We start from the raw sequence: 115343 nt of genomic DNA, 5'->3' as shown, positions 1-115343 counted from the left end.
GATGCTGCAACTCATTGGGCAGCTACGTCTGGTGGCAGTCCTGATGCAGGCAATCTGCCAACCTCTAGTGATAATTGTTTTTTTGATTCCAATTCATCAGCTAATTCGTACAGTGTTAATGTTAATGCCACAGGCTATTGTAATAATGTTACATGGGCTAATCCGGCCACTGGAAATCCGACATTATTTATTGCAGGAGGAGTATCACTTTTTTCATATGGATCAACAGTGCTGGTATCAGGTATGACCTATGGAGATGGTGGCGGATACACTCGTTTTGCGCCAGCAACTGGGACTACCACAACATTAAACACAAACGGTGTTCAAATAAAGACTTCTCTTATTATGTCCGGTACTGGGACATTACAACTAGCAAGCAATGTGGATTTCGGTTTAGCTGTTCTTTTTGCTTTGAATTCTGGATACTTTGATCCTAATGCACATGCAGTTTCATTTAGTGGAACGGCTCATACTCTCACAGGAAATATCTCATTTTATGATCTGACTAGAACTGGCACAAACAGTAAAACCAACACATTTACACTTGCTGGAGATATTACAGTTACACACAGTTTAACCATTAACGGAAATAGTTCGACAAACCGGATGTTGGTTGCCTCAGACACTATCAACCTTCGACGAATTATAAATGCTATTTCTATTTCTATCTCAAATACAGATTTTCGCGATGTTTCTTTGCCGACTAAGTCAATTGGTGCTATTGGGGACAGTATTACAAGAGGTTATCCTACACCTGCAAATAATGGTTCCTATCCTCAATTTTTGACGACAGAGCTAAATTCAAATGAATATGGATACGGTGTATATAATTTTGGTGTCGATGGGCAAAAGACCGATGCGATGCTTGCTAGAATTTCTTCTATCACAAGCTTGCAGAATGTTCGTTATGCGATTGTATTAGGTGGAGTGAATGACATACGCAGCGGATACAGTGTGGCGAGCACTGAATCTAATCTGCAAAGCATGTATACCGCGTTAAAAACTGCAGGTCTCACTGTAATTGCCGCAAAAATAACACCATGGAAAGGACATTCAGAGTGGTATGAAGCAGCACAGATTAAAACTGATCAGATCAATGATTGGATTCAAAATAGCGCTACAGACGTGGATATAGTTGCTGAAACTTATACTGCTCTAGAAGATCCATCAGATCCGGATAAACTTCTTCCAATTTATGATAATGGTGATCATTTACATCCGTCTGCTGCTGGATATGCAGCTATTGCTAATACTATTTATTCTGCCGTTACATGGGAATTAGCATCTATGAACGATCTGAGTAATATTTCGGGTAGAAGCGGGGATTGTGGTGGTAATTCCAGTATTTTATTTACAACATCTACTCCTCAATATTGGTACAAGTTAAGCGGGGCTAGCAATAATTGGAGTACTGATGGTAATTGGTATCTATCTTCTGGAGGTATTGGTGGTGCTGGCCGCGTGCCTCTTTGTCAAGACACAGCTATTTTTGATTCGGCATCTTTTGGTTCAACAGGAATGACTTTGATACAGGATATGCCTCGTATATCGACTACCACTTTTTTAGGTTTAAATGGAGAATCTGGCATTACGAATAATCCGACTTTCACAACAAGTACTGCTACAAGTATATTTGGATCGCTGACCCTTGCTCCTGTTGCAAGCTGGACGTTTTCGGCATCGACACAATTGTATACTTTCGAAGGGCGATCATCTTATACTCTGACTACAAATGGTAATACTTGGGGAAAAAATTTAACTCTTAACGCTCCTGGTGGAACTCTCACTCTTGTTGATACTCCAACAATGGGCGCATCAAACACGTTTACTGTGACCAACGGAACATTGAATATAGCATCAAAGGTGATGAATATTGCTCCTACAACATTTATAACACTCGCTGGCGGGACAGCTAATATTTATAACAGTGTTTTTTGGAGAGCTTCTGCAGGAAGTATTTTTATCAATCAGAGCGGTGGAACGCTTAATCTTAAAGATGATATTTTTTATAACATTACGGATGTGTTGTCGAGTACTGCTGGAACACAAAGTATTTCATATAATGATTACTATAATTCATCTAATGAAGGTGGAACAGGCAGTATTATAACTGATCCAAAATTTGTAACTTTTGGATCGGACTTTCATCTTCAATCTGATTCTCCAGCCATCGATGCTGGTTACGACACAGATATTGCCACTGACTATGCTGGCAAGCAAAGATATGATGATCCAGATGTAGTAAATACAGGAGCAGGTGCAGTAGACTATTATGATATGGGAGCGTATGAATATGTTACACCACCAGATCCAACATTTACATCATCATCTCATCCATCCCATGTTACTTGGTATTCAGATGCATTAGTTGATATGTCATTATCATCCAATGGATCTTCTACAACAAATTATCATTATCTAGTTTCTCAAAATTCAACACCAACTCAAGTTGAAGTACTTGCTGGTACTTTTGATGCAGATGGCATATTTACTGCAACTGTTCCTTCAGATGGAGTTTGGTATATTCATACGATCGCTGTTAATCTTGATAATGATCCATCTAACAATTACAACAGTTATCTAGTTCAAATTGACACAACACCTCCTTCAATTCCAGGTGATCCTATAACAACCTCACCAACTAATAATAACAAGCCAGAATGGACATGGACAGCATCAACAGATACAACTTCAGGACTAGGTGATCCAGCTTACAATGTACAATGGTGCGATAATTCAAGCTTTATTGGTTGTGATTTGAATATCTCAACTGCAATAGCAAACTCTTTTACTCATACAATTTCTTTGATTGATGGTACTTGGTATTTTAGAGTCAATGCAGTAGATATAGCTGACAATATATCTGATTGGTCAGCAACTGGTTCTGTTATCATTGATACAGAAGCACCAGTAACAACTGCTACTCCAGCTGGTGGAACATACGATAACGCTCAAGCTGTAACTTTAACAACAGATGAAACAGCAATAACATATTATACACTTGATGGTATAGATCCAACTACGTTATCAACACAATACACAACGCCAATTACAATTTCTGAAACAGCAACACTTAAATTCTTTTCAGTTGACATTTTAGGCCATACAGAAAGTATCAAAACAGAAAACTATGTTATCATTTCAGCCATTCTTTTTACCGAAAAACTTAATTTAGAAAACGTAATTCTAAATCAAACCTATCAAAGCGTTACAGATAATGCAGATCTTCTTTTCTATCTTCTTCCAAAACAAAAAGTAATCAAAGATCTCTACATTAAATTAATCAGAAACAAGAAGAAACATCTAAATGGATTTACTAAGAAGAACAGCTATCCTGGTTATTTAAAACTATTATCAAATATCGGCACAGTCAAAAAAGCTTATCAAAAAAATGTTAATAAACATATTAATTTCAGAGTTTCAGTTAGATATTCCAAGACAAAATTAAACAAGACAAATATTAAAGAAAAGAATTTAAGATTATTCATCAAAGACAGAGACAACATCTGGCGAGGACCATACAGAATATATCAAAACAAAACAACTCATACTCTGAAATTTAAAATTAGAAATTATCTAGTAAAACCTCCAAAGAATCCAATTCCAAATCCGCTAGATATTAAAACAAAGAACAGACCATTTGCTCCATCTTTCTATTTTAGAACATTGAAAAAGATTAAATTCGTGATTGCTGAGAAAAATGCTTTATCTAATTTAACAAATTCTGAAACATCGGATAGTCAAGATTTCTTTTTTGAATAAAGATTAAAAATTATGAAACAGGCAAAAACAAAATGCCTGTTTTTTATATTTTTTAATTTTTTTTGGTTGATAATAAAATCTTGACTAATTATTTTTATTAGATTATATTTAATTTGATGAAAAAGAATATACTAACAAATAGATATTTTTTCTTTTTTAGCCACGGACAGCGGTGAATTGTTTGATTGCCTAAATTAAAAAGCAAAGAAACAATCCACTGCAGTCAGTGGTTTTTTGTTCTTTATTTTGCACCTTGGCCACAGACCAGAAGAGGAGGGAAGGAAGATGAGAGCACTGAAAAGATTGTTGCTTACGTACTTGCTGGAAAATGAATCTCGAAATGTGGAAGCAAAAAAGCAGGGATTGGTGATTGATGGTAGAAATAACTTGAGAATTTGTGTGACTTTTGTTGACACAACACGTGATCCTAATAGGAAGCCTATTACTGAGTCAACTGGTTTTTACGGTGTGTAATTTTGTTCTTTGTTTATAACGAACTCTTGTAGTTCGTTTTTTTATCCACAGGTGCTGGCTTTACAAATAATAGGGGGGGGTAAAATGTAAATGATAAATTAGAAATTAAAAATAACAAAAAATTTTTAAAATTATTATTAATTAATACAAAAATTTATGGTAGAAAATGAAGGACCAAGCCCAGAAGATTTGGGAATAAAAGATGAAAAAGATCAAGCACGTGAAATAGGTCTGTTGGAAGGTGAACTTAAAGATACAGTCAAAGCGCTTGATAAAGTTCTGTTAAATAAGGATGAGGTCGAAAAGCAGACGATTATTAAAGATTTGGACAAATTAAAAGCTAATTATAGTGATTTAAAGTTTAATGGAAAGTCACTAGATATAATGACTCCTGAAATTGAGGGGCATCCTGAATATTCAAATAGAAAGCTTGTTGATGTATTGGATGATATAGCTAGTGTTTTAGAAGGAAAATGGAGAGAAAAATAATTTAAGTTGATTAAGCTCCTTAGTAAAAACTGAGGAGTTTTTTATTGTTTACAAAATTTACTTAAAAAGATAAAATGGGCTGATATGACAATATTTATTTATGGCGAGGATAAATTTTTAGCTCGCCAAAAATTGAATGAAATTAAAAATAATTTTATAAAGACTGATAAATCAGGTTTGAATTTTATTTATTTTTCTGACAATAATTTAGATTGGCTAAAAATACAGCAAGCTGTTTCAACTAGCACTTTTTTTAGCGATAAAAAAATGGTTGTCATTGAAAATATTATTAGTAAAGCAAAAAAAGATTTGCAGGAAAAAATTGTTGATTTGCTTGATAAAAAAAATATTTCTAAAGATTTTATTGTAATATTTTTTGAGAATGGAAAAATTGATAGTCGAAAAAAAATATTTAAAAAATTATTAAAATCAGATCAGGTTCTTGTTTTTAACCAGCTTAATTATTCTCAAGTAAATTTATGGATAGAAAATGAAGTAAAAAAGAGGAATGGATTAATAGATAAAATGGCGATAAATAAATTGGCGAGCTTTGTTGGTCCGGATCTTTTTAGATTAAATAAAGAAATTGATAAATTGATTGCTTATACTGTTGTTGGCGAGGGTGGAAAAAGACAAATTTCTGTTTCCGATATTGATTTGTTAGTAGGTGCAAATATTGATGAAAATATTTTTAATTTTACTGAAAGTCTAAGTCGAAAAGATAAAAAAAATGCTTTAAAACTTTTCCATGAGCAATTTGTTTTTGATAGTGATTTTAATTATTTTTTATCAATGATTGTTTTTCAATTTCGAAATATGATTAGAGTTAAAGATCTGGCTAGCAAAAATTTTAATCAATATCAAATTGCAAAGATGGCAAAAATTCATCCATATGCAGTTTTGAAATCTTTAGATGTTGTTAAGAATTTTGAAATTGCTGATTTAAAAAATATTTATGATCAATTGTTTAGAATTGAGCGAGATTTAAAAAATGGTGAAGGTGATATTATGTTGAAAATGGATAAATTCATTGTTGAGCTATAAAAAAATTACAAATTCCAAATCCCAAACAAATTACAAATTCCAAATTACAAAAATTAAAAAACAAGGCTGAAATTAACGCCTTGTTTTTGTATCTTAATTATTTTTTTACTACTTTTTTTGCTTTTTTCTTAACTTCTGTTTTGACTTCTTTTTCTGATTTATTTACTAGTTTTGTTAATCTAGATTTTTTGCGGTCAGCTGTATTTTTCTTGATTTTTTTTGCTTTGCTAGCTTTGTCAAAAATTTTGTAAGCTGTAGCTAATTCTTTTTTAGCTTCTTCTTTTTTATTATCTCTGACTAATTCTCGAACAGTTTTAGTAATTTTTTTGATCTTGTCTTTCCAGACTAAGTTTACTTTTTGTTGTCTCTTAGATTTTCTTAAAGCTTTTTTAGCTGCGTGTTTGATAGGCATATATAACAATTAACATTTAACAATTAATAATTAACATTAGATTATCACGTTATTGCAATTTTTGCAAGGCTTTTCGCAAATTTCTAATTTCATCTCTCAATTTTGCTGCTTCTTCAAATTCTAAATTTCTGGCTGATAAATTCATTTGGTCAGTCAATTCTTTAATTAAAATTTTTATTTTTTTAGGATCGGATTTTTCAGCAGCGATTTTTATTGTTTCATTTGAAGCTATTTCTTCTTCGCTTTTTTGACCAGCCAATCTTTCATCTTTGATTTCTTTTTCAATTGTTTTTGGAGTAATATGGTGTTTTTTATTGTATTCAACTTGAATTTTTCGACGGCGGCTAGTTTCAGAAATTGCTTTTTTCATGGAGCCAGTAATTGTATCAGCGTACATTATTACTTGGCCATCAATGTGTCTAGCAGCTCTGCCCATTGTCTGAATTAAGGCTTGTTCAGAACGCAAAAAGCCTTCTTTGTCAGCATCCAGAATTGCAACTAAGCTAACTTCTGGCAAATCAAGTCCTTCGCGCAATAGATTGATACCAACTAAAACATTATAATTTCCAAGTCTTAAATCTCGCAATATTTCTAATCTTTTTAAAGTGGCAATGTCAGAATGGAGATAGGCGACTTTTAGATTTAGGTCTTTTAGATAATCAGTTAATTCTTCTGCCAATTTTTTGGTTAAAGTTGTGACTAAAACTCGCTGTTTATTTTTTATTCGGTTTTGAATTCTGATTAACAAATCATCAATTTGATTTTTGGTAGGTTTAATATCAATCTTTGGGTCGATTAAGCCTGTTGGTCTGATTATCTGTTCAACTATTCCCGAATTTAATCTCGAATTAGACGAATGCGATCTCGAATTCTGTTTAATTTTGCTTTGACTAAATTCATATGGTCCTGGAGTAGCTGATACAAAAATGCATTGATTAATATGTTTTTCAAATTCATTAAATTTTAATGGACGATTATCAAAAGCTGAATGAAGTCGAAAACCATATTGAACTAATGATTCTTTTCTGGCGCGATCACCATAATACATTCCGCCAATTTGTGGAATTGTCATATGTGATTCATCAATAAACATCAGAAAATCTTGTGGAAAGAAATCCATTAAAGTGTATGGAGGCTGGCCTGGTTTTCTTCCATCAAAATAGCGAGAATAATTTTCAATGCCATTACAATAGCTTGTTTCTTTTAGCATTTCTAAATCATATTCTGTTCTTTGTTTTAATCTTTGAGCTTCTAATTCTTTGCCTCTTTTTTTTAATTCTTCAACTTCTAAAATCATGTCTTGTGAAATTTGTTTTAGAGATTGGTTAAATTTATCGTGTGGGGCGATGTAATGAGATGCTGGAAATATAACTATTTCTCTAATGTTGCTCGAATACTTTTTCTCTAATGAATCTCTAATTATTTCTCCTGTTAAGTAGTTTATTTTGGAAATTTTTTCAATTTTATTGCCGAATAATTCAATTCTGACAATTTCATTAATAGAATATGGAGGAAAAATATCAACAATGTCGCCACGGACTCGGAATGTTCCGCGTTTTAAAGTGAATTGATCACGTTCGTAATTGATTGAAGTCAACTGTCTTAATAAATCTGGTAATTCAATTTTTCCATTTAAGGTTAATTTAATACTTTCTTTTTGATATTCTGCTGGAGAGCCTAAACCATAAATACAAGAAACTGAAGCTACGATTATGACATCTTTGCGAGTTAAAAGGCTTTCTGTGGCTGCATGGCGGAGGCGTTCAATTTCTTCATTAATACTGGCATCTTTGGCAATATAAGTATCAGTAACAGGCATGTAAGATTCTGGCTGATAATAATCATAAAAACTGACAAAATAATGGACAGCATTATCTGGAAAAAATGATTTGAATTCTGATGCGAGCTGAGCAGCTAATGTTTTGTTATGGCAAATAACTAAAGTTGGTTTTTGATTTTTTTCGATCACTTTGGCCATGGTAAAGGTTTTACCTGAACCTGTTACGCCAAGAAGAGTTTGAAATTTTTGTTTATTTTTAAGATTATTATAAAGCTTGTCAATTGCTTGAGGCTGGTCTCCTTTTGGTTCGAATTTTGAGATTAATTTAAATTTCATATATAGTAATATCCTTGATTTTTTTGTATAATAACTTTGGGCGAATCTCTTGACAGTGTTTGATAAAGCTGGTAGATTAGTGAGTACGCTTGATCTTTATAATTTTAAGATATTTCCATCGATTAGTCAACCCTCAATTGCAAGAAGGGTTGACGAAGGAGTTCCGATGCGTGGGAAAATCGTAGGAAAAGCATTGATCGTGATGGATGCAAGGTCAATTTTAAATGCATGTGCAAGAAGAAGATTCCGGATTGATTTGGTAGTTTTGGCTCAGAAGATTTGTGAAAAGATGTGCCTTGAATATAAAGATTGCAGAGTTATTTTGGTAGTAAATGAAAAAAAGACTGAAACATCGTTTGCGAGTGCACTTCACTTTGATTTTGAAAAGATAGGCATGGGTTTTCAAATGGAGACAGAAGATGTATATGGTACAGATACAGCAATTGCATCATTGATGTTGGCAAATGCTTTTTATGGTGAAATCACTCATCTTGTTTTGGTTTCAGGTAGTCGGAATTTTGCAATTACCTTTAGCTTGATTAATCAATACAAAGGTAAGAGTGTCTATCGAATTGTTTGCATGTATTCTTTCTTCTTGCATCAGGAATTGAGAAGACAAGCTGATGTTGTTTATGAGTTTGGACGAGATATTTCTTTGGCAGAAATCAATCTTGAACGTCCGAAGGTTGTGAATGATGATGAAGAAGATAACGATGACGACGACGACGCTGTTGATGATAATGATGATAAAAATGATAATAGTTCTGGAACTCAGTTGAGTTTGAATATGCAGGCTTGTTCCTAAATTTTTGAAGATGAAAAATATCTTAAGAAGTTCGTTCATTTTTTTGACACCTATTTAGAGGTGTTTTTGTTTTGTATAAATTCTGGCAGAAGTGTTTAAAATCTGCTAAGATAAAGAAGCAGTTTTTTGTTCTAATTTTTTTAAAATAATGATTGCTTATTTATTTGGAAAAATTATATTTAAGGGAAATAATTTTATAATTCTTAATGTAAATAATATTGGTTATAAAATTTTTTTGTCAGCAAAAGTCTTGTTAAAAACAGAAATTAACAGAGAACAAGAATTTTTTATTTTCCAGCATTTAGGCGAGAATATGAATGATCTATTTGGATTTGAAAATTGCAATGAATTGAATTTTTTTGAAAAAATTATTTCTGTTTCAGGTGTTGGTCCAAAAAAGGCAATTGCAATTTTATCAACTGGTCCAGCTGATCAAGTAAAATCGGCAATTATTAATAAAAAGTTGGATTTTTTGACAAGCGTTCCTGGAATTGGCAAAAAAATGGCAGAAAAAATTTGTTTTGGATTGAAAGATAAATTAGGAACTTGTGATGATAATTTTGATTTTTGTGAGAATAAAGATTTAGCAGATAGTTTGGTAAGTTTGGGATATAAACGTGATGATTTAAGCGAGGCTTTGAAAAAAGTTGATTCTAAATTGGCGTTGCAAGAGCAGATTAGAGAAGCGTTAAAATATCTAGGAAGATAAAAACCTAACGTTTGTAAAATTGGTAAAATTAATAAAATTGATAATGCAAGTTGTTGAAATAAAAGATCATGAAAAATTAAATATTTTTTTAAAGCAAAATAATGGATCAATGTTGCAGAGTTTTGATTGGGGAGAATTTCAGAAAATGGTAGGCAGAAAAATTTGGCGGATTGGATTGGAAGAAAATAATGAATTAATTGGAAGTAGCTTAATTGTAAAAATGGATTTAACGAAAAATTTGCATTATTTATATTGTGGTCGCGGACCAATTATTGGAAATCCTAAATTCCAAATCCCAAATTCCAAACAAATTACAAATTACAAAACTCAAATTACAAACCTTTTGGACGAGATTGGACGAATTGCTAAACAGGAAAAATCGATGTTTTTAAGGATTGATCCTGACTGGCAAATGGATGAAGTGAATGTAAAATTTTTGAGTGATTTAGGATTTAAAAAAGCAAAAAAAGAAGTTCAGCCAAAAGATACTTGGATTTTGGATTTAAGTAAAAATGAAGATGAATTGATGTCGTCAATGCATAGTAAGGCGAGATACAATATTAGATTGGCGCAAAAAAAAGATATCAAAGTAAATAGATATTCTAGTGTTGATGGAATTAAAGATACTAAGTTTGAAGAATTTTGGAAGATTTTGGAAAAGACAGCTGCAAGAGATAAATTTGCTTTGCATCCAAAAGATTATTATATTAAGCAATTAGAATATTTTGGCAAGAAAGATTTTATTAATTTATTTTTGGCAGAATTGAATGGAAAAGTTGTGGCTGGAATTATTGTTTCTTTTTGGGGCGATACTGCGGTATACATGCATGGAGCATCAGATTATGAATATCGAAAATACATGGCGCCTAATGTTTTGCAATGGGAAGCGATTAAAGAAGCAAAAGCAAGAGGTTGTAAATACTATGATTTTTGGGGAATAGCACCTGCAAATAAATTAGTTATGCCAACAGCAAAAGTTGAGGAATGGGAAGGAATTTCGAGATTTAAACGTGGGTTTGGTGGATTTGAAAAAAATTATGTGGGAGCTTGGGATCTAGTGTATAAAAAAGCTTGGTATTGGTTTTATAATTTAGCGGGAAAAATACGAGTTAGATAGGTTAGACAAATTAGACTAGTTATAAAGTTCTTAAAGTTTGTAAAGTTAAATGTTAATAGTTAATTGTTAAATGTTTATATATGACTAAAGAAAAATGGGATTTGATTTTGGAAAATGTTGAAAAAAAATTTGAAGTTTCTGATAAAGGAATTGATGAAGGTTATGGAGAAAAAATGGAATGGATTGAATTTGAAAATCCTCAAGGCAAGATGAGATTGGAATGGGTAGAAAAACAAAAAAAATCTGGCTTTAAAAATGTTAATGTTGATGATGCTGATTCGGAATCAGAAATGATTAATTATGTTAAAGCTTATATTTTTAGTGAAGAAAAGAATGGATGGGAAGAGATGAAGGCGACAGATTTAACACAGATTTAAGACGGATTTACACAGATACACAGATAAGATATTGTTTTTTGTTATACACTTGGTCAAAAGTGTAATAATTGTTATACTTAGTTATATTTACAAATAATTTAAAATAAAAATTACATGAAGGATAATTTCTTGAAAGAGCTTATTTTGGGTAAAAAGAAAGAAACATTGCCATCTGTTGCGCTAAAAGATGCTGTTATTTTTCCAAAATTAGCTGTGCCATTGGTTGTAAAAAGAAAGCAATCAATCAAAGCAATTGAATTTGCAAAAGAGCATAATGATAATGTTCTATTTTTTGTTGCGCAGAAAAAAGAAGATTTAGAAGAAATTAAAAAAGAAGACGAGATTTATCAAATTGGAACGATTGGCAGAATTAGAGATATGGAAGTTACTGAAGACGGATCAATGACTGTTTTGGTGGAAGGATTAGGCAGAGCAAAATTCCAAAAATTAGCACAAACAGATCCATATTTGAAAATTGATGTTGAATCTTTGGGAGAAGAAAAATTTGAAAAAACAGAAGAAGTTACAGCATTGATGTATACAGTAATTAATCAATTCAAATCTGTTGTCTCAATGGGCGCGAATGTGCCATTGGATGTAATGATGGTGATTTTGAATATGAAAGATCCATGGCAATTATGTGATTTAATTGTTTCAAATTTAGATCTAAAAGTTTCAGAAAAACAAAAGTTATTGGAATTAAATGATGTTAAAGAAAAATTAAAAAATTTGAATGAATTATTAGGCAAACAGACAAAAGTTTTTGCAATGGCGCAAAAATTGGAAGAGAACACTGGAAAAGAATTAGAAAAAATGCAGAAAGAAATGTATTTGCGAGAAAAGATGAAATCAATTCAAAAAGAATTGGGCGAATTAGGCGGAGGAGAAGATGAAACTGTTTCTTTGGAGAAAAAAATAAAGGCAGTGAAAATGCCGAAGAAAACAGAAGAAGAAGTGATGAAAGAATTCAACAGAATGAAAGGCATGCCATCTTTTTCACCAGAAATTTCGTATATCAGAACATATATTGATTGGATGGTTGGACTTCCATGGAATAAAAGAAGCGAATGCAAAGTTGATGTCAAAAAATCAAAACAGATTTTGGATCATGATCATTATGGTTTGGAAAAAGTTAAAGAAAGAATTTTGGAATATTTATCAGTGCGAAAATTAACAAATCAAATTCAAGGTCCAATTCTTTGTTTCTTTGGACCTCCAGGAGTTGGAAAAACTTCAATAGGAAAATCAATTGCAAAGTCTTTAGGTCGAGAATTTTTTAGAATGAGTCTTGGTGGAATTAGAGACGAAGCAGAAATTCGTGGACATCGCAGAACTTATGTTGGAGCAATGCCAGGCAGAATTATTCAAGGAATAAATTCAGTGAAATCTAGAAATCCAGTTTTTATGTTAGATGAGATTGATAAAGTTGGTAATGACTATCGAGGCGATCCGTCTTCGGCTTTACTTGAAGCATTAGATCCAGCTCAGAATAAAGAATTTGTAGATAATTATTTATCAGTGCCATTTGATTTGTCTGACGTAATGTTCATTACAACTGCAAATGTCTTGGATACAATTCCGCCAGCTTTGCGAGATAGAATGGAAATAATCGAATTCTTGGGATATACAGAAGAAGAAAAATTTCATATTGCTAAAAAATATTTAATTCCAAGACAATTAAAAGAGAATGGATTGAAAAAAGAGCAATGTTTATTTTCCGATCCATCATTGCGTCATATTATTTCTGATTATGTTAAAGAAGCTGGTGTTAGAAATTTGGAAAGACAAATTGCAGCAATCTGCCGAAAAATGGCAAAATCAGTTGCTTCTGGAGGCAAGGGCGATAACAATGTAACAATTGCTGATTTGAAAAAATATTTAGGGCCAGCAACATTTACTCAAGAAAAAACTGAAAAGAAAGATGAAGTTGGAGTAGTGACCGGACTTGCTTGGACTCCAGCTGGTGGCGATATTTTGCATATTGAAGCATCTCGCATGCCTGGTAAAGGCGAATTAAGATTGACCGGACAATTAGGAAAAGTAATGAAAGAATCAGCAGAAGCAGCTTATTCTTATGCTAGAACAATTGCTGATAAATTAGGTGTTGAAGAAAAGTTTTACAAAAATGACGATATTCATATTCACGTTCCAGCTGGCGGAATTCCAAAAGATGGACCTTCGGCAGGTACAGCAATGGCAACAGTTTTAGTTTCGGTTTTGTCTGGCAGAAAAATAAATAAAGATGTGGCAATGACTGGTGAAGTAACTTTGAGAGGAAAAGTTTTGCCAATTGGCGGAGTTAAGGAAAAAGTTTTGGCTGCTAAACAAGCTGGTGTAAAAATTGTTTTGTTGCCAGAAGAAAATAGGCCAAATTTGGCAGATATTCCAAAGAATATTCAGAAAGATTTGAAAATTGTTTTTGTAAAAACAATGGATGATGTGGTGAAGAATGCGTTGGATGCGCCGATTGTGAAGTAATTATTCGAATTAATTTTCGAATTAAATTCTAATTATTTTCGAATATGGTAGAGACGTTGCATTGCAACGTCTCTATGTTTTTATTGTGTTTTTTGACATTTATATTTTTTAGAATATAATGCAGTAATTATGACAAGATTATTATTACATATTTGCTGCGGCCCATGTGCGAGTGCAGTTTTAGAAAAAATAAAACCAGATTATGAAATTACTGGCTATTTTTATAATCCAAATATTTATCCAAAAAGCGAATATGATTTAAGATTAGAGAATTTGAATAAACTTGCGAGTAAAATTGGTAAAATTAATAATGTTAGTAAAATTAGTAAAATAAGTAAAATTGATAATGCTAAAATTGATAAACTAAAATTCGCTGTTCCGAAAAATGATGTTAAGAATTGGCAAAAAAAAGTTGTTGGTTTAGAAAAAGAAAAGGAAGGCGGAAAAAGATGCGAGGCTTGCATTAAATTCAGATTAGAAAAAACAGCAGAATTTGCGATGTTGAATGGCTTTGAAATGTTTGGAACGACCTTGTCTATTTCGCCATACAAGAATACAATGATGATAAATAGAATCGGTCTTGAATTAGAAAAGAAATATGGAGTGAAATTTTTGGAACAAGATTTTAGCGGATTATATAAAAGAAGTATTGAGTTGTGTAAATTAAATGGAATTTATAGACAGCGTTACTGCGGATGTGAATATTCGAGATATTAAGATATTCGGATATTGATTATTTAGTAAAATTGGTAAAATTAGTAAAATTGACGAGTTAAATTTGTTTGACCAGTTAGATTAGTTAAATTAATTAATAAATATTTATGCTGAACAAAGAATTATTTGAAAGATTATTAGTCGAAAATCAAGAGCATAGTTTGATGCGCGAAAAAATTATTGGTGAGGCAAGAGTTGTTTTAAAAATGTCAAAACAAGCGATTTTTTTAATGCATCGCGATGATTTGAAAAAAGCGGAAGAAGTTTTGACAGATGCTGAAAAGAAATTGATTGCTTTGGGTAATTCTTCAGGAGTTGGTGCATATTATGAAGCTGCGGAAGAATTTGTGGAAGCAAAAATGTTTTTTGAATATTTAAATAGTGGTGATATTGATTTTAAATCAGAATTGAAATTTGGTTTTGAAACAATGATTTCTGGAATTTGTGATTTGACTGGTGAGATGGTAAGAATGGCTGTAATTTTGGTAACAAAAGGCGAGGCTGAAAAAATTTCTGATTATAAGCAAGCTGTTGATGATATTATTGGCGAGTTAATCAAATTTGATCTGACTGGAAAATTGAGAGTAAAATTCGATGAAGCTAAAAGAAATTTGAAGAGGCTGGAAGAAATTTTGTATGATGTTAAAATAAGGCAAAAGTAAAAAATTATAAGATAATAGTAAAAAAAGACTAATTTTAGTCTTTTTTAATTCAAAATTTTTGTGTATAATATTTTATATGTCATCAAAACTAGAATTTTCGGCAGGTGGTATAGTATTCAAAAAAACAAAAGCAGGTGTTAAAATCGCCTTGATTTTGGATCCTTTTCATAAATGGACTTTTGCAAAAGGACATGTTGAAGAAGGTGAAAGAGTGGAGCGTGCAGCTTTGCGAGAAGTAGCTGAAGAAACAGGAATGTATGGGCTTAAATTAAGCGAAAAACTTGGTGAAATGGACTATTGGTTTAAAGCTGATTCAAAAGGCAAGCCAGGAGGCAAAGATTTGATTCATAAAGTGGTATATTGGTATTTGATGGAAGCACCAGAAGATGTTAATATTGAGTTGCAAGATGCAGAAGGAATTGCAGAATTGAAATGGGTCACTGTTGATGAACTAAGTAGGATTGAAAGCTATAAGAATATGCAAGTTATTATTGATAAAGCTGTCGAGGTATTAAAGGCGAGTTAAATAAGTTAGATTTATTAACTATAAAATTGGTAAGACTAATAAAATTAGTAATTTGATTAAAAATAAAAACTAAAATGAAACGAATTTTAATTGGGGCGATTTTTGTTATTTTGTTATTTTGTTATTTTGTTATTTCTAATTCGGCTTCGGCTTGGTATAGTAATGATTATGATTATCGAATGCCAATTGTTTTGGAAAATTCTTTAAATTCAGAAAACCTGAGCAATTATCAAGTAAAAATAACTTTGACAGACGAACAAGTTGATTTTTGGGCAAGGATAAAAAGTGATGGATCAGATATTAGATTAGTTGATGCTGATGATTCAACAGATCTTGATTTTTGGCTGAAAGAATTTGATTATGAAGAAAATTCGGCAATTATTTGGGTGGAAGTGTCAGAACTTTTGGCAAATAGCAATAAGACAATTTATCTTTATTTTGGAAATTCAGAAGCTGTTTTAGCAAGTTCATATAATGAAACAATGGAACTAGAGCCAGTCAATTTTTTTGTTAAAAATTATGATAGTGGAAATGGCAATGATCAAGCGAAAGGCGTAAAATTTTTATCAACTGGTGAATTTGTTATAGCTGGAAATTATATTAATGAAGCTGATGGCAATGATTGGCGATTAATAAAATACAATAACGATGGAGAGGAAATTTGGTCAGATACTTTTGATTTTGATAATGGCGAGGTTAAAGATTTGGCAATTGATAAATCGGATAACATTATTGTTATTGGTTATTATGAATTATTAGGCGATAAAGATTGGTATCTTAGAAAATATGATTCTGATGGCAATATTTTGTGGAGTAAAATTTATGATTCAGGAAATATCGACGAAGCAAATGCGGTAATAACTGATTCTGATGATAATATTATTGTTGGAGGATTAAAAATAAATTCTGATAAGAATTGGTATCTTAGAAAATATGACGCAAATGGTAATGTCATAACTGATCAAGAATATAATTCTGGACTTGGTGATGATATTTTGTATGATTTAGTGGTTGATTCAGGAAATAATATTATTGCAACTGGAAACAGTGCGACTGCTTCAAGCTTTGAATTTTATACAATAAAATATGATAATAATTTAGTTGAAGATTGGAATTCTAATTATGAAAAAGGAACTGCTGATTATTTTAAAGCAGTTAATGTAGATTCAAATGATAACATTTATTTAGGCGGATATTATAATGAAACAGATAATAATTGGTTGCTTCGAAAATTAGATTCTGAAGGAAATTTATTGTGGGATAGGTTGTATGATAGCGAATTAGGAAACGATTATTTGTATGGAATGGAAGTTAATATTGCTGATGAAATAATGGTTGTTGGAAATTCAAAAGCAGAAACAGGCAATGATTTATTGGTTAGGAAATATGATAGTGATGGAAATTTGTTGAAAGAAATTGTAGAAGATGAAAGCAATGACGAGGCATATTTAGATATCGATTTTAATCAAAATGATGATTTCGTTTTAGCTGGCTTTTCAACTGGTGATTCTGATAATGATTGGATGATAAAACTTTTTGGCGATAGGAAATATACAGCTGACGAACCTGAAGCGAGCATTGGATCTTTGTCAAAAATTGCAATTAAATATTTTAAAAAATATATTAAATTTAATGACGATTCTTTGGGTATAAAATATATTTCTAGTAAAACAGGAGTTGGAATAAAGTTTTTGAATTTGCCTGAAACTCCAGAAAAATTTTGGATACAAATTGAAAAAGTAAAGAAAAAGCCTAATTTTTTGGAGAATGAAAAATCATTAAAATATTATTGGAAATTGAGGACAAATTTGTATAAAAAAAGTTCTGGAAAGTTTAGAGTAAAAATTTCTTTTCCATATACAAAAAAAAGTATAAAAAAATCTAAGATAAAAGCAAAAAATTTGGAATTATTTTCGAAAGAAGAAAGTTATATAAATTTTTGGAATAAAAGGAACAAAACTATTTTGAAAAAAAATCAAAAATTATTGTCGACAGATATCAGATTTTTTTCAAAAATGAAAAACTGGTTTACTTTAGCTTCCCGCAAATGACGGCAGATTTATTACAGATGAACACAAATTACACAGATTGATGACAAATTAATAAGAATTTTACACAAATAACACAGATATTTTGAGTTATGAAATTTGATTTTTTAAGCGATGCGGAAATAAAAAGGATAATTTTAGAGGCTCGCTTTGTTTCCGAAAAAGAAATTTATTCAAGTACCTATTATAGAAAAGGCAAAACAAGAAATATTATTTTTAAAGGAAATTTTGAAAATAAAAAAGCGATTTTGAAAATGTGGAAAGATCCAAGAGAAGTGTATGAACCTTTGAATTTGAAAGAATTTTTAAAAAATAATAAAAGTGAAATTTTAACTGCTCCGAAATTATATAATTATAAAATGTATGATGATCATTCCGGCTGGCTGATTGAAGAATACATTGATACAAGCAAACATATTTTTGAGGGCATGCCGAAAGTTGAAAACAGAGAAGAATTTTTTAAAGTTTTTATCGAATATAAAAAGATCTGGCCCAAAAATCCTGAATTAAAAATTTTTAAAGATAAGACAGTTGGCGATTGGGCGTTGAGAAATATATCAAAATGGAAAAAATTGGCAAAAGAAAAAAGTTGGTTAAAACAAGAGAGTTATGATTTGTGTGAAAAAGCGATTGATGTTTTGAAAAAAGATGGCAATGGATATAAATTTATCTGGACACATGGACATTTTAAGCCAAAGGAAATTTTTAAGGTAAATCCGCCTACGTCCTGTGGGACTTCGGCGGACAAGTATTATTTGACTGATTTTGCTCATTGTTGTTGGCAACCTGAATTTGCCGAAGGACCTTTTATAGTTTGGTCAATAATTCAAGATGCAAGAAAGATTATAAATTATGATTTGGCATTGAAAGAAAGTTTGGATTGGAAAAATATTTTTGTTAAGAATGAACTTACTGATAAAAAAGGGTTTGATTTAGGAATGTTGGGAAGATCTGTTGGGACAATTTTGGCAGATATAGGCGGATCAGATATTCCTCTTGAAGAGAAAGAAAAATTATTAGAAATTTGGACTAAAATTTTAAAATATTATTTGGATTCTCTAAAATAATTAATGAAAAAAATATTTTATATTTTAATTATTTGTTTAATTCTATTTTCTGGAAATTTTGTTTTTGCTAATTTATCTTCACTTAATGTTTTGTCGGATGATAAGAGTATTCATCAAACTGAACTTGAAAAATATAAGGATTATAGAATTAAAGAAAGTAATATTGGAATTGTCAGCAATGGCAATGTTAGTTTATCGCCAGATGTTTCTAAAGTTGTTTATGGTTTTTTTCCTTATTGGATGGGTGATACTTATGCAAATTTTCAATGGAATTTGATTACGCATTTGGCATATTTTTCAATTGAAGTTAATAGCGATGGGAGTTTGGGAGATAAACATGGCTGGCCAAATAATACTTTATTAAATTTGGCTCATCAAAATGGAGTGAAAGTTGTTTTAACAGCACAAAATTTTAGTTCATCTGATTTATCAACTTTATTATCAAACGCAACTTATAGAAATAACTTAATTAATAATTTATTGAATGAAGTTAAAAGCACATCTGCTGACGGAATAAATATTGATTTTGAAAATGTCGATTCTGCGATGAAAACAAATTTGACGACTTTTATCACTGATTTGAATAATACTTTTAAAATTTCCAATTCTTCTTATCATATTGCAATTGATGTGCCGGCTGTTGATTGGTCTGATGCTTTTGATGAAAATGCGCTAGCTTTAAATTCTGATGGATTGATGATTATGGCTTATGATTACCATTGGCAAAGCGGATCAACTGCAGGTCCAATTGCTCCATATGATGATAGTAGTACTTGGGGTAATTATAATGTTGTGAGTACATTAGAAACTTATTTAAGTTTAACAAATAATAATCGACAAAAATTGATTTTAGGTGTGCCTTATTATGGTTATGATTGGGAAGTTAGTGCTGATACAGTTCCAGCTAATACGATTGGGACTGGTGAAGCAAAAACTTATGCTGAAAATAGATTGGCAATTTTAAATTATTCACGAATTTGGGATAATGATTCAAAAACTCCTTACTATAAATATGGAAGTTTTAGGCAGACTTGGTATGAGGATGAAGAAAGCTTGCAATATAAATATGATTTGGTGAATGATAATGCTTTGTTAGGTATTGGAATTTGGGCTTTGGGATATGACAATGGATATGCTGATTTGTGGAATAAAATTTCAGAAAATTTTTTGGAGCCGAAAACTGTAGCAGTGCCTGTAGGCGGAGATTATAAAAAATATAAAAAAATTACTTTAACTGCTACAGATACAAATGGCATTTCAGGAATTTATTATACTCTTGACGGTTCAACACCGACCATTAGTTCAACAAAATATTCTTCAGCGTTTAGAATTTTTAATGACAAAACATTAAAATTTTTTTCAGTTGATAGTCTTGGTAATCAAGAAATCGTCAGGACAGAAAATTACAATATCGTTTATAATGATAAGAAATTTGATTTAAGAAAAGGATTGAAAAATATTGCTTTAGAAGGAAAATTATTGGATTTTAAGTTTAAAAAAATACCTAACAAACCGACTGATTATTGGTTTAAAATAGCGAGAATAGCAAAAAAACCGAGTGGTTTGAATAAATCAAAAACATTAAAAGGCTATTGGAAAATAGAATCAAATTTAAACAAGATAAAAAGTGATAAAAAATTTAAAATTAAAATGGTTTTTAAATTTAGAAATAGATTATTGCATGGGTTAAAGAAAAAAGATTTGAAATTAAAATTTTATAATAATAATACTAATCAATGGCAGACTATGCCAGCAGTATATTTAAAAAAAGAAAAAAAGTTTAGAATTTGGATTAATAATTTTAGATGGCAAAAGAATAAGTTTGCGATCAGCACTATTTAATAAAATAATTTTAAATTTATGGTAGACCAACAAAATCCATTTGATCGTGTTGAAAAGAAGAGAGAAGATGCGCGTGATTCTGGTTATGCAAACAAGATGCAAGAGAAAACAATTGATAAGCAACATAATGAAATGAACGAAGAAAGCAAATTTAATCTAAGGCCAGACGAACAAGAAGACGTTGCAGAAAAGATGAGAGAGTCCGCCTTCGCTAAAGCTTCGGCGGATAAAGAAGAAAAAATACAAAAGAAATGGTGGGAATTCTGGAAAAAATAATACGAATATACAAATAATGCAAATGTTGCGAATATACGAATTCGCATATTTGTATCATTTGTATAAATTCGTATATTTGTATTATATCTATGAAATTGAAAGCAAATTTTTTTAGCGCTGTAGCGATGTTGGTTGGCACTGTGATTGGTGTTGGTATGTTTGGTATTCCTTATGTAATTTCCAAAGTTGGTTTTGGAGTTGGTTTTTTGTATTTGTTGATTTTGGGAATTATGGTAACAATTACAACTTTGGCGTTTGGCGAGATTATTTTGAGGACAAAAGGTCATCATCAGATGACTGGTTATGCAAAAAAATATGCTGGAATTTGGGGACAAAGAACAGTAGCATTTTCGTTAATTTTTGGAGTTTTTGGTGCAACTTTAGCTTATACTATAGGTATCGGTAATTTTTTAGCGATAGTTTTTAAGCCTTATTTTGGTGGGACGCCTTTTTTATACTCGCTCATTTTTTATATTCTAGCGAGTATTGCTTTATTATTCGGCATGAGAGTAATAGAAAAGCTCGAGAATTTAATGGTTTTTCTGCTTTTATTAATTGTTGGTTTTGTGATTATTATCGGAGTTCGTGAAATAAGTTTAACTAATTTTATTGGTTTAGGAATAGGATCTTTGTTTTTGCCTTATGGTGTTATTCTATTTTCTTATGAAGGTGCGTCGACTATTCCGGGCATGGTTGATTTATTAGCGAAGAATAAGAGAAGATTAAAAATTGCGATTATATTTGGAATGATAATTGCTTTTTTAGTTTATTTATTTTTTAGTTTTGTGATTGTTGGAATTTCTGGCGATCAAACAAGCGAGGAAGCAATTGTTGGTGTTAGCAAAATTTTGGGTAGGAAGATTGTTGTTGCTGGAGCGATCTTAGGTATTTTAGCTGTGGCAACTTCTTTTTTTAGTCTTGGTATGACAATGAAAGATATGTTTCAATTTGATTATAAAATAAAAAATATTTGGGCGTGGGTTATTACAGTTACAATACCATTAATAATTTTTGTTTTAGGTGCAAGGAGTTTTATTGCGGTTATTGAAATAGTTGGAACAGTGACTGGCGGTTTGCAAGGTATTATGATATTGAGAATGTTTTTGAAGGCAAAAAAAATAGGACAATTAAAGCCAGCTTATTCATTGAGATTGCCGAAATTTTTAATTTATATTTTGTATATAATTTTTGGCGGAGGAATTGTTTATCAGATTTTTTATAATGTAGTGGCGAAGTTTAATTAAGTTGGGATATCTATTATTATTATTTGTGTTATAATATACTTAACAAAATTTTTATAAAAATAAAATCAAAAAAATGAAGAAAAAAGTATTGTCTTTACTTTGTTTTTTAGCAATTTTCTTTGCATTTGGAATGATTGCTAATACAAATCAAGCGAAGGCAGTGACGCAAACGAATGAAAGTGGAAAGGTGACTTTTGCAGACGTAGTTGGTGATGCCAAGGATTATTTTGGTGATAGATTTATCGCTCTTGATAGTAATGATTATCCTCATCTTTGTTCGTATTATGAGGATGGGACATATCATGGATTGAAACATGCATATTGGGATGGAACTGCTTGGCAAGTTGAAGTTGTTGGGCGTTCATTGTTTGTTGATTTCGGAAAATATTGTTCGATTGCGATAGACAAGTCTAATAATAATATTTGGATTAGTTTTCAATCGGATTCAAATTTGTACGTTTATAAAAATACTGGTGGTTCGTGGTCTTCTGTTTGGACGGCTGACGCTGATGGCGATACAGGTTATCATACATCAATAGTTTTAACTTCAAATGGTACTCCCCATGTTTTTTATCAAAAAGTTTTTGATGCTGGTACTAGTTATGTAAAACATGCATATTTAAGTGGTGACAGTTGGATTACAGAAAATGCAGCTGTTTCAGGAAATAATGGATGGGATATATCGGCGGTTGTTGATTCATCTGATAATATTCATATTTCATATTATAGAGGAAGTACTGCAGCTATTAGATATATTCAATTGCATGCGAATGGGTCATGGTCGCTGGATGTTGCTGTTGCTACTACTATTGCGCTAAGTCATTTTTTGTATAAAAATAATAGTATTTCTATCGGAAGCGATAATGTTGTAAGAATTGGTTATTTTTATTACAATGGCTCAACGTTTTGTTTGAAAGTTGCTGCTGGCAGTGTGAGCGGTTTTACTTCAGAATCTTATACTTGCAATAGTACTGGAATTGGTGGAGCACCATCGATTGTATTAGATAGTCAAAATTATTCTCATATTTCTCATTCTTCTTATACTTCAGCCTATTTTTTAAATTATGCTACAAATAGCTCTGCTGGAATTAGCGATACAGTAATAGAATCTATGGATGCGGGCAATACAAACACATCAATGATAAATGGTAATGAAAATTATTTTATATCAGATTATTCCACTGGTAATGATAATCAAAATTTAGTTTTACTTGATTCTGTTATTCCAACTGCAACTGTTGCTTTAACTGGCAAGGCAGGAGCTGAATTTAGTTATAAAATGTCGGCATCTGATTATGCAAAAATGGGTGGAGCAAAGTATTATTGCATTGATGAAAATGATACTTGCAATCCTTTGACAGCTGGAATAGGAACAGCTTTGACTTCAGAAACTTTTACTGATCGTATATATCCTGCTTCGAGTTCAACTGTTAAAACAATATATTTCAGAGTGTCAGATTGGGCAGGCAATACAATATCAACTGCTTTAACTGAATCAGCTGCCGAAGAGGAAACTGGTGAATCTGAAAGGCGAACTGTAACAGAGGATATTATTGGTCAAGAAATAGTTAATTATGATTTAGTTTATACTTGGAAAGAAGTTCCTAATGATCCAACTAGGTATTGGTTGCAGACTTTTAGATACAAAAAATATAATAAAAAATATCCAAAATACAAATCAAATACGATTAAAAGATATTGGAAAGTTAGAACAAATCTTTATACATATAGAAAAGCTTATAGAAAAAAATTGATAAATGCTGAAAGCAATTATGCGGATTGCTATAACAGTTTGAGTTGTAGTAGTGCGAAATTGAAGACTTACAAAAAGAAGGTAGTAAAATATCAGAATAAAATGTTTAAGGTAAGAATAAAGTTTTACTATACTACTAAATTGGTGAATAAATTGAGACTGAAGAATTCTGTTTTAAAGAAGCTAACGAAAAAACAAGCTGAAAAGAAGTTATGGTTAAAAATCTATGACAAAGGAACTAAGACTTGGATCAATGCTAACAAGTTGAAATTGATAGCGAATACAAAACAGAAGACTAAGAAAAATACATTTGCAACTGATTTCAGATATTTTAAACAGAAAGACACATTGCTGACGATTGGCGTGAAGTAATTTCTCTAATAAAGTCTCTAATACGACGAATAAATCTCTAATACGGCTAAAATGTTTAGCCGTATTTTTTTTGGCTAAGTTGAAAAAAGACGTTTTCTATGTTATTTTAGATGTATGATGAATATTTTAAGAAAAATTATTCCAAAGCCGATTTTGAGAGCTTATCATTTTGTTTTGGCTGGTTTAGCTGCTTTTTTGTATGGTCATTCATCAAAAAAATTGACAGTAATTGGAGTAACTGGCACAACTGGTAAGACAACAACATGCAATTTAATTTATCAAATTTTACAAAAATCTGGAAAAAAATGCGCGATGATGTCAACATCAAATTTTGCAATTGGCGATAAAGAATGGATCAGCAAGTACAAACAGACAATGCTTGGCAGATTTAAAACACAAAAATTTTTGAAAGAAGCTGTTAAAGAAGGCTGTAAATTTTGTATTATTGAAGTAACTTCGCAAGGAATTGAACAATATCGTCATAAAGGCATTGATTTTGATTGCGGAGTTTTTACAAATTTATTTTCAGAACATGTTGAAGCGCATGGTGGATTTGAGAATTATAAAAAAGCAAAATTAAAATTTTTCAAAGTTGTAAAAAATAAAATTGTCGCAAATGCAGATAGCAAATATGCGCCTGAATTTTTGGATTTTTTAGTTAGAGAAAAATTAACATTTGGAATTAAAAATGAAAATTGCAATTTTAGAGCAGTTAATATTAAAACAGAAGGATTGCAAGTAAAGTTTCAAATTTTAAATCCGAAATGTCAAATGAATTCAAAATGTGAAGTTTCGAATATAAATAATGACATTGATTTTAGTTTGAATATGTTAGGTGAGTATAATGTTTATAATGCGTTGTCTGCAATTGCGGTTTGTTCATTATATAAAATGAAACTTGAAGATTGCGCAAATATTTTGAAAAAAGTAAAATTGCATTTAGGCAAAATGGAGTTTATTGAAGAAGGACAAGATTTTAAAGTAATTGTTGATTATGCATTTGAGCCAAATGCTTTAGAAAATGTTTATCAAGCAGTTACTAAGTTACTTAGTTTTTTAGGTACTCGGGGACGGATAATTTCTGTTTTAGGATCAACTGGTGGAGGACGTGATGTGGCAAGAAGACCAAAGCTAGGAGCACTAGCTGCAAAATATGCTGACATTGTGATTGTGACGAATGAAGATCCTTATGATGATGACCCGAAGACCATTATCGATGATGTTGTGGCAGGCGTGTTGAATCACTCAAATTCTTTTTCGAATAAATCAAATACTTTTTCGAATGCTAAACCAAAACGATTGAATGAGAATTTATTTAAAATTTTGAATCGACGAGATGCCATTGCTTTGGCAATAAAAAAAGCCCAGAAGGGCGATGTGGTTTTGATAACTGGAAAAGGTTGCGAGCAAATGATAATGACTGGACCAGTTGGAAGTGGAAAAGGAATTGCGTGGGATGACAGGGTAGTTGTGAGAGAAGAATTGGAAAAAATCCTAAGTCGTTAAAATTCTAAGCACTAAATTCTAAATTCTAAACAAATTTAAATAACTAAAATATAAAATTCAAAAGTGCACTTCGGAGTTTTTGGAATTTGGATATTTGGGTTTTGAGTTTGTTTAGGATTTAGAATTTAGGATTTAGAGTTTTGAGTCTAGATTATAAAGAATAAAGACAAGGTAACAAGGATTCCAATCATTGTTCCAACAATAATTTCTGGTAAAGTGTGGCCGACACGCAAGCCTAAAGTTTTGTATCGATCGTATTTTTCAATTTCTTTGAATTCTTTCTCGTTATTATCAATCATTTTCTTTAATGTTTTACCTTGATTTTCCAAAAGCATTCTAAAACCAAAGGCATCTCTGATTATAATAATAGAAAAAATTAAGCAGATGGCAAAAGAGGTAGATGCAAAGCCGTCTTCAAGAAAGACTGCAGATGATAAAGATGCTAGAAATGCAGAATGAGTTGAAGGCATGCCGCCATAACGAGAGAGATAATGAAAATTAAAAATTTCTTTGTTTTGCCAAGACATGATGCAAGCTTTGATGATTTGTACAACAACGCCTGATGCAAGTGCAATAATAAGTACTTTTGGGATGATAAGCATGTTATTAGTTATAAAGTTATAAAGTTTTTAAAGTTCATAAAATTGAACTTAGATATAGAAAATATAGCATAAAATTTATTTTTTTAAAATGATATTATTAATAAATACAGCTACTTATATTTCTTTTGTCGGATTGGCTGACCAAAATAAGATTATAAGGAAGAAAATTTGGGAAGCAAATTTTCGGCAATCTGAAGAATTATTGCCAATTATTAAAAAAATAGTTGGAAATAATAAAATTGACGGAATTATTGTAGTGATTGGGCCTGGATCTTATACTGGATTGCGCGTTGGTGTTGCTACTGCGAATGCTTTGGCTTTTGGTTTTAATTGCAAGGTTGTGGGTGTGGATAGATTTGAAGTAATGGAGCGTCAGAACGTCGGAGCGTTAGAACGTCAGAACGATGGAGTTTTGAATAATGTTGTTACAATTTTAGAAAATATTAGTGATTTGATTTATGTAGAACTATTGTTAACAGGAAACAGGAAACAGAAAACAGAAAGATACGTTTGCACTGTTGAGCAGTTGTGTGAAAAAATAACTTTGCCAACTTATTTTATTGGACAAATAAATTCAGAAAAAGAAAAAATAATTAGAGAAAAATTGAAAAATAAAGTTCTAGATATAAAGATTAAAGATGATTTTGATCAAGATATTCTGGAAAATTTGTTAAAAATTGGAGAAGAAAAATTAAATAATAAAGAACAAAATGAAGTTGTTATGCCGTATTATTTAAGAGAACCGCATATTACAAAACCAAAAAAATAATGCGAAACTTGTTATTTTGTGCTATACTTAATTATTGGTAGTTTTTGTTAAAAAATAAAATTAAAATTTATGGCAAGAAAAAGTATTGATGTGCCAAATCCAAAAGAACAGGAAGCTTTTTATAAAGGAAAATCGAGATCTGCGAGAAAAAAAGGAAAAAGTGGCAAGGGCGTTGTGATTGAAGAAGCGCCAACAGTTGCTGAGATTGGTGCGCCAACAATTAAAGAGGAAACTGCACCAACGTTGCCAGAAGCACAAGGAACTGAAGTAGCTGATAAAGATGTTAAAGAAGTTGATGAAAATGGTCAACCAATAACAACTACTGGTGTAAAAGCAGAACATAAAATTACTCAAACTGAAAAAGGTGGAGCAACAGAAGAAGAAAAAGCTTCTTTGAGAAGGGCTGCCGCACATAAGCAAATCGAAAGCGCTCAGACAATTGAGCTTCCAAAAGTTGAGCCTCCAAAATCTTCACTCGAGGAAGGACTTCCAGAAGAAGATGTTTTAGCTCAAATGGTCAGAGAGCTCAAAAAAGATACTGGACAAGAAGTAGCTACAGCTGAGGTTTTAGAGATTTTAAATGCTGGAAATAATGAGCAATTTTTAGATCCTGAATTTGACGCACAATTTGATAGCGATTGGCAAAGAGTTGAAACAGCTTTGGATTTAGCATTGGTTAATCCAAGTGGCGAAGATGTTGATACTGTTATATATAATACCGATACTCTTGTTAGAGATACAGAGAGATTAGCTTTAGTAAAAAAAGCAGAAGAAGATCAAATTTGGGATACTGAATTGGGCAGGCAAAGAGTAGAGAGCTTAACAAGATTTGCAAAAGATAGATTAGATAAGGCAGGTAAATCATTAAAAAGTTTTTTTAGCGGTCCTGTAAAAAATACTTTAACTTCTTTTGGTAAAACTATGACTGAATTAGGATATGGTGCTGTTTCGGCTGGAGAAAATTTGCCAAAAATAGCAATGAAAAGAATGGATTCAGGATTAAGAACGGTTTCTGAAGAGGCTGTTAAAGCATATAAAGAAATGGCAACTGATTTTCCAATTGAAATTGCTAGAACGAAAAGGAAAATAGCGGAATGGGAAAGATTTAAAAAGGAACAAGCAAAAGTATTAGTAGGATCTGCAAAAGAAAAAATGGAAAGAAGAGAATATGAAAAATTAAAAGCGCAAGAAGTTCGTTTTAAAGAATTAAGAGCAAAATTTGGTGAATAATGTACCTGCGTCTTCTGCGGGAGACTCTGGTGGACAAGCTTAATTATTTAATCTTTTAAATACAAAAATATGGAAACAAAAAAAGCAATAGAACTAATCAAGCAATCCGATTTAACAACTCGCGAGAAAAATAGTTTGATTAAAAAAATAGAAACAGAAGGTTTAAGTAAAAAAGTGCGAGATAGCATTATCAAAGCAATTGATAATCATATCAAAAAAGTGCAAAAAGGAATTAAAGACAAAGAAAAAACTAAAGAAGGTTTGGGTACTCAAATTCATCAAGACAAATTAGTTTTGGATTTGATTTATTTTAGAATGTTGAAAAGGATGAAATATGCAAATGACGAATATCAAAAAGGAATTGAGAAATTAGATAAAAGGCTAGATGATGTTTTTCAAGAAGCAGTAAAATTGGTTGAAGAAGACAAGAAAAAAAGAATAAAAGAGCAAATCCAATAGTTATTAAAAATTAATTTTTTAAAAATATGGCAAAAGGTGATAATGCGCAAGCGTTAGAAGTCCAAAGAAAAGCAGCTGGTGAAACAGAATTTAAAAAAGTTTCTATAGACAAAAAAGGCAGAGAAATAAAACCAGGAATTGAAGAAGCTGTAACAGCTGAAGAAGTAATTCCAGAAGTTGAGGATTCGCAAATTGAACAAATTGGTTTACAAGGCGTTGAAATATTTAAAAAAGAAGATTTGCCAAGAATGCCAGAAACTGATGATGAAAAAAAAGTCTGGGCTGAATGGAGCAATAAACTTGATCAAGCAATGAAAGATATTTATGAAGCGCCGACTCAAAAAGAAATAAATATTGAGGATGTGCCAACAGTTAAGGAAGGTGCTTATGGCGAACAAAAAGTTCAAGCAGCTCCTGCTTTAGAAACAGATGAAATGGAATTAACTGAAGCAGACTTAGAAAAATTTGATCCGACTGAGCTTGTTTTAGTACCGGATCTGCCTGAATATGATGAAAAAACCGGCAATTTTACTGAAACTGAATTTACTCGCAGAGCTGATGTACAACGTACATTGCCAGATTCTTCGCAGGAAGGAGAAGGTGTGGTTGAAATCGATGAACCAACACCTAAAGAGATACGTGGTGAAGAGGAGTATGTTGACGTACAAGGATTGATTGAAGGTGGTTTAGCTGTGTCAAAAAAAGAGGCAAAATTGCCAGCACCTAATGTTCCGAAGGCAGAATATGATGATATAGAGCCACCAACACTTGAGGAATTAGCTAAAATGGTTGAAGATGAAAGAATCTCATCTGAAGATACTGGATCACTTGAAAAAAAAGTTAATGATGTGTCAAGAGATCAATTTATGAAAGAAAAACAGGTAGCTCATGATGCTGAAAACAGGTTGGTTAAGGTTGTTAATAATGTTGGGAGTATTGCTGGAGAATTGGGTTATACTGCTGAACAGCTTAGACAAACGCCTGGATTGGAGAAAGCTAGTGCTAATATGGCAAAAATTTTGGCAAGTGCTAGAAATTTAGCAGAAACTAGTTTGTCTGGAATTGCTGGTTCAGTGATGGGAACAGGAAAAGAATTGAAAACTTTTTTTACATTATCCAAAAAAGAAAGAGGAGTAAGAAGCAAATATAAAAAAGAATTAAAAGGGGTAGAAAAGAAGATTGGAAAGACTAAAGATGAAGAAGAACTGGGTCGTTTAACGGAATTAAGAAATATTCTAACTGCAGCTTTGATGTAAAGAAGTCGTTGTGGATAAGAAAATTTGATAGCTTTATTTTTGTTTTAGATAAGCCTAAATATTGTTTTTAATTAAAAATAGCTTGACTTTTTAAATAAAACGCTTATACTTGAAGTATGATATTCAAAGCAGAGGTGAATAGCCTCGGGCGTGATATTTATAAAAGACTTTAAATAAGCCAAAAGTGTTAATTTTTGGTCATTTTTTGTTATCTTTAGCGCACAAATTTTACACAGATTTATAACGGATTTGATACAGAGACACAGATGCATACAGATTTAATTGCAAATGATTAGTATTTGTTATTATATATTAATTTTTTATAGTATGCCTCAAAAGCAAAAAAGAAAATTTTTTACTAAATTGCATGATGTTATTGAACTTCCTGATTTAATCAGAGTTCAAACTGATTCTTATGATTGGTTTTTTAAAGAAGGTTTGAGAGAATTGTTTGATGAAATTTCTCCAATCAAAGATTTTACTGAAAAAAATCTAGAATTAAGTTTTGTTGATTATGTAATTGATGAACCAAAAGTTGATGAAGTTGCAGCAAAATCAAGAAATGCAACTTATGAAGCTTCAGTTCGTTGCAAAGTTCAATTAGTTAATAAACAAACTGGTGAAATAAAAGAACAAGAAGTATATTTAGGCGAATTTCCATTGATGACTGATCGAGGCACATTTATTATCAATGGTGTTGAAAGAGTAGTTGTTTCTCAATTGATTAGATCTCCTGGCGTATTTTTTACTGCTGAATTAACAAAAGGCGAAAAATTATTTGGCGCAAAAATTATTCCAAACAGAGGCGCTTGGATAGAAATTGAAACTGACTCAAAAAGTGTTATTTATGCAAAAATCGATCGCAAAAGAAAAGTACCTGTAACGTCATTGTTAAGGGCTTTTGGGTTTTCCACAGATTCTGAAATTTTGGCTCAATTCAAGGATGTTGATACTTTGCCTGATCGAAAATTTATCAAAAATACATTAGAAAAAGATATTGCAAAAAATCAAGCTGAAGGTTTTATTGAAGTATATAAAAGAATTAGACCTGGAGATTTAGCAACTGCGGATAATGCAAGATCATTGATTGAAGCAATGTTTTTTAATTTTGAAAGATATGATTTTGGCAAAGTTGGACGTTTCAAAATGAACAAAAGATTAGGTGAAAAAATTATTATTAACAAGCAAAATAGAGTTTTAAGAAAAGAAGATCTTGTTAATGTTATAAAAGAATTAATTAAATTAAATATTAATCAAGGCAATCCTGATGATATTGATCATTTAGGAAATAGAAGAGTTAGAGCGATTGGTGAATTGGTCCAAAATAAAATGAGAGTTGGTTTGATGAGAATGGAAAGAATCATTAGAGATAGAATGAGTACTTTGGATATTAATACTTCTACTCCAGCTCAATTGATTAATGCTAGACCAGTTATTTCTTCAATTCGAGAATTTTTCATGTCTTCTCAACTTTCTCAATTTATGGATCAAACAAATCCATTATCCGAGTTAGAACATAAGAGAAGATTATCAGCAATGGGTCCTGGAGGTTTGTCTCGTGAAAGAGCTGGTTTTGATGTACGTGATGTACACAGAACTCACTATGGCAGAATTTGTCCTATTTCGACTCCTGAAGGTCCAAACATTGGTTTGGTAGGCCATCTTTCTTCATATGCAAGAATTAATGAATATGGTTTTATTGAAACTCCTTATAGAAAGATTTTAAGAGAAATTCCAATTGAAAGAGCAGAAAAGGCAATCGGCGAGATTTCTTATAAATCTGGAATCCTAGATGAAAAAAGAAGAGTGATTATTCCAGCTGACAAAGTTCTTGATAAAAAAGATATCAATAAAATTAAAAATGCTGGTTTGAAAGTAGTTCAAATTAGATCAAGAGTTACTGATGAAATTGAATATCTAGATGCAATTGAGGAAGAAAAACATGTGACAGCTCCAGCAACAATTTTAATTGATGAAAAAGGCTATTTTGTTGATAAAAGAGCAGAAGTTAGAGTTGCAGGCGAGCCATCAATGGAAGCAACAGGCAGAATCGAATATATGGATGTTTCTCCAAAACAAATTGTATCTATTACTACAGCTTTGATTCCATTTTTGGAACATGATGATGCTAATCGTGCTTTGATGGGTTCAAACATGCAACGTCAGGCTGTGCCATGTATTAATCCTGATTCACCAATTGTAGGTACTGGTTGTGAAGAGAGAGCTGCTAAAGATTCAGGTGTAGTTATTGTTTGTAAAAAAGATGGAGAGATCATTGAAGTATCTGGAAAAAGAATAAAAGTATTGGAAGCTAATAAAAATATTAGAGAATATAAATTATTAAATTTCTTAAGATCAAATACTTCAACTTGTATTGATCAAAGACCAATCGTTTCAGTTGGTGAGAAAGTAAAAAAGGGTCAGATTATTGCTGATGGATCTTCAACTGATAAAGGCGAATTAGCTTTAGGAAAAAATGTTGTAGTTGCATTCATGGCATGGCAAGGTGGAAATTTTGAAGACGCGATGTTGATTTCTGATAGACTAGTTCGCGAAGATGTTTATAGCTCAATTCATATTGAGGATTTTTCGATTGATGTTCGTGATACAAAATTAGGTTCAGAATTAGTTACTCGCGATATTCCAAATGTTGGTGAAGAAAAACTAAAAGATTTGGATGAAGAAGGAATTGTTAGAGTCGGAGCTCAAGTTACTTCAGGTGATATTTTGGTAGGTAAAATTACACCAAAAGGTGAAACTGAATTAACAGCAGAAGAGCGATTATTAAGAGCGATCTTTGGTGAAAAAGCTAGAGATGTAAAAGACACTTCATTATATTTGCAACATGGCGAACATGGTAAGGTTGTTGATGTTAAAATATTTTCTAGAGAAAAAGGCGATAAATTGCCAACTGGCGTTATCAAGACGATTCAAGTTTCTGTCGCACAACTTCGAAAAATTCAAGTTGGCGATAAATTAGCTGGACGTCATGGTAATAAAGGTGTTATCTCAAAGATTGTTCCACAGGAAGATATGCCATATTTGCCAGATGGAAGAACAGTTGATATTATTTTGAATCCATTAGGCGTGCCTTCTCGTATGAATCAAGGTCAGATTTTGGAAGTTCACTTAGGCATGGCGGCAAAATTATTAGGCTATAAAGTTGCAACTCCAGTTTTGGATGGTGTAAAAGAAGAAACAATTAAATCTGAATTAAAAAGAGCAAACTGGCCAGAAAATGGCAAAGTTCAACTTTATGATGGTAGAACAGGTAATGCATTTACGGAAAAAACAACAGTTGGTGTGATGTATATCTTGAAACTTTATCACTTAGTTGAAGATAAGATCCATCAAAGATCAATCGGGCCGTACTCATTAGTTACTCAACAGCCATTAGGCGGTAAAGCACAATTTGGTGGACAAAGATTTGGTGAAATGGAAGTTTGGGCAATTGAGGCTTATGGCGCTTCTCATGTGTTACAGGAATTGTTAACAATAAAATCAGATGATGTTATTGGACGTTCAAAAACTTATGAAGCGATTATTAAGGGTGAACCAATCAGACAGCCAAATGTTCCAGAATCATTCAGCGTTTTAGTTAAAGAATTAAAAAGCTTAGCTTTGAATGTTGAAATTTTGGATAAAAATGGAAATATTCTTGAAACTGAAGAAAAAAAGTACGAACGTAAATAGACGGATATTCGGAAATTACGGATATTCGGATATTAGATATTGACGAGTTATGTGAAATTAATTGATTATTCGCTTTGTGATATTACATAATAAAAGTATATGCGGTTATGATTAGCGAAATAATTTTAAATTAATCTAGTTAAACTGTAAAAATATATGTTAGTAGTTAAGACAAGGTTAAAAGAAATAAATGGGAAAGGGATTGGTTTGATTGCTGATCAAGAAATTAAAAAAGGTCAATCTGTTTGGGTTTTTAATTCTGTCATTGATATAAAAGTAAACAAAAAAGATATACCGAAAAATGCAGAAGAATTTTTTGACACATACGCTGTTGATAATGGTGAAGATTATGTTTATTTGGATACTGATAATGCAAGGTTTATAAATCATTCAGAAAATCCAAATACAAAAAGTCTAGGACAATTTAAAGATACTATTGCTGTTAGAAATATTTATTTTGGCGAAGAAATAACAATTGATTATAATGAAAATGATGTAAATGGGACTGATTTTTAGCAATTGACAAAAATTAATTTAAAAAGGTTAATTAACTAAATATTATGGCAAATATTACAACTGATTTTAATGCGATAAGATTGAAACTGGCTTCTCCAGACGAAATTTTAGATTGGTCTTATGGAGAAGTAAAAAAACCAGAGACAATCAATTATCGTACCCAACGTCCGGAAAAAGATGGACTTTTTTCGGAAAGAATTTTTGGTCCAACAAAAGATTGGGAATGTTATTGCGGAAAATATAAAAGAATTAGATACAAAGGAATAATCTGCGACAAATGCGGTGTTGAAGTTACGAGATCAATTGTCAGACGTGAAAGAATGGGACATATTGAATTAGCAGCTCCTGTTTCTCATATCTGGTTTTTACGTGGTGTTCCATCAAAAGTTGGATTGATTTTAGATTTGTCAGCAAAAAGTTTGGAAAAAGTTGTATATTTTGCCAGCTATTTAATAACTTCAGTTGATGAAAAAGCAAAGACAGAAACTTTGAATGAATTAGAAGACGAATTTAAATCTAAGAAAAGAGGAATTGATGATAAGTACAAAAATTTAGCTTCCGAATTAAAACAACTAAGAGTTAAACAAAAAGCTGAAAAAGGAAATTCAGCAGATGCTGAAAAAAGATTAAAAGTTTTGTATTCCGATAAAGAAAAAGAACAACAAAAGTTGAATAAAGTTTTTAATTTTGAAAAAGAAGAAGTTAAAGACATTAAAAAATTAAGTGTTATTTCTGAATTAAAATACAGAAATTTGTCCATGAAATATGGACATGTTTTTAAAGCATCGATTGGCGCTGAAGCCGTTAGAAAAGTATTAGCAGAAATTAATTTGGAAAAAATGGCAGTTGATTTAGAAAAAGAAGTAATCAACGCACCAGCCCAAATTAAAAAGAAAATTAAAAGAAGATTAAAATTAGTTAAAAATTTAATTAAAGTTGGAATCAGACCAGAATATACAATTTTAACTGTTCTTCCTGTTATTCCTCCTGATCTACGTCCAATGGTTCAATTGGATGGTGGCAGATATGCAGCTTCTGATTTGAATGATTTGTATAGAAGAGTTATAAATCGCAATAATCGTTTAAAAAGATTGATTGAATTAAATGCGCCAGAAGTTATTTGTAGAAATGAAAAAAGAATGTTGCAAGAAGCTGTTGATGCATTATTGGATAATTCAGCAAGATCTGGAAAAGTAACTGCTGCTTCAACTGGACAGAAAAGATTATTAAAATCTTTGGCTGATATGTTGAAAGGCAAGCAAGGACGTTTCAGACAAAATTTGTTAGGTAAGCGCGTTGATTATTCTGGTCGTTCAGTAATTGTTATTGGACCTCACTTAAAATTAGGCGAGTGTGGTATTCCAAAAACAATGGCTTTGGAATTATTTAAACCATTTGTTATTAATAGTTTGATTAAGAATGAATATGCTCATAATGTTAGATCAGCAGGAAAATTAATTGAAGAAGGCAGATCAGAAGTTTGGGATGCATTGGAAGAAATTATTGCTGATAAATATGTGTTGTTAAATCGTGCTCCGACTTTGCATAGACTAGGTATTCAAGCTTTCAAGCCAATTTTGATTGAAGGCAAAGCATTGCAGATTCATCCAATGGTATGTTCTGCTTTTAATGCTGATTTTGATGGTGATCAGATGGCTGTCCATGTACCGTTAACAGTTTTAGCGCAAAAAGAAGCAAAAGAAATTATGGCTTCAACAAAAAATTTATTAAAGCCTGCGACTGGTGTTCCAATTACTACTCCTTCTCAAGATATTGTTTTGGGTTGTTATTATATTTCTAATATGCGAGTTGGAATGAAGGGAGAAGGTAAAATCTTTTCAGATGCTGAAGAAGCAATCTTAGCTTATGAAAATGATTTAGTTGATATTAGAGCAAAAATCAAAGTTAGAATAAATGAAGAAATAGTAGAAACTTGCGTTGGTAGAATTATCTTTAATCGAGTTTTGCCAGCAGATTTTGGTTTTAGAAATAATGTTTTTGATAAAAAAGTATTAAGAGAATTAATTGGCGAATGTTTGCATAAGCATGGCGGTGATGAAACTGTATTATTAGTTGATGCAATTAAAGAAATTGGTTTTGAATATTTGACTAAGGCTGGACTTTCTTGGGGTATGGATGATTTGAAATTGCCAAAAGAAAAAGCAGGAATGATGACCGATGCAACAAAGAAAATTGAAGAAATCAGACAACAATACAAAGCTGGTCTTCTAACTGATCATGAACGTTATGTCAAAGTTATTGAAACTTGGGCAAATGTAAAAGAGAAGATTACAGAAGTAACTAGAAATACAGTTGAAGAATTTGGTCCAGTTTATGCAATGGTTGAATCAGGTGCGAGAGGTTCATGGCCACAAATTGTTCAGATGATGGGTATGAGAGGCTTGATGGCTGCTCCATCTGGAAAGACTATTGAGTTGCCAGTTAAGAATAGTTTTAAAGAAGGCTTAGGCGTATTGGAATATTTCATTTCTACTCACGGTGCTCGTAAAGGTTTGACTGATACAGCTTTGAGAACTGCTAATGCTGGTTATTTAACAAGAAGATTGATTGATGTTTCTCAAGATATCATTGTCCAAGCTCCCGAATGCAGTGATACAAAAGGTCTTGAAATAACCAAAAAAGATAGTACAGAAATGAATACAACTATTGGTGATAGAATTTTAGGTAGAACTTTGGCTCAAGACATTAAAGATAAAACTGGTAAGGTTGTTATTAAAAAAGGAGAAATTGTTACAAAAATTTATGGAAAATTGATTGATAGTTTGGATTTGGATGGTGTTAGAATTTTCTCAGTAACAACTTGTAAAATGGAAAGAGGAATTTGTCAAAAATGTTATGGTTGGGATTTAGGTAGAAATGAAAAAGTAGCAATTGGACAAGCAGTTGGTATTATTGCTGCTCAATCAATTGGTGAGCCAGGAACACAGTTGACAATGAGAACTTTTCATACTGGTGGTGTAGCTTCCGAAGGCGATATTACTCAAGGTTTGCCTAGAGTTGAAGAATTATTTGAAGCTCGAGGAATTAAAAAACCAGCGATTTTTGCAGAATTAGATGGTATTGCTTCAATTGAAGAAGAAAAAGACAGAAAAATTTTGAGAATCGTTGCTTCAAATGTCAGCAAAGATTTATATCAATTTGGAACAAATGACAAACTTGTTGTTAAAGATGCAACAGATGTTAATAAAGGCGATGTTTTGATCAAAACAGAAAAAGGCAAAGAAATTAAAGCAAAAGCTTCTGGTTTTGTGAAAATTGATGGACAGAATTTAATTATTGTCAAAGAAGGCGATGTTGAAAAAGAATATATTTTGCCTAGCAATGCTGTCTTGTGGGTAAAGAATAAGGATTTGGTAAGCAAGGGCCAACAATTATCAGAAGGCGCATTAGATTTGCAAAATCTATTCAAGTCTTGTGGAAGAGAAGCAATTCAAAAATATATTTTGAAAGAAGTACAATATATTTATTCAAGCCAAGGTCAGGATGTAGATGATAAACATGTTGAATTGATTATCAGACAAATGTTGAATTGGGTAAGAGTTAGAAAAACTGGCAAGAGTGATTTGATTGCTGGCGATGTAATGAATAGAGTAAAATTCTTGGCTGTTCGCGATAAATTAAGAAAAGAAGGAAAAGAATTACCAGAGGCTGATGAATTATTATTAGGTATTACAAAATCTTCATTATCAACTGATAGTTTCCTATCTGCTGCTTCTTTCCAAGAAACTGCAAGAGTATTGATTGATGCTTCAATCACTGGCAAGGTTGATGAATTGAAAGGTTTGAAAGAAAATGTAATTCTTGGCAAGTTAATTCCAGCTGGTACTGGATACGTGAAGAAGGTCTAAATATTCGGATATCAAGAAATTAGGAAATTACGGATATTAGGGGCACAAGATTTTGTGCCTCTATTTTTTTGTGGATAACTTCTTCTTCTTCTTTGATTGTGGTATAATATTATTAACTAAATTTATTATATAAAAATAAAATCAAAAAATTATGAGAAAGTTTTTATTAACAAGTTTGTTTTGCGTGGGGTTATTGTTTGGATTAGGCGGAATTGCTAGTGCTGAATGGGGAGATATTACTGGGACATTGAGTATATCTACAGTTTATTCTTTGGTTTATGCTTCAGATGGTTCGATTTATGCCGGTGGGAATTATGATGATGGTAGCCATTTTTATGGTAGAGTTTCTAAATATTCAAATGGTTCTTGGTCAGATATTACTGGAACATTAAATATGTCTAATGTAGCTTCTCTACTTCAAGCCTCAGACGGTTCGATTTATGTTGGCGGATATGTTTTAGCTAGCGATTATCTTGCTAAAGTCTATAAATATTCGAATGGTTCTTGGACTGATGTTTCTGGATTATCGGATATGTCTTTTGTTACTACTTTACTTCAAGCCTCAGATGGTTCGATTTATGCTGGTGGATATGTCTATAATGGTTTTAATTATGATGATAGAATTTTTAAATATTCAAATGGTTCTTGGATCAGTATCTCTGAAATTTCAAATATGTCTGTTGTAACTTCTTTGATTCAAGCTTCAGATAGTTCAATTTATGCTGGAGGACATTATTATGATGGTAGTGATGATTATGGTAAAGTTTTTAAATATTCAAATGGTTCTTGGTCAGATGTTACTGGAACATTAAATATGTCTAACGTTCGATCTTTGTTTCAGGCGATAGATGGTTCAATTTATGCTGGTGGCTATTCAGGTGGTTTTTATTCTACTAATTATGCTAAAGTCTATAGATATTCAAATAATTCTTGGACAGATATCACTGGTACGCTGGATATGACCCATGTTTATTCTCTATCTCAGGCTTTAGATGGTTCGATTTATGCAGGTGGTAATGGTGTTTATGCTAAAGTTTCTAAATATTCGAATGGTTCTTGGTCAGATTTTACTGGAATAATGGCTGGGTCTGATGTTTATTCTTTGATTCAAGTCTCAGATGGTTCAATTTATGCTGGAGGTGATAGTAATTCTGATGAAAGTTATGTCGGAAAGGTCTGGAAATACACTTTAAGCGCTGAAGAGCAAAAAGAATACGATAGGCTTTTAGAGGAGAACAATTTGATTAATGGTGACAAAGTTACGTTGATGCCAGCTCTAAATCAACAAACAATTTCAGGCCAAAATCTAGTTATCAATTTCACCAAGCTTCCAACAAAATTAACAAAGAACAGCGCTTATTGGATGCAATGGAATAAATTAAGCAAATATCCAAATAAGACATTCTTAAGCAATTGGAAATTAAAGACTAATCTATATAAATACAAAGCAAAAAAGTTATCACAGAAATATAAAATTAAAGTAACATTCAAATATACTAAGAAAGCATTAAAGAAATTTTTAAAGAAAAATAAATCAGCAACAGCATCAAATCTTTATTTGAAATACAAGAAAAAAGGTGGTTCTTGGCAGAATATATCTACAGTATTTACTGATGCTAAAGTAATAAAGAAAAACAGAAAATTCATTGTAAAGTATTTCACTAAATATCCAACGAAGACGCAGTATTTTGCAATTGGGGTGAAATGATTTCTCTAATGCGAGCTCGAATACGATTCTCGAATGCTATCTCTAATCTAGGGGCACAAGATTTTGTGCCTCTATTTTTTATTGTAAGTATCAAATTAATATGATATTGTTGATTGAAAATGTTCTTTGAAAACAAGTCCATCTTCGTTTACGCTTCCACCTGCGCTAAAGCTTCGGTGGACAAAGTTGATGGGACAAAGGAGGGAGAAGAGAAATGCCAAGGCTATTGAAAGAAATTTCAATTGAGATCACAAATCAATGTGCTTTAAGTTGCCTTCATTGTTCTTCAAATGCTGGTTTGCCTTTTGAAAGAGAATTATCGCAGGCAGAAATAATGGATATTTTGAGACAAGCAAAATGGCTTGGGGCAAGTATTTTTACGATTAGCGGAGGCGAGCTTTTGATGCGAAAAGATTGTATTGATTTAATGCTTTATGCATGGCGATTTGGTTTTTCTGTAAGATTGCAGACGAGCGCTATTTATAAAAATGAAAAAGGAAAAATGTTTTCTTTGAAAGAAGCTTTCTTTGATTTTTGGAGACGTTATTCTCATAAAGATGACAGAATAGTTTTTAGTTTGCATGGGATGAAAGAAACGCATGAAAAAGTGACAGGACTAGAAGGATCATTTGATTTGTTGATGGCAAGTATTGCCTTAGCTGTTGCAAGAGGATTAAAAGTTGAAGTGCATACTACTGTAATGGCAGTGAATTATCTTGAATTGGGTTTGATGTATGATTTGTTGAGAGATCTGGGAGTAAAGAACTGGCACTTATTGAGATTGGTTGTTCAAGGCAGTTGCGCAAATCATCCAGAATTAGTTTTGAATCAAGAACAATTTAGAGTCGCGCAAAGATTTTTCTCTTATTTGATACCTCAACGTTTTGATTTGATATTAGGACATAACATTGATAGACGATATAGTTATGATGAAAGTTTTCCAATTAGAAGTTGTAATATTGGTCAAGAAAAGATTTTGATTAGAGCAAATGGCGATGTGACATATTGTTCGGCAATGAAATATCCGGCATTTGGTAATATTTTGGAAAATAATTTGGAATATTTTTGGCTAAAACATCCAATGGTTGATATATTTAGAAGATTCCAAAGTTATGGTTATAAAAGATTAAAAGGTAAATGTAGAAAATGCGTTTTGTTGGATTCATGTAAAGGAGGATGTTTAGCACAAAGATTTTCTGCTTATAATGGCAATATGTTGCAAGGTCCTGATCCTTTATGTTTTTATGGAGGTTAATCGTAGTTTATCTACGATTTTTTATTGTTGTAAATGTTTAATTATAGTATAATAATGGTAACCCTATTTTTTAGGATTTTTGAAATTAAATAAAAATAAACAAAATAAAATGGCACAAAGAGGACGTCCGCCAAAAGCGAAAAATATAATTCCAGCTTCAATTTTGAAGCAACAAAAAAGAAAACCAGGCAGACCGCCAAAAATACATGGGCGAAAAAGAAAAGGCTCAATGGGTTTTTTGTTTAATATTGGCATGCAGCCCGAAGTCGTTCGAGGCATTATGCTGGTTGTCTTTTTTATTGTTGGAATTTTAAGTTTATTGGCATTAGTTGGAATGGCTGGAAAAATGGGACATTTTTTAAGTATTGGCTTAAGGCAGGCAATGGGCAGGCCAGCATATATTTTTCCATTTTTATTAATTGGTTTAGCTATTGCAATTTTTAGATCAGAAAGGTTGGAAGAGCCGAATTTCAGCAAATATAATTTGATTGGATCAATAATGTTGTTAGTTGGTTTATGCGGAGTTTTTCATGTGAAATATAATGGAGAAGCAGCGTTAGGCGTAATAAAAGATGGAGTTGGCGGAGGATATTTGGGTTATGTTTTTTCTTATCCATTGCAGCTTTTTATGGGATTTTGGGCTTCAGGAGTGATTTTGCTGGCGATTTTTACAATTGGAACAATAATGACTTTTAATATTTCTTTGAAAGATGTTATCGAAAGTTTCAAGCAATTGAGATTATTTATTTTGAAATTATTACATAAGCAGCCAATAGAAGGAGAATTAACAATCAAAGGAATGAACGAAAGAGTTGTTGTACCTGTTGAAGGCGAAGGCAATTCAGAATTGCGAGTGAAAAATATGGAAGATGGAAAAGCAAAAAAGAGTATAATACGTTCAAAGAAATGGAGCGATTGGAAACCTTATCCTCTTGATCTATTGAATAATCAAAGCACTACGCCAATGGCTGGTGATGTCAAGAATAATGCGAGAGTAATTCAGCAGACTTTGAAAAGTTTCAATATTAATGTAAAAATGCATGAAGTTAATGTCGGTCCAACAGTTACACAATATACTTTTAAGCCTGACGAAGGAGTAAAATTAAGTCAAATTGTTACTTTGAATAATGATTTAGCATTGGCTCTTGCAGCACATCCAATAAGACTTGAAGCGCCAATTCCTGGTAAATCATTGGTTGGCGTAGAAGTGCCAAATCAGAAAGTAGCGATTGTTCGTTTGAGAGAAGTTTTAGAAAGCAAAGAATTTGTTGGTTCAAAATCTTCTTTAACAATGGTTTTGGGTAGGAATGTGGCAGGAAGTCCAACAGTTTGCGAGCTTGATAAAATGCCTCATCTTTTGATTTCTGGTGCAACTGGTTCTGGAAAGTCAATCTGTTTGAATACGATTATTATGAGTTTGTTATACCAAAATTCTCCTGATGATTTGAGATTGATTTTAGTTGATCCAAAAAAAGTAGAAATGACGAGTTATGCAGATATTCCGCATTTATTAACTCCAGTAATTACTGAAGTTGATAAAACTGTTAATGCATTGCGTTGGACAGTATCGGAAATGGAGAAACGTTTTACTTTGTTTGCAGAATGCAAAAAAAGAGATATTCATTCATATAATGCTTCGGCTGGAAAAGATCGATTGCCATTTATCGTAGTTGTAATTGATGAGTTGGCTGATTTGATGGCTGTTGCATCTAAAGAGGTTGAAGCAGCAATTGTCAGATTATCGCAAATGGCTCGTGCAACTGGCATCCATTTGATTTTGGCAACACAAAGACCGTCAGTTAATGTTATTACTGGTTTAATTAAAGCTAATATTACAGCGAGAATTGCTTTTGCAGTAGCATCACAAATTGATTCAAGGACGATTATTGATGTTGGTGGAGCGGAAAGATTATTAGGCAATGGTGATATGCTTTTTATCTCTCCAGATCTTGGTAAGCCAAGAAGAGTTCAAGGGTCATTTGTAACTGAAAAAGATATCCATTCTGTAACTAAATATTTGAAAGATAAAGGACAGCCAGAATATGATGAATCAATAGTTCAAAAGCAACAAAAAATGATGGCTAATGGAGGAATATCAGTTGAGGGTGAAGTTGATGACGAATTATATGAAGAAGCAAAAGAAACTGTTATAATGTCAGGAAAGGCTTCAGCGTCATTATTGCAAAGAAGATTGAGAGTTGGTTATGCGAGAGCTGCTCGACTTTTAGATATTTTGGAAGAAAGAGGAATTGTTGGACAAGCTGATGGTGCAAAGCCAAGAGAAATTTTAGTTGCGCCAGGTGATACGATGGGACTTCCAAGCAAAGAAGAATTAGCAAATAAACAGTTTAATAACAATCAGTTATGAAATTAATGAAAAAATTATTTTTTTACTCACTGCAGTATTTCGCCCGCACCTTTTGAGGTTTTGATATGATGAGTGTGACTATTTATTAATTTATTAGCTTAATTTTTAAATTTTGTTGGGTCATATTTCCAAAAGGTGCTGATTAACTTTTTTAATCAAAAAAGTTAATAGCTTTGTTCGTAAAAAAATATTTTTTTCATTTTTATTTTTTTGGTTTAGGAAAGTAATAATAATCTGTTATGAAATTAGGTGAAGGTTTTACTACTCATCGTCTGAAAAGTGCCGAAACTTTGGGCGAGAGATTGCAGAATGCAAGAGAAGAGGCTAATTTGACGTTAAAAGAAATTTCACAAAGTATTAGAGTTCGAGAAACATATATTAGATATTTGGAAGAAGGAAGATACAGTGAATTGCCGGCTGATGTTTATGTCAGAGGTTTTTTGAGAAGCTACTGTAATTATGTTGGAATTGATTTTCAAGCGGCATTAAATATTTATAAAAATGAGCGAGGAATACAGGAAAATATTAAGAAATCAAAAGAGCCCGCTCCATTGTCATCATATAAGTCTAATTCATTTGTAATTACGCCAAGATTGATAAAGATTTGTTTAGTCTGTTTGGCTGTTTTTGTAATGTTTTTGTATATATGGTTTCAATTAAGCGGATTGTCAAAACCGCCAGTATTAACAATTTTGGATCCATCTGAAGATAAAACAGTAAATGATGATGTGATTGTTTTGGTTGGCGAAACAGATTTGGAAGCAGAAGTAAAAATAAATGATCAGCCGATTCAAGTTGATGGAAGCGGAAAATTTAAAGAGACTGTTGCTTTGCAAGATGGATTGAATATTCTAAAAATCGTTGCTAATAATAAATTCGGTAAGAGTACGGAAGTAAAGAGAAATATTATGGTTGAATTGACTGGTGATTTGGAGAGACAAAAAGAAAATGAAAAATTAGCTTTGAGAGGAGAATATAAAAAAGAAGAACCTGTAAAAGATCCTAATTCAAAAGATAAAAATAAAACACCGACAACTCCTGTAAAACAAGAATCAGAATTAGTAATTACAGTTGTAGACAAGGCAGCTTGGATACAAATAAAGGCTGATGATAGATTAATTTATTCTGGAATGATGTTGCCTGATGCTTCGCAAACTTTTAAAGCAAAAGAAAAGTTTTTTGTGTCATCAGGAAAAGCAGATAAAACAAAAGCTGTTTTGAATGGAAAAGATTTGGGATTTTTGGGAAAAGAAGGTGAAGTTGTACGTGATAAAGAAATCAAATAGTTATAAAGTTCTTAAAGTTTTTAAAGTTCGTAAAGTAAAAAACGAGTTAGATAAGTTAGACTAGTTAAAAAATGTTAAATTGTTGAATTGTTAAATTGTTGGCGATGTTCGTTTGTTTTAACAATTTAGCGATTTAACAATTGAGCAATTTAGTAATTAAACAATTTAATTTTATGGCGAAAGATGCAAAAAAAAGTAGTGCGATGGAGGGAAAGGCAAAGGCTGTGGAATCAGCGATTGATCAGATTAAGGATCGTTTTGGTGAAGGAGCGATAATGAAGTTAGGAGAAGTAAAGACAATGCAAATTGATGCAATTACTACTGGATCAATTTCTTTGGATATTGCTTTGGGAATTGGCGGAGTGCCAAGAGGAAGAATTATTGAGATCTTTGGTATGGAAAGTTCTGGCAAGACGACTTTGGCACAACATATCATTGCTAATATTCAGAAAAAAGGCGGATTAGCGGCATTTGTTGACGCTGAACATGCTTTGGATCCTGATTATGCAAAAAAAATTGGCATTAATATTAATGATATGCTAATTTCTCAGCCAGAAACAGGCGAGCAAGCTTTGGAAATTGTTGAAACTCTTGTTCGATCAAACGCAGTTGATGTAATTGTAATCGATTCTGTAGCAGCTTTGACTCCGCGCGCAGAAATTGAAGGCGATATGGGTGATTCTCATATGGGTTTGCATGCAAGATTAATGTCGCAAGCTCTTCGAAAATTAACAGCTGCAATTTCTAGTTCAAAAACAACAGTAATATTTTTGAATCAAATAAGAATGAAGATTGGTGTGATGTTTGGCAATCCAGAAGAAACAACTGGTGGAAAAGCATTGAAATTTTATTCTTCAGTGAGAATTGAATTAAGAAGAGCAGCTCAAATTAAAATGAATGATAAAATTATTGGAAATAGAGTGAAAGTAAAAATTGTTAAAAATAAAGTTGCTCCGCCATTTCAGACGACAGAATTTGATATTATGTATAATGAAGGAATCTCAAGAGTTGGTGATTTATTGGATACTGGAGTTGTTTACAAAGTTTTGGGCAAGTCTGGATCTTGGTATACTTTTGATAAAGCGCAATTGGGTCAAGGTAGAGAAGCTTCAAAACAATTTTTGCGAGATAATCCAAAAGTTGCAAATATGATTGAAAAGAAAATTTGGGACTTGATTAAAGCAGCGAAAGTTGACTAAGTTTCTAAAGTTCATAAAGTTTTTAAAGTCCATAAAGTACTGACGGAAATTAAGATATTCGGATATTCGGAAATTACGGATATTAAAAAACCGAGTGTTGAGGCTCGGTTTTGTTTTGATTATTTTATAATATTAAACTCTTTCCAAATATTCACCAGTTCTAGAATCAATTCTGATCAAATCTCCTTCTTTGACGAATAATGGAACTTGAATTTTTTTGCCAGTCTCTATTGTTGCTTCTTTCATGGCGTTTGTTGCAGAATTTCCTTTTACGCCTGGAGCAGTTTCAATAATTTTGAATTCCATTTTAATAGGTAATTCAATGTTAATTGGATCATTGTTATAATAAACAATTTTTACTGTGCCATTTTCTAATAAAAAATCAGTTTTGTTGCCTAGAATATTTTTGGCTAAAGAGAATTGTTCATAAGTCTCGCTGTCCATGAAATTATAATTGCCATTGTCTTCATACATATATTGAGCGTCTTTTTTGGTAACGTCAGATTCATTCAAGCGATCGCTTTGTTGGAAAGAATGTTCAATGATTTTTCCAGAAATTAAGTTTTTTAATTTGGTAAACATTACTGGACGTCTTTGAGCATTTTTAACAAAGTCTTTGGATAAAACTTCGTAAGGTTGATCTTCGTAATCAATAATTGTTCCTGATTTTAGATCGTTCATGCTTAACATAAATTTTGAATTAAATATTTATAAGAATTTAGAATCTGGAATCTTGAATTTAGAATGAATTTAGAATAGAGAATAGAGAATTCTAAATTCTTTATTCCATATTCTATTTAAGATTCTAGATTCTAAATTCAAGATTCTTCTGTTTTACTGACCAATTCTGAAATAGGCGACATCGCCATCCTTGATAATATAGTCTTTGCCTTCAACTCTCATTTTGCCTTTTTCTTTGGCTTTTGATTCTCCGCCTGAAGATACATAATCGTCAAACGAAATAATTTCAGCTCGAATAAATTTATTATAAAAATCAGTATGGATTCTGCCAGCAGCTTGTTGTGCATTGCTACCATTTTTGATTGTCCAGGCATGAGTTTCGGTAATGCCAGAAGTGAAAAAAGTGATTAAACCTAAAAGATCATATGATGCTTTGATAAATTTATTCAAGCTTGTTTCTTTTAGATTATATTCTTGTAAATATTCTTTAACTTCTTCGGCTGATAACTGAACTAATTCTGATTCAATTTTAGCGGCAATTGGAATACAAGGTTGTTTTGGACAATTAATTTCTTTGCCAATTTCATTTTCATCAATATTTAAAACATACAGAATTGGTTTGGTTGTTAAAAGTTGAACATCTCTGATTGAATCTTTTTCATCTTTTTCTAAAGTGACTTTTCTTGCAAGCTCATTTTTTTCTAATGCTAATTTAATTTTTTCTAATGCTGATGCTCTGGCAATCATTTCTTTATCGCCTGATTTGGAATTTCTATTTGCTTGTTCAAATAATTTTGAAACAAGATCAAGATCAGCTAAAATCAATTCTAATTCAACTGTATCGGCATCTTCTTTGGGGTCGATTTTTCCATGAACATGAGTAACATTTTTGTCAGAAAAATTTCTTAGAACATGGACAATAGCGTCAACTTCTTTAATGTGAGTTAAAAATTTGTTGCCAAGACCTTCACCTTTATGAGCACCTCGAACAAGACCAGCAATATCAACAAATTCTACAACTGCAGGTACGATTTTTGCAGGATGATCAATTTTTACTAGTTGATCTATTCTTTCATCAGGTACGCTAACAATACCGACATTTGGGTCGATTGTACAAAAAGGATAATTTGAAGCGTCAACTTGTTTTTTGGTCAGAGCGTTGAAAAGTGTTGACTTGCCAACGTTTGGAAGACCAACGATACCGATTTTCATAAGCTACAAATTTAACACAGATTAATTACAGATTATGACAGATAACACAGATATTTAGATTCAAACTGAATTTTAGCTTATTTCCTTGTTTTTTGCAAGAGAAGAACTAATTTTAAAGATTATATTTTTGTTAATTAAAAACAATTTGATATAATAATATTGTCTAAATTTTTTTAAAGATTTTTTAGAGGTTCTGGCAAACTTTTTGTAAAAACAGGATGGAATGGTATGAGTAAAATAAGTAAAATTGATAAAATTAATAAAACTAGTGATGGATGTAAAATAAAAAAGTATGACAAAAAAATATTGGTCCGGCAAAGTAACAAAAGAAAGTAATGCTTTGGATTTAGAAGATGGTGTTTTTACATTTAATGATCCTAAAAAAATTGCTGAATCTTTAAAAAAATCGGCGGAAAAAAGCAATCGTAGAAAAGGAACTGAATTTCAGTCAGCGATGTCGATGTTGAATTTTTATATTAATCGAGCAGGAAGGAACTTATCTGGACAGCAGAAAAATGTTTTAAATAAGGCAAAAGATGAACTACGAAAAATTTTTAAGGAATAAAATTATCGCTAAAATAAAAAATACCGAATTTCCTTGCATTATTCAGATTTTTGTGATAAGATAAGAAATACAAATTTTAGCATCCGCCGTAGTCCAGCAGGACGAAGGAGGATTTAATTTACTACATTATGAAGTACGAATTATCAATGTTCTTGTCTCCTAAAATGACTGATGAACAAGCAGAAAAAAAGGCTCAAGAATTAGAAAAGATTTTAGCAAAGTTTGATGCAAAAATTTTGGAATCAAATTTTTTGGGAATGAAAGATTTGGCTTATGAAATTAAACATTTTAGCCAAGGATATTATTTTATTGCAAAGATTGAAGCTGATCCATCTAAAATTAAAAAGATTAGATATCAAGTTGCTGATGAAATGGATGTCGTCAGAATATTAGTAACAAAGCAAGAAAAAGACGTTAAATTAGAAGCTACTGCCTCCGCTGAAGCTTCGGCAGTCAAGGAACATAAGGAAAAAGTTGAAGGTGAAGGTGAAACAAAAGAAGAAGTGAAAGAAGAAAAAACTGAAAAAGTTGAAAAGAAATCCGCCTTCGCTAAAGCTTCCACCTCCACTAAAGTTTCAGTGGACAAACCGGCGGACAAGGAAGAAAAGATTGAAGGTGAAGAAAAAGAAAAGGAAGAAAAACCTGTTGACGTTAAAGAGGAAGAATCCGCCTTCGCTAAAGCTTCGGCGGACAAGGAAGAAAAACCAGCTTTGAAAAAGAAAGAATCAAAAGAAATTGATTTGGATAAAAAATTAGATAAAATTTTAGAAGAAGACATAATTGACTAATAACCGCAGACCTACGCAGAAGCTGACGCGGAATATGCGGAAGCTGACGCGAAAAACGCAGAAGTCAATAAAAATTTTTGATGAAATTAAAAATAGGTAAAAAAAATTTTTTAAACAAAAATTTTATATAAATAAATACGAGTTCGCCCTTGCCCATAGCTTACAAATAGCTTAAGCATTTGGGAAACTCCGTTTGATTCCCGAAATTTTCGGGATTTTGGCGGATAAGGGGTAGAGCTCTAGAAAACTATGGATTTGAACAAAGCAATGATTATCGGAAGATTGACTCGTGATCCAGAAACAAGAACTATTCCTTCGGGATCTAATGTTTGCAGTTTCAGTGTAGCAACTAATTTGATGTGGAAAGATGCATCAGGTCAAAGACAAGAAAAAGTTGAATATCACAATATTGTTACTTGGAGAAAATTAGCTGATATTTGTAGCCAATATTTATCAAAAGGCAAAAAGGTTTATCTTGAAGGCAGAATTCAAACTCGCGATTGGGTAGGACAAGATGGTGTTAAAAGATATAGAACAGAAATAGTTGCAGAAAATATGATTATGCTAGATTCAAGAGGTGCAAGTCAGCCAGTTAATTCAGGAAATTTTGCAAATCAAAATCCTGTTCAAACTCAAGCACAAACTCAGTCTTTTGCAAGACCAGTTAATCAATCAGAAAGCTTTGGAGCAGTTTCAAAACCTGTATCTGAAAATCTACCATCAATATCATTAGAAGAGCCAGCTAATTCTGTTGCGCAAGCACAGCCTTCTGAAAATGTAATGCCACAAGCAATGCCAAGTCCAGTTGCAACAGAAGTTAATAAAGATGAAGAAATTAAAGTTGAAGATATTCCATTTTAAATTATTTAATTCATAATATTTTATGGCGGAGACTATTTTTAGAAAACCGTGTATGCTATGCGCGGAAAAAATTGAAACAATCAATTATCGAGACATTAATTTTTTAAAAAGATTTTTGACTCCTTATTCTAAGATTGCTTCAACAAGAAGAACTGGAAATTGCGCAAGACACCAAAGAATGGTTGCTAAGGCAATTAAAAGAGCAAGGGTATTGGGATTGCTTACTTTTGTAAGATAACAATATAATGTCGAAGGAAACTTCGGCATTTTTTATTATAAAAAGTAATAAAAATAAATATGAAAATAAATGAAATAAATGCTAAACTCCTTAGTTTAAAGAAAAAAGGTTTGGTGGATTCGGCTGTTAAAAATATAAAAATTTGGTTGAATAGTGATGAATGTGAAAAATTTTGGGATGAAATTATTGAGATGATTAATAATGAAAAAGTTGATGATTTGAATAACGCTTTTTTTCAGGTTATTCCTTTTGGAACTGGAGGAAGAAGGGGAATGATGGGAGTTGGATCAAATAGAATTAATGTTCGAACAATTTCTGAATCTGCACAAGGTTTTGCTGATTATCTAATTAAATTTTTTGGGAATAAAGCGTTAAAAAAAGGAATTGTAGTGACTTATGATGTTCGTCATAATTCTGAATTGTTTGCAAAGACAGCAGCTTCAGTTTTTGCTGGAAATAATTTTAAAGTATATTTTTATGAGGGTGTTAGATCAACTCCGCAGATATCTTTTACAATTAGGAAAATGAAAGCAGTCGGTGGAGCAATGATTAGTGCAAGCCATAATCCTCCTTCTGATAATGGAATTAAAGTATATTTTGATAATGGCGGTCAAATTGTTCCTCCTCATGACAAAAATATTATTAATAAAGTCATGGCTGTTAAAAAAATAAAAACAATTGATTTTAATAAAGCAAAAGAATCTGGAAAGATTAAAATTTTAGGTAAAGATATTGATCAAGCTTTTGTTGATACTGTAAGTAAATTGTCATTAGGTAATTATCGAGACGTTCATATTTTATTTACGCCTTTGAATGGTTGTGCGAGTACTTCTTTTTTGCCAGTTTTGAAAAATGTTGGTTTCAAAAAAGTTGAAACTGTAAAAAGCCAAATGCCTTTTGATCCAGATTTTAAAAGTGTTGCAAAACAAATTCCAAATCCTGAAGTTCCAATTTCTTTAGATCTTGGGACAAAACAGGCTAAAAAAAATAAGGTTGATGTGTTGGTTGCTGCTGATCCTGATGCTGATAGAATTGGCGTTGTTAGTCCAGAAACAATAAAAAAAGAAAAATATATATTTTTGAATGGCAATCAAATTGGAGTTTTGCTTTTGGATTATATAACAAGAATGTTGAGTAAAAAAACAGATTTGAAAAAAACAATGATGATTAAAACTGTTGTAACTACTGACTTGCTGACAAAAATTGCCGAAGATAATGGTTGTAAAGTTATAACAGATTTGCCAGTTGGTTTTAAATATATTGGCAATGCAATTGATACAAGATTAAAAGGCAATAAATTTTTATTTGGGGCTGAAGAAAGCCATGGATATTTGTATGGAGATTATGCGAGAGATAAAGATGGTGCAATTGCAGCATTATTAATTTGTGAATATGCTGGTTTGTTAAAAAAAGAAGGGAAGACTTTGTATCAACAATTAGAAATTATAAAGAAAAAATATGGTTATTATCGCGAATTGTTGCAAGCTGTTTTTTACAAGGGTATGGATGGAATGGATAAAATGAAAAAAATAATGGATAAATTTAGAGCGAAATTGCCAACTAAAGTTTCTGGATTAGAAGTGTTTACTGTTTTAGATCAATTAGAAAAAAAATTTATTGATCCAAAAACTAATAAAGTTGTTGGAAAATATATTGGTTTTCCAGATAATGCATTAATATTTTATTTAAATAAAGAAAAGACAATCAGAGTAGTTGTTAGACCATCTGGAACTGAACCCAAAATAAAATTTTATGCAGCTTGTGGAATGGAAGTTGGCATTAATAAATCTGATGAAGAATATCAAGAGATAAAAGAGAAATGTGATAAGTTAGTGCATGAAATTTTGGAAGATTTTGTTTTGAGAGCAGAAAAAATTTCTATTGGTGGAGAGAGATTTGAAATATTAGGCTAGGCCACAGATTTTATACAGATACTTTACAGATAAAGCACAGAGACACAGATAAATAAAAAAACGAGGCTGAAATGGTCTCGTTTTTGTTTCTTTAAAATCAATTATTCTTTTGCTTGAAAGCTTTTTGCTGGGCATTTTTCTGAGTCCATGTTTGCATCAACTTCGTGTCCATAGCATTCACCTTTGTTTGGATCAGTTGGATTTGGAGCGAAATTTTTGCAATCTTTGCATGTTGGCATATTTTTTTATTTTAATTATTAAACTTTAAAATAGTTTAAATTAAACCCATTTTTTTCTTAACAATAAGCATTGTTTTTGTAGCTTCGGTTTGAGCTTTTTTGGTGCTATTATCTAAGATTTCTAAAAGCTTAGTTTCGTCTTTTAATAATTCTTGTTTTTTATCTTGAATCGGTTGCAATAATTTTATTATATTTTCTGCCAAATCTTTTTTAAATTGGGCATAGCTAGTTGAATCTTTATATTTATCTTGAATTTGTTGCAAAGTCCAGCCAGTTGCTAAATGATAGATTGATAATAGATTTGAAATAGCTGGCTTTTTTTCTGGATCAAAAAATATTTTATTATCAGAATCAGTAACTGCTGACATTATTTTTTTCTCAATATGTTCTTTGGAATCAGATAAAGAAATATATGATTTTGGATTATGGGATTTGGACATTTTTTTGGTTGGCTCAAGAAGCGACATAATTTTAGCGCCAACTTCTGGAATGAAATGTTCTGGAATTGTAAGAGTCTTTCCAAATTTAGTATTGAATTTATTGGCAATAGTTCTTGCTAATTCAATATGCTGTTTTTGATCCTGGCCCACTGGAACGATGTTTGTATTATAAAGCAATATATCGGCGGCTTGTAAAACTGGATAATCTAGAAGGCCAATATTAACGTTTTTGATATGTTGGGCGCGCTTATCTTTGTATTGAGTCATTCTTTCAAGCTCGGAAATAGGAGTAATAGTGTTTAAAAGCCAGGCTAATTCAGCATGTTCTTTGACTTTTGATTGAACAAAAATAATTGATTTTTCTGGATCAATTCCGCACGCAAGATAAGTTGCTATAGTGTCTAGAATTTTGTCTTGAAATTGTTTTGGATCATAATCGATAGTAATGGCATGTAAATCAACAACGCAGAAATAGCAAAGACTTTCTTGTTTTTGTAATTCTAACCAGTTTTTAATTGCACCGAAATAATTGCCAATGTGTAATTCTCCACTTGGTTGAATACCTGAGAAAATAACTTTAGACATATTTTTATTGTTAGATATTAGTTTACCACAGATCTTACACAGATACGAGACAGATGTTCACAGAGACACAGATACTTTACTACTGATTTATTGAGACGCATATAATTTTTTAGGAAGGCTTAGGAAATTTTTGAGATTATTGGTACAGATAATTCTTTTGAAATATAATTTATTTTGAAAACCAAAATTTACTAAATAACCAATTTCATAAGGCGTTGTATTCAGATATTCTTGTAATTGAGTTTCATCTTTTTTAAAATTAAAAGGTTTGGCTTTGATTTCTAAGATTATTAATTTTTCGATGAGAAAATCAGGTTCATATAGGCCAATTTTTTTGCCTGTTTGTTTAGATAAAACTGGAATTTTGGGTTTGGATAAAAAATTGATTTTTTGAAGAGTAAATTGCTCTATTAGTAATGAATGATAAATTCTTTCATTATGATTTGAACCATATTCATTTTGAATTTTCATACAAATACCAATAATTTTCCAACTTAACTCTTTGTGTAAAAACATAATTTTATTTTTGTTTAATTTGTTTTAGTATCTGTGTTAAATCTGTTCAGTATCTGTGCAAATCTGTGGTTTAAACTTCGATGATGACTGGAAGAATCATTGGTCTTCTTTGAGTTCTGGTAAATAAGAATTGACCAATTTGATCGCGGACTTTATTTCTGATATAAGTATCATTTGATGAAGTCTTTGGATCATGATCAATTAAGATTTTTTTGATTCTTTCTTTGGTCTGGCCAATTAATCTTTTTGATTCTTTCATAAAGACAAAGCCACGAGAGATGATATCTGGATCGCTGACTAATTTTCCAGTATTTCCATCCATAGTTAAGATTATCACGAACATGCCATCTTCTGCCATAGCTTGACGATCTCTTAAAACAACATTTGAAACATCGCCGACGCCAAGTCCATCAACCATAACATGTCCTGCTGGAACTTTTCGTTTTGTTAATTCGCCGACAACTGTTTCGCCTTGTTTTTGATATTCCATGATTTGGCCATTGTCGCAAACAAAGATATTTGGATCTTTGACGATATTTGTGTTTCTTGCAATATCGCCATGTAATTTTAATAAGAAATGATTTCCATGAACTGGAATAAAATATTTTGGTTTGGTTAAGGTAATCATTTCTGTTAGATCATCAATAAAACCATGACCGCTGGAATGGACATCCATCATTTTGTAATGAAAAATATCAGCACCTAATCTAGTCAAATTATCTTTTAATCTTTGAACACTTCTTTCATTTCCTGGAATTACTGATGATGAAAAAATAACAGAATCTCCTTTTTCGATTTCTATTTCTTTGTGATCTTGATTGGCAATACGCATTAGAACAGCTGCTTCTTCACCTTGAGCACCAGTGCATAAAATAATTATTTTATCTTTTGGTAATTTCAAAGCTTGTTTTGTACTGACGAGAATTTTCTTGCCAGTTTTTAAATAGCCTAGCTTTTTGCAGATTTCAACATTTGTTTTCATAGAAAAACCTTCGATTGCAACTTTTTTGCCTAATTTTTCAGCAATGAAAATAACTTGTTGAATACGAGTAATAAGTGATGAAAAAGTAGCTAAAATGATTCTGCCTTTTGCTTCAGAAATAATTTTGTTTAATGTTTCCATAATCGTTTTTTCAGAAATGGAATGACCTGAATTTTCAGCACCAGTGCTATCTGACATTAATGCGAGAACTCCTTGTTTTCCAATTTTGGCTAATTTTTCTTTATTTGCTGGCATGTCTCCAACTGGTGTTGGATCAAATTTAAAATCGCCAGTATGAATGATCGTACCGACAGGCGAGTGGACGATTACTCCATAGCCATCTGGAATGTTGTGATTGACTTTAAAAAATTCAACTTTAAATTGGCCAAGCTGAATTTGGTCTTGTTCTGAAATTGTATAAATTGATAATTTTTCTTTTTTATCAAATTCTTCCTGGCGTTTCTCAATCATTGCCCTTGTTAATTTGGCAGTAAAAATAGTTGGGTTGCCAATGCGATCCATGATGTGAGGGATAGCGCCGATATGGTCAAAATGACCATGAGTAATAATAACGCCTCTAATATAATTTTCTTTGCCTTTCAAATAGGCGATGTTTGGAATGATATAATCAATTCCAGGCATGTTTTCTTCTGGGAATTGCAAGCCCATATCAATGATGATGATGTCTCTTGCATATTCAATTAAGGTCATATTTCGACCTATTTCTTCTAATCCGCCTAGCGGAATAATTTTTAATTTTGGAATAAATTTATTGTTCATAATATTTAGTTTAATTAGTTTATTAGTTTTATTTGTTAATTAGTAAATAAAAATTTACTTTTAAAATGTTTTTGTTTTTTGTTGTTAAATGTTAATTAATAATTTTATTTTGTTTTCGTAATCTGAAAAGTTAGTATAGACTTTAGCGTTGAAGCCAAAATCTTGTGCTGACTTTACGTTTTTTGGATCATCGTCCCAAAATAGGATTTCTGATTTGTTAGGTTGCTTAAGACTTTTGTAGACTTGTGACCAAAATTCTTGTTGTGATTTTTGGTAACCAATTTTGGATGAAGCAAAAATTCCATCAAAATATTTTGCTAATTTCAGATTGTTAAGTAGATAGTTGACACGATATTTTTCGTTGTCAGTACCAATATAACAATTGATCTTTTTCTTTCTCAATTTTTTTATGCTTTCCAAAACTTTATTATCTAGATTGCTTTCGTATTTGAACCAAAGTAAGAGAAAATCATCGACTGATTTTTTCCATTTCCATTGATTTAGATATTTGGCAATTTCTTTTTTTAGATCTGCTTTTCCAATTAAACAAAGTTGAAATTTATTATTATAAAATGGAAGCATTTTTTCTATAGGAACTTTGAATTTTTGTGAGTAATATTGGCTAAAATACATTTCTCTCTTAATAATCATTCCATCAATATCAAAGATAATAGTTTTTATCATAGAAGTTGTAAGTTACTGCCGAAGGTGGGAGTCGAACCCACATGTCCAAAAGAACATAGCGTCCTGAACGCTACGCGTCTGCCATTTCGCCACTCCGGCATTAAACTAATCAATCAGTTAATTAGGGATTTTTTATCTTTAATTTTGTTTTGACGTACCAATTTTCCACATCTGAAAATCGGTCTGATGGAACAAAAGTAAATTTTTGGTTGAAGCCTTTAACTTTTTTATTCTGTCCATACAAATAAGTTGGACTGTATAAAAATATTGCAGGAGCTTCATTGATTAAAAGTTCTTGAAATTTTTGATAAGTTTTTTTGCGTTCTTCAGGATTGATTTGTTGGCGGGCAGTTTCTAATAACTTATCAATTTTATCTCTTTGTAAAGATGTTAAATTCAAACCTGGATCTTTAGCTTGTGAAGAATGCCAGAATGGATATGGATCTGGATCATGGCCTAGTAATTGTCCATAAAGCAAAGCTTGATATTGTCTTGGTCGAATATAATTTGATTGAAGATCAGTTGCCTCTAGGGCTTCAATATTGACTTTGACTCCTAAACTTTCCCAATTTGATTTGATAATTTCAGCTATTTTTTGAAATTCTGGTTGGTTGATGATAGTTAAAGTTATTTCAAGCGTCGTGTCTTCAAAAGCTAAATAATCTCCTTGTTTTGTCCAACCGCCTTTTTTTAAAGTTTTTTTTGCTTTTTCCAAATCAAAATTATATTTTTTGGCATCTGGATTATATTCTTGATAATTTGGCAGAATTGGAGAATCAATTAAAATTGCTTGTTTGTTTAAAGCTTCGCTAACTATTTTATCGCGATCAATTGCAAAATTTAAAGCTTGACGGACTGGTTTATATTTCAATGCATCATTTTGATCAGTGTTAAAAAAGATAGCGTAATATTGAGGTAAATTAAGATTGAAAGAATTTATTTCTTTTTTGATATTTTGTTGTTCTTCAATTGGAATATAGCTAATGGCGTCAATTTGTTTTTTGTTGTAAGCTTTTGCTAAATCAGGATAATCATTATAAAATTTGAAAATTATTTCTGAAAGATATGGTTTTTTGCCATAATAATCAGGAAATTTTTCAAGAGTATAAGAAACAATTTGGCCAGAAGTTTTATCTTTTTTATATTCTTTGAATTTGAAAGGTCCTGATCCTACAGGAACTAAATTTTGTTCTGAAAAAGGCGCATTTTTTGGTGGAATGCTTTCCCAAACTTTTTTGGGAATGATGCCAAAAAGTGTATTTTCGGTAAGAAATGGAGAATATTTTTCTTTCTGCAAAGTGAATTGGACAGTAAAATCGTCAATCTTGCTGACTTCGACGCCTTCAAAATTGATTTGTAAAGGACTTTGATACTCTGGGTTTTTGATTGCTTGAACTGTAAAAATGACATCATCAGCATTAAACGATTCATTGTTATGCCATTTGACGTTATTTTTTAGTTTGAAAGTATAGATTTTTTTATCTTTGGAAATTTCATAAGATTCAGCCAGATCAGGGACTAATTCTTGATTGGCATTATATTTCATTAAGCCTCTGTAAATCAGTTTTGTAAGATCTGAATCTACGTCACTAGTTTGAGAATATAATGGATTAACAAATTTTGGCGTGCCAACAACGCCTTCAGTATATCTTCCGCCATCTTTGGCAATTACTTCAATTCTTTTTGTATATTCTTGATAGCCTAAAAATCCTAAACTAAAAATCAAAATTATAATTAGGACTAAGCTTTGAATTTTTTCTTTTTTGTTTAGAGTCTTTGGAAGAAATTTAAGCTGAGAAAAATGAGGAAATTTTTGTTTTTTGTCCTCCGTTTTAAATTTGTTCATTTAAGCTAGTTTGGTTTTAGAAAAACAGATTTAGCATAGCCGTAACTAAGAATAGTACAGCCAAAACTATTGTAGTTATAAAAATGGCTCTTTCTGCACCTCTTTTGGTACGGTAAACATTGCCTTCACCGCCAAAGGTGGCAGATAATCCGACGCCTTTATTTTGAACTAAAATTGTGATCATTAAAAAGACAGAAATAACAATTTGGATAATACTTAAGATATTAGACATACGTATTGATTAATGAGTTAAACTGGTTAGACTAGTTAGATTGGTTAAATATGTTGAATTGCTTAAAAATTTTGTATTCCAAAATTTTTAATTGTTCAATTGCTAAATTGTTGAACACTGTTTGTTTTATTTAAAATTATTCTAGTTCTTTGATTTTAGCATAGGATTAGCAATTTGGCAATAGATTTAGGCATTCTAAAGGATTTCTTCTATTGTAACATTAATAATGCCGGCATTTGTTGTACCGCCGATTTTTTCAAAATAATCTTGGCGAAGATCAATTACTGTCGGCCAGCCAAAACCGCCGGTATCGTCAACAATAACTTCAATACTCTGGCCATTATCTACATTAGTAACGCGAAGTTTGGTTCCTTTGGGAAAAAGATTGCATGCTGCGATAGTTGGACCGTAATAGTAAGTTGCTCGACCGCCAGTAATTACCTTGCCTTGTGGATGTTTTTTTGTACCATAAACTATAATTTTGTTTTGAGGCTCTAGAGTTTTTTCTTCAGAGACTAATTTTTTATCAACTTCTTTGTCGTTTTCTAATCTAATTTCATAAGTTTTTTCTAAAATTCCATTTTTTCCTACTTGAGAGACATTTTGTTCGTCTTCGTACATCTGATCTGAATATTGTTCTTCTGTTTCGAAAGGTATTTCTTCTTTGGTTATTTCTTCTTTTTTAGTAACTCTGATAATTTCTATTTTAGCGTTATTTTCGATTTTAGAGTTGCTTTCTGGAATTGTGTAATCATCTCCATTTAATTTTATGCCTGCTTCAGCAATTATTTTGTCAACTTGTTTAAAGTGAGTTTTTGCGATATTTTCTTGTCCGTCAACAAAAATGTTGATTAAATTAGCACGAGAAATTATAATTTTGCTGTTGTTTTCAATTTGTTCATCTATATTAGGATTGATATTATCTTCTTTTATTAATTTGATATTTTGTTCTTTTAGAATATCTTTGACCACATTTTTATCAGAAACAATTTCTTTTTTATCTTTTTTGTCAATAATTGTGACAGCATATTTTCTTTGAATATCAACGATTAATAAAGTATATTTTTTAATTTTGGTGTCTAAATTTGGAGTGATAATATCATGATCAAAAATTTTGATATTATTATCCTGTAAAGCTTCTTGCAAAGTTTCTTTTTCTGAAGTAAATTCTTTTTTGTCATTTTTATCTTTGACGATGATTTTTGTAATATTTGGTTGCTGTTTCGTGCCACTTATTTTTGCGAGAAGAACGTGATTTTTGTCGGTGATTATTAAAGTACCAAAAACAACTGTAATAATTAAGATTACAATTAAGATAATTAAACGAATTTTGTTTGGTTTTTTAGGAATTTTTTCCATGTTGAGTTTTTATTTTAGCAGTTTTTTGAGAATTTTACAATTGACTAAATGTTTAAGATAATGTAAGATATTTATACTGATCCAGCAAAGGAGGAAGGAATGAAAGGAAAAAGCTATTCAGAGATAATGCGATTTTTGGAAAAGTATGCTGATACGAAAGCACAGAGGATTTATCTTTGGGAAGGTGATCAGAGAAAGTGGTATGATTATTTCGAAGTAAGCAGATATTTGTTCTTAAGCCTTCCTGATTCATGTGTTACTAGCTCTTTGTGTACTGATATTGAGAATTTGGAAATACGGAAGCATGTGGCAATTGCAAAGCATTGTTTTAAGACTGCTAGAAAATTTGCAGGTAGGCGAAATGTGAATCAATATTTGCAAAGAGTAGAAGAACATTTGATTAAAGCAAAGAAACTTTTAGAGCAAGTCGGAATATCTCAAGCGGAATTTGATAGGCTGTGGAGACGTTGATCTTTTCCTAAGTATTACTTAGGATTTTTTTTGCCTTTTTCTTTGATAATTTTAGCTAATTCTTTGACACTTTGACCTGAAATTTTCATTTTTTGTTTGCGGTTTTCTTTTTCTTTAGCTTTTTTTTCGAGATCTTCTTGAATTTGGATGTGATTGTTATTAGGCATAATTTTAGAATTTACGTTTTATGTTTTTAATTGGCGAAGGTCAGGAGACCTTCACCAGCCGAACATTTTTTACAAACTTCGTTTAATTAGCTGAGCAACTTTTTTGTTCGAGGCTTTGGTTAATTCATCTAAGCTTGCTTTTTTAATATTTTCAACATTGCCAAATTTTAAAAGCAATGCTTTTTTGTATTTTGGTCCTAGGCCATTTACTTCATCTAAGCTTGAACCAATTGAAATTTTAGAATGAAGTTTTTTGTGATAGGTGATGGCAAAACGATGAGCTTCATCTCTGATTTGTTGGAGTAAATGAAGCTCTTTTGAATCTCTTGGTAAATTGATTGGCTTTTCAGTATTTGGAGTATAAATTTCTTCAAATCTTTTGGCTAAAGAAATCAGAGAAGTTTGCCAATTATGGTTGCTTAAAATTTCTAGAGCCGCGTTGATTTGAGGTTTTCCGCCATCAATAATTATTAGATCTGGACTTGGCCAGTCATTATGGACTCTTCGATCTAAAACTTCTTTAATCATCGCAACATCATTTGGTTGGAAAATTGTTTTAATTTTGAATAGACGATATTCTTTTTTTGCTGGAAAACCATTTTCGAAAACAACCATTGAACCAGTTGCTTGTTTTCCTTGAATATTGCTGATGTCATAACATTCAATTCTGTTTGGTGTAGTTTCTAGATTTAGTATTTTTTGAAGATTTTTTAGAATTGAAATTTTTTCGCCAATTATAGATCCATCAAATTTTCGTTTTGTATATTCAATGGCATTTTTTACGCCTAGATCAAGCATTTGCTTTTTTTTGCCGATACTTGGAACGATAATTGTTAATTTAAGCCATTTTTCAATAAGATCCTGGTCATTAATTGTTTCTGGTAAGATTAATTCTTCTGGTCGATCCAATTGTTTTTGATAATATTGCTTAATGAATGATTCTAATAATTCAGAATCATTAGAATCAAAATTGGCTTTGAGAGGAAAATTTTCTTTGCCAATTAATTTTCCATCTCGGACAGTAAATAAATTAATAATAAATTCATTCTCATGCCTAAAAAGAGAAATATAGTCTTGATTCTCTTGTTTTGGCGAAATGACAATTTGTTTTTTGATAATTGTCTTGATATCAGAAAGGCGATCTCGTAGCTTTGCTGCTTGTTCAAAATTTTTGTTCGCTGATGCCTGTTTCATTTTTTCTTCAAGATCATGAGCTATTTGATTTTGTTTGCCTTTCAAAAATAGCTCGCATTGGCGAATGGTTTGATCGTATTCTTCTTTGGTAACTTTGCCAATACATGGAGCAAGGCATCTTTTGATGTGATATTTTAAACAAGCTCGCTGTTCAAATTTTTTGTTCAGGCTTTTAGCACAATCTCGATACTTAAAAACCTTTTGTAGTAGATCCAAGGTTTGATTTACAGCATAGCCATCAGTAAATGGACCAAAATATTGAGCTGGTCCTTTTTCTATTTTTCGGACTTGATAAATTTTTGGAAAATCGTCTTGATAGTCAATTTTGATATATTTATAATTTTTGTCGTCTTTAAGCAAAACATTATATTTTGGATGATGCTGTTTGATTAAATTTGATTCTAATAATAATGCTTCTAACTCATTGGTGGTTAAAATATAATCAAGATTTTGAGCTTGATCAAGCATTTTTATTTTGTCTAAAGCAAGTGCATTTTGATTTTGGAAATATGAATTTAGTCTTTTTTTGAGATCTTTTGCCTTGCCAACATAAAGAACCTGTTTTTTGGAATCTTTAAAAAGATAAACACCAGGTTTATTAGGAATATTTTTTATTATGGCTTTGTTGACAGGCATAGATATATACATTATATTGTATAGATGGATATTTATCTAGATTATTTTTGTTCTTTGACATTTTGAATTTTTGTGAGAATCTTGAATTATGAATTAAGAATTATGATCCGAAACAGAAACAGAGGAGGAGGTGGAGCATGCTCTGGATAGAAGCGGATTTAGTTGAAATTGGCTTGATAAAAAGATTGTTAAATTTTGGAAAAGAAATTGAGATTTTTGCACTTGCAAATGGTGATAGAAACTTGGCAGTAGAAAGCATACGTCTTTGGGAATCCCTAAGAAAAATTGTTCTTCCTATTCGGTCAGGATGCACATCAGTTGACTTGTCTTTCCTATTTGGAATTGCAAAAGTATCGTCCTTAAATGTTGTATCTGCATGTAAGAGATGGTCATTGCAAAAAAGAGGTTATGAACTTTTGGGCTTCAGATTGCAGGAAGATGGGCTAGTGATTGTAGAAAATCAGGATTTTACTGGTTTTGGTAGTTGTAATTGGCGAGTATTCAGAATCGGTGACAATGGTTACAGCGTTTGTGTCCATGTCAAAGGAACAGTTTCAATTTGGAGATTCTTTGTTGAGACAGAAAATGAAAAATTGATATTGAAAAAGAAGTTGGCTTTTTATTCCAAAGATAAAAGGATTTTTAGAGGAATAGATAGATTGAGACAAGCATTGGTCAATAAACCAGGAATTGATAAAGAAGATATTGAGTTATTGGCTGATTCAATATATACTTGTTATAGGAATATTCAAGTTGTATTGATTGATTCCGATGGTCTTGCGGCAGACACAAGCCGCAATGTTGCTCCCTAAGAAAGAGAAGGAGGGAGCCACTTTTTAGCTTCCAAAATGGAAGCGAAAAAAATGTAGAGAACAAGATCGTTTTACAGCGATCGTTTTCGAGAACGGAGGAGAAAGAAAGACAATGACTGCACATTACGGTTAGACCCAAGTGGGTCTTTTTGTTTGCTTTAAATTAAGGATTTTTGTATAATAATATGTTAAAGAATTTGATGCCTGGTTGTTTAAAATTTCAATTTTTGGTGAGCATTGATGTAATAAAGATTTAAGTAAGTCTTTTACGCGGAAATATACGGATTTTATGCGGAAAACGCAGAAAATGGAATTGTGAATAATAATGAATATGAGTAAAATTAGTGGTAAAAGTTTTACAAATTATGTTTATTTAACAAATAATTTGGTATAACTTTAAATTATAAATGAAAAATATGTACAAAACTAATGTTGGCAATCGAAACAACACTTTTGGCAAAGGAATTTTATTTGGATTTATAATTGCGACTATTTTGTTTGGAATTATTTTTTTGTTTAGCAAATGTGGAAAAGGCGAAGATGAAATTGCAAATGAAAATAGTGAAAATAATTCTTCAGAAATATTAAGGCCTAATGATTCTGTTGTTAATAATAATGAAAATTATATGGCTTTAAATTCTAATGTTAATAGCACAAATGAAAATTCTAATGTTAATGAATTAAATAAAGAAGATGTTAGCGGAAAAGAATATTCTGACACTTTTAATGGACAGAAATTTGCTTTTACTGTTTTGGATGGCTGGAAAACAGATGAAACAGAAAGAAATAAAGTTGGTTTGGTTGATTTGGCTGATAGTTCGACTAATAATAAAGGAAATATCGTTTTTACATTTAAAAGCAATAAACAAAGTTTTGATTTTGAAAGATTTTATGATGGATTAAATGATGTTAATTATTTTTCTGATTCTTCTGGCGGTTTTGATAAATTAAAAATAAATGGTTTGGATGCTTATAAATTTAAAAATGTGGCTGGCTATTCAAATTCAACTGTAATTTCGATCAAGACAAATGGCGGTTATGTTGAAATTTCTGATTTGAGCAATAAATATCAAAGTGACGGTGTGTTTGATCAGGTTGTGCAATCGTTCGTGGTTAAGTAACTAGTAATGAGTAATTAGTAACTAGAAAATAACGACTCGTTTGATTTAACGAGTTGTTTTATTTTTACGTATTAGAACGTCGGAGCGTCGGAGCGTAGGAACGTAGGAACGTCGGAACGTCGGAAGTCTGACGTTCTGACGTTCCGACGGTCTGAAGCTCCAAAGTTCATTCTGTAAGCTTGCAACTATTGAAATAATTGGTTATAATTACCACTAACGTTTTAGATTTAAGAATAAATTTAATTATTTATGAAGAACGACAAAATCGTAATTAAAGGCGCGAGAGTCCATAATTTAAAAAATATTGATGTTGAGATTCCAAGAGATAAAATGGTGGTAATTACTGGTATTTCTGGATCTGGAAAATCATCATTGGCTTTTGATACAATTTATGCTGAAGGTCAGCGAAGATATGTGGAAAGTCTTTCTGCTTATGCTCGACAATTTCTTGGAGTAATGGATAAACCTGATTGCGATCGAATTGATGGAATGAGTCCAGCGATTTCAATTGATCAAAAAACTGTTTCGAAAAATCCAAGATCAACTGTTGGAACAATTACGGAAATTTATGATTATTTAAGATTATTGTTTGCGAGAATAGGAAAACCGCATTGTCCAAAATGCGGAAGAGCAGTTTCAAAACAAACAATAAACCAAATTTTGGATCAAATTTTGAAATTAAAAAAAGGAACAAAAATTAACTTATTGGCGCCAATAATTTCAGATAAAAAAGGCGAACACAAACATGTTTTTCAAGAAATTTTGAGAGCAGGATATGTTCGAGTTCGATTTGATGGTCAGATTTATCCAATGGAAGAAGCTTTGGATATGGATGTTGATAAAAATAAAAGACATAATATCGATGTTGTAGTTGATAGAATTGAAATGACAGGAAATAGTGGAGATAAAATTAGAGTCGCTGATTCATTAGAAACAGCATTAGATTTGGGAAATGGAATTGTAATTGCAAATTTGGCTAATGAAAACAAGGATATGCTTTTTAGCCAATTATTTGCTTGTCCAAAATGTGGAATTAATTTAAGAGATTTGGAGCCAAGAAATTTTTCTTTTAATTCTCCTCATGGAGCATGCAAAGAATGTACTGGTCTTGGTACGAAGCTTGAAGTAGACGAAAATTTAGTGATTCCAAATAAAAAATTGACTTTAGCGCAAGGCGCAATTCGTCCTTGGTCTTCTTCTGTTTCAATGAGACAGACTTGGTTTTCTAGAATTCTTGAGGCATTGGCTGAAGCTTATGGCTTTTCTTTGGATGCACCAGTCAAAGATTTGCCAGAAAAATATTTAGAAAAAGTTTTATATGGCACTGGCGATAAATTAATTGAAGTCAGTGATGGAATGAAGACAGTTAAAACAACTTTTGAAGGTGTTCTTCCTAATTTAGAAAGAAGATATAAGGAAACAAATTCAGATTATATTAGATCAGAGATTGAAAGATATATGAGGATTCAAGTTTGTCCAAAATGTCATGGCAAGAGATTAAGACCTGAAGTTTTGGCAGTAAAGGTTTTTGAAAAATCAATTTCCGATGTGACAGAAATGACAGTTGATAAACTTATTCCTTGGTTTAAAGAATTACAAAACGAAAATATTTTAAGCGCTAAAGATTTAAAAATTGCCGGACAAATTGTTAAAGAAATTGGCGATCGTTTAAAATTTTTGCAAAATGTTGGTTTGGAATATATTACTTTAGATCGAGCAGCTCATACTTTGTCTGGCGGTGAAGCGCAAAGAATTAGATTAGCAACTCAAATTGGTTCTGGCTTGGTTGGCGTTGTTTATATTTTAGATGAGCCATCAATTGGTTTGCATGCTCGTGATAATGATCGTTTAATTGCAACTTTGAAAAATTTGAGAGATATGGGAAATACAGTAATTGTTGTTGAACATGATGAGCAGACAATTTTGGAATCTGATCATGTGATTGATATTGGACCTGGTGCTGGAAAACATGGTGGTGAATTAATTTTTTCTGGAACGCCAACTAAAATTAAGCAAGATAAAAAATCTTTAACCGGATTATATTTATCTGGAAAAAAGAAAATTGAGGCGCCAACAAAATATCACAAAGGCAATGGCAAAGAATTGAAAGTAATTGGCGCATCTGAATTCAATTTGAAAAATATTGATGTTACGATTCCATTAGGAAAATTTGTTTGCATTACTGGCGTTTCTGGATCTGGAAAATCAACTTTAATGGATGAGATTCTAGGCAAGGCATTGGCTAATAAATTTTATGGAGCAAAGGATTTGCCAGGTGCTCATAAAAAAATAGAAGGCATTGAAAATATTGATAAAGTAATCAGAATTGATCAATCGCCAATTGGCAGAACTCCAAGATCAAATCCAGCAACTTATACTGGAGTCTTTACATATATCAGAGATCTATTTGCTGAAACTCCAGAAGCAAGAATGAGAGGCTATAAAGCTGGAAGATTTAGTTTTAATGTTAAAGGCGGAAGATGCGAGGCTTGCCAAGGCGATGGATTGGTAAAAATTGAAATGCATTTCTTGCCTGATGTATATGTAGAATGTGAAGAATGCAAAGGACAAAGATATAATAAGCAAGCATTAGAAATTCATTATAAAGGAAAAAATATTTCTGAAGTTCTGACAATGACAATTGATGAAGCAATGATGTTCTTCAGACATATTCCAGCTTTAAAACAAAAGCTAGAAATTTTGCAAGATGTTGGTTTGGGATATTTGCAATTAGGACAATCAGCAACAACATTATCAGGTGGTGAAGCACAAAGAATAAAATTAGCAACTGAATTATCAAGACGAGCAACTGGCAAAACTTTGTATATTTTGGATGAACCAACAACTGGTTTGCATTTTGAAGATGTGAATAGACTATTGAAAGTTTTGAATAGATTAGTTGATAAGAAAAATACAGTATTAGTTATTGAACATAATTTAGATGTAATAAAATGCGCAGATTGGATTGTTGATCTTGGACCAGAAGGCGGAGATAAAGGCGGAGAAGTTGTGGCATCTGGAACACCGAAAGATGTCGCTAAAATTAAAAGAAGTTATACAGGACAATATCTTAAACGAATTATAAATAACTAATATTCGGAAATTCGGATATTCGGAAATTGGCGTGTTAAATTTGTTAGACTGGTTAGATTTGTTGAGCCGATAAAATTAGTAAAATAAGTAAAATTAATAAAATTGCTTCATTGTTTGATTTGATTTTTGATAAGTTCTTTGGACAACAGGAAAAAGGAGGAAGGGAGATGAGTGATTATCAAAAAGAATTTGAAAGATTAATGGAGCCATTAGTGCCTTTGGATTTGATTGCGGTATCTGATAATCATAAGCCGAGAATGCATATGGGAGGAGGTTCGGTGGTTGAAATTCGAAGATTAGTTGTTCGGTATAAGAAATTTTGGTTGGAATTGAAACAGAAGATAGCGCATCGGTTTCAGGAATTTGATTCGCAAATTGTGGAATTTGTGGTTTTGGCTGATAAAATGACAGAAGGTGATGGTTTGCCTTTGGGAGATATAGTGGAAATTCAAGATTGTGGTTGGCATTTGTTTAGTTTTGATGAAATTTTTACATTGATTGCTTTGGAATTGTTTAACCCTTGGCCGGAAAAGGAGGAAGAGAGATGAAAGTACTAGCAACTGGAAATTTGGCTAATTATGTTGATTTTGGAAATTTTTTGGCAGTTCAAGGAATCGAGTTTGCTCTAAGCACATATGATAATTTTCTTTCAATGCTTAAGTTTGTGAATCCAGATGTGGTGATTATTGATGAAAATGGAATTTCATATGCACCAGAAACGATTGCAATGTGGTTGAAAATGCTCAAGTATGAAAAAACTGTAAATGTTGTTTTGTATTTACCGATTGATTTTCCTGAACGAGCTTTTCAGATTATTGCTGAACGAGTTTGCAAAAGTTATCCTGATCTTTTGGTTAGTGAAAAAGTTGAGGTAGTGAGACGAGTAGTAGGAGTTTCGAATGTGAAGCAAATGCTCGAAGTTTGTAGAACGATTAGTGGATCACGGACTTCATTTTTGACAAAGTTAAAGAAATCCGAAGAAGTTGCAGTTGCACATTTTGAAGATTGATGTTATTTGATATTTAAGACCAGTTTTGGTCTTTTTTTTGTTAATAAAAAAAGACCGTAATTGGTCTTAATCAGAAAGAACGATTTTTTTGTTGGAGATGTAATAATCATAAAGAGAATAGAGAATAACTGCTGCAACAAGCCATTGGACATGAAGAAAGTAAGGTACGATGTTAAAGACATTGTTAATCTTGAAGATATAGAAAAATACAATCAAACAGGAATTCCAAGCAAGAACATGACACTTGATTTTGCCGATAATTCTTGCAGAAAGAACAATGCCAGTAATGAGGCTTTTGTAGCGGATACAGACGACAGCGATCTCTCGACTGATCATTAAAAAGAGCAACCAAGGATTGGCAAGTTCAAGTTGGATCAAGCAGTAATAGACTGTGCCATGCCAGAAGGCATCGCTCAATGGATCGAGCAATTTTCCCATTTTGCTGACTTGATTATATTTTCTGGCGACATAGCCATCAAGAATGTCAATGATTTCTGAAATAATCATTAAACAAAGAGCAATTGGCATCGCGATTTTGTTGCCTGGCCAAAAGTAAATGATAAAGAATAAAATTGCTGGAAAAAATGTCATTCGTGAAATTGTCATCTTGTTGGCAAGCGTCATTTTTTCAGACATTTTTGTTCTTTCCTCCTCGTTTTTGGGTGCAAAATCGTCAGATTAGATTACCATTATTGCTTTGTTTTTGCAAGAAAATTTGGTAAAATATAATATAATACGAATGATACGAATTTTATGCAAATCTACGAATATGCGAATACTTTCTTCAAACTAAATATTAATTATTATGCTAAATAACAAGATCGCGGACATGTTTGATGAAATCGCGGATATGTATGCAATGAAAGATGTGGATTTTAAACCAAGGGCTTATCAAAAAGCAGCGGTGTCTTTGAGATCTTTGAATCGCGATGTAAAAGATATTTATATAGAAGGTGGGTTGAAAGCTTTAAACAATATTTCTGGAGTTGGAGAATCTTTGGCTATCAAAATTGAAGAAATGATTAAAACTGGCAAGATGAAAGATTATCAAAAAATGAAAATAAAGATGCCAGCTCATGTAGAAGAAATGACAGCAATTGAAGGAGTTGGGCCAAAATTAGTTCAAGAAGTGTATAAAAAATTAGGTGTTAAAACTTTAAAACAATTAGAAGATGCAGCTGAAAAAGGAAAGATAAGAAAATTGAAAGGCATGGGCGAAAAAACTGAAGAGAATATTTTATCAGGAATTAAATTTTTGGAAAAAAATAAAGGCAGAAAATTGTTAGGTGATATTTTGCCTTTGGCAAATGATATTAAGCAAGATTTGATCAATTTTACCAGTGACAAACAAATTGAGATAGTTGGATCAATAAGAAGAGGCAAAGAAACAATTGGTGATATCGATTTATTAGCGGTTTCAAAAGATACTAAAAAATTAGTTGATGCTTTTTGCGGTTTACAACAAGTCGAAAAAGTTTATGCAAAAGGACATGATAAAGCTTTAGTGCGACTAAAAATTGGAATTGATTGTGATTTGCGAGTTTTTAAAAAAGAAAGTTATGGAGCAGGATTATTATATTTTACTGGTTCAAAATTGCATAATATTAAGTTGCGAGAAATGGCAATGGCCAAGAATTGGACATTAAATGAGTATGGATTATACAATGTTAAAAGTCTAAAGTCTAAAGTTAAAAGTAACGAAACGAAAACTAAAATTGCTGGCGAGACTGAAAAAGAAATTTATGAAAAATTTGGAATGGATTATATTGAGCCAGAATTGCGAGAAGATCGTGGCGAGATTGAGGCTGCTTTAGAACATAAATTGCCAAAACTTGTTGAGAGAAAAGATATTTTGGGAGTTTTTCATGTTCATAGTAATTATAGTCTTGATGCAACTGGTAGTATTTCCGATATTGTTGAAAAGGCAAAAAAAATGGGATTAAAATATTTAGTTATGGCTGATCATGTTGGTAATTTGAAAATTACGGCAAAAATGGAAGAAAAAGATATTCTAAATTATATTAAGGATATAAAAAAAATAAATAAAAAGTTGTCTGGTTTTAAGGTTTTATCTGGAGTTGAAGTTAATATAATGAGAGATGGCAAGTTAGATGTTTCTGATAAAATATTAGAAAAGCTTGATGTTGTGATAGCTTCTATTCATTCTGTTTTTAAAATGTCAAAAAAAGAAATGACTGATCGCATAATTAAAGCAATGGAAAATAAAAATGTTGATATTATTGGTCATCCAACTGGAAGATTGTTAGGAGCAAGAGATGAATATGCTTTAGATATTGAAGAAATTATAAAGGCAGCAAAGAGGACAAAGATTTGTTTGGAAATAAATGCATTTCCGGATCGATTAGATTTAAATGATTCAAATATTAAAAGTGCAATAGAACATGGTGTAAAATTAGCAATTGGTGTAGATTCGCATAATGTTAATCAGCTCGATGTTTTGGATTTTGGGGTGATAACTGCTAGACGTGGGTGGGCGGAAAAAGCGGATATTATTAATACGTATTCAGTTGAAAAATTGTTAAATTATTTTGAAAGAAAATAGTTTTTTATTTTTAGATAAGTAAAATAAATTAAAATTTAATGCAAGATTTGGAAAGAGCTGTTTTGTCGGCTATTTCTTATTATGATATTTTTGAGTATCCACTTACAAGTTGGGAAATTTTTAAGTGGGGATATGATAGAAAACAGGAAACAGAAAACAGGAAACAGAAAATTAAATTATCAGAAATTAATAACATTTTAAGCAATTCTGAAAAGATAAAAAATATTTTATGCCATAAGAATGGATTTTATTTTTTGAATGGACGAGAAGAGATTGTGGAAATTAGAAGACAAAGATATTTGTTAGCGCAAAAAAGATGGAAAAAGTTGCAAAGAATTACGACAATTTTGCAAGTTGTGCCATTTATAAAAATGATTGCTGGTTGTAATAATTTATTAATTAATAATATCAAGCCTGAATCTGACATTGATGTTTTTGTAGTTGTAAAATCTGGCAGAATGTGGATGACTAGATTTTTGTTGACAAGTTTAGTTAGTTTATTAGGGCAATGGCGACATAAAGATCGAATTTCTGGAAAAATTTGTTTATCATTTTTTGTGACTGACGATAATTTGAATTTAGAAAAAATTGCAAAAAAGCCTTATGATATTTATTTAAATAATTGGGTTTTGCTTGCTGCACCACTTTTGGATAGAAATATTTATTCAAAATTTATGCAAGAAAATGGCTGGGCAAAAAATTCGATGCCAAATGCTTTGGAATACTTGCCTGTTGGATATGAAAGAAAAATTAAAAAAATATTATTTTTAGATTTGATCAGAAATATTTGCGAGAAAATTTTGGGAGGAAAAATTGGTAATGAATTAGAAAAAATCTTTCGAAAAATTCAGATAAAAAAAATGAGAGGAAAGGGATTGGATGTTATTATTTCGGATAAGATGTTGAAGTTTCATGAAGTTGATAGACGGGATCAATTTCGAGAAGAATTTGAAATTAATTTGAAGACAGCGATTGGAAGCTAAAATTTTTTGTGTCATTCTGAACCGCAGTGAGGGATCCCGAAATTTGATGCAAAGTACGGGATTCTTCGCTGGTTAAATTTATTAATATTAATAAATTTAACCAGAATGACAGTAGTCATTTAAAATGAAAGTAAAATTAGTAAAATAAATAAAATTAATAATTTATAATTAATTTTTATAATAATATGAAAAAAATAATTGGTGGTTTTATTATGATGGTTGGATTATTTTTGGGAAGTTTTTGTATGGCTGCGAATTTGGGAGATACTTGGACGAAAACTGCAAATTTAGATGGTGTGACAACTGTTTATTGTTTGGCTCAAGGAATTGATGGAGCAATATATGCTGGCACTTATCCTGATGGCGATGTTTTTAAATCTATTGATGATGGATTAACCTGGTCAAATACAGGTGATTTGTTGGATGCTACTGGAGTTCATTCTTTGATGGTTGATTCTGAAGGTTCAATTTATGCTGGTACTTCTCCAAATAGCGATTTATTTAAATCTACTGATAATGGGTCAACCTGGACAAAATTAAAAACATTTGTTGGCGGATCGAATGTTTATAAAATTATTCAAACAAGCAATGGAAATATTTTTGCAGCGACAGATAAAGATGGCAATATCTATAAATCTGAAGATGCTGGTTTAAATTGGCAAGATACAGGCAACTTAGCAAATGCTGAAAATGTTTATACAATTATCCAGACTCAAAGCGGAAATTTGTTTGCCGGAACTTTTCCAAATGGCAGAGTTTTTAAATCTGTTGATTTGGGGAATAATTGGACAACAGATGGAACTTTGACAAATGCATCTTATGTTGATAGTTTGCTCGAAACAGCAAGCGGAGTTTTGTATGCCGGCGCAAGAGGCGATAGTAATGGCAGAGTCTATCGATCAATTGATGATGGCCATACTTGGGGATTAACAGCTGACCTTGAAAAAGCACAAATAGTTGAACATTTATTGCAATTGTCTGCAGGATCAATTTTTGTGGCTACTGCAAGCAGCGGAGATATTTTTAAAACTGTTGATTCAGGACAAGTTTGGACAAAAACAGGTATTTTGACTGGCGTTTCTTGGGCGTATAACTTACTTTATACAACAAATAATTCTTTATTAGCAGCGACAAACAATGGAGTTTTTAGAACTGTCGGTGATCAGCAAATTGGCAGTGATAAAAAAGAAAATCAAGATATTGATCGAGAAAAATTATATGATGGAGATAAAAATCAGCCAATAATTGGCAAGGATGTGGTGATTGTTTTTCCACAATTACCTCCAAGTCCAAAAAAATATTATATTAAAGTTAAAAAAGTTAATAAAAGGCCTATTGTTTTAATAAAGAAAAAAACATTGCCATATTATTGGAAATTGACGACAAATTTGAAATCGAAATTTAAATTAAAAATTAAATTTAAATTTAAAAATAGCGAAGTCAGATTATTAGATCAATCAAAAACTTTTGTGTATAAAAAGAGTAAATTAAAATTGGTCTTCAGAAAAGGCAAAAAATCAAGAATTTGGGAAAATATGAATAATGTGGTTTATAAAAAGAAAAATAGTAAGTTTGTCGCAACCTTTACTTATTTTCAGAAAACAAAGAATTATTTTGCGATAACAATGCGATAATTTTTCTCGAATAAAATCTCGAATGTTTCTAATGCTTCTCTAATAAAAAAGACGAGTTATATCTCGTCTTTTTTATATTTTATGTTTTTAATTTTTAATACTATAGCATTTGATCAATTTCGGCTTTGAATTTATCAATTGTTCTTTTTAATACTTCATCAGAATCTGGAACAATGGACTGTAAATATTCAACCAAGCCTGGTTCGTTGTTCTTGATTTTGTCTTCTGCTTCTTGTTTTTTGTCTTCTGGAATTGCGATTGTCAAAGCAACAAGCATTCTTTTTTCCAAAAGCTCGCCAATTTTTGGCAATAATTTTTCTCGCATATCTGCTGGAATTTTGTCAATAATTCCTAGATTCTGCAAGATATTTTTGGTTTGGTCTAGCATTTTTATTTTGTTAATAATTATAATACGAATGACAATACGAATAATGCAAATGTTGCGAATTGCGAATACTATAAATTAGCGGCTTGTTCTTCTTAAGGTTTCACTTTTTGTTGTTGTTTTTGCAAATTTTTCTGGAGTAGGATTTTTGGTACCTTCTTGTTCGCTGATCATAAGAGCTTGAACATATTTTTTTCTAGCTTCTTTGACAAAATCCGGATTCATTTTAGAAGTGTCATAAACATCTTCAAAATTTACATTATGATCTTTACAGAAAGTCATCATTCTTGCAATCTGTTCAATAATTGCTCTGCCTACTTCTCCTGAAACAACTGTTTCTTCACCTTGTTCTGTTCTTTGTTCTGTTAAAGATTCTAGTTCAATTCCATAGCGATAAACTGTATTTTCATCGCCTTCTTTGAAATTTTGCATTATTTCTGTTTCGCTTGATTTAACATTTCCTGGTCGTTCATAATAAATTTCTGCTTGAGCTTCTGTGCTTGCAAGTGTTCCAATTGTTAATAATAATCCTGCTAAAGCGATTTCTTTGTTTCTTGATAAACTGTCGTATGTCATTCTGCGATCTTGTGGCACGTCAGGAGATGCGCTCAATTCTTGATCAATGTTGAAGCCTAATGCTTCTTGTTGTTCTTGTCTTTGTGGTCCTTGTTCTGGCATATTTTTTTGTGTTAATTAATATATACGAGTAACGAGTAACTAGTAATTAGTAATTTGTAACTAGCAACTTAAATCAAGTGTAGCATAAAAAATTTAAAAATTGAAGTGTATAAGTATTGACTTTTGTTCTTGGAATGACTAAAATTAACTGATGTGAATAAAAACGCTTGACATTAAAATTCTGTTTTTATAAGATAATTTAGCACTCGAGTATTTTGAGTGCCAGTGTAAAATTGTTCAATTGCTAAATTGTTGTATGCAAATTGCCTTAGCGAATAGGCACATGCAAATAACAATTTAGCAATTTAATAATTTAACAATTACGCTATGACAAAAATCAAACCATTAGGAGACAATGTGGTATTAAAACCTTTTGTCGAAGAAAAAGAAAATAAATCAGGAATTGTATTGCCTGAAACAATGGAAAAAGAAAAAACTGAAATTGCAGAAGTTATTGCAGTAGGAGACGGAAAATTATTATCAAATGGCAAGAGATCGGAAATGGGTGTGAAAGTTGGAGATCAAGTTCTATATAAAAAATATGGATTGGATGAAATTAAAATGGATGATCAGGATTACTTGGTGGGTAGCATCAATGATATTTTAGCTGTAATTGAAAAGTAATATTTTTTAAAAACGAGTTAGACTAGTTAGACTGGTTAGACAAAGTGGGTTTTACTAATTACTAATGAAACTAATAAACTAATTAATTAAAATTATGGCAAAACAGATTAAATTTAACGAACAAGCAAGAAGAGCATTACAGAAAGGCGTTGATAAATTAGCCAATGCTGTAAAAGTAACATTGGGTCCAAAAGGCCGAAATGTTGTTTTAGATAAGGGTTATGGATCACCAGTAATTACAAATGATGGTGTTACAATTGCCAAAGAAATTGAATTAGAAGACAAGTTTGAAAATATTGGCGCGCAAATTGTGCAAGAAGTTGCTTCAAAGACAAATGATGTTGCAGGTGACGGAACAACAACAGCAACATTATTAGCTCAAGCAATTATTACTGAAGGAATGAAAAATGTGGCAGCTGGTGCAAATCCAGTTGGAATTAGACATGGAATTGAAAAAGGCGTTGAAGCTGTTGTTAAAAAAATTAAGAAAAATGCACAAAAAATTTCAACAAAAGCAGAAAGAGAACAAGTCGCAACGATTTCAGCTCAAGATTCTGAAGTTGGAAAAATCATTGCAGAAGCAATGGAAACAGTTGGACCTGAAGGTGTAATCACTGTTGAAGATTCAAAAACATTTGGTTTAGAGAAAAAATTTGTTGAAGGCATGCAATTTGATAAAGGCTATGTTTCTCCATACATGGTGACAAATACTGATAAAATGACATCAGAAATGGAAGATCCATATATTTTAATTACTGATAAAAAGATTTCAGCGATTAAAGATATTTTGCCTTTATTGGAAAAAATGGCACAAGCAGGCAAGAAAGATTTAGTAATTATTGCTGATGAAGTTGAAGGTGAAGCTTTGGCAACATTATTGTTAAATAAATTAAGAGGAACATTTAATTGTCTTGCGATTAAAGCTCCTGGATTTGGTGATACAAGAAAAGCAATGTTAGAAGATATTGCGATTCTAACTGGCGCAAAAGTTGTGACTGAAGATTTAGGAATTAAATTAGAAGGCTCTAAGTCAGAACAATTTGTGTGGACAGATGCACAAGAAAAAGAATTAGTTGCAACTACTCCAAATAAGCCAGCAATCAGATTAGGACAAGCTGCAAAAATTGTATCAGGCAAAGAAAATACAACAATTATTAATGGCAAAGGAATAAAGACAGAAATTGAAAAAAGAATTGCTCAAATTAAAAATGAATTAGAAAAAGTTGAATCAGAATTTGATAAAGAAAAATTACAAGAAAGATTAGCAAAATTAACTGGCGGTGTTGCAGTGATTAAAGTTGGTGCAGCAACAGAAACTGAACAAAAAGAAAAACAACACAGAGTTGAAGATGCGCTAGCTGCAACAAAAGCAGCAATTGAAGAAGGAATTGTTGTTGGTGGTGGAGTTGCATTGATCAGAGCATTATCTTCATTAGATAGTGTTAGAACTTCTAATTTGGATGAAAAGACTGGAATTAAGATTTTGAAAAAAGCATTAGAAGAGCCATTAAAACAAATTGCTTATAATGCCGGACAAGAAGGCGCAATTGTTGTTGAAAAAGTAAAAGCAGAAAAAGACAATGTTGGTTATAATGCAGCAACAGATAAATATGAAGATTTAATTAAAGTTGGTGTAATTGATCCAGCTAAAGTAACAAGATCAGCTTTACAAAATGCAGCATCAGCAGCAGCAATGCTTTTAACAACCGAAGCAGCTGTTACAGATCTTCCTGCAAAAGAAGATAAAGGTGCTGGCATGAATCCTGGTGGAATGGGAATGCCTGGTGGGATGCCAATGATGTAACGCGCGGATTTTACGGATTACACGCGGATACAACTGATTTTTACGAATACACGCGGATATGACGGATTACACAAATAAAAAAGACGGTTTTTCTAAAAAAGCCGTCTTTTGTTTTATAAATATAATACGAATTTGCGAATACATGCAAATGTTGCGAATATGCGAATTATGCAAATCTTAAAAACTATCTATTTTTTTCTTGATAAATTTTTTTGGCTTTGTAATTTTTTAAAATTAATTGGGTGCCTTGAAATAATTTTTTGGGTAATTTTTTGAGGCTAAACCATTTCCATTTTAAACATTTTTTAGGTTCCATGACTTTTGGAATTCCGCCTTTGTATTCAGCTAGAATTCCGATATTAACATAATGTTTGCCATCTGATTTTAGATATCTAAATTCTTCAGCTAGAGAAATTAATTTGCAATTTTTGACAATTAATCCGGTTTCTTCTTTTGTTTCTCTGATTGCAGTTTGAAAAAATGTTTCACCAAGTTCTAAATGTCCACCAGGAAAACACCATTCTCCAGAACCATGTGAACCTTTTCGTAAACCATATAAAACTTGTCCTTTTTTGTTTTTAATCATTACACCAATGCCAACTAACGGTCTTTTTTTGTCCATTAAATTAAAATTACTTGCTTAAATTTTATTATATCAAAATTTAAGCAAAGAAAAAAGCAACAAGATGTTGCTTATATTTTTATAAAAAAGAACTGCTAACGGAAATGAAGATCAGAGATCTGGATTGTGCCTTGCAGATCTGTTTCTGCGTTTGATGTATTCAGAATAACAATTGCGAATTTGTAGATTCGAGATGTTTCAAGCGGATTATTTTTATTACAGCCATACCAACTAGGGCGAGTGAAATCAGTGAAATTTAAGTTAACAATATCAAAGACATCATCTTCATTGCCGAATTCAAAGACTGGAGCTTCAAAATATCCGTCTCGGCAGTTTGATAGACTCTCATTATGTGTGTTGGGTCCGATGTCAGCAAGTTGCAAAGAAATTCTGGGCGAGCTTCCAACTGTCGGAATTGTTCTTAGCGTCAATCCGATTCCATCAAATTCTGAAGCATCAATTGGCGCAAAGGGAATATAGCTGAAGTGTGATAGTACGCCAGTATATGGTGTAAAACTTTGAGTTCGGTGTTGGGAAAATTTGTAGTGAAGTTCTAGACAGCAACCATTACCGACTGCTCCAATTGGGCATTGCTTGTTTACACTCCAACTGATTTGAGATTGTCCGTCAAATTTATTGTCTTGAAAAATTCCTAGATTTCCATTTGGGTAAATTGCGTCTGAATTGGAACTATTGCACATTGAGAGCAAGTTTCTATTATCTACTGTTAATGCAGTTTGGTATTGGATATCTTGTAGTTCTTGTAAATTTTGATCACATGTCGTAAGCTCGGTAGAGCTGGTTTCAAGATTTTGAGTGCATGTTCTATTATCTGATTGGCAAGTATTCAGCGATGTGTTGCAAGTAGCTTTGTCGGTATTGCATGTACTGATATTGTTGTTATATGTATTGAGATTCTCATTGAGATCGTTGATGCATGTTTGAAGATTGCCGATGCAGGATTCTTTATTATCGTTGCAGGTTTTGAGAAAGTTGTTGCAGTTGTTAAGATCATTATTGCACACATCCAAGTTGTTATTGATTTCAGTTTGTTCGCCTCCATCATTTTCGGAAGTAGTTTCACAATTGTAGCTAGAGATTTGTGCTAGACATAAAATAAAAATGTAAAAAGTACTAACTTTATGCAAATGGTTTTTTGTCATTCTGCATCCTCCTCTGTTTGCGCACAACTTCTTGTTGTGCTTTGGAATTTTTTAGCATACCAGTTTATAACTTTTTAGTCAACAATGCGGTAAGATTGCTAATTTTGGCAAAGAAAAAAGCAACAAGATGTTGCTAAATGTGCAAAAATATTTTTATATAATGTACAAGAAAAGTTGCTCCGAGACCAGAGCTGCGTGCGATGCTCTGTTCATGGCGGTGAGACTAAAGGGCAGCTTTGTCTTGATATCGCGGTGTGAGCAGCCCTTTTTGGTCTCGGAGCAAAAGTATGTTATATAAGAATAGTCTTGTTTAGAATAATTGTCAAATATTAATTTTATTTTTGTGCTAAGATATCTTGTTCAGAACTTGCTTTTTCATAAACATACCAAAGATAAAGCCTGACATTAGCTTCAACATTTAATGGATATTTATTTTGTTCACTAAAATTTTGATGAAGAGAAAGATAGGTTACTTCTTTTTTTTGCAAGTTTTGTTTATCTATTTTTTCTAATAATGGCTGGCCAGGTTTTTCTTGGATACTTCTTAGATAATGATTTAGATTTCCCATGCCTTCATTGTAGGCGAGCATGGCGAGATCCCAACGTCCATATTGATTATATAATTTTTTTAAATAAATTAGTGCAGCCCGAGTATTTTTTATTGGATCAAGTCTTTCATCTTCTTTTTTACTGACTTGCAAACCTAAAGATTCGGCAGTTGTTTTTTTAATTTGAAATAATCCGGCAGCACCACTTAATGAATCATGAAGTGATGGATTGCATCTAGATTCGTGCATTGCCATGCCTAGAGCGATAGCGAATGGAACTTTTTGTTCTTGTGCTTCTTTGAAAATAATTGGCGCGGCAATTTGGACGTATTCGAAAAGTTTGTCTAATTCTTTGATATTTTGATGATGTGTGTCAAATATTTCTTGGACTTGATTTTGGATGAGTTTTTCTAATTCTTGTCTTTGTTTTGGATTCTGATATTCAGCAGCTAATCCTTGTTGTTCAACAAAATCTTTTGGAAAATCAAGTGCTTGCTGAAAAATTTCTTCTTCTGATCCTTGAAATAATTTTTCTGATTTTTGTTCTTCTGGCAATATATTTTCTTCAAGTGATTCTGAAGTTTCATCATTTGTTGTTTGGCTTTCGATGATCGTTTCTTCCTCTCCTTCTGAAGGATAGGCAACTATAGTTCCCATAGTAAAAAGAAGGCCAATTGTTTTTAAGCCTTTTAATAAATTTTTTATTGGACTTAATTTTTCTCTTGGTTTTATTTTTTCTGGTCTTGGGCCATTAATTTCTATTTTCATTTTTTGTTTTATGTAGAGACGTGGTGTAGAGACGTAGCAATGCTACGTCTCTACACGAAATTTATTTTAAAATATAGACGACGATGTCGCCAACGTTGGTTCCTGTTCTGCCAGTTTCGATTAAAGAATTGCCAATTTTAGTGAAAAAAGAGTTGCTATCAAATTTTTTTAAGTAAGCTTTGATATCTAATTTTTGATCTTCTGCTTTTTTTGTAGTTTCTTGATCTGCTATAGCTCCGGCAACTTCTTTCATGAAATCATAACCATCTGTTGAACAACTAGCAATAGTAAAATTTCCTTCATATTCTTGATCAATGAAAGCTTGAAGTGTTGCTAAAACATAATGTTGGTTTCTGCCGCCTTTGCCATGATCAGCAGGTAATTTTGGAGTTGTTTCTCCGCCTAAAATTAGGCAATTATAATCTTTAAATTTTCCTTTTTTAATTTCTGATGCATAAAGATTAGCAGCTTCTTCTGGATTGCCTTGCATTTGGGCTGTTAATAAAATTGGCTCTAATTCTAATTCTTTGGCTTTTGCTTGCATTGAGCTTAAAGCAATTTTACTATTACCAATTAAAAAGTTATGGCAATTTTCTAGTTTTTCTGGCTCTAATTCTTCGAGAGTAATATTTTTTTCAAATAACGTAACAATACTAGGAGGAATTTGGTTTAGTAATTTATATTTTTCTAAAATTGAATATGCTTGTTTGTCAGTTGAAGTATCTGGAACTGTTGGACCAGATGCGATTGTTTCTAAATCATCGCCAATGACATCCGATAAAATTAAAGTAATAACTGGAATTGGCGAGAAAAATAAGCCTAATTTTCCGCCTTTAACTTGAGATATTTTTTTTCTAACTGTATTTATTTCTTTGATATCTGCTCCTGATGAGATTAAAACTTTGTTTAAGTTCTGTTCATCTTCTAAAGTAATGCCTTTGATAGGTGCTGGCATCATTGCTGATGTACCGCCAGAAATAAGGCAGATAATCAAATCATTTGGATTTATTTTGTGTTCATTTTTTAAAGCTAACATTTTTTTCATGCCGTCATATCCGCTTTGGTCTGGAATTGGATGGCTAGCTTTGTTAACTATTATTTTTTCTAATTTATAATCAGTATCAGGACAATTAATTATGCCAGCTGTAATATTATTTTTTCCTAAAACTTGTTCTAAACTTTCAGCCATTTTGCCAGTTGCTTTACCTGCTCCAATAACAAAAATTCGATCTTTAATAATAAATTCTTCTTCTTGGATTTTTAAGGTTTTTGTTTTTGAATCAAAATTAATAAAGTCTTTGACAATTTTGTCTGGCAAAACATTTTTAATGCCAGCTTCTAAAATTTCTAAGGCTTGTTTTCTTGTTTCTGTTGTTGCTAACTGTGATTTGTTTTTAATCATGGAGCTTTGGAAAATGGGAAATGGGAAATGGGAAACTTGCATCGTAAGGTTCTCAATTCTTAATTCTCAATTTTGAATTAATTTTATAATTGACTTTTTGTTATTATTATAATATTATATTTTGTTGTTGTTTGAATCCAGAGAAGAGGAGGAAGAGAGATGGCGATGGCACATTTACCAATAAATCGCGAACGTATGCTTCTCAATGGAATCATAGTCACTTCAGTTTGTGGTCATGATTTTAGGGTTGGAAAAGTTTTGACAGTTCATCTGGTAGATAATGAATTATGTCCTGAATGTAAATCCAAGGCATTAATTGATTTTGCTGGTGCATTGTATGCTTTTGAGCCCGAAAGGGAAGGAGGAGAGAGATGACACTACATCTTTATGCTGGAATGGGAAAGGTTGGAGAAAAAGAAGCTACTTCTTGTGGAAAGAATCTTTTGGTAAAAAAGCGTATGCCGGTATACTTGAATGATTCTAAAGTGTGTCAAGATTGTCTCAAAGAAGGTTGCCTTGCACCAGTTGCAGATCCAGCGATGGCTTTTGAAGCGCAACGGTTGTGTGTGATTACGGGAACTAAGGTGGTTAACACTGGTGAGATTTCTTTCAAATATCTGCATGAATCAGGAGCAAAACACACAATGATTTCAGAATTCTTTGGACATTATGGACATGTTTATCTTCGTGAAAAGGGCGAAAACGAAGTTGATCCTTTCAAACTGGCTCGTGGAGAAGAAGGTGCAATTGGACCAAATGGAATCTTGAAATGGGACATTGTTGTCGTAAAGTCAGGTCATGGAATTGTCATGCAAGGACATGTTGATGAGATGTTGCCAGATGAAAGAGGTCTGATGGAGTTGTTAAAAGATGTTCCAAAGTGTACGTTGTTGATGCAGAGAGATATTTTTGATCGTTTCGAGAATGCGTGTCAGATGATGGGAATTGAATTGGAGGTTCATCATTTTGATGGCGAATTGAGGACAAGTTGATCTTTTTGTAAACCGTTTTTGACGGTTTTTTTTATTTTATAAATTTTTTCTGACATTTAATGGCTTCATTAATACAATCTTCTGGCTTGTAGCCTAAATCATCGCAAAATCTAATGGTAGAAAAAATTATATTGCCTAATTCTTTTTTTAATTCTTTATCAGTATGAATTTTTTTATCTTTTGGTGAGTTTCTTTCATATCGGCAAATATCGCCAAAGACTTTGCCTAGCCTAACAATAATTTGTGATAAATTCAATTTTTGTTGGCCCCAAATTTTACGAGATTGTTGTAATAAATCTTGAATTTCCATATTTTTATTTTATAAATTTAAATCTTGGAATTTTTTTATTTTTAACGATTATTTTTTCTAAAAAATTTTTAATTGGACGGACCCAAATTTGTTTTTTGCCATATTCAGCTTGATAAATAACTAGATCTTCTAATGTTTCGCTATGTTTGGCAATGCTAATAACTTTGTATTTTTTGCCTTTATAATGTTGGTATAGGCCTAATTTGATTTGAGGCATAATAATCTATTTTTATTTGACTTGGAATTTTGAAACCGAATTTTTTAATATATGTTTTTAGATCTGATTGGCTGGCAATAGTTAGAGTTCTTGGATTGATTTCTTTTAAATTAATCCATTTTATTTGTGAACATTTTTCTGGCTCTAGAATTTTTGGTTGACCTGATTTGTATTTGGCGATGAAAGTAGTTGAGACCCAATGTTGTTTTTCGGTTGGCATGATGTGATTTACAAATTCTAAAAATTCCATAATTTCAATTTCAAAACCATATTCTTCTTTAATTTCTCTAATTGTTGCATCTTCACATTTTTCTCCAAATTCAACTGATCCGCCTGGAAAATCCCAAAGTCCTTTTTCATTTCTGGCTTTTATTCCTCTTTGTGCTAAAAAAACTTGGCCAATATTATTAAAAATCATTGCACCAGTTCCGACACCTATATAATCAATTCCTTTGCGTAAAATTTTTGAAGGCATAAAATTATTTGTTGTTAGAAAGTAGAAATCTGTTTTCTATTTTCTGTTTCCTAAAATCAAATCCATTTTTTCTTTCGGAAATAAATTAACATTGAAATCGCGACCATTGCCATAATTACGAGAACTGCTGGATAGCCCCAAGGAGATCTTAGCTCAGGCATAAATTCAAAATTCATTCCATATAGTCCTACAATAAAAGTTAGCGGGATAAAAATTGTTGCAATCATTGTTAGAACTTTCATGATTTCATTCATTTTATTGCTAATTGTGGAAAGATAAATTTCAATCATGCCAGCCAGAATATCGCGCAAGGTTTCAACATTTTCAATTACTAATACTGTATGGTCATAAATATCTCTTAAATAGATTTTTGTATTTTCGTTAATCAGAGGTGATTCTTCGCGTTGCATTCTGCCGATTACTTCGCGTAAAGGCCAAATAGATCTTCTTAAATCAATTATTATTCTTTTGAGATTATTTATATCTTGAAGCGTACTGGAATCTGGATCATGCAATAATTTTTCTTCAACATCCTCAATTTTATCACCTAATTTTTCGATGACTGTGAAGTAGTTATCAACAATTGCATCAATTAGCGAGTAGCATAAATAGTCGGTGCCGAGTTTAGAAATTTTGTTTTTGCCAGTTTTGATTTGACTGCGGACAGGATCAAAAACGTCGCCTCTTATGCCTTCTTGAAAAGAGATAACAAAGCCTGAACTTAGAATTAGACTGATTTGTTCTGAGGCTAATTGATTTATGTTATTGTTTTGATAATAAACCATTCTTAAAACAATATAAATATATTCGCCATAATCTTCAAGTTTTGGGCGTTGTCTTGTATGATAAATGTCTTCAATCACAAGCGGATGCAATCCATAGCATTTGCCAAGCTGTTCTAATGCTTGCCTTTGTTGGAGTCCGTCAATATTGATCCAGGTAACTGTCGGTTTGTTTTTGAATGGAAAGCATTCAGTTATCGATTTGATTGTTTTTTCTTGATAACTATCTTTACTATAATCGATAAGACTAATTCTTGATCGTCGTCGATGTTTTGGTAATAGTTTCATAAATTTTATATTTGTTTTTAGTAATTAGAAATGAGAAGTGGGAGATGAGAATTGAGAATTCTAAATTTAAATTTATTTTTATTTTGAAAAATGTATCAAAAATATATTTCAGATATATTATAGTCTTTTAAAGTCAGACAATCAAACTTTATTTTGTCTCTTCTAAAATTATTTTTTTCTTGAATCCGCCTCGTTGTAAAATCTTCTTGATTCTAATAGCTTCTAGTTTTCTTTTGGTAATTTTTTTAGTTGTGCAAATAGCATAAATGACTTCTAAGATATCGGCTATTTCTTCAATATTTTGATCTTTTTTAAATTCATCAATTTCTTCTTGAAGTTTTTCAATTAATTTTTGTCGATATTCTTTTTGTTTAGCAACATGGGTAATTGGAATTGAACCAGATTTTTTAATAATTTGTGGAATTTTGTCTCGAACCAATTTATTATATTTCATATATTTTAATATTTAAATATTATATTATTTTAACCCTAAAATATTAAACTTACAACCATGTGGATTACTTTTCTTATGAAGTGTGATAAAATATTATTATCATTTTTAAATTCAAAACAAAACAACAACTTGAAGGAGGGGAAAATGCGAGTGATAAAGGCAGCTCATTTGTTGTTTGCAAGAAGTTTGCCAAACAGAGGTTCAAAGTTTGTTGCACAATGTGGAAAGGAGTTGCAATTTGAAGGATTTTTGCCTAATGACATGGTTGATAATAGAATGTGTAAAGAATGCGCTGAAAGGATAAATGGTTTTTCTGTTTTATCAAGTCATGCTGGATTGAAATGTTTTGTCGTTTTAGAATTTAGCGAAAATGTTTGACAATATTGTTTTGATTTCGATCGTTCTTTTTTGACCCATTTCGGGTCTTTTTTATTTGTGGTATATTATTAATGTAAGTTTTATTAATTAAAAACAAAAATTATGAAAAAGAAAATTTTTGGAGTAACTTTGAGTTTTTTCTTTGTTGCTTTAATTATGTTTTTGGCAACACCAGTATTGGCAGCTACGCCAGGAGCAAACAAAAAAGTATTTTTTGTTCATCACTCAACTGGACAGATTTATTGGGACAATGGTATGAAGACTGCATTAAATAATAATGGATATACTGGCAAGGCGCCATGGTGGGATGGTGGAACTGATCCAATTGATTTTCCGACTTTATTCTCTGATTTTAATTCTTGGGCAACATTTGGAAATGCTGATATAATTATTTTTAAATCATGTTATCCAGCAAGTGCAATTAGTTCAAAAGCGATGTTAACTCAATACAAAGCTTGGTATAAAGAATTATTTAGTGTTTATAATAGCCATCCAAATAAATTGTTTGTACCAATGTCGACACCGCCATTGCCAAAAGCAATGACAAATATTAATGAGGCGAATAGAGCAATCAAATTTAATAACTGGTTAGCAACGACTTATGTTGCAAAATATCATGAGAAATATCCATCAAGAACTAATTTATTGCCTTATCAATTGCACAAAAAATTGATGAATGACAATGGATATTTGGCAGCAAAATATGTTGCAAATCCATATGATGGTCATCCAAATGCAAAATCTGGTACTAGAGTTGGAAATACTTTAGTAAATTTGCTGAATAATTATTTTGCAAATTAAAGAATAAAATTAATAATTAAAAGCCAAAGAAATTGATCTTTGGTTTTTTTATTGACAAAATTTTAATTATAGTGTATAGTCTAATGTCAAGGGATAGCACCTTCCACCTTCGAAGGAGGGGCGAAATGTCTCAGGAAAATGAGAAGATTCTTGGAATGTCAATTCGGAAGGGGCCAAGAATGATTTATTCGAAGTATGGAGCAACTGGCAAGTTTTGTCCGCCGGATATGGAATATTGTTGGATTTGCGGACATGTTGCCAAGCTTGAAGATTTTTTGAAGGACAATAAGTGTCCAAATCCAAGCTGTACTTTTCCAGAAGGCTGGAACGATTGATTAATTGTACTTTTGTAACTGTTTAGCTTGCTAGGCGGTTTTTTTATTGACTTAATCGTAATTTAAGATATACTTTTTTGATGCTGAACTTTTTAAAATAATTTCGTTAAGTTCTGGCGGACAATGGTCCGTCTTCGTCCTGCCTTCGTTTCACTACGGCAGGCAAGTCTGCGGAGCTTCGGCGAACAAGGGAGGAAAGACGATGAGTGGACAATGGGCGAGATGGGATCAGGATCCGACTAAGATCCAGCTGGTGGCAAGTGATCCAAATTTCAATTTTGATCTGACAAAACTTGAAATGGGAGATCAGCTGTTTGTAACCTATGGTAAATTTGCAGAAGCACGTGATATTTTCGTTATTGTTACTCCTGCAACTGGGTATACGAATAAGGATAGGGCTAGGGCTTTGACTGTATTGCCGGAAGATAAGATTCAAAGAACGGAGGTGATGATTGGTGGTTCTTGTACTCATAATCCTGGATCTCCTCTTGGTTTTTCATCAATGACTTTTGGGAATTTGACAATTGGCAGAGATTATATTTTCTGGATTGCCGGAACTGATTGTGCATTCATTAGATTTCATGTTCGCAAGATTCAAGTAATCCGCAAGGCAAAAGCTGAAGCTTGATTGGTTCTTTATTTTGGTATCGTAACATTGTTACGATTTTTTATTGACTTAATCGTATTATTCTATATAATTTTTGGTATTGTACTTTATCAAAATAACGTTCATTTTTTTTGAACATTTGGATAAGTATCGGACGATGGGTCCGCCTTCGTTCTGCGGAACTACGGCGGACGATGGAGGAAAAAGGAAATGACTGGATTTAGGGAAATTCTAGCTATGCCATTGGACGAAGCTTTGAATTTGGCAAGGCAAATCAGAAGGTCAAATTTTTCTGGAATGCACCAGATTCGAGTGGCAAGTGGTTATTTGATTTCTGAGAGATGCAGTGCAGATTGCAAATTTTGTGGTTGGAATAATAGGATTATTCCAATTGAAGAAAGGCCTAAGCTTGATGCTGCTACTTTGCAAAAAGAGCTTACTGAAATACGAGACCAGAGACAGGGATTGGAACTTATTAACAATACGCAAAGGATTAATGCAAAGTTGTTGTCGGAATTGGAAAGATTCAGATTTGCATGCCAACATTGCAGAGTTGGATTGAATATTGGGCTTTCAAGAGAAATTGGAAATTTTCAATTTTTACAAGAAATGGGCTATGCTTATTATGTTAATGATTTGGAAACTGCTCCGCGAATTTTTGGAAGGATGGTAACATCGCATGATTGGGCAGAAAAGCTTGAATCAATGCATCTGTGTAAAGAAGCTGGATTGTCACTTCATTCAGGTTTTATTCTTGGCTTGGGTGAGGAAGATGCTGATTTGGAAATTATCTTTCAAAAATTAAAACAATTCCAGGTTGATGGAATTGTAATTAATTTTTTTACTCCGATTCATGGTGTTGATTTGCCTTCAGGCTTGATTAGTCCTTTGGAAGTTTTACGAAGATTGGCTCAACTTCGAATTGCTTTTCCGAATACTTCGTTAGTTTTGGGAGGCGGTAGAAAAAGTTATCTTGGTGAAGGATTGATCAGAGTGGCATTTGAAATTGTGGATACGATTTATACTAGAAGTTTTTTGAATCATGGCAATCCATATTGGTTGAAAGAAGGCGAGATTTTGGAGGATTTAGGTTATTAGTTCTTTGACAGTGCTTTGCGCTGTTTTTTTATTCTGTTGTTTTGCCATCAAATTCTGGTCCGTTTTTTGTTGCTTCTTCTTTTGTGGCTCTGACAATTCCATCTTTGTGATGAGCAGGAGAATAAATTGTATATAGTTTTAGATCTTCAGTGTCTGAAGTATTAATAATATTATGTTGTGCACCTGACGGAACAACAATTGCAGATCCGTCTTTTAAATCATATTCATTGCCATCAATTATGCATAATCCTTGGCCTTTTTCAAAACGAAAAAATTGGTCATTGTCATTATGAACTTCCATGCCGATTTCTTCTTTTGGTTTCAAGCTCATTAAAACTAATTGACTGTGTTTGCCTGTATATAAGACTTTACGAAAATTGGTGTTTTGTAAAGTTTCTTGTTCGATGTTGGCGTTGAATCCTTTCATATTTTTGTTGTTAAGTTAATAAGTGTTATTAATTATTTATAAAGTTTTGAGATTTGAGGATGTTTTGTAAAGATTTATCAATTTTAACGCGGAATAACGCGGAAGCGAACGCGGAAGAAGCGGAAACTATTTTTATGTTCGGCTGCGTTTGATGCCAATTATTATGCCTAAAATTAGGCCGATAATTATGAATAAAATTACTGTATAAATATAACTAAGTCCAGCCTGACTATTTGGAAATAAAATTAAGGCGATTAACCAGGAAAGAAAGTAGCCTAAAAGTCCGCCTAAAATTGTGTAAAGTGGAATGACGAAAATTGTTTTTATCCTCCTTCGTCTCGAGACTTCCATCTTCGCTTTTGCTCCGATGGACAGGTCGGAGGACAAGGAATTTTTCTTTATTTTTTGTTTCATTTATTTTTGTGGGATGCCGTATTGGTTAACAGTTTTATCAAAAAAGATTGGAACTTGAGGAGGAAAGAAAGTTAATACCATAAAAGTAAAAGCAATTAAAATTAAGCCAATTGCAGCAACTGAATCAAAATTAGTTTTTAATTTAAATTTATAAAATTTTAGACAAACTAGACTGCAAAGAATGGCGCCAATAATGAATGAGCTGATGTCAACAAATAAAATGCTTTCTTTAGTAAAAAAGGTATAGCTATAAAAAATGATGACAATTGTTAATTCCATTGCAATAATTCCTAAAAATTTGGCAAGGAAAAAATTGTGAACTAATTTATTGATAAAAAAGTACTCTAAAATCATGAAAATGAACAAGGCCCAAAAGCCAAGTTTCAGATGTTCCCAAACGCTTTCATTGACTGGCGCAAATAATGCAACAAATTCGGAATTATTTGAAATTTGATAAATAAAATGCAGGAAAGAACCGAAGAAGATTACAAATAATGTTGAAGCGATTTCCCAATTTATGATTTTTTTGTTTGTTTTCATTTTTGTTTGTTTTTATTTTTAAAATAAATTATTTGCCGTATCTTTCAACAAAAAATCCTAATAGCGCACCTAAAATTAAGGTCATTATAATAATAGGTAAGAGTGAGAATGGTTCCTTCCATCCAATCATGATTGCAGAAGGCAATAAGACAATAAAAGAAATAATTATTCCTTTGGCGATGCCTTTAATTTTTAAATTTGTTGAGGCAATAAAAAATCCTGAAATAATCCAAAAAGAGAATGCAGAAAGATTTGCATCCCAAGTTAATTTTTGAAGAATCATTGGAATAATATCGATTATTCCAGCTATTATTCCAAGTAAAATTCCAAGTTGTATTTTTTTCATATTTATAATTTATTTTTAGTATTCTTTAATTTCTTGGATAATCTTTGAAGTTGGTTTGCGATACTGGAAATACTTTTGGTCGTCGATATATTATTGGATTTGCTGTTCTTGTGTTGGATTCTTCGGCATTTTGTTTTTGAGATGTCAAGATTTGTTGATCATTGTAGTAATTTTGATTTATTTTTTTCTTGAATTGATAGAATTTATAAGTGCCGAAAAAGAAAAAGGTTGATCCGATTGTCAAAGTAATTAAGCCGATAATTAGATAGAAAGTAGTAGGTAATAATTTTATGATTGAGGCGCCTAAAATTATGAAGGCAAGAGAAGTTCTGACATAAGATAAAAAAGTTCGTTCATTGGCGAGGTTGGTGCGGTCTAAGGCAAGATGGTCTCTGAGAATCAAATTGTTAACTTTATTTTTCATTTATTTAAAATTTAATTTTATCGCCAATATTGATCTGATTATTATTGCAAAATCCAGCAATAACTTCAATAGTAAATTGGACTGGTTTTTTTGATGGAATTGATATTTCGCTAAGTGGCACAGTATTATTGTGAATATCAGTTATTTCTTTAAGTTTGTTAACATAAATAATGTCTAATGGAATCAAAGTATTTTTCATCCAGAAAGATAATTGTTTTTCATTATCAAAAAGAAATAGCATTCCGGAATTTTCTGGCATTGATTTTCGCCACATTAGACCTTTTGCTCTTTCTTGATCATTTTCGGCAATTTCAATGTCAATTGTAGTAATTAAGCTATTGTCTTTTTTGAGAAATTGAAGCTCGCCATTTTTGGTAAAAGTTGGAGCGACTTTATTTGTTAATGTTTGATTCTTGTTTTTTTGAAAAAAATAAGCAGATATTGTAATTACTGAGATAAAAAACAGAATCAAAGCGAGAATGATTATTTTTGTATTTCTATTAAGGATTTTTTTGTGATTATTTGTATAAAAATTCCAATGCATGAAGTACTAGTAGTGCTGGCCAAACTAATGCTTGTAGAAATCCTAAGACGCCCATCCAGAATCCTTGTGCATGGCCAATGTAATAAACTGCAGCGCCGATGAAGCCGAGGCAATAGATTGCGCTAGATGATCCGGTGTAAACTTTTTCTTTCATGTTTTTGTTTTTAATTATTTATAATTTTTAATTAATGTATCAAAATTATTATATAAATTTTCAATTATATTAATTATTTTTTTATCAGTACTAAGTTGCGTTGCTATTTTATCGAATTCATCTATATCTTGATTAGAAAAAAATATTTTTGATGAAAAATTTTGTATTGATTTTTTATTAGGATAATGAGAAAACAATTGTTGAAGCATTGTGTGCCATTTTTTTATATCCTCTTTTTTTAATCCTAAATTTATTTCATCTATTAAAATATCATTAAAATAATCAATATATTCTTGCCAATTTTGGACATGATTATATAATATTCTGTCTTCAGCTAATTTTAGGCCAAGAAGAGAAAATCTTGATTGAGGAAATAATTTATAGGTATTATTTTTTACGATAAAATCTTCTCTAACTTGATCTACAATTGAATGAAATTTTAATCCTGCTAAAAAACTATTTTCTTTTTTTAAATCATTCATTTTGATATTTTCGAAATGTGTTTTTTCTCTTTCGATGACTTTTAGATACCTGATATCTGGAAGGCAAGTGCCAACAAAAAATTCTTTTTTATTTCTGTCTTTAAAAAAGTTATCAAATATTTTTGCGGTTAAGATAATATGGGTGATTGGGGAGGCCATAAATATAAATTAATTTGTATGAAAATCAATTTTGTTTATATCAATTTTGTTGTAATCAACTGTTATTTCTTCTCCAATATGAATATCCTTAATCGCAATATTATCTTTATCCGGCGTGCCTAGGTTTTCAGTATTTGGATTATCTGAATGATTCGTGAATCTTGCATTATCGATATTGAGAAAAACATAATCCTTACCAATATCAACAGAATAAGTATTGAAAAATTCTTGAGCTAATTTTGGAATATCTTTTTTGGATATTTTTATATCAATAATGGGGTTATAAACCCAAGTTGATTGACCTTTTTTAATTTCTTGATCTGCAATTAATCCAATTCCTTTTCCTTCGATTTCTTTAAGCTTTGTTTTTACTACAAGCATGTTTTTATAAACTTAAATTAATTTAAAATTATTTTTGTACTGTTATTTTATTGTGTATTGAGAAAAAATATTTATTAATCTTTTGTTTTAATTAATACTCCATTTTTTCTTTAATATTTTGTTTTGGGCGAAGGCAGTGGGAATTAAGAGGGGATGCCTGAGCCTAAAACATCTCTGCGTGTTTTATTTCGGTGATCTTAACTTTTTTACTCCATTATTTGTTAAAAGCGATTTCATCTGAATTATTGCAGTGATATTTAATTTTAAGATTCGATCTTTCTGAGAAAGTCCTTCACGAATCAACAATGCGTTTATACTTTCAAGATTGGACAAAACTACTAACTGTTCAATTGTGGCGTAATCTCTAATATTTCCTTTTAACTTTGGATTTTGATCTCGCCATATTTTTGCAGTTATTCCAAACAATGCCATATTGAGCAAATCCGCTTCGTTGGCATATTTTGAATTAATTTGATTTTTGGTCAATTCAGGTGGGATTAGATTTTCTTTAATAGCATCAGTATGTATTTTGTAATTAACCTTTGCTAATGTTCTTTGGAGATTCCATTCAAGATGAAGATTTTTTGATTCATCTTCTTTGAGACGTTGAAATTCTTTAATAATATATAATTTGAATTCAATGGAAATCCATGAAGCAAATTCAAATGCAATATCTTTATGCGCAAATGTTCCACCATATCTTCCTGATTTTGAAATAATTCCAATAGCACCTGTTGATTCAATCCATTTCTTGGGAGTCATTGTAAAACTATTTAATCCCGCTTGTTTTTTAAACCCGTCGAATTCGACGGGTTTAAAACTTGGGTTATACATAATCTCCCAAAAACCTAATAGTTCCAATGTATTTCTATTCCTGAGCCAATTTTTTATAATATCATCTGTATTGACAGGATCTTTATGTCTTGCGATATCAGTTAAAGAGATATAATCATTTTTGTTATTTTTAAAGGTAACGATTTCGTAACCTTTAACATTTAGTTTTGTGTTTTTTGACATTATAATGATTTTATTAATCTTTTGTTTTAATTAATACTCCATTTTTTCTTTGATATTTGCGATTTTTATTCTTTTTAACTTTTTTTAAAATTTCTTTTTCTAGATCAATTTTTAAAATTTCTGAAATTCCAAGAAGATAGATTGCAACATCTGCTAATTCTTCGCCTAAATCTGGCAATTTTTTGCGGTAGGCATTATAGGCTTCTGCAAGCTCGCCATAGGTTAAGGCAAATTCAAAATTGATATCAGTGGTGTTGAATTTTTTGGCGACTTTATTTTGGTAAATTTCTTTTTGGAGTTTTTTGAGGTTGAGCATAAATTTTGAGCTTATTTTAGATAATAAAAGGTTGCAATTGTATATTTCTGGAAGTTGATATTGAAATTTTATCGTTAATTATATCTTTAGCTTGATTTTTTAAGAATTTTTTTTCAATGCATTCGATTATTTTTTTGCGTAAATTTTCAGTAATTAATTTTGAGTTCGGATTTGTATTTCTATAGGTAACTAATCCATCAATTATAATTTCTTCCTTTTTAATTGAATATGGTATCAAAAAAATTTCTGAAACAAAATGACTTATGTTTTTTCTATTAATAAAGTTTTTAATTTCTTCATCTAAACTTTTCAATAAGTTAGGAGTCCAATTTTCTAGTCCAACAATCAATAATCCTGAATCTGTTCTGATTTGTTTCATTTCTGCTTTTTTTTGAATATTTTTAGCATAGGTTTTATGAAGTCCAGAGAAAGAAAAAGAATACTGAAAATTTTTTTCTTGACCTAATATTTGGTATCTTTTGATTGTATTTTTAATTTTCTCGTTTGGAAGGAATGTTAATGGAATTGAAATATATTCCGTTCTATTTGTGAAATAGATTTTGATTTCTAAATTGTCAGATTCATATATTGTTTCTTTTTTTTCTTTAATAAATTTTTTTATTTTATCCATTATTATTCCGCATGTTTTCTTTCTTTCTTGTTCCTTAAAGATTTTAAAAAAAATATCTATTTGAAAATAATTACAATTTTCAATAAGTTTCAATTCGTTTTTGATTGTCTCGGTAAATTTTTTTAATTCAGATTGAACGGTTTTTAAATTGTATATTTCTATATCAAAATCATATTCATTAAGATACATATCAGCCCTATTATGCTCATATATAAATTTGAATTTTTTTCCAATGATATCAATTAATTTTTTTTCAAAATTATCATTCATAAAAATTGATGATTAGTTTCTTACGAGTAATATAACATTTTTCCTTGTATAAAGTAATACTTTTCTTATTGTTTTTGTCTTATAATAAAGCTATAATTAGATGTTAATTGATTCGAACCCCTGCCGTGGGCAGGGTAGAAAAAATTATGTTTGGTAAACCATCTGAAGAAATAAAAGAAAAATTGGATATTATTGATGTGATTTCAGAATATATCCAATTACAACCTGCTGGCATGAATAATTTTAAAGCAAGGTGTCCTTTTCATAACGAAAAAACGCCTTCTCTTTTTGTGTCTAAAGATAAACAAATTTTCAAATGCTTCGGCTGTTCCGTCGGAGGTGATATATTCACTTTTGTGATGAAAATGGAAGGATTGGAATTTGTTGATGCATTAAGAATTCTTGCGAACAAAGCTGGAGTTGAATTAAAAAGAGAACAGCCAGAATTTTATTCTAAGCGAGCAAAAGTTTTAGAAATTTTAAAATTATCAGCTGAATATTATCATCAAGCATTATTAAAAAGTAAAAGCGGACAAATTGCGCGAGATTATATTATTTCTAGAAAATTAAAACCAGAAACAGTTCAGCAATTTAAATTAGGATTTTCGCCTGATGATTGGGAAATGCTATCTAGATTTTTGCGTTCTCGTGGGTTTAAAGATGATGAGATTTTGGCTTCGGGTTTAGTGGTACCTAGACGAAGTAATCAGGAAACAGAAAACAGAAAACAGAACCTTGGTTATTATGATAGATTTAGGTTTCGTTTAATGTTTCCGATTTGGGATGGGCAGAATAATGTAGTTGGATTTACTGCAAGGCAATTACGTGAAGAAAAAAATATGGGCAAATATATTAATACTCCGCAATCATTGGCTTATGATAAAAGCAGAGTATTGTATGGATTGAATTTTGCAAAATCGGAAATTAGGCGAGAAGACCAAGTCATTATTGTAGAAGGAAATATGGATGTGATTGCCTCGCATCAAGCAAATGTTACAAATGTAGTGGCATCTTCTGGAACTGCGCTAACATCAATGCAAATTGATTTAATAAAAAGATATACAAATAATGTTGTTTTTTCTTTTGATATGGATTTAGCTGGAAATATGGCAACGCAAAGAGGAATCGATTTAGCATTGGAATCTGGATTAAATATTAAAGTAACAATGCCAGAAAAAGATGGGAAAGTGAAAGATCCTGATGACATTATAAAAACTGAAGGTGTAAAGGTTTGGAAAGATGTGATTAATTCTGCAAAATCAATTATGGATTATTATTTTGAAAGTAATTTGAGCAAGTTAGATTTGGCAAAAGTAGAAGATAAAAAAGCAATGGCAAAATTTTTATTGCCTAAAATTAAAAAGATTTCTGACAAAGTTGAGCAGGCATTTTATTTGCAAAAACTAGCTGGATTGATTTCTGTTGGTGAAGATGTTTTGCGTGATGAAATGCGAATTTTGGTTGAGCGTTCTGAATATAAAAAACCATCCGCCTTCGCTCCAACTGCGGTTGGAGCTTCGGCGGACAATGAAAGTGAAACAGATTTATTGCAGGAACGGTTATTCGGTTTGATTATGAGTAATTTTCATAATTTTAAGAAGCTGGAAAATTTCGATTTAGGGCTATTTAATGAGCGGATAACTTCACTTTACAAAGAAATAAAAGCGTATTATAATAATACTAAATCATTTGAGTTCCATTCTTTTTGTTCTGAATTAGAAAAGGATTCGGCTGGTTTGACTTTATTTGCTAAAGAATTGGTTTTAGGGATCGAAAAAGAACAAAGCCAACGTGAGAGAGGCGAGATTTTTGTACCAAATGATGAGATTGATAAATGCTTGAAAAGATTGATTGAAATTGATTTAAAGAAAAAAATGGTTGAAATAGAGGCAGAAATGCGAAATGCAGAAGTTGCAAAAGATGTTAAAAAAGTCACAGAATTAAGTACACAATTCAATATTTTGTCACAGAAGTTAAAATATTAGGGATTAAATATTTAGTATTTAAAATATTAAATATTTAGTAACTTTTATTATATGGCAAAAAAGAAAAAAAATATTAAGAAAATTTCTAGAAAAATGAATAAAAAGATGGACAAGAAAAATGCTAGAAAAAATATTGCCAAGAAAAAAGAAAAAACTGGCAAGGAGTTTTATTGCCAAATGTGCAAGAAATATCATGTTAAAAATTCTAGTATTGGAAAATCTCATTTTAGAAAATCAAAATTAAGAAAGAAAGGTCGTCCGCAAAGGATGTTTATAGAAAGAAAAGAAATCAAAAAAGAAGATATTGATTATTTGATTCGCAAAGGACGAGAACAAGGTTTTGTTACTGAAAATGAAATTATTTATACTATTCCTTATTTAGAAGATCATATTGATGTTTTGGAAGATTTGATTGATGAATTTATCAGAAATGGCATTGCAGTAAAACAGCCTGAAGAAAGATTGATTATGGAAGAAAAGAAAGAAAAAGAAGGATCTAAAATTGATTTGAGTGCGTTATCTTCTGATTCGATTCAGATGTATTTGAGAGAAATTGGCAAGGTACCATTATTAAAAAATGCTGAAGAAGTTGATCTAGCAAAAAGAAAAGATGCTGGAGATCAAGAAGCTTTCAAAATGTTAGTTGAAGCTAATTTGAGATTGGTTGTTTCCATTGCTAAAAAATATACTGGACGTAATTTGACTTTGCTTGATTTGATTCAGGAAGGAAATATGGGTTTGTTTAAAGCTGTTGAAAAATTTGATTATCGCAAAGGCTATAAGTTTTCAACATATGCAACTTGGTGGATTAGGCAAGCTATTACTCGCGCATTAGCTGATCAATCAAGAACAATTAGAATTCCAGTACACATGGTTGAGACAATTAATAAATTTACTCAAGTAGAAAGAAGATTAGTCCAGGAATTAGGTAGAGAGCCATTGCCAGAAGAAATTGCCTCTGAAATGGGAATTGAGATTGACAAAGCAAGAAATATAATTAAAATAAATCAAGACACTGTTTCTTTAGATACTTCGGTTGGTGAAGATGATGATGAAAGCACGTTATCTGATTTTATTCAGGATGTAAAAAGTGTTTCTCCAGATCAATCTGCAGCTTTAAGATTATTGAAAGATCATATCAAAGAAGCAATTCAATATTTGACTCCAAGAGAACAGAAAATTTTGGAAATGCGTTTTGGTTTGGTTGATGGAGTTGGACATACATTGGAAGAAGTAGGACGAGAATTTGGAGTAACACGTGAACGTATTAGACAGATTGAAGCGAAAGCACTTGAGAAAATTCGCGCTCATGATCTAGTAAAAAAACTTAGAGAGTATTAGTTGTTTGGTGAGATCTTTTTTTGAAATAACAAAATAACTAAATAACATAATAACAAAATAGAATTATAAATTAGAAATTTTTAATTTAATTTAGTTATTTATCATTTTGTTATTTATAATTAGTATTATTCCCGGGTAGCGCAGTGGTAGCGCAGTTGGCTGTGAAAGTTCGCAGCTTCCAAAGGAAACTTTGGAATGATAACAAGGTGAATTGCTGGAAGCCTAAGTTTATAATAAATATGGTAATCAGCAGCCAAGATCAATATAAATTATTGATAAGGTTCAGAGACTATCCCGAAAGGGAGTACTATTCTTTTTTTAGAATAGGAAGCGCCTTGCTCCAGATTTTTATAAAGTTTTTATAAAAATTGGATGATGATATAGTCCACCCCTTTTAGAAATATAAGGATAAGTGTAACCAATTGGTCGTCGGTTCGAATCCGACCCCGGGAGTTTCTGAAAACAAGGTTAAATGCCTTGTTTTTTGTTGCAAAGCTTTATGGTATAATTATTATAATATGTTTTGTTAATATAAATTATGATTTATTTAATCGGCGGTCCTCCAAAATGTGGAAAAACTACATTATCAAAAAAAATATCAAAGTTATTTGGTATTCCTTGGGTTTCAACTGATACGCTTCAATGTGTAATTAAGCGATATATAGATAAAGATGATTTATCAAAAAGTTTTCCCACCTGTGATCAGCGTTGCAAAGATAATGATGAAAAATATTCTAAATATTCATCAATAGAAATTTTTGAGGCTTATCAACAGCAAGCAAAAACTGTTTATAAAGCTATTGAAATGTTTGCTGAATGTGAAATTGCTGATGGTAATGATTTTGTTATTGAAGGTTATCATATTGAGCCAGAGTTGGTTGTAAAATTAAATTTAAAATATCCAAAAAAAATTAAGAGTATTTTTCTCGTAAAATCTGATGAAGAAAAATTTATTGCTGATATTAAAAAAACCACAACTCCAAATGATTGGATAATTGCAAGGACAAAAAATGAAGAAACTTACAAAAAAATTGCAAAGATGATTTGTGAATACGGAAATTATTTTGAAAAAGAAACTAAAAAATATGGTTTAAAATTATTTAATGTGGATAATGATTTTGATAGTAGAATTAAAGAGGCAGTTGATTATTTAATGGCTAAGTAAATATTATGAATAAACCAATTACAACATTATTTATGTTAATGTCTGTTGATGGAAAAATTTCAACTGGTAATGTTGATGCTCTAGATGTTGATAAAGATTTTCCGAAGATAAAAGGGATCAAAGAAGGATTAAAACAGTATTATGATATTGAGAAAACAACGGATATTAATTCTTTGAATTCTGGCAGAGTTTTAGCAAAAATTGGAGCAAACAAAATTCAAAAGAATATAATTAAAACTCCAGTCAATTTTTTAATTATTGATAATGAGCCACATCTAGATAAAATTGGTGTAGATAATTTTATCAAAAAAAGTAAAAAATTGTTTATCATTACAACAAATAAAAATCATCCAGCTTTTTTAAGAAAAGATGCTGATAATCTCGAAATTATTTATTATGAAAATGAAATTGATTTTGTAGATTTATTTAGAAAAATAAAACAAGATTTTGGAATGAAACGTCTGACAATCCAGACTGGCGGAACTTTGAATTCTATTTTTTTAAGAAATAAATTGATTGATAAAATTTTAATTGTTGTAGCTCCGGCATTAATTGGCGGTAAAGAAACTGCATCTTTGATTGGTGGAAAATCATTATCTTCGATTGATGAACTAAAAGAGATTAAAGCTTTAAAGCTAGTTAATGTGAAAAAGTTGAAAGACTCATATGTTTATTTGAAGTATGATGTTATTAATGAAACAAAAATTGATTAATTCTGTAGTTTAAATAATATGAATATGGATAAAATAAATACAATAACTAAAATTGCTATTTTTAGGAAAAAAGAAATTCGGAGAATTATTTTTAATAATGAATGGTGGTTTTCGGTTAATGATATTATAGAGATTTTGACAGGTACCAAAAGACCTAGAAAGTATTGGAGTGATTTAAAGAGAAAGCTCTTGAAAGAAGGATATTTTCAGTTGTCCGAAAAAATCGGACGACTGAAAATAGTAGCGAATGATGGTAAAAAGTATTTGACTGACTGTGGAAATACAGAAACAATTTTTCGTATTGTTCAAACCGTTCCATCGCCAAAAGCAGAGCCTTTTAAACGATGGTTGGCAAGAGTTGGTTATGAGCGAATAAAAGAAATTGAGGATCCAGAATTGGCAATAAAAAGGACTAGAATGATTTATAGGGCTAAAGGATATCCAGAAAGCTGGATTGAAAAGAGGATGCGAGGAATTGAGGTACGAGAAACTTTAACAAATGAGTGGAAAAAGAGAAGAGTAAAAGAAGGTCAGGAATATGCGATTTTAACTGCGGAAATTTCTAAGGCAACTTTTGGGATGACACCAAGTGAATATCAGAAATTTAAGGGCTTGAATAGAGAAAACCTGCGAGACAATATGAATGATTTAGAATTAATTTTTACAATGCTTGGCGAAGCATCAACAACAGAAATTGCTAAAAATAAAAATGCTTTAGGTTTTGCTAAAAATAAACGAGCGGCTTATGAGGGTGGTAGTGTGGCTGGTAAAGCGAGAAAAGATTTGGAGAAAAAAAGTGGCAAAAAAGTTTCAACGAGTGAAAATTATTTATCAAAGCCTAATAAAAAAAGATTAAAATAAATAAAACAAAAATGCCAAATCAAGGTTTATCATCTTCCGAAGTTATAAAAATTCAAGAAAAAATTGGTAAAAATGTTTTGCCAGCAGAAAAAAAATTCAGCTGGTTTTCGATTTTGTTTAATCAATTTAAAAGTCCAATTATTTATGTTTTTTTTGTGGTAATTGGTGTTTCTGTATATTTCAAAGAATATGCAGAAGTTTATTTGATTGGAGCAGTGATTTTGTTGGATATTATTATGGGTTTTATTCAGGAATTTAAAGCGCAAAAAACTTTGGAAGAATTGAAAAAAATCTTAAAGCCAAGAGCTGTTGTTATTAGAGATTCTGAAAATAAAAATATTGATGTTGCAGAAATTGTGCCTGGTGACTTAGTAGTTTTAAATTCAGGCGATAAAATTCCATCTGATGGATATTTGATAGAAGGTATCAATTTGTTAATCAACGAGGCAATTTTAACTGGTGAGGAAGAGGCAGTAGAAAAAAATACAAACGAAAAAACGAGAAAATTATTTATGGGGACAACTGTGATCTATGGTCATGGAATTATGAAAGTAACAAGTATTGGAAGACAGACAGAAATTGGCAAGATTGGAAAAAGTTTGTCGGAAATTAAAGATACAAAGACGCCATTACAAATAAAACTAGAAAAGTTTACCAGAAGTTTAATTTTTATAATTATTATTGTTTGTGCAATTATTTTTGTTGTTGGTGTTTTGAATCATCAAGATATTGGGCAAATGTTGCAAATCTCAATTATTTTATCTGTGGCAGCAATTCCAGAAGGCTTGCCAGTTGTGATAACGGTAATTTTAGCAATTGGTATGAGAAGAGTTTTAAAGAAAAAAGGATTGGTAAAAAATTTATTATCAATTGAAACGCTTGGATCAACATCAGTAATTTGTACTGATAAAACTGGAACTTTGACAGAAGGAAATATGAAAGTTGCAAAAACTTGGTTTTTGGAAGAAGAAAAAGCAAATTTGGCAATGATTTTGGATAATAATCAAAGGAGCAATTTGGAAATTGCTTTATGGAATTATTTAAAAGATGAAAAGAAAATTAGTCCTCAAGAAATTTTTAATAAATATAAAAGAATATATGAAGAGCCTTTTGATAGTGAAAAAAAATATAGTATGTCAGTTAATGATATTGAAGGTAAAGAAATGGCTTTGCTAATGGGCGCGCCAGAAATTGTGCTATCATTTTGTAGTTTAACATCCGAAGAAACAAAAAATATTTTAGAAAAGATTGATGAATTTGCTGAATCAGGTTTAAGGATTTTGGGAATTGTTGGTAAAGAAAATGGTGATTTGAAAAAGACTAATGATTTTAAATGGCTTGGATTAATTGGCGTGTCTGATCCAATTCGACCAGAAGTAAAAGATGTAATTAAAAAAGCACAAGAAGCTGGAATTAAAGTAAAAATAGTAACTGGTGATTTTCGAAAAACTGCAGAAAGAGTAGCTTTGAATCTTGGTTTTGAAATTAATGATGATAATGTTTTGGAAGGCAAAGATTTGGAAAAAATGTCTGAAGAAGAATTAAAGAAAATAATTGAAAAGATTGTTTTATTTTCTAGAGTTACGCCCCATCAAAAATTAAAAATTGTACAAGCTTTGCAAGATAATGGCGAGGTTGTAGCAATGACAGGCGATGGAGTCAATGATGCGCCAGCTTTGAAAAAAGCAGATATTGGCGTAGCTGTTGGATCAGCAACTGAAGTGGCGAAAGAAGCAGCAGATTTGATTTTGTTAGATAATAATTTTAAGACTATTGTTGCTGCATGCGAAGAAGGCAGGTTGATTTTTGCAAACATGAAAAAAGTGATTGGCTATGCTTTGTCTAATTCTTTTGTGGAAATTGTTTTTATTTTTGGAGCAATGATGTTAGGATTGCCAGCGCCATTATTAATTGTTCAGATATTATGGGTGCATTTAATATGCGATGGTCCGCCAGATATTATTTTGAGTTTTGAGCCCAAAGAGCCTGGATTGATGCAAGAAGATCCGAAGAAATTAAAAGCTGAACAGATATTGAATAACTGGATGAAATTTTTGATGTTGACGATTAGTTTGGGTGTCGGCAGTTTAGTTTTATTTTTATTCTGGTATTATAACAAAACGACAGGTGATATTGATTTAGCAAGAACGATTGCATTTGCAACTGTGGCATCAGTTGATTTGATTTATATTTTTTCGTATAAGGATTTGCGACATTCAATTTTCAAAATGCATAATTTTTTCGCAAACAAGTGGTTATTCTGGGGAGTAGGGTATGGTTTTGTTTTGCTTTGTGCAGCGATTTATATTCCAGGTTTGAATAATGCCTTGCATGTTGAGCCGATGCATTTTTGGGAATGGGGATTGGTTTTGGGAATTGGTTTTTTGGCAATGGCGTGGGTGGAAATTGTGAAATGGGTGAGTAATCGACGTGGAACTAGTAACTAGTAATAAGTAATTAAAAATAAAAAATCACCCTTAATTTAGGGTGATTTTTGTTTTATATTATTTTACAGTTAATTTTACTTTTGAGCTTTTCTTTTTGTTGTTTACACTTTTTGCTTTGTAATAGAATTGGCCTTTTTCAGTCGGGGCAAATTTGTAAATGTAATAGCCATTGTTTTTTATTGTTTTAACTTGTTTTAAGAAAGTAAAAGTACTTGCTCCTTTTTTCTTGTAATAGATATTAATTGCTTTTCCTTTTTTGGCATTTTTCATCCAGCCATAAAGTTTGGCGGTTTTATTTTTTTTAACTTTATTATCTTTAAAAGCTGCACTTAATTTTTCTCTTTCTTGTGCCATGACAGTTTTGCTGACAGTTGATGTTGAGCTGACATTTGTATCACCGGATTTAAAAGTTAAGCTAATATCAAAAATTACTCCGTTATCAGCTGTGATAGTTTTTTTAAGTGATGATTGATAGTTATCAATAAACAATGCTAGATCAGTTGGCGTAACTGTTCTACCGCTCATCGTTGACATTAAATTCAGCATTGTGCTTGGCATATACATTGTGTAATAGGCAACTAGATTTGCTGGTCCATTAAGACTAAGACCAAAACCCATTTGTTCTCTTGATGTTGGAGGATTAATTTGCCAATCTGTAATGTTTGTAGAAACATAACCTCCGGCCATTGATGCTGGACAGCCTTGTACATTTGGATTTTCTGGAGTTGGATCAGTGCCTGGCGCTATGAAAACAAAAGCTGATTCATTAACTAGTTGGCCATTGTCAGGGATGATAAATTGATCGCCGGTCCAAACGATTGTTGCTTGATGGGTAGTGGCGTTGTAAGAGTAACTTTGAATTAATCCGCCGCTAACAATAAGCATTGGCGCTTTTGCTACTTCTGTTTCTGTTCCGGAAATTGTAAAAATTCCGGTATAGGTTGTGCCAGGAGCATCGTAACCAATTCCAAAAGTTGCTTCTGTACCGCCTCTTGAAGGCGTTGTTTCGCGTGTGACTGGCGCTGTTGAGCCATCTGATAATGTGATAGGAGCTGTCTCATAATCAACGCTGTAAGCGTTGGTTATTGATGGCAAGAGGAAAAAAATTCCTGCTCCTAACACAAATAGACTCAAGACGAATAGTCTTTTCATTTTTTTTGTGTTAATTTTTAAATTCTTAATATTTTATATTGTAACATATTTTTGCAAGATCGATTGTGAATAACTATTGACATTCTTTTTATTAAACTATAATATATCAATATATATTGATATGAAAAAATGTAATTGTGAAAATCAGAAGAAAAATTGTTCATGCTGTCATGGACGTTTTTATGCAATCAGCGATCAGAATCGATTGAAGATTTTGCAATTGTTGAGTTCAAAAGAACTCTGTGTTTGCAAAATTTATGAAAAATTAAATTTGGCGCAGAATTTAGTTTCACATCATTTAAAAGTTTTAAGCGATAATGGCTTAGTTACTTTTAGAAAAGTAGGGAAGAATGTTTATTATAAATTAAATAAAAAAGCAATTGATGATTTAAATAATTTATTAGAATCACTAAATTAGATTTTGAATTATTTTTTAAAAAAGTAATCTGTATAATTTTTTGTTTATATCTTATTTATCTATGTACGCGGATTAAACGGATTAAATGCGGATAAGGTGGATAAAAATATTTTTTAAATTTAATAAATTATTAATTTATATGGCAAATTTTAAATGTAATTCTTGCAAAAATATGTTTGAAGTAAATGCAAGCATTAAAGATAAAGAAACAAAAAAATTTAAATGTCCAAAATGCGGATCAGAAGATACGAAAGAAAAATTTTCGTTGAAAAATTTTTTTAAAAGTGATGATTGTAAGTGTAATTGTAACTGTAAAAAATAATTATATAAACAATGTTTAAATATTTAGCAGATTTAATAACGAATAATATTTTACGATTAGAAGAGGGAAGCAGATTTGCAGAAAGCTTGAATTTTTTTATTTACGATACTGTAAAAATTTTGTTTTTAATTATTGCGGTAGTTTTTATTGTTTCTTTTATTAAAACATATTTTTCAGAAGAAAAAATTAGAACGACATTATCAAAAGGAAAATTTGGTATTGCTAATTTAGTGGCATCAATGTTTGGCGCTGTAACTCCTTTTTGTTCATGTTCTTCAATTCCAATTTTTATTGGTTTTTTGAAAAGTGGGATTCCAATTGGAGTTGCATTTTCTTTTTTAATCACATCGCCATTAGTTAATGAAGTTGTTTTCGTGTTAATGGGCGGAACATTTGGCTGGAAGATTGCAACTATTTATGCAATAACTGGAATTTTGTTAGGTACAATTGCTGGCTTGATATTAGGAAAATTAAAATTAGAAAATCAAATTATTATTGATGATAATAATAGCAAAAGAGAAGAGGAATATTTACCAAAAACATTAAAAGGAAAATTAGAATATTCTTGGAAAGAAGGCTTGAAAACTTTTAAGAAAATGTTTTGGTATGTTGTTTTGGGTATGTTTGCAGGCGCAATAATCCATGGATATGTACCGGCTGATTTTTTTGAAAAAATGTTAAATGGATTTGGATTTTTTGCTGTGCCATTGGCAGTTTTGATTGGCGTTCCAATTTATGCTGGTTGTTCAACTGTTGTACCAATTATTTATGCAGTGACATTGAATGGCGTGCCATTGGGCACTGCTTTAGCTTTTATGATGGCAGTAGCTGGACTTTCTTTACCTGAGGCATTAATTATAAAAAGAGTATTAAAAATGAAATTATTGTTGATTTTTTTTGGTATTGTGGCTTTTGGAATAATAATAATTGGGTACTTGTTTAATTTTTTAGGAGGAGTCATTAAATAATTTCAAATTGATTGCTAATAGTTTGATTATGTTTAGAAAAAGTTAATTTAAAATCTGGATTTTTTGATATTTTATGTTAATATATAATCAAATAAATAAATAATATAAAAAAAGTATGGAAGAACAAAAACAAGAAGAAGAGAAATATAAAAAAGCTAAACAAAAGGTTGCGCAACTAAAAGCTTTTTACATCAATTTGGTCACTTTTATTGTGGTTAACTTGATTTTATTTATTATTAATTTGGTTATTGGTGGAGGATGGTGGTTCTATTGGGTGACAATCTTTTGGGGAATTGCAGTAATTGTGCATGCCATTTCTGTATTTACTGGTAATAAGTTTGATAATGAATGGGAAGAAAAAAAGATCAAAGAAGAGATGGAAAAGAAAGATTAATTGTCTAGAAATATCTATAAATAATTAAGTATAAAAAAATCACCCTGATAATTTAGGGTGATTTTATTTTTAACTTATTGTGTGATTAGAACTGCTTTTTTGCTGATTATTGTGCCTTTTGCATTTTTTACTTTGTAATTGTAAGTGCCAACTTTTGTTGTTGCAAAAGAATAAGAATAATAGCCTTTTAGATTGACTGTTTTTACTGAAGTAAGATAATTATAAGTTGTTGTGCCTTTTTTCTTGTAATAAATTTTGATTGTTTTGCCTTTTTCCATACTTCTTAGCCAGCCATAAATTTTTGCAGTTTGGCCAATGTTCAGATTTCCTTTTTTGAAAGCAGTGCTTAATTTTTTCTTTTTTTGAACAGTAATTGTTTTTGTAACTGTTGGAATATTTTTTTGTGGTTTTGAAACTACTGGAGCAGTTTTTGTGGCTTTTGCTAAAGTTGTTGTTAATGGTGTTGTCTCTGTATTTCCAGTTGAAAATGTTGCTTCTAAATTGAAAATTGCTCCACCATTAGCAGTCTTTGTCTTTTTGATGGATGCTTGATAATTATCAATAAAGATGGCTAAATGTTTTCTTAAAACAGTTAATTTTCCCATTGATGTAAAAACATTCAACATGTTTTTTGGAACGTACATTTTGTAATAGCTTTTGTTGCCAGAAATTCCAGTCATTGATAATCCGAATCCGAAATTTGCTAATGCGCTTGGTGTGCTAATTGTCCAATCTTTAATGCCAGTTGAAATATATCCGCCTGCCATTGCAGTTGGAGGTTCGACTGACTTGAAATTTGTTTTTGTTGGATTTGTTAATGCTGGTCTAATGAAAACAACTGCAGATGCAGTAACTTTTTGACGTTGAGTTATAACTTCGTATTCATCTCCGATCCAAACGACAGTTGCTTTGTGAGAGCTAGCATCCCATGCATAGCTTTGAATTTTTCCGCCGCTGATTACTAAAACTGGTGCATTCATCAAATCATCGCTAGATCCAGATAATGTAAAAACGCCAGTATAGGTTGCGCCTGGTCGACTATAAACAACGTTGAATGAATCGGATGTTACTCCAGTTTGAACAAATGTTGGTGTATCAACAATTGTTGCTGGATTTGTGCTATCATTTGTGCTAATACTGTCTGTTGTAATGTCGAAAGCCAATGCATTTGGCGCAATAAATAGCATTGTTGCTGCGATTGCAAACAGGCTCAAAATGAGCAGTTTTCTCATATTTTTATATTAATTATTAATTAATAAATTTATACTTAAAATATAGCATATAATTTATAAATAAAAAATATTATTTCTTATCACTGATTTGATAATAAAATTTTTGTGTTATACTTAATTTATTAAATAAATAATTTTGATATTCTTATATTATTCTATGAAAAAGAAAATTTTTTTAATATTAAGTTTGGGATTATGTTTTTTTGTTTTAGTTGGCGCTGGATGCAAAAATAAAAATACAGGAAAATTAAAAGTGGCAACAACTATTTTTCCGCTTTTTGATATTACTAAAAATATTGCAGGAGATAAAATTGGTGTGGTACAGATTTTGCCACTTGGAGCTAGTCCACACACTTTTGAATTAACATCTGCAAAAGCAAAAGAATTACAAAATGTTTCTGATATTTTTATGATTGGCTACGGAATTGATAATTGGGCAAGCTCTGTCAAAGACACAATTGGCAACGTAAATTTAATAACTGTTGATAAAAATATTAATTTAAGAACTGCTAAAGGCGATGAAGGATTGCCTGAGTATGGTAATAAAGATCCGCATTATTGGTTATCAATTAATAATGCAAAAGAAATTGCGTTAACAATTGAACAAGAATTAGAGAGACTTGATCCTGCAAATGCACAATATTATAAGAATAATTTAGATAACTATTTGCCGAAATTAGATACATTAAAAAATGATATTAATAATGATTTTGAAAATTTGAGCTCTAGAAAATTAGTAACTTTTCATGATGCGTGGGAATATTTTGCTTATGAATTTAATTTGCAAATTGTAGCTACGTTTGAGCCATTTCCAGGATCTGAACCAACGCCAAAATATTTGCAAGATTTAAGCAATACAGTTAAAAATGAAAATGTCAGAGCTATTTTTTCTGAGCCAGAATTTTCGAATAATGTGATTCAGCCGTTTGTAAATGATGTTGGTCTTCAATTATATATTCTTGATGCTGAAGGAAATTATTATGGAAATAGTTATATTGATAATATGAATGGAAATGCTAAGATTATGAAAGAAGGACTGAATCAATAATTATTGTTTCGTCACAGATTTTACACAGATTTTTAACAGATTGACACAGATACACAAATAAAAAATTTTAAAGATTAATGAAATACTTATGAATGAAATTTCTAATAAAGAATTGATTGAAAAAGCAAAGTCAGTGATAAATACGAAAAAAGTTGCTAATAATATGATTGCTGGCGATGTCGGATGTGCTTTAGTTACAGATAAAGGCAATGTCTATGTCGGTGTTTGCATTGATCTTGTTTGCGGATTAGGTTTTTGTGCTGAATCAGCAGCAATTGCGAATATGATAACTAATGGAGAATATAGAATTAAAAAAATAGTTGCTTACGGTCATGATACTATTATGTATCCTTGCGGAAAATGCAGAGAATTGATTCATCAGGTTCATAAAGATAATTTAGAAACAGAAATTATAGTTAAAAATGAAAAAGTATTAAAATTAAAGGACTTGCTTCCATTCAATTGGGAAGAGAGTTGGTGCAAAGATAATTGTAAAAAATAAATGACCAGAGCTTGTCCGCATAGCGATATTATTGCAATTAAAGTTTCTGATCTTACTGTTAAGTATGATTCTTTTGTAGCACTTGAAGGAATTAATTTAGAAATTAGTAAAGGTTGTTTTGTATCAATAATTGGGCCGAATGGATCAGGAAAAACGACATTGATTAGAGCAATGCTTGGCTTGAATAATTTGACATCTGGAAAAGTCGAAATTTTTGGAAAGAGTATTTGGGAACAGAAAAAAATTGTTGGCTATGTGCCACAGAGATTTATTTTTGATAAAACTTTTCCAATTACTATTGAAGAATTTTTGAAATTTTCTTTACAAAAAGGAACTTCATCTGAAAAAATTGATGAAAAGTTAAAAGAAGTAAATATGGAAGATCAGAAAAAAAAGTTGCTAGGCAATTTGTCAGGCGGACAATTGCAAAGAGTTTTGATTGCGAGAGCAATTTTGAATGATCCGCAGATTTTGTTTTTGGATGAGCCAGCTTCTGGTATTGATATTGGCGGTGAAAAAAGTTTTTATGATTTGTTGGATTATTTAAATTTAAAATATAAAATTACGATAGTCATGATTTCGCATGAGCTTGATGTTGTTGCTAAATATGCGCATCGAGTTATTTGTTTGGATAGAAAATTAGTTTGTTATGGTGATCCAAAAACAATTTTGGATGCTGAAATGGTTAAGAGATTATATGGGCAGGATGTGGCGATACATCAACATTAGTTTATAAAGTTTTTAAAGTTCATAAAGTTATAAAGTAATCTGTCTTCGTTCAATATTTTTTGCTGAAAAATATTGGACTACGGCGGACGAAGAAAAAATGAAAAACAAAAAATTATTATTCTGGGCGATTTTGTTGGGGGCATTTTTGATGCCTGGAATTATTTGGGCGAGGCCAAATGCGTATGTGGTAAATCGTATTGATAAAACATTGAGTGTTATAGATACAACGACTAATACAGTAATTGCAACAAATAATTCTGTAAATAGCTTGACGATGGCTTTTGGAATTCAAGTCAGTCCAAAAAGAGATAAAATATATGTTCCTGATTTAAATGGTACTAACATTGTTGTTATTGATGGCAATACTTATGAATATTTAAGATCAATCAATGTTGGAACTACGGTAGTAGGTATTGTTTTTAATCCTGCTGGGACAAAAGCATACGCAGCTAATTATAGTTCAAATTATGTATCGATAATAGATGTGGCAACAGATACGGTTGAAGGAACAATTACGGTTGGAAATGGTCCAGCTGGAATTGCAATAGATCCGTCTGGGACTCATCTTTATGTTTCAAACTTTTTTTCAAATTCTGTTTCGGTAATTGATCTATCAAATAATTCAGTTACAACATTGCCGACAGTGATTTCAGCTCCTTTAGGAATCGTTGTTTTGCCAACTGGAGACAAGTTTTATGTTGCACAGCAAATAGGTACTAATCCAAAAATTTATGTTTTTAATACAGCTGATAATTCATTAATCAGTACTATCTCGGCAGTTGGATCTGGTGGAAATATTATTTCTGATCCATTAGGAAAAAAAGTCTATGTTCCTGGATCTTTTACTAATAATGTTGCAGTTATTGATACTCTTGCAGACACTTTTACAACAATTAATGTCGGAAATTATCCATGGGGAATATCAATAAATCCAAACGGAACGAAAGTATTTACTATAAATATTAATTCTGATGATGTTTCAGTTATTGATATAGCAACTAGCCAAGTAAGTACAATTACTATGGGAAACAGTCCCGTTGCGTTTGGTAATTTTATTGATCCGCAATCAATTGTTTTGCTAAGTTCATCGTCATTAAGTTTTGATAATACTGTGATTGGAAAGAAATCAACAAAGACTTTAACAATTCAAAATACTGGAACAGCTAATTTGGAATTAGGCAATTTGTTGTCAAGAAATGGAAATTATAAAGTGCAAAATGATGGTTGCTCTGGGCAAAACTTGCAACTTCTAGGTACTTGTACTGCTGATGTTGTTTTTGAGCCATTGAAAACTTCGGGTATAAAAAAGACAAAAATAACATTTACATCTAATGATCCTGATCAAACAACCGTTGATGTTAATTTAACTGGTAGGGCAATCTATGCAAATAAGTTTGTAACAAAGCATGCTACAAGTAAGCAGATTCTGATCAAGAAAAATACGACAAGATACGCTGATAACTTTTATTTTAACTTTAAAAAATATCCAGCAAAATTAAAAAAGAGTAAGCGTTATTTAAAAATATCAAAAGTTAAAAAATATCCGCAGAATTTCGTAGATGCTAGAAATAAAACATTAAAAAAATATTGGGTATTGACGAATGATATTTATAAAGTAAATGCTAATTATAAATTTCAAGCGACTTTTAAATATTCACAAAAGGAATTTAAAAGATTAAAGAAAAAAATTGCTGGATTGAAAAAGAGTAATTTAACGATAAAATATCGAACACAAAATGATGCTAATTGGCGAGATTTGAATACTAATTGGACTGATATAAGGATTGTTCCAAAAGACAAAAAAATTATTGTGAAATATTTTTCAACTTTAAAAGAAAAAGTATACTATTTTGCAATTAGTGTTAAATAGAAAATCGATTTATAATTTTGTATTATTGAATAATTTTTATTATTAGGTTTTATATAGTTTTAACGCGGAAGAACGCAGAAGCGGACGCGGAAAACGCAGAACCTTTTTTCTAGTTTTATTTTAAAAATAATATGTTAGAAATATTACAATTTCCGTTTATGCAAAGAGCATTGATTGCTGGAATTATTCTAGCAGTGCTTTTGGCATTTTTGGGAGTTTTTGCAGTATTGAAAAGAATGTCATTTTTAGGCGATGGAATTGCGCATGCATCATTAGCTGGAATTGCAATTGGACTTTTGGCTTCTTTGAATCCATTAGTAATTGCCATATTTTATAGCGTTATCATTGCTATTTTAGTTTATGTTTTGGAAAAGAAAACAAAAATATCAGTTGATGCAATAATTGGAATTTTATTTACTGCAAGTCTGGCATTAGGTGTAGTATTGATGAGCTTTAAAGCTGGTTATCAACCAGATTTGATTAGTTTTATGTTTGGCAATATTCTAGCTGTAAGTACGAATGATTTAATTATTATGGCTTCTATATCTATTGTTGTAATTATTTTCTTAACAATATTTTATAAAAAATTATCATTAGTTGCTTTTGATAAAGAGGGCGCATATTTATCTGGAATAAATGTTCCATTATTTGAAATATCATTTAATATTTTTTTGGCAGTAGCAATTGTTTTGGGAGTCAAGATTTTAGGAATTGTTTTGGTTTCGGCATTATTAATAATTCCAGCGTCAATTGCAAAATTAATTTCAAAATCATTTAAATCATTAATAGCTGTAAGTATTATAATGGGCGAGATAACAGTAATTTTAGGATTAATTTTATCGTATATTTTTGATTTGCCTTCTGGCGCTGTTATAGTATTATGCGGGACTGCGATCTTTATTTTAGTGGCATCATTTTATCGGTTATTCATGTTTGGAGGTTATCGACGTTAGTTACGAAAGTTATAAAGTTCATAAAGTTTTTAAAGTATCAAATTTTGTTGATTGATTTGTATTAGTTTTTATAATCGAAGAATAATAATTTAAATAATATGGCAACATCAATGTTAGAATTTGAAGGAGGAATGGAGCAGTATTTAGAAGGCGAAATAAATCCAGAATTAAAAAGGGCTTTGGATTTGCATATTGTTGATAAAGAGCCAGGAAGTAAAGGTAGTATAGAAAAAACTAAAAGTTTGGGTGCTTTGGTTGGAGCAGTCAATTCTGAAATAAATCGTTGCGAGCCGGCAATGAGAATTGATCGCTTGGCATTAGAATCTGGCAAGAGTGTTGTGGTAATTGGACCAAATGGTTCTGGCAAGACAACAATTTTTGATGCAATGATGGAAATTAGAAATGCTGATTTTGAGACAAAAGGCGGAGCTGGAGGAATGGTTTATGGAAAACCAGAACGTTCCAGAGAAAAATTAAGAATTGCTAGATTGAATCAAGAGGAAATTTTAGGTCAAATAGGCGATATGAAAGCGAAAGATGTTTTGGATCAGTCAGGAGAATATTTTAAAAAACAATTGCCAATTAATTGGGATGATACTGATGCATATGAAAGAAATATGGCGAATGAAGAAGCACATCGAAGAATTGAAGAATTGATTTCTAAAGTTGCAGGATTATTTAACATGGAAGAATTTTTGGATCGAAAAGTAAATCAACTATCTGGTGGTGAGAGAACAAAAGTTGTTTTGTTGACTGTTCTTGCTTCTGAGCCAGATGTTTTATTATTGGATGAACCGACAAATCATTTGGATATGGTAAGTATTGCAAAATTAACAGCTTTGTTTGATGTTTATAAAAAAGCAGGAACTTCAATTGCAAGTATTAGTCATGTTGATTGGTTTTTGAGAGGAGCTGGATCTGATGGAGTGATTGAAGCTGCAGCTGACGAAAAAGGAAGAGAAGTTAGACAATCTAGTGCAACTTATCAGAATTATTTGAAAGATCGATCAAGAAAGAATTTCCAAATAATTTCTGGAGATATAGATTGGAGAAAAAAGAAATGGACACATGGTGAGGCAGTAATTAATGCTCCAGAATGGTTAACTGTTCCTGATTCTCCTTTGAAAAAAGTAAACTTTCCTTCGGTTCAAGCTGGAGAGGTTGTGTTTTTGTCTGGCGAGAATGGAACAGGAAAAACAAAATTGATGGAAGCTTTGGTTGCAGGACGTGGTAAGGGCAATCAAAGTTTTGAAGAATTAAAAGGTGTTAATTTTGCCTATATGCCGCAATTTTGGCCAGAAGAGGTTGCATCAGGAAATCTGGAAGATTTTTTTGCTTGGGTAAAAGAAAATGTTGATCCTCATAGTAGTATTCAGCCTGGTAGATTTTCTCAGGAAGCAAGGGATTTAAATTTTGGCGGAGGCAGAAAATTTGAAGCATCTTGGTTAAAAAGAAAGCTTGGAACATTTTCTGGCGGAGAACAAAGATTGCTTTGGTTTTTAGCTGTTAGCTCTGTTGAAAATGTTGATGTTCTAGTATTAGATGAACCAACAAATCATATGGATAGACAATTGCAAGCCAGAATTACAAAAGCAATGCAAAATTTTCCAGGAGCTTTAGTTATTTCAACTCACGATGTTGATTTAATGAAAGCTTTGTCAGAAAGTGTTGGTAAAAAAGTTGGATCAACTGTAAAACCAAGAAATTTAGTTTTGACAAAGCAAAAGGGATTGACGTCAATTGCTGAAGTTAAGGAAAGTCCTTATGCATATGCAGAAAGAACAAGAGAAGAAGCGTCGAGAAAGGCAAGGAACTTCAAACTCTAGTAACTAGCAACAAAGTAACTAGTAATTAGTAAATAATTTGTATTATGGAAAAATATACTGAATTAGTTTTGGATCATTTTGAAAATCCAAGAAATGTTGGGGAAGTAAAAGAACATAATGCTTCTGCAATGATGGCGAATTCAAAATCAGCTTGTGGTGATACAATTAAGTTAACTCTTAGAATAGAAAATAATATTATCAAAGATATTAAATTTCAAACTTTGGGTTGTGTTGCAAGTATGGCTGCAAGTTCAATGCTGACGAGTTTAGCAAAAAATAAAACAGTTGATCAGGCATTAAAAATAACAGATATTGATGTTGTAAAAGCATTAGGCGGAATGCCAGCGCAAAAAATGTTGTGTTCTAATTTTGCAGCATCTGTTTTGCATCAAGCGATTCGCAGTTACTTGGGTACTTAGTTTCTTAGGTACTTGGGATTTTAAAGACGCAATTAATCATAGAATATTATGTCATCACCAGAACAATATTCACAATTAGCAGATATTAAAGAATCTGGAGAAAAAGAAAAAGCTCCTGGTTTTGAAATTGCAAAAACAAAAGAATCAGAACAGTTTGTTGCTGAAGCAAACAATATAGCTGAGGCAATTGAAACAGACAAGCCAGTTTTGCTTGATCAAGTGTTAAAATTAAGAGAAGCATTAGAAAAAATGATTGAATCAGATCCAAGAGTTGAAGCAAAAAGATTATTTGGTGAAAGTTATATGGGACCAGACGAAATAGAAGCTCATTTTACAGTTCAAGATAAGGATGGAAATGTTGAAAAGCTATTTGAATATACTCCTGAAGAAAAACAAAAAATTAATCAAATGCTTAGAGAAAAACTAGATGATCTGCAAATCAAAGATTTAATCAGAAGAACATCAAAAGAAGAATTGCGAGAAAAATTCCAGCTTTTTCTTTTTCCGGACAAATTCAAAGATGGCACACCTGTAACAATGAAAGCTCTTTATGAA

112 protein-coding genes and 1 tRNA gene (1 of these 113 only partly in view) are annotated in these 115343 nt (G+C 31.4%); 72 read left to right on the top strand and 41 right to left on the bottom strand.

Going from position 1 to position 115343, the window contains the following annotated elements:
* The 4 genes from WC663_04345 to holA form a co-directional block, all read left to right on the top strand.
* Positions 1 to 3762, top strand: the 3' portion of a protein-coding gene (locus WC663_04345) for a GDSL-type esterase/lipase family protein (protein ID MFA6296560.1). It extends 192 nt beyond the left edge of the window; only the last 3762 of its 3954 coding nucleotides appear in the window; its start codon lies beyond the left edge, outside the window; the stop codon is at positions 3760 to 3762.
* 285 nt (positions 3763 to 4047) lie between these two features.
* A complete protein-coding gene (locus WC663_04340) occupies positions 4048 to 4236 on the top strand; it encodes a hypothetical protein (GenBank protein MFA6296559.1) in 189 nt (62 codons plus the stop codon).
* A 156-nt stretch (positions 4237 to 4392) separates the two neighbouring features.
* Positions 4393 to 4725, top strand: coding sequence for a hypothetical protein (locus WC663_04335; GenBank protein MFA6296558.1), 333 nt, complete (start codon positions 4393 to 4395; stop codon positions 4723 to 4725).
* A gap of 84 nt (positions 4726 to 4809) precedes the next feature.
* On the top strand, positions 4810 to 5769 hold the full coding sequence (holA, locus tag WC663_04330) for a DNA polymerase III subunit delta (GenBank protein MFA6296557.1): 960 nt from the start codon (positions 4810 to 4812) through the stop codon (positions 5767 to 5769).
* A gap of 97 nt (positions 5770 to 5866) precedes the next feature.
* Here the strand turns inward: holA and rpsT are convergent, their stop codons facing one another.
* Positions 5867 to 6181 carry a 30S ribosomal protein S20 gene (gene rpsT / locus WC663_04325; GenBank protein ID MFA6296556.1) on the bottom strand — a complete coding sequence of 105 codons (315 nt, stop codon included), beginning with the start codon at positions 6179 to 6181 and terminating at the stop codon, positions 5867 to 5869.
* A gap of 49 nt (positions 6182 to 6230) precedes the next feature.
* Complete coding sequence (uvrB, locus tag WC663_04320) at positions 6231 to 8297, bottom strand: excinuclease ABC subunit UvrB (GenBank protein MFA6296555.1); 2067 nt, start codon at positions 8295 to 8297, stop codon at positions 6231 to 6233.
* A 55-nt stretch (positions 8298 to 8352) separates the two neighbouring features.
* Here uvrB and WC663_04315 point away from each other — a divergent pair, with 55 nt between their 5' ends.
* The 15 genes from WC663_04315 to murE all read left to right on the top strand — a co-directional run bounded on the left by WC663_04315 (position 8353) and on the right by murE (position 25793).
* A complete protein-coding gene (locus WC663_04315; GenBank protein MFA6296554.1) occupies positions 8353 to 9102 on the top strand; it encodes an NYN domain-containing protein in 750 nt (249 codons plus the stop codon).
* Positions 9103 to 9250: 148 nt separating this feature from the next.
* Positions 9251 to 9811, top strand: a complete 561-nt coding sequence (ruvA, locus tag WC663_04310; protein ID MFA6296553.1) for a Holliday junction branch migration protein RuvA — start codon at positions 9251 to 9253, stop codon at positions 9809 to 9811.
* Positions 9812 to 9854: 43 nt separating this feature from the next.
* Entirely contained in the window at positions 9855 to 10928 is a 1074-nt protein-coding gene (locus WC663_04305) for a peptidoglycan bridge formation glycyltransferase FemA/FemB family protein (protein MFA6296552.1), read from the top strand.
* A gap of 80 nt (positions 10929 to 11008) precedes the next feature.
* Positions 11009 to 11305, top strand: coding sequence for a hypothetical protein (locus WC663_04300; GenBank protein ID MFA6296551.1), 297 nt, complete (start codon positions 11009 to 11011; stop codon positions 11303 to 11305).
* A 114-nt stretch (positions 11306 to 11419) separates the two neighbouring features.
* Positions 11420 to 13783 (top strand): endopeptidase La, encoded by a 2364-nt coding sequence (lon, locus tag WC663_04295; GenBank protein ID MFA6296550.1) that lies wholly within the window; start codon positions 11420 to 11422, stop codon positions 13781 to 13783.
* 129 nt (positions 13784 to 13912) lie between these two features.
* A complete protein-coding gene (locus WC663_04290) occupies positions 13913 to 14500 on the top strand; it encodes an epoxyqueuosine reductase QueH (GenBank protein ID MFA6296549.1) in 588 nt (195 codons plus the stop codon).
* 104 nt (positions 14501 to 14604) lie between these two features.
* Positions 14605 to 15159, top strand: a complete 555-nt coding sequence (locus WC663_04285) for a hypothetical protein (GenBank protein MFA6296548.1) — start codon at positions 14605 to 14607, stop codon at positions 15157 to 15159.
* Between the two features lie 76 nt (positions 15160 to 15235).
* Positions 15236 to 15685, top strand: a complete 450-nt coding sequence (locus tag WC663_04280; GenBank protein ID MFA6296547.1) for an NUDIX domain-containing protein — start codon at positions 15236 to 15238, stop codon at positions 15683 to 15685.
* A 74-nt stretch (positions 15686 to 15759) separates the two neighbouring features.
* The gene (locus WC663_04275) at positions 15760 to 17736 is read left to right on the top strand and encodes a DUF2341 domain-containing protein (GenBank protein ID MFA6296546.1); all 1977 of its coding nucleotides are present in this window, start codon (positions 15760 to 15762) and stop codon (positions 17734 to 17736) included.
* A gap of 89 nt (positions 17737 to 17825) precedes the next feature.
* Positions 17826 to 18800 carry a hypothetical protein gene (locus WC663_04270; protein ID MFA6296545.1) on the top strand — a complete coding sequence of 325 codons (975 nt, stop codon included), beginning with the start codon at positions 17826 to 17828 and terminating at the stop codon, positions 18798 to 18800.
* A gap of 3 nt (positions 18801 to 18803) precedes the next feature.
* Entirely contained in the window at positions 18804 to 20642 is a 1839-nt protein-coding gene (locus WC663_04265) for a glycosyl hydrolase family 18 protein (GenBank protein MFA6296544.1), read from the top strand.
* 18 nt (positions 20643 to 20660) lie between these two features.
* The gene (locus WC663_04260; GenBank protein ID MFA6296543.1) at positions 20661 to 20918 is read left to right on the top strand and encodes a hypothetical protein; all 258 of its coding nucleotides are present in this window, start codon (positions 20661 to 20663) and stop codon (positions 20916 to 20918) included.
* A gap of 89 nt (positions 20919 to 21007) precedes the next feature.
* The gene (locus tag WC663_04255; protein MFA6296542.1) at positions 21008 to 22162 is read left to right on the top strand and encodes an aromatic amino acid transport family protein; all 1155 of its coding nucleotides are present in this window, start codon (positions 21008 to 21010) and stop codon (positions 22160 to 22162) included.
* 73 nt (positions 22163 to 22235) lie between these two features.
* Positions 22236 to 24287 carry a hypothetical protein gene (locus WC663_04250; GenBank protein ID MFA6296541.1) on the top strand — a complete coding sequence of 684 codons (2052 nt, stop codon included), beginning with the start codon at positions 22236 to 22238 and terminating at the stop codon, positions 24285 to 24287.
* Between the two features lie 114 nt (positions 24288 to 24401).
* Entirely contained in the window at positions 24402 to 25793 is a 1392-nt protein-coding gene (gene murE / locus WC663_04245; GenBank protein MFA6296540.1) for a UDP-N-acetylmuramyl-tripeptide synthetase, read from the top strand.
* Positions 25794 to 25939: 146 nt separating this feature from the next.
* Here murE and WC663_04240 read toward each other — a convergent pair whose 3' ends face one another.
* Entirely contained in the window at positions 25940 to 26395 is a 456-nt protein-coding gene (locus WC663_04240) for a divergent PAP2 family protein (GenBank protein ID MFA6296539.1), read from the bottom strand.
* An 88-nt stretch (positions 26396 to 26483) separates the two neighbouring features.
* Between WC663_04240 and tsaB the strand changes: the two genes are divergently transcribed.
* The 12 genes from tsaB to recA all read left to right on the top strand — a co-directional run bounded on the left by tsaB (position 26484) and on the right by recA (position 46003).
* Positions 26484 to 27164, top strand: coding sequence for a tRNA (adenosine(37)-N6)-threonylcarbamoyltransferase complex dimerization subunit type 1 TsaB (gene tsaB / locus WC663_04235; GenBank protein MFA6296538.1), 681 nt, complete (start codon positions 26484 to 26486; stop codon positions 27162 to 27164).
* Positions 27165 to 27233: 69 nt separating this feature from the next.
* Entirely contained in the window at positions 27234 to 28394 is a 1161-nt protein-coding gene (locus WC663_04230) for a hypothetical protein (GenBank protein MFA6296537.1), read from the top strand.
* A gap of 69 nt (positions 28395 to 28463) precedes the next feature.
* The gene (locus WC663_04225; GenBank protein MFA6296536.1) at positions 28464 to 28853 is read left to right on the top strand and encodes a hypothetical protein; all 390 of its coding nucleotides are present in this window, start codon (positions 28464 to 28466) and stop codon (positions 28851 to 28853) included.
* Between the two features lie 26 nt (positions 28854 to 28879).
* The gene (locus WC663_04220) at positions 28880 to 30109 is read left to right on the top strand and encodes a hypothetical protein (GenBank protein MFA6296535.1); all 1230 of its coding nucleotides are present in this window, start codon (positions 28880 to 28882) and stop codon (positions 30107 to 30109) included.
* Between the two features lie 327 nt (positions 30110 to 30436).
* A complete protein-coding gene (locus WC663_04215) occupies positions 30437 to 33802 on the top strand; it encodes a DNA-directed RNA polymerase subunit beta (GenBank protein MFA6296534.1) in 3366 nt (1121 codons plus the stop codon).
* A 156-nt stretch (positions 33803 to 33958) separates the two neighbouring features.
* Positions 33959 to 34318, top strand: a complete 360-nt coding sequence (locus WC663_04210; GenBank protein ID MFA6296533.1) for an SET domain-containing protein-lysine N-methyltransferase — start codon at positions 33959 to 33961, stop codon at positions 34316 to 34318.
* A gap of 44 nt (positions 34319 to 34362) precedes the next feature.
* Positions 34363 to 38187, top strand: a complete 3825-nt coding sequence (rpoC, locus tag WC663_04205; protein ID MFA6296532.1) for a DNA-directed RNA polymerase subunit beta' — start codon at positions 34363 to 34365, stop codon at positions 38185 to 38187.
* 151 nt (positions 38188 to 38338) lie between these two features.
* On the top strand, positions 38339 to 39895 hold the full coding sequence (locus WC663_04200) for a hypothetical protein (GenBank protein MFA6296531.1): 1557 nt from the start codon (positions 38339 to 38341) through the stop codon (positions 39893 to 39895).
* A gap of 214 nt (positions 39896 to 40109) precedes the next feature.
* Positions 40110 to 41150, top strand: a complete 1041-nt coding sequence (locus tag WC663_04195; protein ID MFA6296530.1) for a radical SAM protein — start codon at positions 40110 to 40112, stop codon at positions 41148 to 41150.
* 109 nt (positions 41151 to 41259) lie between these two features.
* Positions 41260 to 43518, top strand: coding sequence for a DNA translocase FtsK 4TM domain-containing protein (locus WC663_04190; GenBank protein ID MFA6296529.1), 2259 nt, complete (start codon positions 41260 to 41262; stop codon positions 43516 to 43518).
* Positions 43519 to 43757: 239 nt separating this feature from the next.
* Entirely contained in the window at positions 43758 to 44804 is a 1047-nt protein-coding gene (locus WC663_04185; GenBank protein ID MFA6296528.1) for a RodZ domain-containing protein, read from the top strand.
* Positions 44805 to 44977: 173 nt separating this feature from the next.
* Positions 44978 to 46003 (top strand): recombinase RecA, encoded by a 1026-nt coding sequence (recA, locus tag WC663_04180; GenBank protein ID MFA6296527.1) that lies wholly within the window; start codon positions 44978 to 44980, stop codon positions 46001 to 46003.
* 132 nt (positions 46004 to 46135) lie between these two features.
* Here the strand turns inward: recA and efp are convergent, their stop codons facing one another.
* Both efp and ychF read right to left on the bottom strand, forming a co-directional pair.
* The gene (gene efp / locus WC663_04175; GenBank protein ID MFA6296526.1) at positions 46136 to 46693 is read right to left on the bottom strand and encodes an elongation factor P; all 558 of its coding nucleotides are present in this window, start codon (positions 46691 to 46693) and stop codon (positions 46136 to 46138) included.
* A 144-nt stretch (positions 46694 to 46837) separates the two neighbouring features.
* The gene (ychF, locus tag WC663_04170; GenBank protein ID MFA6296525.1) at positions 46838 to 47896 is read right to left on the bottom strand and encodes a redox-regulated ATPase YchF; all 1059 of its coding nucleotides are present in this window, start codon (positions 47894 to 47896) and stop codon (positions 46838 to 46840) included.
* 292 nt (positions 47897 to 48188) lie between these two features.
* Between ychF and WC663_04165 the strand changes: the two genes are divergently transcribed.
* From WC663_04165 to WC663_04145, 5 genes are all read left to right on the top strand, one after another.
* Positions 48189 to 48461, top strand: coding sequence for a DUF3175 domain-containing protein (locus tag WC663_04165; GenBank protein MFA6296524.1), 273 nt, complete (start codon positions 48189 to 48191; stop codon positions 48459 to 48461).
* A 128-nt stretch (positions 48462 to 48589) separates the two neighbouring features.
* A complete protein-coding gene (gene rpsF / locus WC663_04160) occupies positions 48590 to 49249 on the top strand; it encodes a 30S ribosomal protein S6 (GenBank protein ID MFA6296523.1) in 660 nt (219 codons plus the stop codon).
* Positions 49250 to 49498: 249 nt separating this feature from the next.
* Positions 49499 to 50110, top strand: coding sequence for a single-stranded DNA-binding protein (locus WC663_04155; GenBank protein ID MFA6296522.1), 612 nt, complete (start codon positions 49499 to 49501; stop codon positions 50108 to 50110).
* 22 nt (positions 50111 to 50132) lie between these two features.
* On the top strand, positions 50133 to 50348 hold the full coding sequence (gene rpsR, locus WC663_04150; protein ID MFA6296521.1) for a 30S ribosomal protein S18: 216 nt from the start codon (positions 50133 to 50135) through the stop codon (positions 50346 to 50348).
* A 59-nt stretch (positions 50349 to 50407) separates the two neighbouring features.
* Positions 50408 to 52261, top strand: a complete 1854-nt coding sequence (locus WC663_04145; GenBank protein ID MFA6296520.1) for a phospho-sugar mutase — start codon at positions 50408 to 50410, stop codon at positions 52259 to 52261.
* A gap of 101 nt (positions 52262 to 52362) precedes the next feature.
* On the opposite strand, the gene WC663_04140 is transcribed toward WC663_04145, so the two are convergent.
* The 9 genes from WC663_04140 to WC663_04100 all read right to left on the bottom strand — a co-directional run bounded on the left by WC663_04140 (position 52363) and on the right by WC663_04100 (position 59924).
* A complete protein-coding gene (locus WC663_04140) occupies positions 52363 to 52500 on the bottom strand; it encodes a hypothetical protein (protein MFA6296519.1) in 138 nt (45 codons plus the stop codon).
* Between the two features lie 35 nt (positions 52501 to 52535).
* A complete protein-coding gene (gene trpS / locus WC663_04135; protein MFA6296518.1) occupies positions 52536 to 53525 on the bottom strand; it encodes a tryptophan--tRNA ligase in 990 nt (329 codons plus the stop codon).
* A gap of 87 nt (positions 53526 to 53612) precedes the next feature.
* Complete coding sequence (locus WC663_04130; protein ID MFA6296517.1) at positions 53613 to 54041, bottom strand: GxxExxY protein; 429 nt, start codon at positions 54039 to 54041, stop codon at positions 53613 to 53615.
* A gap of 70 nt (positions 54042 to 54111) precedes the next feature.
* On the bottom strand, positions 54112 to 55803 hold the full coding sequence (locus tag WC663_04125) for a ribonuclease J (GenBank protein MFA6296516.1): 1692 nt from the start codon (positions 55801 to 55803) through the stop codon (positions 54112 to 54114).
* Positions 55804 to 55887: 84 nt separating this feature from the next.
* Entirely contained in the window at positions 55888 to 56487 is a 600-nt protein-coding gene (locus WC663_04120) for an HAD hydrolase-like protein (GenBank protein ID MFA6296515.1), read from the bottom strand.
* Positions 56488 to 56503: 16 nt separating this feature from the next.
* Positions 56504 to 56586: transfer RNA gene (locus WC663_04115), tRNA-Leu, on the bottom strand.
* A 22-nt stretch (positions 56587 to 56608) separates the two neighbouring features.
* Entirely contained in the window at positions 56609 to 58333 is a 1725-nt protein-coding gene (locus WC663_04110; protein ID MFA6296514.1) for an ABC transporter substrate-binding protein, read from the bottom strand.
* Positions 58334 to 58349: 16 nt separating this feature from the next.
* Positions 58350 to 58565 (bottom strand): preprotein translocase subunit SecG, encoded by a 216-nt coding sequence (gene secG / locus WC663_04105; protein MFA6296513.1) that lies wholly within the window; start codon positions 58563 to 58565, stop codon positions 58350 to 58352.
* A gap of 195 nt (positions 58566 to 58760) precedes the next feature.
* Positions 58761 to 59924: a G5 domain-containing protein gene (locus WC663_04100; protein ID MFA6296512.1), complete on the bottom strand. Its 1164-nt coding sequence runs from the start codon at positions 59922 to 59924 to the stop codon at positions 58761 to 58763.
* Between the two features lie 99 nt (positions 59925 to 60023).
* Between WC663_04100 and WC663_04095 the strand changes: the two genes are divergently transcribed.
* Positions 60024 to 60395: a hypothetical protein gene (locus WC663_04095; GenBank protein MFA6296511.1), complete on the top strand. Its 372-nt coding sequence runs from the start codon at positions 60024 to 60026 to the stop codon at positions 60393 to 60395.
* A 14-nt stretch (positions 60396 to 60409) separates the two neighbouring features.
* On the opposite strand, the gene WC663_04090 is transcribed toward WC663_04095, so the two are convergent.
* Positions 60410 to 60562 carry a hypothetical protein gene (locus WC663_04090; GenBank protein MFA6296510.1) on the bottom strand — a complete coding sequence of 51 codons (153 nt, stop codon included), beginning with the start codon at positions 60560 to 60562 and terminating at the stop codon, positions 60410 to 60412.
* 69 nt (positions 60563 to 60631) lie between these two features.
* Positions 60632 to 62392, bottom strand: coding sequence for an excinuclease ABC subunit UvrC (uvrC, locus tag WC663_04085; GenBank protein MFA6296509.1), 1761 nt, complete (start codon positions 62390 to 62392; stop codon positions 60632 to 60634).
* A gap of 137 nt (positions 62393 to 62529) precedes the next feature.
* On the opposite strand from uvrC, the gene WC663_04080 reads away from it, so the two are divergent.
* From WC663_04080 to WC663_04060, 5 genes are all read left to right on the top strand, one after another.
* Positions 62530 to 63204, top strand: a complete 675-nt coding sequence (locus tag WC663_04080; GenBank protein ID MFA6296508.1) for a hypothetical protein — start codon at positions 62530 to 62532, stop codon at positions 63202 to 63204.
* Positions 63205 to 63620: 416 nt separating this feature from the next.
* Entirely contained in the window at positions 63621 to 64325 is a 705-nt protein-coding gene (locus WC663_04075; protein MFA6296507.1) for a hypothetical protein, read from the top strand.
* 249 nt (positions 64326 to 64574) lie between these two features.
* Positions 64575 to 67418: an excinuclease ABC subunit UvrA gene (gene uvrA, locus WC663_04070; GenBank protein MFA6296506.1), complete on the top strand. Its 2844-nt coding sequence runs from the start codon at positions 64575 to 64577 to the stop codon at positions 67416 to 67418.
* 167 nt (positions 67419 to 67585) lie between these two features.
* Positions 67586 to 67966 (top strand): hypothetical protein, encoded by a 381-nt coding sequence (locus WC663_04065; protein MFA6296505.1) that lies wholly within the window; start codon positions 67586 to 67588, stop codon positions 67964 to 67966.
* Positions 67963 to 68427 carry a hypothetical protein gene (locus tag WC663_04060; GenBank protein ID MFA6296504.1) on the top strand — a complete coding sequence of 155 codons (465 nt, stop codon included), beginning with the start codon at positions 67963 to 67965 and terminating at the stop codon, positions 68425 to 68427. Before WC663_04065 ends, WC663_04060 begins: the two co-directional genes overlap by 4 nt.
* A gap of 66 nt (positions 68428 to 68493) precedes the next feature.
* Here WC663_04060 and WC663_04055 read toward each other — a convergent pair whose 3' ends face one another.
* Positions 68494 to 69063: a CDP-alcohol phosphatidyltransferase family protein gene (locus WC663_04055; GenBank protein ID MFA6296503.1), complete on the bottom strand. Its 570-nt coding sequence runs from the start codon at positions 69061 to 69063 to the stop codon at positions 68494 to 68496.
* 169 nt (positions 69064 to 69232) lie between these two features.
* Between WC663_04055 and polX the strand changes: the two genes are divergently transcribed.
* From polX to WC663_04040, 3 genes are all read left to right on the top strand, one after another.
* Positions 69233 to 70990, top strand: a complete 1758-nt coding sequence (polX, locus tag WC663_04050; protein MFA6296502.1) for a DNA polymerase/3'-5' exonuclease PolX — start codon at positions 69233 to 69235, stop codon at positions 70988 to 70990.
* Between the two features lie 38 nt (positions 70991 to 71028).
* Entirely contained in the window at positions 71029 to 71973 is a 945-nt protein-coding gene (locus WC663_04045; GenBank protein MFA6296501.1) for a hypothetical protein, read from the top strand.
* A gap of 185 nt (positions 71974 to 72158) precedes the next feature.
* Positions 72159 to 73607, top strand: a complete 1449-nt coding sequence (locus tag WC663_04040) for a hypothetical protein (GenBank protein ID MFA6296500.1) — start codon at positions 72159 to 72161, stop codon at positions 73605 to 73607.
* A gap of 100 nt (positions 73608 to 73707) precedes the next feature.
* Here WC663_04040 and WC663_04035 read toward each other — a convergent pair whose 3' ends face one another.
* Positions 73708 to 73995, bottom strand: a complete 288-nt coding sequence (locus WC663_04035) for a DUF5663 domain-containing protein (protein ID MFA6296499.1) — start codon at positions 73993 to 73995, stop codon at positions 73708 to 73710.
* A gap of 75 nt (positions 73996 to 74070) precedes the next feature.
* Entirely contained in the window at positions 74071 to 74670 is a 600-nt protein-coding gene (locus tag WC663_04030; GenBank protein ID MFA6296498.1) for a hypothetical protein, read from the bottom strand.
* A gap of 327 nt (positions 74671 to 74997) precedes the next feature.
* On the opposite strand from WC663_04030, the gene WC663_04025 reads away from it, so the two are divergent.
* Positions 74998 to 75294 carry a co-chaperone GroES gene (locus WC663_04025; protein ID MFA6296497.1) on the top strand — a complete coding sequence of 99 codons (297 nt, stop codon included), beginning with the start codon at positions 74998 to 75000 and terminating at the stop codon, positions 75292 to 75294.
* Positions 75295 to 75388: 94 nt separating this feature from the next.
* The gene (gene groL / locus WC663_04020; protein ID MFA6296496.1) at positions 75389 to 77098 is read left to right on the top strand and encodes a chaperonin GroEL; all 1710 of its coding nucleotides are present in this window, start codon (positions 75389 to 75391) and stop codon (positions 77096 to 77098) included.
* Positions 77099 to 77282: 184 nt separating this feature from the next.
* Here the strand turns inward: groL and WC663_04015 are convergent, their stop codons facing one another.
* From WC663_04015 to WC663_04000, 4 genes are all read right to left on the bottom strand, one after another.
* The gene (locus WC663_04015) at positions 77283 to 77720 is read right to left on the bottom strand and encodes an NUDIX domain-containing protein (protein MFA6296495.1); all 438 of its coding nucleotides are present in this window, start codon (positions 77718 to 77720) and stop codon (positions 77283 to 77285) included.
* A 95-nt stretch (positions 77721 to 77815) separates the two neighbouring features.
* A complete protein-coding gene (locus WC663_04010; GenBank protein ID MFA6296494.1) occupies positions 77816 to 78883 on the bottom strand; it encodes a hypothetical protein in 1068 nt (355 codons plus the stop codon).
* A gap of 335 nt (positions 78884 to 79218) precedes the next feature.
* Entirely contained in the window at positions 79219 to 80199 is a 981-nt protein-coding gene (locus WC663_04005; GenBank protein MFA6296493.1) for a transglycosylase SLT domain-containing protein, read from the bottom strand.
* Between the two features lie 61 nt (positions 80200 to 80260).
* Positions 80261 to 81601 carry a DUF4147 domain-containing protein gene (locus tag WC663_04000; GenBank protein ID MFA6296492.1) on the bottom strand — a complete coding sequence of 447 codons (1341 nt, stop codon included), beginning with the start codon at positions 81599 to 81601 and terminating at the stop codon, positions 80261 to 80263.
* Between the two features lie 165 nt (positions 81602 to 81766).
* Here WC663_04000 and WC663_03995 point away from each other — a divergent pair, with 165 nt between their 5' ends.
* The gene (locus tag WC663_03995; GenBank protein MFA6296491.1) at positions 81767 to 81976 is read left to right on the top strand and encodes a hypothetical protein; all 210 of its coding nucleotides are present in this window, start codon (positions 81767 to 81769) and stop codon (positions 81974 to 81976) included.
* Positions 81973 to 82593, top strand: coding sequence for a hypothetical protein (locus tag WC663_03990; GenBank protein MFA6296490.1), 621 nt, complete (start codon positions 81973 to 81975; stop codon positions 82591 to 82593). Before WC663_03995 ends, WC663_03990 begins: the two co-directional genes overlap by 4 nt.
* 31 nt (positions 82594 to 82624) lie before the next feature.
* Here the strand turns inward: WC663_03990 and WC663_03985 are convergent, their stop codons facing one another.
* The 5 genes from WC663_03985 to WC663_03965 all read right to left on the bottom strand — a co-directional run bounded on the left by WC663_03985 (position 82625) and on the right by WC663_03965 (position 85119).
* Complete coding sequence (locus WC663_03985) at positions 82625 to 82903, bottom strand: hypothetical protein (protein ID MFA6296489.1); 279 nt, start codon at positions 82901 to 82903, stop codon at positions 82625 to 82627.
* A gap of 4 nt (positions 82904 to 82907) precedes the next feature.
* On the bottom strand, positions 82908 to 83120 hold the full coding sequence (locus WC663_03980; protein MFA6296488.1) for a DUF1653 domain-containing protein: 213 nt from the start codon (positions 83118 to 83120) through the stop codon (positions 82908 to 82910).
* Positions 83083 to 83595, bottom strand: coding sequence for an NUDIX domain-containing protein (locus tag WC663_03975; GenBank protein MFA6296487.1), 513 nt, complete (start codon positions 83593 to 83595; stop codon positions 83083 to 83085). Before WC663_03975 ends, WC663_03980 begins: the two co-directional genes overlap by 38 nt.
* Before the next feature lie 56 nt (positions 83596 to 83651).
* On the bottom strand, positions 83652 to 84665 hold the full coding sequence (gene corA / locus WC663_03970; protein MFA6296486.1) for a magnesium/cobalt transporter CorA: 1014 nt from the start codon (positions 84663 to 84665) through the stop codon (positions 83652 to 83654).
* 148 nt (positions 84666 to 84813) lie between these two features.
* Positions 84814 to 85119: a nucleoside triphosphate pyrophosphohydrolase gene (locus tag WC663_03965; protein ID MFA6296485.1), complete on the bottom strand. Its 306-nt coding sequence runs from the start codon at positions 85117 to 85119 to the stop codon at positions 84814 to 84816.
* A 144-nt stretch (positions 85120 to 85263) separates the two neighbouring features.
* Between WC663_03965 and WC663_03960 the strand changes: the two genes are divergently transcribed.
* From WC663_03960 to WC663_03940, 5 genes are all read left to right on the top strand, one after another.
* Positions 85264 to 85497, top strand: coding sequence for a hypothetical protein (locus WC663_03960; GenBank protein MFA6296484.1), 234 nt, complete (start codon positions 85264 to 85266; stop codon positions 85495 to 85497).
* 102 nt (positions 85498 to 85599) lie between these two features.
* Entirely contained in the window at positions 85600 to 86298 is a 699-nt protein-coding gene (locus WC663_03955; GenBank protein MFA6296483.1) for a hypothetical protein, read from the top strand.
* A 155-nt stretch (positions 86299 to 86453) separates the two neighbouring features.
* On the top strand, positions 86454 to 86633 hold the full coding sequence (locus WC663_03950; protein ID MFA6296482.1) for a hypothetical protein: 180 nt from the start codon (positions 86454 to 86456) through the stop codon (positions 86631 to 86633).
* A 202-nt stretch (positions 86634 to 86835) separates the two neighbouring features.
* Positions 86836 to 87261, top strand: a complete 426-nt coding sequence (locus WC663_03945; GenBank protein MFA6296481.1) for a hypothetical protein — start codon at positions 86836 to 86838, stop codon at positions 87259 to 87261.
* Between the two features lie 189 nt (positions 87262 to 87450).
* Positions 87451 to 88338: a radical SAM protein gene (locus WC663_03940; GenBank protein MFA6296480.1), complete on the top strand. Its 888-nt coding sequence runs from the start codon at positions 87451 to 87453 to the stop codon at positions 88336 to 88338.
* Between the two features lie 28 nt (positions 88339 to 88366).
* Here the strand turns inward: WC663_03940 and WC663_03935 are convergent, their stop codons facing one another.
* From WC663_03935 to WC663_03885, 11 genes are all read right to left on the bottom strand, one after another.
* Positions 88367 to 88765 (bottom strand): cupin domain-containing protein, encoded by a 399-nt coding sequence (locus WC663_03935; protein MFA6296479.1) that lies wholly within the window; start codon positions 88763 to 88765, stop codon positions 88367 to 88369.
* A 132-nt stretch (positions 88766 to 88897) separates the two neighbouring features.
* Positions 88898 to 89179, bottom strand: coding sequence for a hypothetical protein (locus WC663_03930; GenBank protein MFA6296478.1), 282 nt, complete (start codon positions 89177 to 89179; stop codon positions 88898 to 88900).
* Positions 89180 to 89719 carry a DUF6512 family protein gene (locus WC663_03925; protein MFA6296477.1) on the bottom strand — a complete coding sequence of 180 codons (540 nt, stop codon included), beginning with the start codon at positions 89717 to 89719 and terminating at the stop codon, positions 89180 to 89182.
* Positions 89720 to 89747: 28 nt separating this feature from the next.
* Positions 89748 to 90065, bottom strand: coding sequence for a hypothetical protein (locus tag WC663_03920; protein MFA6296476.1), 318 nt, complete (start codon positions 90063 to 90065; stop codon positions 89748 to 89750).
* Between the two features lie 25 nt (positions 90066 to 90090).
* Positions 90091 to 90489 carry a DUF202 domain-containing protein gene (locus WC663_03915; GenBank protein MFA6296475.1) on the bottom strand — a complete coding sequence of 133 codons (399 nt, stop codon included), beginning with the start codon at positions 90487 to 90489 and terminating at the stop codon, positions 90091 to 90093.
* Between the two features lie 4 nt (positions 90490 to 90493).
* A complete protein-coding gene (locus WC663_03910) occupies positions 90494 to 91033 on the bottom strand; it encodes a DUF192 domain-containing protein (GenBank protein ID MFA6296474.1) in 540 nt (179 codons plus the stop codon).
* Between the two features lie 168 nt (positions 91034 to 91201).
* Positions 91202 to 91828 carry a hypothetical protein gene (locus WC663_03905; GenBank protein MFA6296473.1) on the bottom strand — a complete coding sequence of 209 codons (627 nt, stop codon included), beginning with the start codon at positions 91826 to 91828 and terminating at the stop codon, positions 91202 to 91204.
* Positions 91829 to 91837: 9 nt separating this feature from the next.
* On the bottom strand, positions 91838 to 92209 hold the full coding sequence (locus WC663_03900) for an SET domain-containing protein (protein ID MFA6296472.1): 372 nt from the start codon (positions 92207 to 92209) through the stop codon (positions 91838 to 91840).
* A gap of 183 nt (positions 92210 to 92392) precedes the next feature.
* A complete protein-coding gene (locus WC663_03895) occupies positions 92393 to 93226 on the bottom strand; it encodes a KilA-N domain-containing protein (protein ID MFA6296471.1) in 834 nt (277 codons plus the stop codon).
* 13 nt (positions 93227 to 93239) lie between these two features.
* Positions 93240 to 93542, bottom strand: coding sequence for a hypothetical protein (locus tag WC663_03890; GenBank protein ID MFA6296470.1), 303 nt, complete (start codon positions 93540 to 93542; stop codon positions 93240 to 93242).
* Positions 93543 to 93558: 16 nt separating this feature from the next.
* Positions 93559 to 94443, bottom strand: a complete 885-nt coding sequence (locus tag WC663_03885) for a hypothetical protein (protein MFA6296469.1) — start codon at positions 94441 to 94443, stop codon at positions 93559 to 93561.
* Between the two features lie 146 nt (positions 94444 to 94589).
* Here WC663_03885 and dnaG point away from each other — a divergent pair, with 146 nt between their 5' ends.
* The 6 genes from dnaG (at position 94590) to WC663_03855 (ending at position 102955) form a co-directional block, all read left to right on the top strand.
* Entirely contained in the window at positions 94590 to 96428 is a 1839-nt protein-coding gene (dnaG, locus tag WC663_03880; protein ID MFA6296468.1) for a DNA primase, read from the top strand.
* Between the two features lie 273 nt (positions 96429 to 96701).
* Entirely contained in the window at positions 96702 to 97769 is a 1068-nt protein-coding gene (rpoD, locus tag WC663_03875; GenBank protein ID MFA6296467.1) for an RNA polymerase sigma factor RpoD, read from the top strand.
* 538 nt (positions 97770 to 98307) lie between these two features.
* Positions 98308 to 98934, top strand: coding sequence for a hypothetical protein (locus tag WC663_03870; GenBank protein MFA6296466.1), 627 nt, complete (start codon positions 98308 to 98310; stop codon positions 98932 to 98934).
* A gap of 5 nt (positions 98935 to 98939) precedes the next feature.
* Positions 98940 to 99647 carry a dihydrofolate reductase family protein gene (locus WC663_03865; GenBank protein ID MFA6296465.1) on the top strand — a complete coding sequence of 236 codons (708 nt, stop codon included), beginning with the start codon at positions 98940 to 98942 and terminating at the stop codon, positions 99645 to 99647.
* Positions 99648 to 99671: 24 nt separating this feature from the next.
* Positions 99672 to 100508, top strand: coding sequence for a Bro-N domain-containing protein (locus WC663_03860; protein MFA6296464.1), 837 nt, complete (start codon positions 99672 to 99674; stop codon positions 100506 to 100508).
* A gap of 11 nt (positions 100509 to 100519) precedes the next feature.
* Positions 100520 to 102955, top strand: a complete 2436-nt coding sequence (locus WC663_03855) for an HAD-IC family P-type ATPase (protein ID MFA6296463.1) — start codon at positions 100520 to 100522, stop codon at positions 102953 to 102955.
* Positions 102956 to 103012: 57 nt separating this feature from the next.
* Here WC663_03855 and WC663_03850 read toward each other — a convergent pair whose 3' ends face one another.
* The gene (locus WC663_03850) at positions 103013 to 104107 is read right to left on the bottom strand and encodes a hypothetical protein (protein MFA6296462.1); all 1095 of its coding nucleotides are present in this window, start codon (positions 104105 to 104107) and stop codon (positions 103013 to 103015) included.
* A 121-nt stretch (positions 104108 to 104228) separates the two neighbouring features.
* Here WC663_03850 and WC663_03845 point away from each other — a divergent pair, with 121 nt between their 5' ends.
* The 4 genes from WC663_03845 (at position 104229) to WC663_03830 (ending at position 106209) form a co-directional block, all read left to right on the top strand.
* Entirely contained in the window at positions 104229 to 104525 is a 297-nt protein-coding gene (locus tag WC663_03845) for a metalloregulator ArsR/SmtB family transcription factor (protein MFA6296461.1), read from the top strand.
* A gap of 85 nt (positions 104526 to 104610) precedes the next feature.
* Positions 104611 to 104847, top strand: coding sequence for an FmdB family zinc ribbon protein (locus tag WC663_03840; protein MFA6296460.1), 237 nt, complete (start codon positions 104611 to 104613; stop codon positions 104845 to 104847).
* Between the two features lie 11 nt (positions 104848 to 104858).
* A complete protein-coding gene (locus WC663_03835) occupies positions 104859 to 105815 on the top strand; it encodes a permease (GenBank protein ID MFA6296459.1) in 957 nt (318 codons plus the stop codon).
* A 115-nt stretch (positions 105816 to 105930) separates the two neighbouring features.
* Positions 105931 to 106209: a 2TM domain-containing protein gene (locus tag WC663_03830; protein ID MFA6296458.1), complete on the top strand. Its 279-nt coding sequence runs from the start codon at positions 105931 to 105933 to the stop codon at positions 106207 to 106209.
* Between the two features lie 74 nt (positions 106210 to 106283).
* Here the strand turns inward: WC663_03830 and WC663_03825 are convergent, their stop codons facing one another.
* Complete coding sequence (locus WC663_03825) at positions 106284 to 107441, bottom strand: hypothetical protein (GenBank protein MFA6296457.1); 1158 nt, start codon at positions 107439 to 107441, stop codon at positions 106284 to 106286.
* A gap of 157 nt (positions 107442 to 107598) precedes the next feature.
* Here WC663_03825 and WC663_03820 point away from each other — a divergent pair, with 157 nt between their 5' ends.
* From WC663_03820 to WC663_03785, 8 genes are all read left to right on the top strand, one after another.
* Positions 107599 to 108489, top strand: coding sequence for a metal ABC transporter substrate-binding protein (locus WC663_03820; protein MFA6296456.1), 891 nt, complete (start codon positions 107599 to 107601; stop codon positions 108487 to 108489).
* Between the two features lie 88 nt (positions 108490 to 108577).
* Positions 108578 to 108991: a cytidine deaminase gene (locus tag WC663_03815; protein MFA6296455.1), complete on the top strand. Its 414-nt coding sequence runs from the start codon at positions 108578 to 108580 to the stop codon at positions 108989 to 108991.
* Positions 108992 to 109720 carry a metal ABC transporter ATP-binding protein gene (locus WC663_03810; GenBank protein MFA6296454.1) on the top strand — a complete coding sequence of 243 codons (729 nt, stop codon included), beginning with the start codon at positions 108992 to 108994 and terminating at the stop codon, positions 109718 to 109720.
* A gap of 97 nt (positions 109721 to 109817) precedes the next feature.
* The gene (locus WC663_03805; GenBank protein ID MFA6296453.1) at positions 109818 to 111590 is read left to right on the top strand and encodes a beta-propeller fold lactonase family protein; all 1773 of its coding nucleotides are present in this window, start codon (positions 109818 to 109820) and stop codon (positions 111588 to 111590) included.
* 131 nt (positions 111591 to 111721) lie between these two features.
* On the top strand, positions 111722 to 112543 hold the full coding sequence (locus WC663_03800; GenBank protein MFA6296452.1) for a metal ABC transporter permease: 822 nt from the start codon (positions 111722 to 111724) through the stop codon (positions 112541 to 112543).
* Between the two features lie 98 nt (positions 112544 to 112641).
* Positions 112642 to 114369 (top strand): ATP-binding cassette domain-containing protein, encoded by a 1728-nt coding sequence (locus WC663_03795; protein ID MFA6296451.1) that lies wholly within the window; start codon positions 112642 to 112644, stop codon positions 114367 to 114369.
* A 44-nt stretch (positions 114370 to 114413) separates the two neighbouring features.
* A complete protein-coding gene (locus tag WC663_03790) occupies positions 114414 to 114788 on the top strand; it encodes an iron-sulfur cluster assembly scaffold protein (GenBank protein MFA6296450.1) in 375 nt (124 codons plus the stop codon).
* Between the two features lie 48 nt (positions 114789 to 114836).
* On the top strand, positions 114837 to 115343 hold a 507-nt coding region (locus WC663_03785), incomplete at its 3' end, for a hypothetical protein (GenBank protein MFA6296449.1).

It is taken from the genome of Patescibacteria group bacterium (genome assembly GCA_041662665.1).
Classification (GTDB): domain Bacteria; phylum Patescibacteriota; class JABMPQ01; order JABMPQ01; family JAQVVF01; genus JAQVVF01.
The sequence above is the reverse complement of the archived record's forward strand: the minus strand, read 5'-3'. Positions and strand labels throughout refer to the sequence as shown.

Bases quoted from the DNA above. Each gene is read 5' to 3' on its own strand.
- ruvA (MFA6296553.1), top strand. From the start codon at position 9,251: ATGATTGCTTATTTATTTGGAAAAATTATATTTAAGGGAAATAATTTT.
- WC663_03795 (MFA6296451.1), top strand. From the start codon at position 112,642: ATGGCAACATCAATGTTAGAATTTGAAGGAGGAATGGAGCAGTATTTA.
- WC663_04305 (MFA6296552.1), top strand. From the start codon at position 9,855: ATGCAAGTTGTTGAAATAAAAGATCATGAAAAATTAAATATTTTTTTA.
- WC663_04285 (MFA6296548.1), top strand. From the start codon at position 14,605: ATGCTGAACAAAGAATTATTTGAAAGATTATTAGTCGAAAATCAAGAG.
- WC663_03820 (MFA6296456.1), top strand. From the start codon at position 107,599: ATGAAAAAGAAAATTTTTTTAATATTAAGTTTGGGATTATGTTTTTTT.
- WC663_04075 (MFA6296507.1), top strand. From the start codon at position 63,621: ATGTACAAAACTAATGTTGGCAATCGAAACAACACTTTTGGCAAAGGA.
- uvrC (MFA6296509.1), bottom strand. From the start codon at position 62,392: ATGCCTGTCAACAAAGCCATAATAAAAAATATTCCTAATAAACCTGGT.
- WC663_04030 (MFA6296498.1), bottom strand. From the start codon at position 74,670: ATGCCAGAACAAGGACCACAAAGACAAGAACAACAAGAAGCATTAGGC.
- WC663_04140 (MFA6296519.1), bottom strand. From the start codon at position 52,500: ATGCCAACATGCAAAGATTGCAAAAATTTCGCTCCAAATCCAACTGAT.
- uvrB (MFA6296555.1), bottom strand. From the start codon at position 8,297: ATGAAATTTAAATTAATCTCAAAATTCGAACCAAAAGGAGACCAGCCT.
- WC663_03955 (MFA6296483.1), top strand. From the start codon at position 85,600: ATGAAAAAGAAAATTTTTGGAGTAACTTTGAGTTTTTTCTTTGTTGCT.
- WC663_03990 (MFA6296490.1), top strand. From the start codon at position 81,973: ATGACACTACATCTTTATGCTGGAATGGGAAAGGTTGGAGAAAAAGAA.
- WC663_04125 (MFA6296516.1), bottom strand. From the start codon at position 55,803: ATGAACAATAAATTTATTCCAAAATTAAAAATTATTCCGCTAGGCGGA.
- WC663_04210 (MFA6296533.1), top strand. From the start codon at position 33,959: ATGTTAGTAGTTAAGACAAGGTTAAAAGAAATAAATGGGAAAGGGATT.
- WC663_04095 (MFA6296511.1), top strand. From the start codon at position 60,024: ATGAAAGGAAAAAGCTATTCAGAGATAATGCGATTTTTGGAAAAGTAT.
- WC663_04270 (MFA6296545.1), top strand. From the start codon at position 17,826: ATGAAATTTGATTTTTTAAGCGATGCGGAAATAAAAAGGATAATTTTA.
- ychF (MFA6296525.1), bottom strand. From the start codon at position 47,896: ATGAAAATCGGTATCGTTGGTCTTCCAAACGTTGGCAAGTCAACACTT.
- WC663_04045 (MFA6296501.1), top strand. From the start codon at position 71,029: ATGCAAGATTTGGAAAGAGCTGTTTTGTCGGCTATTTCTTATTATGAT.
- WC663_03850 (MFA6296462.1), bottom strand. From the start codon at position 104,107: ATGAAAAGACTATTCGTCTTGAGTCTATTTGTGTTAGGAGCAGGAATT.
- WC663_04055 (MFA6296503.1), bottom strand. From the start codon at position 69,063: ATGTCTGAAAAAATGACGCTTGCCAACAAGATGACAATTTCACGAATG.
- WC663_04100 (MFA6296512.1), bottom strand. From the start codon at position 59,924: ATGGAAAAAATTCCTAAAAAACCAAACAAAATTCGTTTAATTATCTTA.
- polX (MFA6296502.1), top strand. From the start codon at position 69,233: ATGCTAAATAACAAGATCGCGGACATGTTTGATGAAATCGCGGATATG.
- WC663_03860 (MFA6296464.1), top strand. From the start codon at position 99,672: ATGGATAAAATAAATACAATAACTAAAATTGCTATTTTTAGGAAAAAA.
- WC663_04200 (MFA6296531.1), top strand. From the start codon at position 38,339: ATGAGAAAGTTTTTATTAACAAGTTTGTTTTGCGTGGGGTTATTGTTT.
- rpsR (MFA6296521.1), top strand. From the start codon at position 50,133: ATGGCGGAGACTATTTTTAGAAAACCGTGTATGCTATGCGCGGAAAAA.
- WC663_04255 (MFA6296542.1), top strand. From the start codon at position 21,008: ATGAAATTGAAAGCAAATTTTTTTAGCGCTGTAGCGATGTTGGTTGGC.
- WC663_04110 (MFA6296514.1), bottom strand. From the start codon at position 58,333: ATGAACAAATTTAAAACGGAGGACAAAAAACAAAAATTTCCTCATTTT.
- WC663_03920 (MFA6296476.1), bottom strand. From the start codon at position 90,065: ATGAAAAAAATACAACTTGGAATTTTACTTGGAATAATAGCTGGAATA.
- WC663_03865 (MFA6296465.1), top strand. From the start codon at position 98,940: ATGAATAAACCAATTACAACATTATTTATGTTAATGTCTGTTGATGGA.
- WC663_04340 (MFA6296559.1), top strand. From the start codon at position 4,048: ATGAGAGCACTGAAAAGATTGTTGCTTACGTACTTGCTGGAAAATGAA.
- WC663_03915 (MFA6296475.1), bottom strand. From the start codon at position 90,489: ATGAAAAATAAAGTTAACAATTTGATTCTCAGAGACCATCTTGCCTTA.
- groL (MFA6296496.1), top strand. From the start codon at position 75,389: ATGGCAAAACAGATTAAATTTAACGAACAAGCAAGAAGAGCATTACAG.
- WC663_03995 (MFA6296491.1), top strand. From the start codon at position 81,767: ATGGCACATTTACCAATAAATCGCGAACGTATGCTTCTCAATGGAATC.
- WC663_04080 (MFA6296508.1), top strand. From the start codon at position 62,530: ATGCTCTGGATAGAAGCGGATTTAGTTGAAATTGGCTTGATAAAAAGA.
- dnaG (MFA6296468.1), top strand. From the start codon at position 94,590: ATGTTTGGTAAACCATCTGAAGAAATAAAAGAAAAATTGGATATTATT.
- trpS (MFA6296518.1), bottom strand. From the start codon at position 53,525: ATGTCTAAAGTTATTTTCTCAGGTATTCAACCAAGTGGAGAATTACAC.
- WC663_03940 (MFA6296480.1), top strand. From the start codon at position 87,451: ATGACTGGATTTAGGGAAATTCTAGCTATGCCATTGGACGAAGCTTTG.
- tsaB (MFA6296538.1), top strand. From the start codon at position 26,484: ATGATATTATTAATAAATACAGCTACTTATATTTCTTTTGTCGGATTG.
- WC663_04290 (MFA6296549.1), top strand. From the start codon at position 13,913: ATGACAAGATTATTATTACATATTTGCTGCGGCCCATGTGCGAGTGCA.
- WC663_03835 (MFA6296459.1), top strand. From the start codon at position 104,859: ATGTTTAAATATTTAGCAGATTTAATAACGAATAATATTTTACGATTA.
- rpsF (MFA6296523.1), top strand. From the start codon at position 48,590: ATGAAGTACGAATTATCAATGTTCTTGTCTCCTAAAATGACTGATGAA.
- WC663_04185 (MFA6296528.1), top strand. From the start codon at position 43,758: ATGAAATTAGGTGAAGGTTTTACTACTCATCGTCTGAAAAGTGCCGAA.
- corA (MFA6296486.1), bottom strand. From the start codon at position 84,665: ATGAAACTATTACCAAAACATCGACGACGATCAAGAATTAGTCTTATC.
- WC663_03905 (MFA6296473.1), bottom strand. From the start codon at position 91,828: ATGGCCTCCCCAATCACCCATATTATCTTAACCGCAAAAATATTTGAT.
- WC663_04215 (MFA6296534.1), top strand. From the start codon at position 30,437: ATGCCTCAAAAGCAAAAAAGAAAATTTTTTACTAAATTGCATGATGTT.
- rpsT (MFA6296556.1), bottom strand. From the start codon at position 6,181: ATGCCTATCAAACACGCAGCTAAAAAAGCTTTAAGAAAATCTAAGAGA.
- WC663_04275 (MFA6296546.1), top strand. From the start codon at position 15,760: ATGAAACGAATTTTAATTGGGGCGATTTTTGTTATTTTGTTATTTTGT.
- WC663_03910 (MFA6296474.1), bottom strand. From the start codon at position 91,033: ATGCATTGGAATTTTTATACAAATAATCACAAAAAAATCCTTAATAGA.
- efp (MFA6296526.1), bottom strand. From the start codon at position 46,693: ATGTTAAGCATGAACGATCTAAAATCAGGAACAATTATTGATTACGAA.
- WC663_03825 (MFA6296457.1), bottom strand. From the start codon at position 107,441: ATGAGAAAACTGCTCATTTTGAGCCTGTTTGCAATCGCAGCAACAATG.
- WC663_04060 (MFA6296504.1), top strand. From the start codon at position 67,963: ATGAAAGTACTAGCAACTGGAAATTTGGCTAATTATGTTGATTTTGGA.
- uvrA (MFA6296506.1), top strand. From the start codon at position 64,575: ATGAAGAACGACAAAATCGTAATTAAAGGCGCGAGAGTCCATAATTTA.
- WC663_04230 (MFA6296537.1), top strand. From the start codon at position 27,234: ATGGCAAGAAAAAGTATTGATGTGCCAAATCCAAAAGAACAGGAAGCT.
- WC663_03945 (MFA6296481.1), top strand. From the start codon at position 86,836: ATGAGTGGACAATGGGCGAGATGGGATCAGGATCCGACTAAGATCCAG.
- WC663_04225 (MFA6296536.1), top strand. From the start codon at position 28,464: ATGGAAACAAAAAAAGCAATAGAACTAATCAAGCAATCCGATTTAACA.
- WC663_04300 (MFA6296551.1), top strand. From the start codon at position 11,009: ATGACTAAAGAAAAATGGGATTTGATTTTGGAAAATGTTGAAAAAAAA.
- WC663_03950 (MFA6296482.1), top strand. From the start codon at position 86,454: ATGTCAATTCGGAAGGGGCCAAGAATGATTTATTCGAAGTATGGAGCA.
- WC663_03815 (MFA6296455.1), top strand. From the start codon at position 108,578: ATGAATGAAATTTCTAATAAAGAATTGATTGAAAAAGCAAAGTCAGTG.
- WC663_04035 (MFA6296499.1), bottom strand. From the start codon at position 73,995: ATGCTAGACCAAACCAAAAATATCTTGCAGAATCTAGGAATTATTGAC.
- WC663_04335 (MFA6296558.1), top strand. From the start codon at position 4,393: ATGGTAGAAAATGAAGGACCAAGCCCAGAAGATTTGGGAATAAAAGAT.
- WC663_04250 (MFA6296541.1), top strand. From the start codon at position 22,236: ATGAAGAAAAAAGTATTGTCTTTACTTTGTTTTTTAGCAATTTTCTTT.
- recA (MFA6296527.1), top strand. From the start codon at position 44,978: ATGGCGAAAGATGCAAAAAAAAGTAGTGCGATGGAGGGAAAGGCAAAG.
- WC663_03800 (MFA6296452.1), top strand. From the start codon at position 111,722: ATGTTAGAAATATTACAATTTCCGTTTATGCAAAGAGCATTGATTGCT.
- WC663_04190 (MFA6296529.1), top strand. From the start codon at position 41,260: ATGGCACAAAGAGGACGTCCGCCAAAAGCGAAAAATATAATTCCAGCT.
- WC663_03900 (MFA6296472.1), bottom strand. From the start codon at position 92,209: ATGCTTGTAGTAAAAACAAAGCTTAAAGAAATCGAAGGAAAAGGAATT.
- WC663_04240 (MFA6296539.1), bottom strand. From the start codon at position 26,395: ATGCTTATCATCCCAAAAGTACTTATTATTGCACTTGCATCAGGCGTT.
- WC663_03885 (MFA6296469.1), bottom strand. From the start codon at position 94,443: ATGAATGATAATTTTGAAAAAAAATTAATTGATATCATTGGAAAAAAA.
- WC663_04260 (MFA6296543.1), top strand. From the start codon at position 20,661: ATGGTAGACCAACAAAATCCATTTGATCGTGTTGAAAAGAAGAGAGAA.
- WC663_04265 (MFA6296544.1), top strand. From the start codon at position 18,804: ATGAAAAAAATATTTTATATTTTAATTATTTGTTTAATTCTATTTTCT.
- WC663_04005 (MFA6296493.1), bottom strand. From the start codon at position 80,199: ATGAAAATAGAAATTAATGGCCCAAGACCAGAAAAAATAAAACCAAGA.
- WC663_03805 (MFA6296453.1), top strand. From the start codon at position 109,818: ATGAAAAACAAAAAATTATTATTCTGGGCGATTTTGTTGGGGGCATTT.
- WC663_03930 (MFA6296478.1), bottom strand. From the start codon at position 89,179: ATGAAACAAAAAATAAAGAAAAATTCCTTGTCCTCCGACCTGTCCATC.
- rpoC (MFA6296532.1), top strand. From the start codon at position 34,363: ATGGCAAATATTACAACTGATTTTAATGCGATAAGATTGAAACTGGCT.
- WC663_03985 (MFA6296489.1), bottom strand. From the start codon at position 82,903: ATGGAAATTCAAGATTTATTACAACAATCTCGTAAAATTTGGGGCCAA.
- WC663_04090 (MFA6296510.1), bottom strand. From the start codon at position 60,562: ATGCCTAATAACAATCACATCCAAATTCAAGAAGATCTCGAAAAAAAA.
- WC663_03830 (MFA6296458.1), top strand. From the start codon at position 105,931: ATGGAAGAACAAAAACAAGAAGAAGAGAAATATAAAAAAGCTAAACAA.
- WC663_03965 (MFA6296485.1), bottom strand. From the start codon at position 85,119: ATGAAATATAATAAATTGGTTCGAGACAAAATTCCACAAATTATTAAA.
- WC663_03895 (MFA6296471.1), bottom strand. From the start codon at position 93,226: ATGTCAAAAAACACAAAACTAAATGTTAAAGGTTACGAAATCGTTACC.
- WC663_04010 (MFA6296494.1), bottom strand. From the start codon at position 78,883: ATGACAAAAAACCATTTGCATAAAGTTAGTACTTTTTACATTTTTATT.
- WC663_04195 (MFA6296530.1), top strand. From the start codon at position 40,110: ATGCCAAGGCTATTGAAAGAAATTTCAATTGAGATCACAAATCAATGT.
- lon (MFA6296550.1), top strand. From the start codon at position 11,420: ATGAAGGATAATTTCTTGAAAGAGCTTATTTTGGGTAAAAAGAAAGAA.
- WC663_04065 (MFA6296505.1), top strand. From the start codon at position 67,586: ATGAGTGATTATCAAAAAGAATTTGAAAGATTAATGGAGCCATTAGTG.
- WC663_03845 (MFA6296461.1), top strand. From the start codon at position 104,229: ATGAAAAAATGTAATTGTGAAAATCAGAAGAAAAATTGTTCATGCTGT.
- WC663_04120 (MFA6296515.1), bottom strand. From the start codon at position 56,487: ATGATAAAAACTATTATCTTTGATATTGATGGAATGATTATTAAGAGA.
- WC663_03925 (MFA6296477.1), bottom strand. From the start codon at position 89,719: ATGAAAACAAACAAAAAAATCATAAATTGGGAAATCGCTTCAACATTA.
- WC663_03980 (MFA6296488.1), bottom strand. From the start codon at position 83,120: ATGCCTCAAATCAAATTAGGCCTATACCAACATTATAAAGGCAAAAAA.
- secG (MFA6296513.1), bottom strand. From the start codon at position 58,565: ATGTCTAATATCTTAAGTATTATCCAAATTGTTATTTCTGTCTTTTTA.
- WC663_04040 (MFA6296500.1), top strand. From the start codon at position 72,159: ATGAAAAAAATAATTGGTGGTTTTATTATGATGGTTGGATTATTTTTG.
- WC663_04000 (MFA6296492.1), bottom strand. From the start codon at position 81,601: ATGATTAAAAACAAATCACAGTTAGCAACAACAGAAACAAGAAAACAA.
- WC663_04280 (MFA6296547.1), top strand. From the start codon at position 15,236: ATGTCATCAAAACTAGAATTTTCGGCAGGTGGTATAGTATTCAAAAAA.
- WC663_03890 (MFA6296470.1), bottom strand. From the start codon at position 93,542: ATGCTCAACCTCAAAAAACTCCAAAAAGAAATTTACCAAAATAAAGTC.
- WC663_03935 (MFA6296479.1), bottom strand. From the start codon at position 88,765: ATGAAAGGATTCAACGCCAACATCGAACAAGAAACTTTACAAAACACC.
- WC663_04220 (MFA6296535.1), top strand. From the start codon at position 28,880: ATGGCAAAAGGTGATAATGCGCAAGCGTTAGAAGTCCAAAGAAAAGCA.
- murE (MFA6296540.1), top strand. From the start codon at position 24,402: ATGATGAATATTTTAAGAAAAATTATTCCAAAGCCGATTTTGAGAGCT.
- holA (MFA6296557.1), top strand. From the start codon at position 4,810: ATGACAATATTTATTTATGGCGAGGATAAATTTTTAGCTCGCCAAAAA.
- WC663_03855 (MFA6296463.1), top strand. From the start codon at position 100,520: ATGCCAAATCAAGGTTTATCATCTTCCGAAGTTATAAAAATTCAAGAA.
- WC663_04165 (MFA6296524.1), top strand. From the start codon at position 48,189: ATGACAAAAAAATATTGGTCCGGCAAAGTAACAAAAGAAAGTAATGCT.
- WC663_04155 (MFA6296522.1), top strand. From the start codon at position 49,499: ATGGATTTGAACAAAGCAATGATTATCGGAAGATTGACTCGTGATCCA.
- WC663_03790 (MFA6296450.1), top strand. From the start codon at position 114,414: ATGGAAAAATATACTGAATTAGTTTTGGATCATTTTGAAAATCCAAGA.
- WC663_04015 (MFA6296495.1), bottom strand. From the start codon at position 77,720: ATGGACAAAAAAAGACCGTTAGTTGGCATTGGTGTAATGATTAAAAAC.
- WC663_03960 (MFA6296484.1), top strand. From the start codon at position 85,264: ATGCGAGTGATAAAGGCAGCTCATTTGTTGTTTGCAAGAAGTTTGCCA.
- WC663_04130 (MFA6296517.1), bottom strand. From the start codon at position 54,041: ATGTTTTTACACAAAGAGTTAAGTTGGAAAATTATTGGTATTTGTATG.
- WC663_03975 (MFA6296487.1), bottom strand. From the start codon at position 83,595: ATGCCTTCAAAAATTTTACGCAAAGGAATTGATTATATAGGTGTCGGA.
- WC663_03840 (MFA6296460.1), top strand. From the start codon at position 104,611: ATGCGGATAAGGTGGATAAAAATATTTTTTAAATTTAATAAATTATTA.
- WC663_03810 (MFA6296454.1), top strand. From the start codon at position 108,992: ATGACCAGAGCTTGTCCGCATAGCGATATTATTGCAATTAAAGTTTCT.
- WC663_04025 (MFA6296497.1), top strand. From the start codon at position 74,998: ATGACAAAAATCAAACCATTAGGAGACAATGTGGTATTAAAACCTTTT.
- WC663_04145 (MFA6296520.1), top strand. From the start codon at position 50,408: ATGAAAATAAATGAAATAAATGCTAAACTCCTTAGTTTAAAGAAAAAA.
- WC663_03870 (MFA6296466.1), top strand. From the start codon at position 98,308: ATGATTTATTTAATCGGCGGTCCTCCAAAATGTGGAAAAACTACATTA.